Genomic DNA, 83892 nt, shown 5'->3' with positions numbered 1-83892 from the left:
GCCTCCGACCAGCAAGAACCCAGCACACAGGCGTGGACACACGACTCGCAGGCTCTCCCACGCCCGTTGTCCCAGGTCAAACACCCAATTCAGCGCTCTCGTCTGCCCACTAACTGCGAAACTCGGGTGAAGGAGCGCGCGGTGGGATCGGCGTGCTTTGTTCGGTGGCGGCGGGCGTCTTGTAACGATCACGCAATTCGGCTTCGTCGGGATGTGGATGACCTGCAGGTCCCGGAGCAACTGACATTCGTCATGTCTGGCGATTCTCCAAAGTCACCCGTAAGTGGTGTTAGCTGCCACTACAGGGCCATATGCCGTAGAAACCATGCTTGTTAATATGAAGCAGCGCATCGTGACATTCCTCCTCGGCGCGGCGGTCCTCGTCGGCTGCGGTGTTACCAGCAAGCCGGCCCATAATGAGTCGGCCCCCAAAGAGTCGACACCGTCGAAGCCCGCGGGCACGATCGCGTGGACCGCGTGCAAGGACCTGATCGGCCTCGACGGCAGGCCCGCCACCCCCGCCCCCGGCGTGGAATGCGGCACCGTCAAGGTCCCGCTCGACCATGCCGACCCCGGCGGCGAGCAGATCGACCTCGCCCTGATCCGGATGAAGGCCACCGGCGAGCGCCGCGGCTCGCTCGTCTTCAACTTCGGCGGCCCTGGCGCGTCGGGGGTGGACACGATGGCCATGGCCGCCGCCGCCTTCCGCACCCTGGGCCGTAACTACGACCTGGTCAGCTTCGACCCTCGCGGGGTCGAGCGCAGCGCCGGCGTCAAGTGTGGCGGCCAGGTCGAGAAGCTGCTCAAGGCCATGAACGACGCCGAGAACGGCGACCGGTCGGCCAAGGAGTTCGCCGCGGCGTGCGCGCAGGACTCCGGCAAGATCCTGCCGTACGTGGGCACTGTGCAGGCCGCGAAGGATCTCGACCTTGTCAGGGCGGCCGTCGGGGACGAGAAGCTCAACTACTTCGGACTGTCCTACGGCACCCACCTCGGCGCCGTCTACGCCACCCACTTCCCCAAGAACGTCGGCCGCTTCGTCCTCGACGCCGCTCTCGACCCGACGGTCTCCTTGGAGGAGCGGGCGGTCACCCAGGCGACCGGCTTCGACCAGGCCTTCGAGGCGTTCGCCAAGGACTGCGTGGCGCAGAAGTGCGACCTCGGCGCTGCCCCGGCCACCGTGGAGCGAACCGTCGAGCAGGTGCTCGACGGGCTGAAGGACAAGCCGCTCAAGGTGGGGGACCGCGAGCTCACGTACGTGCTGGGCCAGCACGGCGTCATCGCCCCGCTGTACGCCAAGGCCACCTGGCCGGCGCTGGAGAAGGCCGCCGCGGCGGCCGTCAAGGGGGACGGCACCGCGCTGCTCGCCATGGCCGACGCCTACATGGGCCGGAAAGCGGACGGGACGTACTCGACGATGCTGACCAGCCTGACCGCCATCAACTGCGCCGACACCGCTGAACGGCCCAGCGCCGCCGAGGCCGTCGCGATCAACGAGAAGGTCAGGAAGGTCTTCCCGATCCTGGCGACGGAGGGCACGGCCGTGTTCTGCGCCCACTGGCCGGTCAGGGGCGACAACGCGGCCAAGCGCATCGACGCCACGGGCTCGGCGCCTATCGTAGTGGTCGGCGGCAAGGGGGACCCCGCCACGCCCTACAAGTGGGCCACCACGTTGACGCAGCAGCTCAAGACGGGCGTCCTGGTCACCTACGAAGGCGAGGGGCATGGCGCCTACCTGAGCGGAAATGGGTGCGTGATGAGCACGGTGGAGTCGTACGTGCTGGACGGCAAGGTGCCGTCCCCGAACACCACCTGCGCGGCCTGACCCTCCCCGCGAATGCCCCGACCGCACCACCGGCCGGGGCATTTCCGGCTGCCAGGACAGGCCGACCTCCGCCGGCAGGAGCGGCACCCACTCGGGATCCCGGAGCAGGGCGACCGAGCTGACGCCGTACGCCCGCGCCGAGCACCAGACCGCCAAGCTCGGCGGCACCACAGCCTCGGACCTGGAGCACGCGCGCCGCTGCTGGAGGGCGGTACGCGAGTCGATGCCCCTCCCGACAGCACGCCGGCGCCCCCGCTGACGATCTCTCGGCGCTGCCTCACAGAATCGCTCGCTGATCAGGGCGGACGATCCTCGAATGCTCTTCCCCGTCAGACGGTCGTGGCCGTGTCGAGTTCCTCCTGCCTGGAGGGGATCAGATTCGTCGCGGTGAGCTGGAAGGTGTCCCCGTCCGCGGGGAAGTGGATGTTCGGCCGGGTGGAGGAGGTGACGTCGTCGTCGCGGTGGGTGGCCAGGAGGGGCAGGTCGGGGTGGCGGTCGGCGAGGGCTTCGACGTCTTCCAGCCCCATGTGGCCGGCTTTGCTCTGGTGGAAGCTGGTGTCCAGGACCAGGGCGGAGCTGTGGCCGGCTAGTTCGTCCACCGCGGGGCAGTGCACGGTGTCGCCGGTGTAGCCGAGCCGGGTGCCGTCCTCGTCGGTGATCAGATAGCCCTGGGAGGGCACGGTGTGCTGCGTGTGCAGGGCGCGGATGGTGTAGCCGTAGCCGGACCAGTCGCCGCCTTCCTCGCCGAACTCGACGAAGCGCGGCCGGGTGCTTTCCTTCATGTGCGGCCAGCTGCCGGGATAGGCCAGCTCGAACAGCTGCTCCACGCGCTGGGCGAAGCCGGTCGGCCCGATGAGGACGAGTTCGCTGTCGCGCTTGCGCAGCAGGCCTTGTTCGAGGAACAGGAAGACGATGTCGAAGAAGTGGTCGGCGTGGTAGTGGGTGATGAGGCAGATGTCGATGCCGGTCGGGTCGAGGCCGTGGCGATGCATGGCCTTCATGGCCCCGTTGGGGGCGTCGATCAGAATCGTGTCGTCGATGAGGGCTGAGGCGCTCATCTGCTTGCTGAGGATCGATCCGGTTCCGATGAGGTGAAGCTGCACGTGGGCTCCCTCGGGTTGGGGTCGGGCGGCGTGCCGGAAGGTGGACGACGGTGACGGGCCACCTCTGTGATGGGTCCAGCACGCCCATCACTTCGCTACCCTCTGTAACTGATCGTCACTCATTCGGATGTCCGCAGCTCGCAAGGGGTCGGCCATCGCCGGTGCCCCTCCGCCATGGACATGCCGCTGGCCGGGCTACCCACGCGCCCCTCACCGGACGGTACTTCACTCGTTGATCACCGCCGAACCGATCGGAGGAACCATGCCCGACATCACCTTCGACCACGCCGCCACCAGCTACAGCCTGGCCCACGCCCGCTGCCTGGCGTACGCGGCCGACCTGGCCTACAAGGACGAAGAGCGTCGCGGTGACGGGCTCGCGTGGTGGGGGAGCTGATCCCAGGCTCTCGTCCGGCGGTGCCGCGGCCTTTGCCAGGGCTTTCTCGAGCTCCTTCTTGCTCATGCGTGATCGCCCGGGAATGTCGGCCTTGCGCGCCCGCTCGTACAGCTCCGTCTTGGTGGGTTCGCCTTCGGCGGAGGTCGCGCGGGCCTTGCTGGGGGCGGTGAGCGCGCGCAGCTCCTGCTGGCGGCGTTGCTGGAACGTCTTGCCCAGGTCGCGCAGCTCCCGTTCGTCTGTCATGCGGGCGAGCAGGGGCAGAAGGGCGCTCTCCTCCTCCTGTACGTGGTGGCTCACCGAAAGAGCCAGCAGGGCGTGGGCATTGGTGAACTCCGCGCTGCCCGGCTGGGCCCGTTTCAGCGCGTCCAGCAGCACCTCGGCCTCCTTGTGCTCCTCCAGGCCGTGGTGGGCGTCGAGACGGGGGTAGATCACGTCTTCCTCGGCGCGGGCGTGGGCGGTGAGCAGGGCGTGCAGGGCAGCTACGATGGCCCGCCGATCGCCCTTGCCGCCGGTCAGCTTGGCGAAGAGCTCCTCCACCTTGCGGTGGTCGGCCTTGATGAGGCTGATGACGTCGTCTGCCATGGCCGTTCGCTACCCCGCTCAAGCAGCACCAAGCGCCGTCTTCAGGGCAGGACGACGATCTCGAAACAGGTCATCGGAGGGGTGCACCGGCCATGGCCCGGAGTTTCATCCCCTGAAGTCCGAATGTCCCGGCTGTCGAATCCTGATTCGTCCATGCGGAGCCCTCTCTGGTCGCGTGCAGGCCCCGAGGCAGGCGGGTTTTCGTGCATGCCGTGGTCCTCCGCGCGAGCCGAGGTCACACCGACGAACCCGCCCAGCCCGGCGCCGGACAGCTCGAGTCCCTTTCGGGTCGTCAGGGGGTTCTTGCCCATGGCCTGGCGGATGACGGCGCCGCCTTCGAGCCGAACAAGGACTACATCCGCGAGCTGATCAGCCGTCTCCGGCGTGGCGCCCGGGCTCGGGATGCGAGCCTGCGGCAGCCCCGGCTCAGGGTACGAAACCGCGCGTCCTGGCTGCACTCACCGCGCCGCGGAGGCACGTCGGCGGGACAGGAGAAGGCCGAGGGCGATCATCCCGACGGCCAGGATGAGGTGCAACCAGTTGTCGGCCGTGTTGAGCGGGACGAAGTTCGCCGGGCTGTTGTGTCCGATCAGCAGGCCGTAGATCCACAGCAGCAGGTAGACGAGGCCGCCGCCGATGAGGAAGCCGCGGGCGCCGGACCAGGTTCTGGACAGCAGGATGCCTGCGACCCCGAACAGCAGGTGGACGAGGTTGTGCAGGATCGATACCTGGAACACGTTGAGCAGCAGCGCGCCGGACTGGTGGCCCGCGAAGGCCATCTCGTCGTAGTGGGTCGTGATGCCGGGGACGAACCCGAGGAGGCCGGCGAAGACGAACACGGCGCCGGTGACGAATGCCGCCAACTGGACGGGGCTTCTACCGGCGGCGGTACGAGGGCTGTCCATGAGGCCGCCTGAGGGGTGTCACCGAGCGCCTACCCCGAGGGGACAGGTCCAGTCGCGCCGTTCGTGGCCGGCCATGCGCGGCGGAGTCACCGATCAAGGCCGCCGTCCACGCCGGTCAGGAACTCGCGGATCGTGCTTTGTCCGCTGGTATGGGACGACAGCGGCGGCGTGCCGCCGGCCGGTACGCCTCACCGGCGTCCCCGGCATGCCCGGCCTGCGAACGAAGCCCTGGGGCGTCCGGCACGTGTCCCGCTCGCGCCTGAAGATGGAGCGGGGGCGGAGCCGTACGACCGGGGCCTGCGGACGGTCGCGCTCGAAGGTGTCCGCTTCGGAGAGGGCGGCCAGCCGTGCGTCGGCCGGTCCTCGGTGACCGGCGCGTCCTCGGGGCTGGGGGAGTAGGCGCTGGATGCGGCGTCGCGTTGCCGGTGGCGACGTCCGGCCGCTGCCAGGTCGTCCTGTCCGGACGCCGGCCGGGCAGCCGGCGGGCCGGCCCGAGGACGGAGGTGCCGTGGGGATCGGCGGAAGGGACGTCGATCGAACTCCACCGAAGAGCCGAAGAGCCGTGCTTCAGGTCTGGGGGATGATCCGGAAGGATGGCCGGTCGTCATCGATCTCCGCGTCGAGGGTCTTGTCGTCCAGGAAGGTAGCGGCGGTCGGTTCGAGGTACACCCGTACGCCCTCTGCCTCGAGTATCTGATCGTTCGGGTGCGGGCCACCCGAGACCGACAGCTCGAGAGATCTGCCGGAGCCGTTGGTGGAGGAGGCTGCGATGCGCAGCCCGGTGTCCGGCGGGGTTTCCGGTTGGGTGGTCAGATCGCGTATCGCCGCAACCGCGTCGGCGGTCAGCGTGAGCACGGCAACTCCTCGAGCTCGGCGGACTCCGTGGTCGGCGAGGAGCGGTTGCCCGCTCCCTCGCCCTTGTTGGCTTGCCCGTGCTGGACCAGCCAATAACCCCATTAAGGGGCAAATGGTGTCAATATCGACGTGCCGGCCCGGCTGTCACCCGATGACCCCGCCCCTGGCCGAAGCTCGATACCAGCGGATGGCGGCCGTTGCGGCCCGCGCGACCGCGCGGGGGTGGGACTGGTGCTGTGACATGGCCCTCGCCGCGTGCGGGGTCCGCCGACAGCCCGCAGGGAAGAGGCCGAAGTTAAAGGCCGAGACCGGCGGGGTAGAGCTGGGCATGTTTGCGGCGTACTCGGCGACGCTGGACATGGGGGAACATTCGGGGGCACGATGCAGGCGTTCGTGATGAAGGAAATCGGACGGGTCGGCTTGGTGGACAAGCCCGTCCCACGGCCAGGTCCGCTGGATGCCGTCGTACGGACGACCGCCGCCCTCATCTGCACCTCCGACTCCCACACCGTCAAGGGCGGTATCGGGCCGCGGGAGAACCTGACGCTCGGCCACGAGGGCGTCGGCGTGGTGCACGAGGTGGGCGGCGAGGTGACGGCCTTCCGGCCGGGCGACCGGGTGCTGGTGGGCGCCATCACCCCCGACTGGGGCGATCTTGCCTCCCAGAACGGTCATCCGTCGCAGTCCGGCGGACCGCTCGGAGGGTTCAAGTTCGCCAACTCCAAGGACGGGGTCTTTGCCGAGTATTTCCACGTGAACGAGGCCGACGCGAATCTGGCGAGGATCCCCGACGGCGTGCCCGACGAGATGGCGGTCTACTGCGCCGACATGCTGTCGACCGGGTTCATGGGCGCGGAGAACGGCAACATCCCCATCGGCGGGACGGTGGCCGTGCTCGCCCAGGGCCCGGTGGGCCTCATGGCCACCGCGGGCGCCAAGCTGCGCGGCGCCGGCCTGGTCATCGGGGTCGAATCGGTGCCCAGCCGGCAGAAGCTCGCTCGCGACTACGGCGCCGACGAGATCGTCGATTTCACCACCGAGGACGTCGTCGAACGCATCCTTGACCTGACCCGGGGGCAGGGCGTGGACACCGCCATCGAAGCCCTCGGCGCGGACGTCACCTTCCAGACCGCCATAAAGATCACTAAACCGGGTGGGACGGTGTCCAACATCGGCTATTACGGAGAAGGCGAGTTCGTGCGCATTCCCCGTATCGAGTGGGGCGTCGGGATGGCCGACAAGACGATCGCGACCGGCCTGTGCCCGGGTGGCAGGCTGCGCATGGAACGGCTGCTGCGCGTTCTGCAGAGCAAGCGGCTCGATCCCACGCACATGACCACCCACACCTTCCGCTTCGAGGAGATGGAGCGCGCCTTCGAGGTCTCGGACAGGAAGCTCGAGGACATGGTGAAAGTGCTGATCACCTTCTCGTGACGGAAGCTGATCATCGTCCAGTATGGGAAAGCGGCGACGTCCGCCTGCCAGGAGCACCCCCCCTTCTCCGATGGTGCACGTCGGCACGGAGGAGAAGGCCAGGCATGCTCGATCTCGATCCACCCTTTCGCCCGGTGCGCCGCCAGGAGGGCTATCTGGCGCTGGAGGACCTGGGCCTCATCGGCGACGGCACGACGGCGGCGCTGGTCGGCCTCGACGGTTCGATCCCGTGGCTGTGCCTGCCCCGCTTCGACAGCGACCCGCTGCTGTGCGGCCTGCTGGATCACGAGCGCGGCGGCCACTTCACGTTGACCGTGGACGACCTGCGCGAGGCCCGGCAGTTCTACGAGCCGGACACCGCGGTGCTGGTGACCGAGTTGCGCGGCCCGACCGGCCTGGTCCGGATCACTGACGCGCTGGCCCTGCGTGCCGACGCGGACCTCAGCGACGACGCGGGCGGCGGCCGGGCCGAGCTGGTCCGGTCCGCGGTCGTCCAGGCCGGGACCGTGCGGCTGCGGGCGGAGCTGGAGCCGCGCGGCGGCGGGCAGGCCCGGGCCCTTTACGGCGGTCTGGAGATGCGCGTCTCCCGGCGGCCCGACCTGCGGCTGCATCTGCGATCCAACCGTCCGCTCACCGGCCCGCGCACCGCGCACGACCTTCAGGAGGGCGACCGCCTCGATCTGGTGCTGTCCTGGGGCCGCATCCACCGCCATCACCGCTTCGACCCCGAGGCGATGCTGCGGCAGACCGCCGAGGCCTGGCGGCGCTGGATGCGCAAGTGCAGCTACCGCGGCCCGCAGGAAGCGCTGGTCCGGCGCTCGGTGATCACGCTGAAGCTGTGCGACGACTGGGGCAACGGCTCGCTGGTCGCGGCGCCCACGTCCTCGTTGCCCGCGCCGATCGGCGGGGTGCGCAACTGGGACTACCGCTACACCTGGATCCGCGACGCCGGCTACGCCGTGTTCGCGTTGCGCCGCGTCGGCTTCGACGAGGAGGCCGATGCCTTCCTCGGCTGGGTCCTGGACGCCTTCGAGCACACTCGCCACCCCCGCATCATGTACACCCTCGGCGGCGAGCCCGTACCGGAGGAGATCCACGACGCCGAGCTGGAGGGCTACCGGCGCTCGGCCCCGGTGCGCTGGGGCAACGGCGCCGCCGACCAGCGCCAGCACGACGTCTACGGCGAGGTGCTGGACTGCGCCGACCAGTGGCTGCGCCCCGGCCGCGAGCTGCAGCCGGCGCTGTGGTCCGGTCTGGGGGAGCTGGCCGAGGCCGCCGCTGATACGTGGCGGCAGCCGGATCAGGGCATCTGGGAGGTACGCAGCGAAGGCCGGGTCTTCACCTACTCGACCGGGATGTGTCAGGTGGCCCTGGACCGGGCCGCGGCCATCGGCGAGCGGTTCGGCGTGTCCGGGCCGATCGCGACCTGGCGCGCCACCGCCGAGAAGCTCCGCCGGCTCATCCTGGACCAGTCCTGGGACGAGAAGGCACAGTGCCTGAGCGAGCACCTCGACGGCGGCGGCGGCCTGGACGCCAGCCTGCTCGCACTGCCGCTGCGCAAGGTCGTACCGGCCGACCATCCGCGGATGGCGGCCACCACCGCGGCCATCGCCGAACGCCTGTCGGCCGGTGACGGCCTGCTCTACCGCTACCTGCACGATCACTCACCCGACGGCCTGCCCGGCGACGAGGGTGCCTTCGTGCTGTGCAGCTTCTGGTTGGTCGACAACCTGATCCTGCAGGGTCACCTGGACCGGGCCGAGGAGCTGTACGCGTCGCTGTGCGCCCGCGCCAACCCCGTCGGGCTGCTGCCCGAGCAGATCGACCCGGCCACGGGGGCGTTCATGGGCAACTTCCCGCAGGCGTTCAGCCACATCGGGATCATCGCCAGCGGCGTCAACCTCGCACGAGCGAAAGCAGGTATGACAGCATGATCAACCGGCTCGTCGTCCTCGGCGCCACCGGCGACCTCAACGCCCGCTATCTGCTGCCGGCCCTGGCCGCCCTGCGCGCGGCCGGGCACCTCCCTGACCGGTTCGAGCCCATCTGCGCCGACCGGCAGAACCGGACCGACGAGGAGTTCCGCCGCTGGGCGTCCGCCCAGCTCGACCGGCACGCCGCGACGGAGCCCGGCGAGGCCAGGAAGGCGATCGCCGACTCCGCCCGATACCGGCAGGCGGACGCCACCGACGCCGCTGACATCGCCTCGCTCGTCGCCGGTGACGGGCCCGTCGCCGTCTACCTCGCCCTCCCACCGGCGATCTTCCCCGGCGCGGTCGCCGCCCTCGGCGCCGCGAACCTGCCGCCGGGCAGCCGGATCGTGCTGGAGAAGCCGTTCGGCGAAGACCTCGACAGCGCGGTGGAGCTGAACCGGCTGCTGGTGGGGGTCGTGCCCGAGCAGGCGGTGTTCCGCGTCGACCACTTCCTGGCCATGACGACCGTCCAGAACGTGCTCGGCAGCCGCCTGGCCAATCGGGTGCTGGAGCCCATCTGGAACAGCGCGCACATCGCCGAGGTGGAGATCGTCTGGGACGAGTCGCTCGCGCTGGAAGGCAGGGCGGGCTACTACGACGGCGCGGGCGCGCTCAAGGACATGGTGCAGAACCACCTGCTCCAGGTGCTGTGCCTGGTGGCCATGGAGCCACCGCTCAGCCTCAGCGAGCGTGACCTGCGCGATCGGAAGATCGACGTGCTGCGCTCGGTACGCCCCCTCACGGACGACGATGTCGTACGCCACACCCGCCGCGCCCGCTATCTGGCCGGCCGCATCGCGGATCGTGACGTTCCCGCCTACGCCGAGGAGGAGGGCGTGGACCCGGGGCGAGGCACCGAGACCTTCGCCGAGGTGGAGCTGGCGCTCGCAAGCTGGCGCTGGTCCGGCACGACCTTCCGGCTGCGCACCGGCAAGGCGCTCGGCCACGACCGCAAGGAGGTCGCAGTACGGTTCCGGCCCGTGCCGCACCTGCCCGCCGGCCTCGGCGAGGAGGCCGCGCCCAACGTGCTGCGCTTCGGCCTGGAGCCGGAGAGCATGACCCTGGCGCTGACCGGCATCGGCTCCGGCACCCACACCCTCGCCCCGCTCACGCTCGGCGCGCAGCTGGCGCCTCCCGACCTGCCCGCCTACGGCCGCCTGCTACTGGACGTGCTGCACGGGGACGCGGCCCTGTCCATCCGCGGCGACGAGGCCGAAGAGGCCTGGCGGGTGCTCGCGCCGGTCATGTCGGCCTGGTCCAGGGGCCTGGTGCCACTTGCCGAATACCCGGCCGGATCGGACGGGCCGACCGCAGAAAGGAGGAGCTGATGCCGCCGACGGAACATGCCGCAGGCCGCCTGCGCAGCCAGGCCTGGTGGGACAACGCGGGCAATCCGGAGATGACAGCCCTGTATCTCGAACGTTTTCTCAACTTCGGGCTGACCCCGGCCGAGCTCCAGTCCGGCCGGCCGATCATCGGCATCGCCCAGACGGGCAGCGACCTCGTTCCCTGCAACCGCCACCACCTCGCCCTCGCCGACCGGGTCAGGGACGGGATCCGCGACAGTGGTGGCATCCCGCTCGAGTTCCCCGTCCATCCGCTGCAGGAGACCGGTAAACGCCCGACCGCCGCACTGGATCGCAACCTCGCCTACCTCGGGCTGGTCGAGGTGCTCTACGGATATCCGCTCGACGGGGTCGTCCTGACGACAGGCTGCGACAAGACCACGCCCGCGTGTCTGGCGGCGGCGGCGACGGTGAACATCCCGGCGATCGTCCTGTCCGGCGGGCCGATGGTCAACGGCTATCACCAGGGCCGGCGGATGGCCTCTTCGGGCTCGGGGCTGGTGATCTGGCAGTCCAAGCGGCTGCTGGCCACCGGGGAGATCGACTACGCCGAGTTCATGGCGCGCGTGGCCGCCTCCGCGCCCAGCATCGGTCACTGCAACACGATGGGCACCGCCCTGTCGATGAACAGCCTGGCCGAGGCCCTGGGCATGTCGCTGCCCTGCTGCGCGGCGATCCCGGCCCCCTACCGCCGGCGAGCGCAGATGGCCTACGACACCGGCCGCCGGGCGGTGGACCTCGTACGCGAGGACCTCACCCCACGCAAGATCATGACCTTGCCGGCCTTCGAGAACGCGATCGTGGTCGCCTCGGCCATCGCCGCCTCCACCAACGTGCCCATCCACATCAACGCCATCGCGCGGCACGTCGGGGTGCCGCTGACCATCCACGACTGGCAGCGGGTCGGAGCCGACATCCCGGTGCTGGCGGACGTCGCGCCCGCCGGCGAGTTCCTCGGCGAGGACTTCTACCGCGCCGGCGGCGTCCCCGCCCTCATGCGGACATTGCTGACGGCAGGGCGCCTGCACGGCGACGCCGTGACCGTCTCCGGCCGTACCGTGGCCGAGAACCTGGCCGACGCCCCGCCCGCCGACCCGACGGTCATCCGTCCCTACGACGAGCCGCTCGCCGCGCGCGGCGGACTGCTCATCATGACGGGCAACCTGTTCGACTCCGCGGTCATGAAGACCTCGGTCCTCACCGACGACCTCCGCGCGGTGGCCGACTACCGCGCCATCGTCTTCGACGGGCCCGAGGACTACCACGCCCGCATCAACGACCCCGAACTGGGCATCGACGAAGGCTGCATCCTCGTCATCCGCTACACCGGCCCGATCGGCTACCCGGGATCGGCCGAGGTCGTGAACATGGAGGTGCCCGCCGCGCTGCTCCGCCTGGGCGTCACCACCTTGCCCACGCTCGGCGACGGCCGGCAGAGCGGCACCTCGGACGCCCCGTCCATCCTCAACGCCAGCCCCGAGGCCGCGGCGGGCGGCAACCTCGCCATCCTGCGCACCGGCGACCGCATCCGGATCGACATCGACAACGCGCGGGTCGACGTCCTGCTGACGGATGACGAGATCGCCGCGCGGTGGGCGGCCTACACACCGCCGGCCCTCGACAACCAGACACCGTGGCAGGAGATCTACCGCGCCACGGTCGGGCAGCTGGACACCGGAGGCTGCCTGGAACTCGCCGTGTCCTACCAGGATCTCGTACACACCAAGGGGATTCCCCGTGACTCGCATTGACGCCAGAGGCACCATCATGATCGCCGACTCCGACTTCGGCGACGTGGACATCGAACGCGAGATCGTCGAGGGCGCCGGATTCGAGCTCCTCGCCGCACAGTGCAAGAGCGAGGACGAGGTGATCGAAAAGGGCCGGGACGCCGACGGCGTCCTGACCCAGTACGCCCGGGTCGGTGCCCGCGCCATCGACGCGTTCACCCGGTGCCGGGTGATCGCCCGCTACGGCACGGGCGTGGACATCGTCGACGTCGACGCCGCGACCCGGCGGGGCATCCAGGTCACGAACGCGCCGAACGAGTGGTGCGCCGAGGAGGTCGCCGACCACGCCGTCGCGCTCTGGCTGGCCGCCGCCCGCAAGATCTGCGCCTACGACCGGGCGACCCGGCAGGGCGTCTGGCAGTGGCAGAGCGGGGAGCCGATCTGGCGGCTGCGGGGACGGGTGTTCGGGCTGCTGGGCTTCGGTGCCATCGCCCAGCTCATCGCCGAACGCGCCAGAGCGTTCGGCGTCGAGGTCTGGGCGCACGATCCGTTCCTCGACGAGTCCGAGCTCCGATCGCGCCACGTGCTGCCGGCATCCTTCGACCAGCTCGTGGAGGGCGCCGACTACCTCGTGGTCCAGGCGCCGCTCACGCCCGAGACACACCACACCTTCGACCGTACGACGCTGCGCAGGATGAAGCCGACCGCTGTCCTCATCAACACCGCGCGCGGCCCGATCGTGGAGGATGCGGCGCTCCACCAGGCGCTCACCGAGGGATGGATCGCCGGCGCGGCACTGGACGACCTGGAGGAGGAGCCCGCGAAACAGCGCGACTGGTCTCCGCGCAACCCCCTCTTCACGCTGCCCAACGTGATCGTCACCCCCCACGCCGCCTACTACTCCGAGCAGGCCATCACCACAGTGCGGCGCATCGCCGCGGAAGAGGCCGTACGGGTCCTGACCGGGCAGAGCGCCCGCAGCCCGGTCAACGACGTGCCGGCCGACTCTGAGGAACCCGGGTAGGGGATCGCTGGTAGGGGCGGCGCGATGGCTTTCGTCAAAGTTCCTTCCGCGTATCGCCGCACTCCCGCCACTCACCCACCAGGAGCCGCCCGGTCGGATCGGTGAACGCCGGAACTCCGCACTCCCTCGCCGACCAGCCTCTCGGCTTCCTGGTGCGGGGCCGCGATCAGGAGGATCGATGGTTTGATCACCGGCTGAAGGGACGCAGAGGTGACTCGGGACCGTGACGATCAGGAGGCGAGGCGCGAGCCGGGTTCTCCGGAGGGGACGAGCGGGCAGGACGTGGACCGGCGTAGCGATCTGGCTCGATGGATCAGCGGGGTGCACGCCTTCCCCGCCGACCGGGCGACACATACTCCTGGACCAGCACCGAACCCGACGGAACTCGCACTGCGGCACCGCCGCCCGGGGCAGGAAGCCGGGGCCGTCGACGCCGTCAGGGGGAGGCCGGGGTCTCGGTGAGGAGTTGTTGTTCGAGTACCGCGTCGAGTTGCAGTTCGCGGTAGCCGGCCGTGTCGAACAGGACCGTCAGCCGGTCCTCGCCGCGCTGGATGACCTCGCCCGGCCCCCAGGTGCGATGCTCCACGCGGGCGTGCGGGGGGAACGGCCCGGTCTCCTCCTGCTGCCGGTCGGCGGTGCCCGCCAGGCAGCGGTCGCAGTTTCCGCAGGGCTCGGCGAGCTGCTCGCCGAAGTAACCGAGCAGGAAGCGGCGCCGGCAGTCATCGGTCTCGGCGTAGTGGCGCATCATCTCCAGCCGGGTACGTTCGACGTCACGACGGCGCTCGGCCAGCCGCCGGGCAAGATCCGCGGCGGTCTCCGGGTCGGGCGCATCGGGCACCGGGTCGATCCGGCGCGTGCCCAGCCGTACCGCACCGGTTCTCTCCAGCAGGTCGAGCAGCAGCGTCAGGCGGCGGGGCGACAATCCGGTACGCGCGCGCAGCGTCCTGCGGTCGACGCCCGCACCGGCCTGGGCGACCGCCTGCGCCACCGCGGTCAAGGTCTCCGGATCCGGTACGGCGGCGGTGAAATAGCGCTGCAGGCCCAGGTCCTCAGGACGGTAGAACAGCACCGCCCTGGCCGGCTCGCCGTCCCGGCCGGCCCTGCCGATCTCCTGGTAGTAGGCGTCCGGCGACCCGGGCACCTCGGCGTGGAAGACGAACCGCACGTCCGGCTTGTCGATGCCCATGCCGAACGCGCTGGTGGCGACCACGACGTCCAGGTCGCCGGCCATGAACCTGCCGTGGACGTCGTCGCGCTCAGAGCGGCGCAACCCGGCATGGTAGGCCGCCGCCCGCACGCCCGCGTCCGTGAGCAGCTCGCTCAGGCGGCCCGTCTGCCTGCGTACCGCCGTATACACGATGCCCGGTCCCGCTTCCTCGCCCACCGCGGCGACGATCTCGTGGGCGGGATCGTCCAGCATCCGGCGTACCGCGAGCGAGATGTTGGGCCGGTCGAAGCCCTGGACGATCTCCACGGGGTCGCGCAGGCCCAGCCGTTCGGCGATCTCTCCACGCACCGGGGGAGCCGCGGTGGCGGTCAGGGCCGCGATCGGCGGGCGGCCCAGCGCCTCGGCCACCGGCCCGAGCCGCAGGTAGTCGGGGCGGAAGTCGTGCCCCCACGAGGAGATCAGATGGGCCTCGTCCACCACCAGGAGGGAAGGCGCGGCGGCGGCCAGGTCCCGCACGACGTCGGGCCGGGCCAGCTGCTCCGGCGCGCAGAACAGGAATTCCGTCTCGCCGGTCCGCAGCGATTCGAAGGTGGTGCTCCGCTCGCCGGCCGAGGTGCCGGCGTCCAGGCTCACCGCCTCCTCGTCGCGCTCGCGCAGCGCTTCGACCTGGTCGCGCTGCAGGGCGATCAGCGGCGAGACCACCACGGTGGGGCCTGGCAGCAGCAGCGCGGGCACCTGGTAGATCGCCGACTTGCCGCCGCCGGTCGGCATCACCACCAGTACGTCCCGGCCCTGGGCCAGCGCGGTCATCGCGGCCAGCTGACCCGGCCGCAGGTCGGTCAGGCCGAGAGCCTGCCGCGCCACCCGTTCGCACTCCGCGCCCGCGTCCTTCATCGGTCCTCCCACCGCGCTTGCACTGCCGGGATGTCGTTCCTGCCCCGGCAGGTGGCCGGCATGTCACTCGGCGGAGGGGCCGGAAGCCGCAGGGGCTGGGCTTCGATCCGAGCATGCTGGGCGGATCGTGTGTTCGCCTTCCAGACCGGCGTGCAGCACGGCGAAGCACTCTAGACTGGTCGGCCCGCCAGTTGATCACCGGGTAAGGGCAAAGGCGCGCTCATGGAGCCGGGCCCGCTTCCCCGGAGAAGAGGACGCACCACCATGCGGTTCCACAATGACCTAGTGATCAACCGTCCGGCCGGCGAGGTGTTCAGGTATCTGGCGGACCTGGAGAACCTTCCCCGCTGGAACTACGCCATCGCCGAGACCCGGAAGGTCTCGCCCGGCCCGCCCGCCCAGGGAACCGTCTACCTGCAGACGCGCACGCTGCCCAGGCCCATGCAGGAGACCCTTGAGATCTCCCGGTACGAACACGACCGGCTGCTGGCCGTCACCGGCGGCTTCGGCGACCTGGAAGGCACCTCCACTTACACACTCGAGTCCAACGGAACGACCACCAGGCTGACCAACGAGATCGAACTGGCCGGTCGCGGACTGCTCCGCGCCTTCTCCGGCCTCGCGACCGCCAGCATCCGACGAGCCGTCGCCCAGAACCTCGACGTACTCAAGAACCTCCTGGAGAGCGCCGCGGGAACGCCGTGACATCCGCAGGCCGGGGCCGAAGAGCCGAACACGACCGGTTCGACGACGGCAGGCAGGGCCGCCATGCGTACTTCTGGGTCAGGGGGCTTCGGTGGCAGTGTCCGCCAGCCGGCTCTTCACCTCAGTCGCGGTGCCCTGGTGCAGGACACTGCCGTGGATCTCCTCCAGCGCGGCCTGGCGTACCTGCGGCTGGGGCAAACCCCGACCAGCGCGGAGATCTTCTCGGCCGAGACCCTCTCCCGAAACTTTCCGCAACGAAGGCACCGGCTGCACAATGCCGGGCATGGAACTACGACCGGAACTGCTGCCCCCGTCCGTGCCGAGGGAGCGCGTGGAGCAGCTCGGTGCCCAGATCGACCGGATCGCCGAGCTGCTGGAGGAAGGCATGATGCCGGAGGCACGCCAGGCCGTGACCACGTTCAACGAGCAGACTGGCCACAGGTACGAGCCGGAGGACTTCGCCTCGTACTGGGAATCGCAGGATCTGGAGGAGATCGCCACGAACGCCGCGCGCCCTGTGCCGCCGAGGGTACCGGACATCACTCGGGCGGAGCTGGCCGAGCTCGTTCGTCGAATCATGGAGGCCGATCCGGAGGCCGATCACTACCTGGCGCTGCTCGAAGCCAATGTGCTGCATCCGCACATCAGCGACCTTATCTACTGGCCGCCGGAAGAGCTGAGGAACGCCACCCCCGAGGAGATCGTCGAGGCTGCCCTCAGCTACCGCCCCATCCCGTTGTGAAGCCACCAGCCCACGAAACCGCCGGCCGCGCCTGATACGGCCAAGAGCTCCCTCCACCGTTCGCCCTTGCCGGTAGGTCGTGCGCAGGCCGGGGGAGCCGCTCCCCGAGCTACCGGCGGGCGAAGGCGGCGAGAAAGACGCGGGTGCCCTCGTCGGCCAGGCCGGTCAGTTCCTCGGGGGAGCCGACGGCCGCGTCGCCCAGGAAGGCGACCCGGTTGGTGGGGATCGAGACGATCAGCCAGGTGAACATGTAGGCGGCGCGCTCGGGGTCGGGGGTGTTCAGCAGGCCGCGCTCGGTGAGCTTCGCGAAGGTCTCCGCCAGGAGTTTCAGGGTGCGGACCCAACTCCGCTCGAAGTACTCGCGGCCGATGGCCGGGAAACGCTCGGCCTCGGCGACGACGAGGCGGCGCATCTGCAGGATCTCCCGGTTCATCAACCCGGCGAGCGTCATCCGAGCGTGGTCACGCAAGGCGGTCTCGAGGTCGTCGGTCTCCGCGAGCGCGCGGATCGCGGGCTTGAAGTGCTCGTAGCCGCGATCGACGGTGTCCAGTACGACGCCGGCGAACAGCTCCTCCTTGTCGGCGAAGTACTGGTAGACCGTCCGCTTCGAGGCGCCTGCCGCGGCGGCCACCGCGTCCATGCTCGTGCCGACGTAGCCGTGGGCGGTGAACACCGTCCGCGCGGCGGTCAGGATCTCCTGGCGCTTGCGCGCCGAACGGGCCTCGGCCCGTGTCGAAGCGGTCAACGAACTACCTCCTTGACAGAGAACACTACCCGGTTTAGTTTTCGTCTCGTGAACACGGTACGGTTTAGTTTACCTGGAGGTTGGAACATGGGTAGCGTGATCTCCGTCGTCGCCGCGTCGATCGTGGTGTTCGTGCTGAGTTCGGCCTACTACGCCCTGCTCACACCGACCGAGAAAAGACTGCTGGGTGAGCGCGCCCCGGATCGGGGCGATCGGCCGCCGCCGCTGAAGATCCTCCTGGAGCTGGCGCGCAGCCTCGTCGTCGCCTCGGTGATCGCGGGCTTGGCCCGGTACGCCGGCCTCACCGGCGTGAGGTCGGTGGTGGTCCTCGGCCTGGTGCTCTGGGTCGGATTCCCGGCAGTGCTGCTCACCGGATCCATGATGTGGGAGAAGACGCCCGCCGTCACCGCAGCGCTGCACGCCGGCGACTGGCTGATCAAAATTCTCGCCACCTCAGCGATCGTGGGTGCCTGGCTGTGAACGACGTACGACCTTATGAGACAGATCCACGCGTGGACGACTACATCGCGGCCCTGCCCGACTGGCAGCAGGACATCTGCCGGCAGGTACGCGACCTGATCCACGCCGCTGACCCCGAGGTCACCGAGACCATCAAGCGAACCGTCCAGCCCTACTTCGTGCTCAAGGGCAACGTGTGCGCGCTGCTCGCCGCCAAGGACCACGTCAACGTGTTCCTGTACGACGGCGGCATCGTCCCCGACCCCGAAGGCATCATCACGGCCGGCCACCACAACAAGACCGCCCGTACGGTGGCTTTCCGCGAAGGAGAAACCATCAACGCTCCCGCCCTCCTTGCCATGTTCCGGCAGATCATCGCCGACAACCGAGCCGGCGGGTGGCGCAAGCTCAAGAATCAGCCCGGGTGATGAATGGCGTGGATCGCGGGAGTGTCGCGGATCCGGCCACAGGTGCCCGGGGCGCGATCACTCCGCCGAGGTTCACGACGAGCACGCGGTCACAGACGTCCATGACGAAGGCCATCTCGTGCTCGACCCAGCAGGACGGTGCTGTTTGGTCCGGGCCGAGATCGCGCCCCCGGATCGGCCACGTATCGCGCCCCAACTGCCCCCGCGCCGGGGGCATCATCGCCGAGATCCCTCAGCCACGCGCGCCTGGGGACCACCCGCCGGTACAGCTTGCGCCGCCGTAGACGCCGTACTCGGTGACGTGGGGCGGCACCGACTGGCTCAGTCCGGCCCTACTCAGTAGGGATCGGAGAGTGACGCGATGGCTGAGCGCCTGCGCGGATTGTCGCGGTTCTTGTGGTAGAGCTGCACCGCCAGGAAATCCAGCCGCTTGAGGAAGTCCAGCAGCCACTCGGACGGCAGATTGGACGTCGTCGGGCCGCCGAAGGTCAACGGGATCGCGGGTTTGAGACCGTCGTCGGCCGCTGTCACGGCACGATAGCCCGCGGCGTAATAGGGATAGAACTCCGCCGGGGTCATCGCGGTCTTGTCCGGATGGCCGCCGACGATCCCGAGGTTGGGCTCGATCCACGGCATCACGCAGTCGATCTGCGGATAGCGCGTCTTGTAGACGAGCAGGGCTTCCCGCATGAAGGTCTCCCACTCCTGCGGCGTCTTCTCCGTGCTGGTGGAGGAGGTGAAGCTCAGCAGCAGCCGGTTGGCATAGGACGCCGCCTGGTCGAGGTAGGGGAAGTTCAACTCGGGCGACTTCTCCATCTTGACCACGCGGGCCCAGTTCGGATGGGTGTGGTTGACGTACCATCCGGGGTTGAAGAACGTGCCCAGGAGGCGACCGGCGTCCACGACCATCGTGGAGTCGTAGGCTGTGGCCTGCGCGGCCCCGGCGGGCATGAGCCCGGCAGCCAGCGAACCCCCCAGGCCCACCAGCGCCCGCCTGCGGTTGAGCTCGCTCATCTGGCCCTCACCCCGGCGGCACGGATGGCGGGCCGGCCATCATCGCCCTGTTCCCCAGCGACGTGCGCAACGTCAACGAGGACAAGTCCCTGTCCTACCCCTGCTTCTGGGCCAGCTTTCGTGCCTGGGTGGACAGCCTCGACCTCGGTGCCGCCGTCGCGCACCAGGCACGGCACACCCTGGCCACCAATCTGCTGCGTGCCGGCGCGAGCCTGGCCCACATCCGGCGCTACCTTGGCCACGTCAGCGACCGCATGGCCGAGCACTACGTCAAGATCGCGGCCTCCGATCTGGAGGACGTCGTGCACGCGGTCTGGGTCGCCGGGCCCGGCGCGGCCAACCCCGGTGAGCTGCTGTCCGGCGAGTCCACTCCGCTCACCCGCGAGCAGGCCCTGGCGCTGGCGCTGGACCTGTCCCGGCGCAGCACTCCGGCCGACGGCGGGTTCTGCACCTTCCAACCCGTGGTCCAGGGCGGGGCCTGCCCCTGGAAGCTGGACTGCGAGAACTGCGACAAATTCGTCCTGTCCGGCGCCGACCTGCTCTACTTGCGCCGCAAGCAGGAGCAGTGGCGCTCGATCGCCGAACGGGCACCCGACGACGCCACCGCTGACTACCTGCACCAGGTCTTCGAACCGACCGCCCGCGCCATCGCGGGCCTGGAGAAGGCTCTGGCCGGTCTCGGACTCCTGGACCAGGCCCTGGCGCTGGACCTGCGCCGGCCGCAGGACTACTTCCACCGGATCTGGAGCACGAACTTCCGCGCCACGGACGTTGCCGACCTCACCGAGGACGTCGCGCCCGAGCCGACGAGTACGGAGCCACAGGCATGACGGCCACCGCGGAGACGGCGCGCCGGACGGCGGCAGCGATCCAGGCCCGCCGCAGCACCAGCGAGGCCATGCTGGAGCGAGTACGCGGGTCGCTGAAGCAGATGCGGCGCGAACGCGCCCGCGTCACCGTCGCCGCTGTCGCTCGCCGCGCCGACGTCTCCCGGACCTTCCTCTACCAGAACACGGATGCTCGGGCACTCGTTGCCCAAGCTGCCACCGACGCTGGCGAGAACCGCCTGCTCGACCAGGCCGAACAGGCGGCCCATGTCGAAGCGTCCTGGCGGGAACGGGCACTCAACGCCGAGGCTGCGCTCAAGCACGCCCACTGCGAGATCGCCCTGCAGCGCACCTCCATCGGCGAGCTTCTCGGCAAGATCCGTGATCTGGAGAACGACCTGCCGGAAGACGGCGTTCAGCGACTCGTCACCGACAACACCTCGCTCAAACAGCAGGTCCGCCAACTTACCCAACAGACGAACCGCCTGCAGGAGCGGCTGACGGCGGCCCGTGACAACAGCCGGTTTCTGGACAATCGGATCGCCGGGCTGGAAGCCCAACTCGCCGACCAGATCACTCTCGACGCAGCTGGATCCTGAGGGGTGCCTCTGCTCCCGTGTCAGTGATCTTCGGGCAGGATAAGGACGATGTCTGATCACTACAATCCAGGCATGTTCGATCTCGACCCTGTGAAGTCGATCTTAGTCCTGGCCCTAATAGGGCTCATTGTTTTGGGGTTGCGAGCCTGGCGCCAGCGGCGCAACAGGGTATGGATCTCCATTCCGATGCCGTTGTTCACCCCAGTGGAGATCCAGGCCACGGCCCACGACCTCATCGAATCCGGGCAATTCGACGAGGCGGTCAAGGTGCTGAAGAAGGAAGCGCAGGTCTCCGGTCCGGATGCTCTGGCTGCGGCCCGCGCCCTGCGCCGAGGTGAACTCCTGCCGGACTTCCCGGGCCGGTGGCCGGAGGATCTGACAGGGCCGGTTACCGAATTCCTGGCCGAGGGACAGCGGAAGGCAGCCGTCTTCCTGATCCGCGATCAGAAGCAGCTCAGCCTCACCGAAGCCGAGGCATTTGTCGACTCGCTCACCCGTGGGAAGGCCGAGTAGACGTGCTACTCAACCCGTCGCTTCTCAATCGGTCTGGCCCATCGTCTACGTGACCAGCCGTTCGCCACTTGTTCCGCGAGTCGCCGGGCGTGACGACTTCTCATTTCGCCTGGCGATTTTGTGGGCCTTCCTGGCTATCGCGAGCGGTTGAAGTCAGCGATGGTGAACACATGGCAGCTGGCGATGATGACGGCAGGCAAGCAAACCCCGTAGGACCACAAGGCAATGATCCCGAGGCAAAAGTTCCGCCCTTTGGACATCGTCCAGGCACAGCAAAACTTGGTTCTCTGGCCGCTGGCCCGGAATCGAGGCGCCCGTCGGCCGATGAGGATTTGTCCCCCCTTGATGAGGACGATGAGGACGACGAGGATCGCCCGCAAACGCGGCGAAGCAGTGTGCTGGGACTTGGCTCTCAGGCCGCTGACCCGGAGGAATGGAGTCGCGCGGGGTCAAGAGCCGTGGCTCCACGAACTGGGGCATCGTTACGCGCGCTCCTGGCAATCATTCTTGTCGTCAGCACAGTAGTGATCGTCCTCTTGGGTATGATCCTTCGACTGCCTGCGGCGGAAGTAGTCCAGTACATGGCGCCCATTGCTCCATTAGCTGGAGCAGCCGTGGGCTATTGGTATGGAACTGAACGCCGCGACTGAAGACCAGGGTTGGCCGGACGCTTCCTTGCTGCCAACCGCTAATCCTCGACATATCTACTGAGCCCCACCAGGTGTTCCGCCAGATCGCTTGAGAAATCGCCGCCGCTTCCGATGCGAACTCTCATAACGCGTCGGGACATCCTCCGACGAGCGAACACCTCTGCTGGTCACGTCGCACACATATCAACTACGTGAAATCCCAGCTCAACAGCAATGTTGACCTTGGTGTGGTCGGTTAAGGCGATCTGGCGCTGGAGATCGAACCGATACAGCCGCACGGCGGTGCGCACCCCAACCAGGGCGAGGCGCTGTTCGGCGTCTTGGAATCGCTGCAACTGTACGCCGACGACCTGGCCATCCCGGTAAAGACGCTGGAGACCTACCGCTGGGTGTCCTCCCGCTGGCCCGGCCCAGCGCCGTCAAGCAGGGGTCCCGTACTACATCCACAGGACGCTGGCCTCCATCCGTGACGATCAGGAGCGGTGGGCGCGTATCGCTGATCCCCCACTGGATAACCGCACCGGAACCCATCGGTGGACCGATACGGCCGCCAAGCGAGCCGTGGACCAGAAGCTCGTCAACACCGCCTCGGTGCAGCAGAAGGTCGAGCGCATCCACGACCTGGCCCGCGATGAGGAGGTCGCCGTGCGGGTGGCTACCGACCTGCTGCGCCGGCCGCAAGTGGCCTCGCGGACGATGCTCGACGACACGGCCAAGCACATGGTCAACCGCGCCCAGGTCGACCATGTCCGCCAGGCCGGCCAGGTGGTGCGGCAGCGCACCCCGGCCCTGCCCCGCATCGAGCACAGCCGTGACTTCCTGGAGTTGATTGGTGCCTGCGCGGCCTTCGTCTCGGCCATCGGCCGCGTCGTTCCGGGCATGCGCGGCCACCAGTTCACCGCCGACGAGCGCGCCACGGTGGCCAGGAACGTGGCACGGGTGCGGGCGACGGCCGACTGGATCGAATCGGCCGTGGAGTCCGGCGAGATCAGCATCGATGAGGGCCTGGCCCGGCTGCTGCAAGGCGAGTAAGACCCATGCCCCCGAGGTCACGGGGCCTGGCGGCCAACGTGTGTGGCGACCAGGTCCGCCTGGCCCTGCTCGAGGCCCGCCCGGCCGGGCTGGCCACCCAGCAGCTGGTGCGCGCCACCGGGCTGAGCCTGGGCCATGTCCGCAAAGGCATCCTTTATATCCGGGAGGTCTCGGCGATGGCGCACCTGACCCCGCTGATCTGGACCCCAGACGACGGCTACCGCTTCTCCACCTCGCCCGACGACTGGATCGCCTACGAACGCTCACGGCTGCGCACCGAGCTGACCCGTATCAGCCGCCTGCTGTCCGCCACGGTCGCCCCGCACGCGGCCAGCCGGCCCGAGGATGACTGGGTCCATCTGGTGCTGGGCCAGCTCAACGTCGTCCAGGCGGCACTGACCCTGCTCAGCAAAGCGGAGGCATGAGGTGCGTCCCCGCCATTACCCCTCCGACACCACCGACGCCGAATGGTTGCTGCTGAAGCCGCTTCTGCCGGTGCCGGCCTGCCAGACCCGTACGGGCGGCCGGCCTGAGAAGCACGACCGTCGCGACATCGTGGACGCGATCAGGTATCTGGTCGACAACGGCTGCAAATGGCGTGCCTTACCTGCGGATTTCCCACCATGTCAGACGACGTACGGCTTCTTCCGCCGCTGGGCCAGGGCCGGCGTCGTCAACCACATCCGCGACCAACTGCGCCGCGCCCTCCGTCTGCGCGCCGGCCGTCACTTGGTCGTTGACACGAAGGGCCTGCTGCTGGGCGTGATGGTCACCCCGGCCGGGCAGCCCGACCGCGACGCCGCCCGCGAGTTGCTTGCCCGGCTGCGGATGCTGCACCCGCAGCTCACCCTCGTCTGGGGCGACAGCGCCTATGCCGGGATGCTGGTGGAATGGGCCCGGCGGTTCCTGCGTCTCACCCTGAAGATTGTGACGAAGCTGCCGGGCCAGACCGGGTTCAAGGTGCTGGCCCGCCGGTGGATCGTCGAGAGGTCGATCGGGTGGCTGATGAACGCCCGGCGCAACGTGATCGACTACGAGCGGCTCCCACAGCACAGCGAAGCGCACCTGACCTGGGCGTCTATCACCTTGATGACACGCCGTCTGGCTAGAAAGACCACCATGCCGGTGTGGTCACAAGGGCCGGCCCCACGACGAGTCGCGTAATTCTCAGGTAGGCGTGATCGCCTTGGCTGGTGCGGGGATGTGGGTCATCGCAGGCTCTCGTTTCGGCGTGCACTCCACACGGCCAGCCCGGCCGCCAGGAGGAGAACGCCGGCGAGCCATAGGATGCCCTGGAGTGGCAGGGCATCGACGATTGCGCCGCCGACCAACGCGCCGAGACCGATGGAGAGATTGAACACCGCCACCCACAGCGCGGAGGCTTCCTCGACCGCTTGCGGCGCGGCCTTGATCATCCACGTCTGAAGGCTTGTGGAGACCCCGCCGTACGCCAGGCCCCAGACAACGAGCAACGTCACCCCGCCCACAGCGGTGAGACCTGCCACGGGGTAAAGCAGCACGGTCACCCCCAAGGCGGCGGTGATGGAGAGGACGGTGCGATGGAGCTTCTGCGCCACAGCCGCACCCGCGACGAAGTTTCCCGCGATGCCTGCCACGCCGAATCCGAACAGCAGCGGCCCGACGAGTTGCTCGTCGATGCCGGACAGATCCTGTAGCACGGGGCTGATGAACGTGTAGGCCGAGAAATGGCCGGTCACGATCAGGAAGGTGGCCAGGATACCGACCCGGACGCCCTGGTTGCGGAACTGGCCAGCCAGCCGCCGCAGCCCGACGGGCTGAGCAGCGGTCAACGGTGGCAGCACGGCCAGCAAGGTGACCAGCACGGCAAGCGCGAGGGCGCTCAGCGCGCCGAACGCGATCCGCCAGTTGGCCAGCCCGCCGATCATCGTGCCGAGGGGGACACCGAAGACGTTCGCGGCCCCGACGCCGCCGAAGATGATCGCTGTGGCCCGCGGCACGCGCGAGGCCGGGACGAGCCGGACGGCCAGGCCGCCGGCGATGGCCCAGAACCCGCCGATCGCCACGCCGACCAGCACGCGGGCGATGATCAGGAGCGGATAGTTCGGGGCCAGGGCGGAGGCAAGGTTGGCGAGCGTCATGAGTGCCATCAAGGCGACGAGCAAGAGCCTGCGGTCCATCTTGCCGACGAGTATCGGGACTGCCGGCGCCGCAACGGCGGCGACGATGCTGGGGACCGTGACCATCAGTCCTGCCGCACCTTCAGACACCGATAGTGCCGATCCGACGGGGGTGAGCAGCCCGATGGGGAGCTGCTCGGCCGTCACCAGGAGAAATGTGCCAAAGGCTACGGCGGACACCGCGATCCAATGACTTTTCGTTGACGCCTCTCGCTCGGTCAGCGGGCGGTCTGTTGCCGTCACGTCGAGTCTCTCCCCTCATTCGGGAGCGCTCGCTCCCATATGACGGCACACCCTAATACGGGAGCGATCGCTCCACAACCTTGGTAGGGTGGCGACCATGGCAAGGCCCAGGGAGTTCGACGAGCAGAACGTGATCGCCAAGGCAACCAACCTGTTCTGGTGTCGCGGTTACAACGCCACGTCCGTCCGGGACTTGGGCGCCGAGCTCAGGCTCAAGCAAAGTAGCCTGTATCGCACCTTCAACGACAAGCGCACACTGTTCTTGCGGACGCTGGACCACTATCGGGCGACCGAGTCCACTCAGGCTGAAGAGCAGCTCAGCGCCCCCGGTCCCAGCCTCGAGATCTTGCGGGAGTGGCTGATCTGGATGGTCAGCCACGACGCCGGTCGTGGCTGCTTCGTGGTCAACACGGCCACCGAGCTCGGCACTAGCGACCCCGAAGTCCGACAAAGGACTGAGGCTGCGTTCGAAGTCACCCGGAAAACCCTGACGTCGCTACTACGCCGCGGCATCCGCGACGGCGACCTGCCCGCCACATTGGACGTCGACGCTGCAATGGAGTTGCTGTTCACAACCGTGCTTGGGCTGCGCGTACGCGAACGCGCCGGGCACGATCCCCAACGGCTGGCCACGGCTATCGACTTCACGACCAAAATGCTCGCGGCATCTGCGACCTGACCCGCATATCGCCACCAAGGCGAAGGCAATCCGAACGAAGATCAGTTAGAGGGTTCGAAGACAGCTTCTCAGAAACGGCGCGGACGACAGCGGCGAATCTGGTCAACCACCCCGAACCGTAGCCGGGGCAGGTCCACACCGGGTAAAGATCGTTACTGGTGCCGACGGCCGTGCCGATGTTCCTCTTCACCGGGCTTGTGACGAGCGTTTTCGCCGAGCCGGCCAGGCTGGTGCTCGGCGCCCGGGAGGTGGAGAGCACCAGCGTGTCGTCATCGAAGAGGAGGAGGGCCGGTGCACGGCCGGCGGTGGGGTCGCGGATGCGATATCCGGATGCGGTGTCCGGCGGCACAGGACGGACTTCTCTTTGTGATCACCTCTCTGGTGCGCACGAGGCTGCCAGGCCCGGCTGTCAGCGCTTGTACGCGGCGGCGACCTCGACCTCGACAAGCCAGCCCGCGACCGGGAGATTGGCGATTTCGATCGTCACGCGGGCCGGGCGGGCGGGGTTGACCTCCAAGGGCGGGGCGGGCGGCGCGGTGCCCAGCGGGACGGGGACGGGCTGACCCGAGGCCAGGTCCGTGTTGGCGAAGAACTGGCGGTAGGCGCGGTTCCACCCGGCGAAGTCGGCCGCCGCGGCGCCTGGAGGCTTCTCCAGGTACGCGCGCATGGAGACGACATCCTCAAGACCCAGCCCAGCCGCGGCGAGATTGGCCTTGATGCGCTTCAGCGCGTTGATGGCCTGGGCCTCGGTGACCGTGACGCCTGGGGGCAGGGCGCCGCCGGGGAAGTCGACGTAGCGCTCGGGGGAGTCGGCGGGGGCCGCGGGATTGGCCGCAGCCGGGCCCAGACCGCTGGCGGTGTACGTGGCGACCTGCTTCCCGAGCGCCACGCCGTCGGCGATCGCGGGATTGGTGCTGCCCGCCGGGAGGATGGGCTTGATCTCGTAGGGATGGGGTGACCAGCGGGCGGTGGCGGCGGCCGTACCCGTGCCCAGGAGGAGGACGGTGGCCGCGGCGAGGGTGACAGTGGTGCGGATCTTCATGGGACGGTGTCCTCTCAGGCGGCGCTCAGCGCGCGCTGGTGCAGCTCGGTGACGACCTTGCGGGCGGATTCCAAGGCCCCCGACTGCCAGGCGATCATGTGGCTCAGCCAGTCGCCCGCGAAGTACACGCGGCCGGCGGGCTTGTTGAGGAGTTGGTACGCGCCCTGGCGCGACGGCCAGCCCACCCATGCGCCCTCGATGTGCGGCTGGAGTTTCCAGGCGACAGACACCGACGAGGCCAGCTCGTCGCGGTACTTCGCGCCGTGGATCCGCATCCCCTGCTCGACCGCGCGGCGCTCGCGATCGGCGTGCTTGAGTGCGGCGTACGCGTCGGCCTGGGCGCCGAAGTTGTAGTAGCCGACGACCAGGCCGCGGGCCGCGCCGTACCCGTAGGAGGGGTACCAGATGGTGGCGAGGTCGAGGTCGGTGCTGGTGATGCCGCCGTAGATGTCCTCGTCGATCTCCCACCAGCGGCGGCGGTATTCCAGCCCGATCTTGCCCGAGTTGGCGACGGTCGGAGTGGAGAGGGCGGCCTGGATCTCCGTGCCCAGGTTGTGCGGGGTTCTGGCGAGGATGTGCGGGGGCATCGCCGCGACGCACAGGTCCGCCTTGATCATTTGGGTGCGGCCGTGGCGGTCCTGGTACTCCACCTCTACGCCGTCCGGCAGGTCGGTGATCTTGGTGACGGTGGAGCGCAGCCGGATCCGTTGCCGCCCGATCCTGCCGGCGAGGGCTCGCGGGATCGCGTCCATGCCGCCGACCGGCTGGAACATCAGCATGGCCTGGTCGTAACCGAACTCGAACGAGAACCGCTGCCCGATGCCGCTCGCCAGCACCTCCGACAGCGATGGCACCGGTCCGAGCACCGTTCCCGGCTGCTCGCCCGCGCCCGGGTTCACGCTGTAGCCGCGGCGGGAGCTTCCGGTGTACTTGAACCCGCTCGCCTTGTTGCCCACCGCCCCGAAGCCCGACAGGAAGGTGATCAGCCGCTCCTTGTCCTGCGTGGTCAGCGCGGCGTCCAACGCGCCCGCGTCGGTGGCGCGCGACAGGAGCTCGGAGACGTACCCGTAGACGTCGGCCTTGGCCGTACGCCAGCGGACGGGGGCCGGCATGTTCTGGTGATAGATGTAGGCCTGGGCGTTGGAGTTGGTGAAGACTTCCAGGTCCACGCCGAGTTCGCGGCAGTAGTCCATGGTCACCATCCACTGCGCCAGCCGTGCCGGGCCGGCGTTCAGGTAGACGCCGTCCCGGAACTGCGCGACCTGCGTGGAGCCGTCCAACTCGGTCAGCCGGTCGCCGCCGCGGATGGTCCAGTTCCGCCCGCCCACCCGGTCGAGGGCCTCCAGGATCGTGCAGTCGTAACCCGCCTTACCCAGCTCGTACGCCGTGGCGAGGCCGGCCATCCCCGCGCCGAGGATCACGACCTTCTTCGCGGACCGCCCGGTGAGCGCGAAGTCGGACGGCTGCGGCGGGTCGAAGGCAGTCTTCACGGACGCCTCGGCGGACGGCGCAAGCCCGAGCGCCCCCATGGTCGAGAAGAGCGCTCCCGCGCCGCCGGATACTCCAACGGCGGACAGAAAGTCGCGTCTGCTGTACCCCAACACCCACCTCCATGATCTCGTTGGAGGTGAGTCTCGGGGTGCCTTGTTGCCACCTATTCGTCCCCGTGTTCCCAGTGAGTTTCGGGGTGATCAACGGGGATTTGAGGCGGATGTGAGCTCAGCCGGGCCGGACTCGCTTGTGGCCATAACCACCGGCAAGAAGGGCCAGCACCCCTTACCCGCGACCTGTAGCGGTCGGCATGTCCGTGCTGTTCTCGTCGTGCTCGCGCGGGGCCTGGGGGAACGGCTGCGGGCCTGGCAATGGGAGGCGATCGCGCTGGGCGCGGTCGCCATCGCCGTGCTCACGGTCGCGTACGGGGGCTGCCCTAAGGCCACCCCGAGCGCGACGCTGACCAGCGGGGTGATGAAGTGGCCGAGCGAGGCGTCGACCACGTGCCCGGTCATCGTCGCCCAGATGAACGACGCCCAGATGAACGACGCCCAGTTGGCGGACGTCAGCACGCCGACGAGGGTGAGCAGCGACAGTGCGCGCGGCCGGCGCATGATCGCGCCACACCCAGCACGACGCCTTGGGGAGCAACTGACACCCATCAACCGTACGCGCCCACGTCAGCCCCGGGAGGTCGCCGGCCGCTCCCACGCCGTGTTTTCCCGGACGATCAGCCGATGAGGCCGGGGCGTCAGACCTGCTCGCGGAACCGCGTGCCGTAGGGGTTGTCGATCGCGTAGCGCCAGAAGCCGTCGGCGCCGCGGTGCGCCACGTCGGTGGCGGAGCCCTTCAGGTGCACGTGGGAACCGTCGGGGCCGGTGCCCTGGACCTCCCAGTCGAGGACGAACAGGGCGACGTCCCCCGCCACGTACAAGTGCCGGGCGTTGGCCTTCATCGGCAGGCCGAACGACATGAAGCCCTCCAGGTGCCGCTCGATCTCGGCGGGGTCGGTCACCGGCTCCCCCGAGTTGGTGACGAACACCGCGCCTTCCTCGTAGAGCCCCATCATCGCGCTGACCTTGCCGGAGTTGAAGCGCTCGAGAAGCGAAGCGGTGAGGCCTTCGGGCTCGGTCGGACGTTTGAAATCACTGGACATCGGTTTTCCTTTCAGGCAAAGGAGATGACGGTACGGAAGCGGGACTTGCCTGCTGCGGTGTGCCGGTAGGCGTCGGCGGCGTGCTCCTTGTCGAAGACGTCCACCATCGGGGTCACCTTGCCTTCGCCGGCGATGCTCAGCGCCTCGACGAGGTACCGGGTGCCGTTGTGTGCGGAGCCCAGGATCTGGACGCTGTTCATGACCATCTGCATGTTGGTCACGGAGAGGGCGTCGAACGCGATGCCCATGAGCACCAGGCGTCCTCGGGGCGCCAGCCCTTGCATGGCGTCGGAGACGGCCTGGTTGGAGCCGTTGGTGTTCAGCAGCACGTCGGCGCCGCCTGCTTCGCGCAGCTGGGCGCCGTCGGAGACGACGACGTCGGCGCCGAGTTCGCGGGCCAGCTCCTGCTTGTCGGGTGAGCGGGTGACGGCGATGGTGGTGAAACCGGCGGCCTTGGCGTACTGGACGGCCAGGTGGCCGAGGCCGCCGATGCCGGAGACGGCGACGCGGTCGCCGGGCTGCGGGCTGGCGCGCCGCAGGCCCGCCCACGCGGTGTAGCCGACGCACATGATGGGCGCGGCGTGCTCGTACGACAGCCCGTCGGGCAGCGGCACCGTGGCCTCGGCGGGGACGGCGACGTAGCCGGCGTGCGTCCCCGGCACGTTCATCCCGGTCAGCACGGGGCTCTCGCAGTTGGCGGCGGTGACGAAGTCGAGCGGCTCGCCCCGCCGGCACCACGCGCACACCCCGCACGCCTTCTGCAGGGTGACGATGCCGACCCGGTCGCCGACCTCGCGGGAGCTCACACCGTCACCGACCGCCACCACCTCACCGGCGCCTTCGTGCCCGAGCGCCATGGGGAAGCCGACTCCGAAGGAGAGCTTGCCCTGGGTGATCAGGACGTCCGTCCCGCAGATGCCGGAGGCGTGCACTCTCACCAGCACTTGACCTGCCGTTACCTCGGGGATCTCGGCGTCTCTGGTCTCCCAGGCGGTGTCGAGGGCGGGTACGACGACTGTTCGCATCTTCGTCACGGGTGTACTCCAAACATTTCATGGAACGGGCCTGTACCATGAAAGTAGGTCCGCGGCGCCGGGCGTGTCAATAGATGCACACGTACGTACTATGAAATTCGGTGTTCGGCACTGTAAAATCGGGTTCCCGCAGGCGGAGGGCCTGCGGGGGAGCGTCAGGAGTTCGAGGCGACCGCATGGCCGAGACGAAGACACCACGCAAATACGAGTTGCGGCGACGCGCCGACGCGATGGAGACGACCCGCCGGCGGATCACCCAGGCGGCCGTCGAACTGCACGGCCGCATCGGGCCTGCCCAAACGACCATCGCGGGCATCGCCGAGCTGGCCGGGGTGCAGCGCCACACGGTCTACCGGCACTTCCCCACGGAGGAGGAGCTGTTCGCCGCCTGCTCCAGCGAATACTGGGGTCACCATCCATGGCCCGACGTCATGCCCTGGAAAGAGATCGGCTCCCCTTCTGACCGGCTCACCACGGCCCTGACCGCCCTCTACGGCTACTACGAGACCGTCGAGCAGATGCTCACGAACGCGCTGAGGGACGCGGCCACGGTCCCCCTGGTCGAACTGAGCCTGCAACCCTTCACCGAATACCTGGACGACGTGGCCGCCATCCTCATCGACGCCTACGCCCCCCAGACCGCCGAGCCCGTCCTGCTGAAAGCGGCCGTTCACCACGCCGTGGAATTCCCCACCTGGCAATCCCTGATCCGCCGCCAGGGCCTTCATCCGGAGGCCGCCGTCACCCTCCTGACCCGCATGATAGGGTCCACGACCCCCTGAGCCCCGGAGTCGTGAAACCCGGAGCCCGCCACCGTGGCAGACCAGAACGGCCCTTCGCGATCCAGCAGGAAGCGGGAGCGTCACTTCACGTGAACGACCCTCTGGACCAGGCCGAGCTCGCGGGCCCGTACGCCGGCCTGGAAGCGTGATTCGGCGCCCAGCGCGTCCATCGGCTCGACTTGCGGGCCACGCGCGACAGCCATGGCCAACCTGCTTGCTTACGTGCCTGACAGACCTTCAAGCAGCTGACCAGCTATTTCGCTTCGCTGCCCAAGATAACGACGGTACCGGGTATCGGAGTGGTCCGGGAAACATCGGCTGCAGACGGTCTGGTCCGGTCGCGAGGTTGGACAACCAACATGCGCTCACAGCCGCCGGTCTAGACCCCGCGGCGAGGTCGGCCCAGGTCGGCCGCCCCAAGGCGTCGGTTCGTTGGTCCGGATGAGCGCTCAGGGAGACACGGAACGGCCTTCCCGATTTGCCCCGGGAAGGCCGTTGTCTTTCCTCCAGGCCCCGGACAACCGCGCCGGACAACTCGCCCTTGAACGGCTGTCGAGCGTCCCGAAGGCGGTCATAGCGAAGACAGGAGCTATTCGGCCGGGCCGAACTGGGCCGTGTAGCAGCGCGGACAAACGATCACCTTGGCGCTGCCCGGAACCTTCCAGCGATACCGGCACAGGCGCGTGCGCCGGCAGCGGATGAGCGTGTCGTTCGGCAGCAACTCGCCCACCTGGGCGAACCCGCTGCCGTCCCCGCGGTCAGCTGGCGGCTGCGGTGGTGCTGCGGTGGTGGTCGAGGGGGTGGCTGGTGCTGGGTCGGTGGGGTGCAGGCCGCGGTCGTCGAGGGTGAAGGTGTGGCCGTCGGCGGGAAGATGATGTTGGGCCGGTCGGAGCTGGTGACTTCGTCGCCGAGGTGGGTGGGGACGAGGGTGAGGGCGGGGTGGCGGTCGGCGAGGGCAGGGTGGACACTGCACCAACTGAACCGCGGCCGGGCTCCTGGGCGGCCTGGTGCCGGCGCTGGCCGGCCACCGCGACCAGGCGTGTACGCCTGCAGCCCGCCCGGCCCGGGCCGCCCGCACCGGCGCGGTGTCGGGCGCACCCGCTCGCATCCTGCAGATCCACCGGCGGGAGGGACGTCTTGCCCCTTCACCCCAGTGTGGAAGAGGCGATCACTCGTCTGACACCGGCCGACGTGGGCCATCCGCGGCGACCGGCCTGATCTGCCTGACCGGCGGCCGGTGGAAACGAGCCGGAAGGCATCGGCGCTGAACGACCGTGGCCGGCTTGCGGGAGCCGCGGCCGCTCACGCCTGCGCGCATCGGCGGCTCCCACGGGCGGGCGAGGCGATGGTTACCTCGCCGTGGCTGCGCCGGCCTGGCCGGGTGCGGACGCCACCGTTGCGGTGTCCGCACCCGGCCTCACGGGTGGTGCGGGGCTGCCTTAGCGGGAGACCGACCAGTAGAAGTTGGGGGTGTAGCCGTCGTCGTGCAGGACGGTGTACTCGTTGGGGAGGTTGCCGTAGACGGGCCGGATGGCGTCGCTGGTGGTGTAGGAGACGAACTTGACGGTGCGCCAGTCACCGTTGCGGTCGGGCTCGGCCCGCCACAGGAACTCATCGCCGCTGCCGCAGGTCTTGACGACGGCGCTGGGCAGGCCTTCGACCCAGCCGCCGGGAACGGCGCACTTGTTGGACTTGGCGTTGCGCATGCGGAACCAGACCTGGCCGCGCCGCGTTTGCGCTTCTTCGAAGAACCACTCGTTGGCCGGAGGGATCACGCCGGCTTCCCAGGCGAGCAGGCGGCAGAAGCCGTCGACGCACGAGGGGTCGGAGTAGCCCTCGTGGATGAGGTAGCCGTTGGTCTTGACGTTCTCGACCACGTGGCGGCGGCCGTCGTCGACGAACGGCGGCATGTCCGCGACCGGCGCGGGCGGGGGCACGGGCACGGGGGTAGGGGCGTGCGCCAGCTGGGCGGACTCGGCTGACCGGACCGACTGGGCTGACCGGTCGGGGGTCGCGCCCGCCGGCGCGGGCATGAGTAGGCCGCCGGCCAGTGCGAACGCTGACAGCGCGGCCGGAAGGCCGATCTTGATGGCGGTACGCGGCGACTTCATGGGGTTCCTTTCGCGAGAGAGTGCTGGAGGATGCGCATGGATGGGCGGGGACGGCCGCTGGACGAAGCGGCGGTCGAGACGTCGGCCGTCACGGTTGACGACGCGGGCACGTCCCGGAGGAGCTCGCTCGCGCGGCGCGTGCGGCGCCGGGCCCGCCACTCGTTCGATGATCATTACCGCGGGTCCTGCCTGCGGCCGGCGCTCAGGCGGCCCGCTGGCGGAATTTGTCCAGCGCGGCGATCAGGGCCGGCGGGTCGATGATGCCGTAGCCGTACTCGTAGTCGAAGCCGGCCGTGCTGCGGTCCTCGGCGGTGCGTTGCAGCAGGGTGCGCAGCTGGGAGGGGAACAGGCGCGAGCCGGGGTGCCGGGTGCGCAGGGCCGCGATGACGCCGGCGGCGACGGGGCAGGCGGTGGAGGTGCCCGTGTCGGCGCGAAGATCGGTGGCCTCGGAGCCGAGGAAGTGGGTGTAGGAGCTGATGTCGGGCTTCTTGTCGGCCAGGCGGGCGGGGCCTTTGGTGGAGTAGCCGGCGCGCGTTCCGTGGACGTCGACGCCGGCCACGGTGACGGCCTTGGGGTGGCCGTTGGCGCCGACGATGTCGAAGAAGGCGTTCGGGTTGCTGTTGGGGCAGTCCTGGCCGCCGTTGCCGGCGGAGAAGACGATGTCGGCGCCGGCCGCTTCCAGGCTGCCGAGCATGACGTTGAACGGGTGCATCGGGTTGCCGGCGTAGTTGCCGGGATGTCCTGGCGGCAGGTCGTCGTTCCTGTTGTTGAGTCCCCAGCTGTTGCTGACCACCAGGGTGCGGGAAGCCTCGGGCAGGTTCATCAGCACCTGCCACAGGTGGGCGTAGGCGGCTACGGCGTCCGACAGCAGACCGGTGACGGTGGTCTTGCGGGTCTGCATGATGGGGATGTCGAGCAGGGTCGCCTTCGGCGCGGCGATCAGCGCGTTGAACGCGCACAGGCTGCCGTGGGCGACCGGGTAGCGGCCGGGGTTCGGTTGGGTGCCCGGAGGGCTCCAGCTGCGGTCGCCGTCGATGAGGAACCGGCGGCCGAGTTTGGTGCTGACGTGGTCGTAGTTGATGCCGCCGTCCACGATCGCCAGCAGGACGTCGTGCCCGTCGTAACCGGCTGCGTGCAACTGTTCGACGTGCAGGAGGCGTTCGACGTCGTGCCAGTCCCCGAGCGGCACATCGCCGTCGCAGGCCAGGGTGGTGCCGATGGCGGGGTCGGCGAAGACACCCCTCACCTCGCGCACGGTCGAGGTCAGCAGGTTCCACCGAGCGGGCAGCTCGTCCTCGGCTATCTCCCCGCGTACCAGCACCGAGGCGTGCTCGGCGGACCGGGAGAAGCTGCCCGGATGCGGGCTGAGCGAGGACAGCAGGCCGCCGCTGCGTGGCGTGGCCGTAGAGGCGGGGCCGGGCAGCGGCACCGGCTTGAAGACCTGGTCGAGAAGGACACCGGGCAGATCACCGACCACATCGGCGACGGTGGATGCCACGCCGGGATCGAGAACCGAGGTGATGACGTCTTGGGGTGGGCGCAGCTGGATCAGGACACGCACGACAGTTCACCTACTCTGCGAAGGCGGCATAAGACCGCTGCAGGGACATGGAGGAAGGCGGCCGGGGCGAGGACGTCGCCGAGCCGCCACCGGGGTCCCTCCCGCCCTGACCGGGGCGAGAGAGACGCTGGACAGCGCAGTTCAGCGACCGATCACCACAGTGGGGACACAACTACTCGCAAACGCAGTAGCAACGCCCACCCCCGCTCCCGGCGCCGACCTGAACGAGGTAAGGGCCGTTCGGGCCGAACACGATGGCGTAGGTGATCCCGCCGATCGTGAGTGTGCCGCCGCCTCCGCCCCCGGTGTTCCCGCCCCCGGTGTTGCCGGCGCCGGTGTTGCCGCCGCCGACCGGGATGAGGATGAGCTGGCCGTTCGGGCCGTACCCGATGGTGTAGGTGTTGCCGCCGATCGTGAGTGTGCCGCCACCTCCACCACCTGTGTTGCCGCCCCCGGTGTTGTCGCCGCCGCCGTGGGGTGTGGTGATGCAGTCCGGTTGCGGGTGCACGCAGATGGTGCTGATCGCGGTGGCCGGGACGTCGGTGCCGGTTTCGTTGGCGCCGGCGGTGGCGGTGTTGTGGAACGTGCCGGCTGCGGTCACCTTGGCGTGGAGGATCAGGTGGGCGGTGGCGCCCACGGGCAGGGTGCCGACGTCCCACAGTCCGGTGGCAGGGTCGTAGGCGCCGGTGCTGGGGGTGGCGGACAGGAACGCCAGGGTGGCGGGCAGCTTGTCGATGACCTGTACGCCGGTGGCCTGGGTGGGGCCGTGGTTGGTGACGGCCAGGTGGTAGGTGACGACCTCGCCGACGGTGGCGTGCACCTGGTTGGCGGCCTTGATGAGGCCGAGATCCACCGCGCGGGCGGTGTTGTGGGTGGAGCTGTTGGAGGTCGAGGTCAGATGCTCGACCTCGTCGCCGTAGGTGTTGTCGTAGGTGGCCTCGGCCTGGTTGGCCAGGGCGCGACCGGTGCCGTCGCGTTCTACCTTGACCCGGAACTCCACGGTGGTGCCGTCGGGCAACTCGGTGGTGGGGTGGAGCATGCCGCCATGGCCGTCGCCCGCGCCGTCGCCGAGGGGGATGGTCAGCCGCCGGGTGCCGGCGTCGTAGCGGCTGTTGCGGCCGCTGTTCTTGGCACCGGAGCCGGGGCCGTCCACGATGCGCAGCGAGCCGTCGACGTAGCTGGTGCCGGCGGGGATGACATCGCGCAGGATGACGTTTTCGGCCGGGACACCGCCTTCGTTTTTGAGGTTGACGCGGTAGGTGATGGTGTCGCCGACCCCGGCTCCCGTCTCGGGCTCGACGCTCTTGGTCACCACCACGCAGGGCGCGGTGCCGAAGAAGATGCCGTCCAGGAAGTTGCCGATGGTGGAGTCTCCGCCGGCGGCCGAGACGGACTTGAAGGCGAAGCGGGTGGTGCTCTGACCGGCCGGCACCGTGTAGGAGCCGGTGTGCTCGCCCCAGGCGTCGGTGCCGTCGGCGAGGTCGGCGCTCTCGTAGTTCGGGGCGAACTGCTGCCCGCCGGCCGGGGGCGGGCCGATCTGCACCCTCATGGTGTCCTCGCCGTTTCGGCCGCGGTGCAGCAGCCGCCAGTACAGCCGGGTGCCGGGGGTGGTGGGCAGGTCTTGGTAGAGGGTGGAGACCTGGTTGGCGTTCAGTTCGGCGAACTGCTTGCCGTCGCCGGCGGGCACGCCCCGGTAGCCGTGCGGCCACAGCTCGATCTGGCCGTCGGTGGCGGTGGTGAACCAGCCCGGCACATCGTTCTGGTCCTGGAAGTCCACGTCGTTGCCGGGGATCGTGGGTTCTTCGAAGCTGCCGTTGATCAGGGCGATCCGCTGCGGGCAGCCGCCCGGGGCGGGTTGCTGGGGCATGGACACGAGGGAGCCCTTTCTGTGGGGGATGTCCGGTGGAGCCTCCGAACCGGTCGGCGGAGGACAGGCAGGAGCCGCTGTCACGGCGGCGGATTTCGTGCGGATCCAGCGGTTCAGCACGCGCCGCAGGACGACAGGGACGAAGTCGTGGCTGGAGAACACAGGATTTGCAGCGGCGATCGCCGGCCCGGGCGGACGCTCTTCTGCGGGCCGGGCGATGTGGGGGTGGTCGGGGGTCGGCACGCTCGCGGCGGCGGCCCTCGAAGCGGGCGGGGGTTGTTCAACGGCCGGCGGGTGATCCGTGGCCGATGGTCGATGGCCAGGCGGCGCTGCTTGCGCGTGGTGCGCGGAAAGGAGTCACGTGGCGTTGCCGGGCGGTCAGCGCCGCGTCGTACGGCTAGGGTGTGGGCTGCTCGGGAAGGGTGGTGCCGGGGCAGGTGGCGGCGATGGCGCTCTTCTCCCGTTCATCGGCGCTCAGGCCCCAGCGGCGTTTGATCGCGGTCCATTCGGCGGCGTAGCGACAGTGGACGGACTTGTACGGGGGCAGCTATTCGGCCACATCACGGTCGGCCTTCGCCGGTTGCTGCGGACGGTGACGGCGACCAGGTGGTGGGCGGCGTCCAGATCGTTGGCGTAGGCCACACGCTGCTCGACGGTCCAGGCCGAGGCGCCCGAGTCCCATGCTTCGGCCAGCGGCACGACATGGTCGATGTCGAGGTCGGCCGCATCCTCGATGAGTACCTCGCGGCGGGAGTGCGGTGGAAGCTGGTGCGCTGGTAGCCGTCGCGGCTCTCGTCCGCGGCGGGCAACTCGGCGACCGCAACCGCAAGCAGCAGCAGGGGCGGGAGCGAGGGAGGCCAGGTGCGTCGCTGTGATCGCGGTGGCGGTGAGGGAACGCAGGGGAACAGACATGATCCTCCAGCGGCCAAGGAGGTTGGCGGGGCAGGCGCCCAGCACACCGATATGTACAGACAGTAGTTGAATAACTACTGTAAGTTATAGAGCGTGAGGGTGACGCCTCGCTTACTTGAGCAAGAGAATTCGGATTAGCTGTTACAGCCATACGTTTTGAGCTGTTGCTGCCCCGCTCATTACCCCGGCCATGAGCCCGGCTTGATGACGTTCTCCGCCACAGCAGAGCCAGCCCGTCACCCTTTGGAAAGCTTCCCCAGCCGCCCCCGGCGGCCGAGCGCCGGGCACGGTCGCGGCCTCGGTCGAGTGCTTCCTCAACTCCCTGCAGGCCGCCACCACCCGGCGCAACCACACTGCCACGCTCGCCCGCCTGACCGCCCAGGCCGGCCAGCGGCCCGTCGCGGGCCTCGCCCCGGACGACTACGCCGCCGCCATGGACCGATGGGCGAGCGCGGCGGCGGCCACCTGGAACCGGCACCTGTCCGCCCTGGCCTCCTTCACCGCCTGGAAACGCTCTTCACCGACCAGGCGCACGTCCTGCGCGAACGCGAGCTGTGGCGCAGGCCCGGACGGCTTCACCGATCCTGGTTTGCTCGCGCTCCTCGGCGCGCCCGGCTCGTACGGTTCGGATCGCGCCGAGGGCGCGGTCGTGCTCGGCGCTCATCGCACCCACGCTCGCCTGGGTCTGCTCGGAGGCGGTGCGGATGCCCGCCAGCATGACCTCGATCAGTGCCGTGGACGCGGCGATGATGACCAGCACGAGGGTGAACAGGGCCGGGTCCAGCCAGAGCATCAGGGCGATGGCCATCACCGCGGCCAGCGTGCTGGTGATGATGTCCACGACGGCGTTGGGCGATCACATCGCGGAGCTGCCCGGCGTCGGTGCCGACGCGGGAGATGAGGTCGGCGCGCCGGTGCCGGCCGTAGACGTCCATCGGCAGCCGCAGCAACCGCCGATCATGCCGGTGTGCAGCCCGAACACCACGTGCTCGGCGGTGCGGCCCACGGCGTAGCGCCCGTACGCCTGCACCGCGGCCTGCGCGGCGAACGGCCCGGCCAGCAACGGCTGTGCCATGCCCAGCCCGGCGCCCAGCCCGGCGCCCAGCAGGCCGAGCAGCACGGCCATGGCGACGACCGGCCGGTGCGCGCGCAGCAGCCGGGCCAGGTGCCGGGCTCCGGCCCTTTCGGGACCGGGTGCCGCGCTCACCCGTCGCCGGCCGGTGGGGGGATGACGATGGTGGGGTGGAAGCGGGCGGGCGGCTCGTCGATGGGACGGCCGTCCGCCTCGATCCAGGCGTGGGCGGCGAACGGGTGCACGCGTACTCCCGTACACCAGGTGGGCCAGGCCCCGTGCAGCCGGCACAGGAGCGCGGCGGCGATCGAGCGCGGCAGGCATCCCTGCCCGGCACAGAACAGGCTGACCGCGATCACCGCGTCCCGCGCCCGCTTGGCCTGATCGGCGGTGGCCGGGACGGCGCCGCGCCGGGCGAGCTCCAGCACGGCCCGGATCCGGGCCGGCGGCAGCCGGGCGATCAGGCGCGCGGCGGCCACCGCGGCCATGGCGGATGGACGACGGCGCCAGGACAGGCGCGGCCGCTCAGCGGGCAACATGGGAACGCTCACCGCTGCTCCTCCTCGACCAGACCGGCTTCGCGTAGCTGGGCCAGGAACGCGGCGACGTCGGCCTCGGCGGTGGGCGCGGCGGCGGGATGGGCGCGTGCCAGGTCGCCGGCCGCTCCGGCGGGGTCGCCGCCCGCCAGCAGGCTGCGCAGCACCAGCGTCGCGGTGGCGTTGAGCTGCAGGTAGCGGCCTGTGCGCTCGTCCAGCAGCACGGCGGCCTCGTCGACGGAGGTGAAGGTGACACCGGAGCGAAGTCTCATGGTCGTCTCCCATGGTCGGGGGCGGGCAGGGCGCGCAGCCAGTTCTCCATGGCGGCGAACAGCTCCAGGTCGCCGCCGGGATCGGCCTGTGCCGGGGTGCGCAGGCAGGCGCGGCGCAGCGCGGTCTCGTCGGCCAGCCCGAGCGCGGCCAGCCGGGAGCCGTCGGCGAGTGCGACGAGCTGGTCGCGGTGGCGGCGCAGCCCCTCGAAGAGGGTGCTGGAGAACTCACCCTTGGTGGTGCGGCGCAGGCACTGCTCGGGGACGCGGCCGGCCATGGCCGCGACCGTCAGAGGCTTGTAGGCGCCGGGGCGGGCGCGCTGGTCCAGGCGGGTGGCCAGGCAGGCGTCGATCACGGCGGTGTCCAGGTACGGTGCGTGCACGGTGGCTCCGTGGCGGGCGGTCAGGCGCTGCAGCTGGCGCAGGTCGGCGGCGCTGTTGTGGATGACGGCGGCGATCTGGTGCTGGGCCCGCCGCCCCGCCAGCGGCCGGGCATCGGCGGCGGCCCGGCGCAGCATCGGACCGAGGGCGGCGGCGACGTCAGGGTGGGCCCACGAGGGCAGCCGCATCGGCCCCTCCCAGCCCAGCTCCGGCCGGTACCGCGACGGATGCGGCGCGGTGAGCAGGTCGGCCTGGGAGGCCAGCCAGCCGGGATAGGAGCGGTGTTCGGCCAGCGCGGTCAGGCTGGCGGCAAGCGGCCAGCGGGCCAGCGCCCGGTACTCGCGCAACCGCGACCACCACGACAGGGGCCGCGCCCGTACCAGATCGTGCAGGTGGCATGGCGGCACGAAGGTGACCTCGTCCCCGCCGTGCCCGGTCAGGTGGACGCGGGCTCCGTGATCGGCGAGCAACGCGGCCACGGCGACGTCGCGCCGTACCGTGGTGATCACGCCGAGCGGCTCGTCCAGGCCGGTCACCGGTTCGGCCACGCCGGCGTATCGGCCGGGCACCTCGCCGGGGGCGAGCACCAGGTGGTCACCCGTCAGCAGGCGGGCCGCCCTGGAAGCCCACCGTTCGTCGTCGTGATCGGCTTGGTCCACGCCGGTCCGTACGGTGACCAGCCGGCCGCCGCCGTCCTGGACGGCGCTTTGGGCCAGGAAACACAGCGGGGTGGAGTCCAGCCCGCCGGACAGGTCGGCCGCGATCGTCTCCCCCGCGCGGGTACGGCAGGCCACCGCCTCGGCCAGCGCCCGCCCCACCAGCGGAGCGGCTTCCCGCAGGTCCATGACGGGCTCGGGCGGACGCCACCACCGGGTCAGCCGTACCGGCCCGTTCGCGGGCAGGTCGGCGGCGTGGCCGGGGGGAACGGCGTGCACGTTCCGCCACATCGAGCCTGACAGGACGGGCGAGGTGGATTGCAGCAGGCGCACCATGAGCCGGTCGAGGTCCACCTCGGAGCCGTGCCAGACGGCCAGCAGGTCGGCCCGGTCGGCGGCCACCGCCGACGCGCCGGCTCTGGTGTGGAAGACCCTGCGCATTCCGGCGGCGTCGCCGCGCACACGCACTTCACCATCCACCGCCGTGACCAGGTGGAAACTGCCGGGCAGCCCGGCCACCAGCTCGTCGGCCGAGTCGAGGCCCGTGAGCCGGGCCGCCCGGCGTTCCAGGTCGGCGGCGGTGACCGGACAGCACCCGATCACCGCCACCCGGATCGGGCCGGCGACGGCGCAGACCAGAGCCCCAGCGGTGAAGGCTCCGATCAGGCACGGCCGGCCGGAGGCGTGGCGCAGCGCCACGTCCGCTCCCGGCCGCGCGGCCAGGCCGGCCGCGCAGTCCTGGGCCGCGGCGCTGTCAGGCAGCACCGCGAACCACTCACTCCCGTGAGCCGGCACCGATCACACCTGGCCGTCAGCCCCAGAAGCCGCGGCCACGGGAGTCCCAGCCGTAAAACCCCTCGCCACGGGTCACCTTGGCGAAGGCACCGGCCTCCTCCATGGTCGGCGGCTCGTACGGAGCCTGCTGGATCTCGTACTGATCCATGATGTTCTCCTCTCTTCGGTATGGCGCGCCTGGTTGGCGCTCCATGTCTTCCAACTAGCCCATCTACCTCCCCAAATAACGCAAAGCAACAATTATGTCACTCTAGGTAATGAAACGCTCGCCGCTCCTGTCCGGGCGGCGCGGGGTGATGGCTGAGCAGGTCATCGAGGCCACCATGCAGGTGATCGAGACGGTGGCCGTAATCCTGCGGCACCTGTGGGAGCAGGAACCGACCCCGACCGGCATCTGACCGCCTGGGAAGCGCTCGAAACGCTGGGGCTTCTGATCGACGATCGCGCGCGTTCATGGTCCGAAGGCTCCAACGTGCCTGACAGGTCTTCAAGCAGCTGACCTGCTAGTTCTCCTGATAACCCGAGATAACCCTGAAGATCCGTTCAGGGCCTCACCAGCGAGCAACGATCTACCAGCTGCCTGCGGTCCCTGCGAGGATCTCGAAGATCCGTCCGACCGAGCGAAGGGACCATGCGTGAACACTGGAAAACCGCCGATCACCGGCTTGCGCGAGCACTACCGGCACCTCCGTACCAGCCACCCCTGGCTGGACGAGGCCATGTGCTGGACCGTAGTGGTGCCGGACAGCGGACGTGCATTCAACCTCGACGAGATCGCCGTCCGGCTCAGCGGGGGCACGCCATACCAGCTTCACGAGCCGGCATCATTCACGGCCGCCGGGCCTCCTACCGAGGACGCCTATCCCGTGCTCGTCGACTGGTGCGGTCCCGCCGCCATGCTCCTGGAGATCGACTACCTCGGATCAGTCCCTTCCGTGCTGCAGCGGCTCAGTCAGGGAGCTCGGGCCTACAGCGCTTGGTGGAACGTCAACCTGCACAATCGGCTGAGCTTCGCGGCCGGAGGCGAGCTCATCTTGGCGATCGACGCGTTCTTCCCCGGGACCCCGGAAGACTATCCCGGCATCGGCCAATGGCCTGAACTGCAGGCGATGACAGACTTCTTCGTCGAGTTCGAGGAACGTGACGAGGACTACGACTGGATCGCCGCCTGGCTCGCGGTCATTGAGCAGACCGCTGGAGCAAGGCTGACCAGCGAGTGGCTGGAACAGGCACACCCGTACATAACGGTCCGTATGCCCGACGCGGCACGCTGAACTCCCGGATGCTCGGCTGGGAAACGATCACGAGCACCTTCGGAAGCGATTTCAGCTGCAGCTGTTCTTCGACTACCAGTTCAACCTCGACGCCTACCCCTCCTTCCAGGAGTACTTCCGCACCCATCGGCCACCCACCCTGATCACCTGGGGCGAGCACGACGAGATCTTCGGCGCCGACGGCGCCCGCGCATTCACCCGCGACCTGCCCGACGCGGACCTCCACCTGCTCGACGCCGGTCACTTCGCCCTGGAGACCCACGGCGACGAGATCGCCGAACTGATCCGCGACTTCCTCGGCCGCACCCTGCACTGATCAACGCGACGTTCGAGCACAAGTTCGCGGAGGTCCGCGACGTGCGCATGCACGACGTCATGGGCGGCAAGGGCCCGGCGCTGGTCCTGCTGCACGGGTGGCCGCAGACCTGGTACGAGTGGCGGAGGATCATGCCGGCCCTGGCCGAGCACCACACCGTCTACGCCCTCGATCTCCCCGGCCTCCGCGACAGTGAGGGAAGCTGCTGCACGACCGGATCGGGCTGCCCGCCTTCGACCTGGTCGCGCACGACTTCGGCGGTGGAGTCGGATTCCAGTACGTCTCGCAGTTCCCCGCCACCCGCCCCACCCTGGCGCCGTTGCCGCGGAACATCACGCGCGCGGTCGAGGTGCCCGAATCGGGGCATTGGCCGGCGGAGGAGAATCCCGTGTTCGTGGTGCGGGAGATCCTCTCGTTCACCGGCAGGTGACGTACGGGGGTCGCGGCAGCGCCAGAGGGCGCCACACGAGCCGCGCCCGCACCCGGCCCGGCACCCGTCGCCAGCACCAGTAGCGCCGTGTCGGGGTCGGCGGCGTCGTCTCTAGGGCTTTTCTAAGGTTCGCCGACGGCGTGGTGAAGGTCGGCCCGGTTGGCTGGCGGCAACCGCCGGCCCAGAGGTGCCGGCCGATCGGGACAAGGAGCGGCGACATGGACAGACGGATGGCGGGCCTGGCAGCGGGGATGGTCGCGGTGCTGGTGCTGGGCGGGTCGGGAGCCCTGGCGGCTGCACCTCAGCGGAACCTCGACGGCGATCCGTGCAGCGGAACGGCGACGTGCTCGCCCACCGACCTCGCGAAGGCGAAGGAGGCGGCTGCGGCCAAGGCGGACGACCCCGGCAAGGGCGGGTCCGGCTGCTCGCCCGAAGGAGAGCGGCCCGGGACCCTCGAATCGGAGAACCTCTCTCAGAGGCTCGCCCAGGCGCTGGCCGACGCGCTGGGCGTCGGGCTCGACCGGGCGAGCGCCGCCGTGCACGGCCTGAACGCGCTTTCCCAGAATGGCGGGATACGTCCTGACTCGCCGGAGTTCGCCGCCGTAGCCGAGCGCCTCGGCGTGTCGGCGGAACGGCTGCAGGAGGTGCTGAAGGGGTTCAAGCGGGCGAACGAACCACAGGGCGCCAAGCCCGGCCCCGGCAAGACGCCGGACTCCTGAGCATCCGGACGGCCGGGTGGGCGCTCGTCCCGGGGGATGCCCGGGGACGGGGCGACGGCCATCCCGCCCGGCGGTCCGGGACGTGAAGGCTGGGCGGGGACGGGGTTCGGCGAGGAGAGTGTCATCATGCACGTCCTTGTGGCCGACGACGATGAGGCGGTACGCCGTTCGCTCGCGCGTGCGCTCGCCCGCGAGGGCTACCACGTGAGCACCGCGGCCGACGGCCTGCGCGCGCTGGAGAGCGCCGGCGGCGGACGTCAGGACGCGGTGGTGCTGGACATCATGATGCCCGGGCTGGACGGGCTGGAGGTGTGCCGCCGACTCCGGGCGGGCGGCGATCGTACGCCGATCCTGATGCTCACGGCCCGCGACCTCGTCGCCGACCGGGTGGCCGGGCTGGACGCCGGGGCCGACGACTACCTGGTGAAGCCGTTCGCGCTGGAGGAGCTGCGGGCCCGCCTGCGCGCCCTGCTGCGGCGCAGCGGCGCGGCGGAGGAGGTGTTGCGCTTCGCCGGCGTGGAGCTGGACACCGCGGCCTGCCGGGCCTCCCGCGGGGCGCGGCCGCTCGACCTGACCAGGACCGAGTACACGCTGCTGAAGGTGTTCATGCGCAACCCGAACCGGGTGCTGAGCCGTGTCGTGATCTTCGACGCGGTCTGGGGGTACGACTTCGGCCCGTCCTCCAACGCGCTGTGGGTCTACATCAGTTACCTTCGGGCCAAGCTGGAGGCCGGCGGCGAGCCGCGGCTGATCCAGACAGTGCGCGGGCTCGGATACGTGCTGCGGGAGGAGCCGTGAAGCTGCGGACCAGGGTCGCGCTGGCGGGGGCGGCCGTGGTGGGAGCGGCGCTGCTGGCGGCCTCGCTCGTGCTGTATCCGTCGATGGAGGCCGGGCTGGCCGCCCAGCACGACGGAGAGCTGGTGGTGGCCGCCGCTGAGGCGCCCCGCCTGCTGCGATCGTTCAAGGCCAACTCCACGGAGGTGCCCACACGCCCCGTCTCCGCGGGCGGCACGCTGCTGCAGTTCGTCCCGCATCCCGCGGAGCCGGGCGCGGCGGGAGACCTCGCCCCGCTCACCGGCAGGGACCTCGACGTCGCGTTGGGCATGAGCCCCCCGTACTTCCAGAACGTGAGCCGCGACGGGGTGCTCTACCGTGTCTACACGGCTTCGCTGGGCCAGACCGACCTGGCACTGATACGCACCGCGTTCACGCTGGACCGGGACGACCTGACGCTGAACAGGCTGAAGGTCCTGCTGGCAGGGCTGACGCTGGGTGGCGCGTTGCTCGCCGGAACGGGCGCGCGGCTGCTCGCCGGGCGGGTGCTGCGCCCCATCGGCCGTCTGACCGAGGTGGTCGAACACGTCACCGCCACCCGTACGCTCACCGCCGCCGGCCTGGACGGCAACGGGCGCGACGAGGTGGCCCGGCTGGCCCGCGCCTTCACCACGATGACGGGCGCGCTGAACGAATCCCTGCTGGCCCAGCGGCGCCTGGTCGCCGACGCGTCGCACGAGCTGCGTACCCCGCTGACCAGCCTCATCACCAACCTGGAGCTGCTGGCGGAAGGGCGGGGCACCGCCGACCCGCAGGCCCCGGCCCTGGTGCGCGAGGCTCACGAGCAGGCCGAGGAGCTGCGGGTGCTGGTCAACGACCTCGTGGAGCTGGCCAGATACGGCGACATCCAGATCCACATCGAGGACGTCCGCCTCGACCTGGTGGCCGAACGCGTGCTGGACAGGGCGCGGGCGCGCGCGCCGCACGTACGGCTGCGGGCCGAGCTCGCCGAGTGCCTGGTGTCCGCGGACCAGGACGCCGTCGAACGCGCCGCCGCCAATCTCGTCGACAACGCGATCAAGTGGAGCCCGCCGGGCGGCGAGGTACTGGTGCGGGTGGATCCAGCCGGCACGCTGTCGGTCGCCGACCAGGGACCCGGCATCGCGGCCAAGGACCTGCCCTTCGTCTTCGACCGCTTCTACCGCGCCGAGGCGGACCGTTCGTTGCCCGGCTCGGGGCTCGGCCTGGCCATCGTGCGGCAGATCGCCGAGGCGCACGAGGGGACCGTACGCGCCGAGCCGCTCCGGCAAGGGGTCCGGCTCGTCCTCTGCCTGCCCGTCGCGACCTGAGCCCGGCTGCCTGGCAGGAGACGCCGGTGGGCGGCCCGCGTCCCCGATCCCGGTTTCGATGCGGTTGCACCCAGAAAGGCCCTCCGGTGGTCATCTGGGGTGGTCGAGCGAAATGGGGCGATCACAGGACGAGCACGAGCTTGCCGCCGGGCCGGCGTGACTGGCTGAGCTCGGCCGCCTCGTGGATCTGGTCGAGCGTGTAGGTGCGGGCGAGCGATACGACCAGGACGCCTTCGCCGGCCAACCGGGCGAACTCGCCCAGCAGGTCGTACCGCAGGTCGATCTGGGTGGTCCGGGTGCCCAGCTCGGCCGCCGCGGCGAAGTCCGAGACGGTGATGACGCGGTCGGGGTCCCCGGTCAGCTCGATCAGGGCCGGCAGCGAGCCGCCGGCCGGGCTGGGCTGGTCGGTACGGTCGATCCGGCCGCCGCTCGGGGCCGTGTCCAGGGCGCGGTCGACGCGGCCTGCGGCCAACCCGGTGACGCGTTCGGCCATGCCGTCGCCGTAGCCGGTCACCTGGGCGCCGATCGCCTGCAGGGCGGCGGCCCGTGTCGGCCCGGCGGTGGCGATCACCCGGACACCCCGGTGCAGCGCCAAGCGCACCGCCGCCTCACCCACGGTGGTGCCCGCGCCGTGGACGAGCAGCAGCTCGCCCGGCTGGACGCCGAGGTCGTCGAGCGCGCGCCACGCCGTCTCGGCCGCCATCGGCAGCGCGGCGGCCTGCTCGGCGGTGACGCCCTCGGGAATGCGTGCCCACGCCACCATCAGCGCATACTCGGCGGCTCCGGCCGTCGGGCCGTCGAAGGTCGCCGGGCCGAACACACGGTCGCCGATCTCGACGCCGGTGACGCCCGCGCCCAGGGCATCGACGGTGCCCGCCATCTCGAGGCCGAGCCCGCGCGGCAGCGGCGGCAGCTGGTCGGCGAAGAGGCCGTCGACCACCGCCCAGTCGGCCGGGTTCAGGCCGCACGCCCGTACGGCGATCCGGATCTGGCCGGGTCCCGGCTCCGGCAGCGGGACGTCGCGGAGCACGATCACGTCCGGGGAGCCGAATCGGTCGAACTGCAGGGCCTTCATGACAATCTCCCAAGTGATGACAGCATCTGCTGTCATTGACCCTAGCACCCGCGATGACAGCCTCTGCTGTCATATCCTGGTGGGCATGCCGAGATGGGAGTCCGACGCAAAGGGCCGGCTCGAGCGCGCGGCGCTCGAGTTGTTCGAGACGCAGGGGTACGAGCGCACGTCGGTCGCGCAGATCGCGCGCACCGCTGGTCTGACCGAGCGCTCCTTCTACCGCCACTTCCCCGACAAGAGGGAAGTGCTCTTCGCCGGCAACGAGCTCGAGGCCCATCTCGTCGCCCAGGTCGAGGCGGCCGACCCGGACCTCACGCCGATCGAGGTGCTGCTGGCCGCGCTGGGGACCGGCGACGAGGTCTTTCGCCCGCGCGAGTTCCTGCTGCGCCGCGTCAGGGTGATCGCCGCCAGCCCGGCACTGATCGAGCGCGATCTGATCAAGCTCGCCGACATCGCCGACGCGCTGGCGCGGGCGCTCGAACGCCGCGGCGTCGAGCCCGGCGAGGCACGCTTCGTCATCGACGTGGCGATAGCGATCTCCCGGCGCGCCACGTCCCGCTGGCTGGCCGACCCGGACGCGACCCTCTCCGAGCTCGTCGCCCAGGCCGCCGCCGAGCTGTACGAGGCGGTCGCGCCGCTGGCCCCGACGGTCCGCTGAGCCCGCCGCGAGGAGAGCGGCACCCATCTGGCCGGCCGCGACCCTGCGGTGTGGCGCCCGGGCAGGGTTTCCAGCCAGTCACCACGACGGGATTGCCGCGCGTGGTGGCGTGATCGCCGTCGCGATCAGCCAGTCATCCGGGGATCATCCGGGCCGTTCAGGCGTGCAGGGAATGCATCTCGGAGGTGGCGCTCGTCTGGCGGCTGTGCTCGAGGAGTTGCCGGTAGTCGCCGGCTACGCCCCGGAGTAGCGTTTCGACTGCGTGCTCGATCTCCCTGTCGTCGACCGGGAGGTGGCTGAACAGAACGCGGTAGTACACGAACGAGCCGAGGAGGTCGAGGACGACGGCCGGGTCGACCTCTTCGCGCAGGTCACCGCGCTCGTAGGCTCGGGCGAGCGTCCGCTGGACGGCCGTGCGCGGCGGCTCGAACAGTGTCGTCATGAACGTCTCCCGCAACTCGCGGTCGCCGGCGCAGTCGGCGAGGAGCGGTCCGAGCACGTCTGGCGAAATGCACTGGAACGCCCGAGCGAACAGCTTCAGGCATTCGTCGAGGTCGCAGAGCGTGCAGCCGGTGTCCGGCGCCGTGACAGCACCCAGGCGGGAGCCGAGCGCGGCGAGCACGAGGTGCGAGCGGCCTGGCCAGCGCCGGCGGATCGCCGGCTTGGTCGTACCGGCCTGTCGTGCCACCTCCTCCAGGCTCAGCCGGGTGTAACCGACGCTGAAGAGCGCCGCCAGTGTCGCCTCGAGCACCGCGACGTCGATCGCGGGGTCGCGCGGACGCCCGGCCCGCACGGTGTCTGGGGAGGTTTCGCTTGCCGCCATCATCGCGTACCACGATACGGCAGTTTCGTTGCGGTGGGGAACGTAATTGGGCCAGTGTCGCGGCCCCCGGAAGAGGCCTCGTTGCATGCCCGGAAGCATTACGTTACGTTAGGTATCGGAACATTATTCAGCGACTTCGCTGTTTCGAGGGCGGAGCGAGACCGTGGATCAGCTCGGTCTCAAGCCGACACCGCACTCGGCCGGCCGACCGACCCCCAGGAGTGTGCCAGGCATGTCCGTCAGCGCATCGCGGCCCATCGCCATGCGGGCCGGTCCACGGGAGTGGACCGGCCTCGCCGTTCTGTCCCTGGCCGGCGTGTTGATCGCCATGGACAACACCGTGTTGTTCCTGGCGCTGCCGCACGTCACCGCGGATCTCGGTGCCTCGGGACCACAGATGCTGTGGATCCAGGACGTTTACGGCTTCCTCGTCGCTGGGCTGCTGATCACCATGGGCACGCTCGGCGACCGGATCGGGCGCAGGCGGCTGCTGATGCTCGGCGCGGCCGGGTTCGGGGTGGCGTCGGTGCTGGCCGCGCTCTCCACCGGCGCGGAGATGCTGATCGCCGCCCGCGCCGTCCTGGGCATCGCGGGTGCGGCGCTGGTGCCCTCGATCCTGGGCATCCTGCGCAACGTCTTCGCCGATCCGAAGCAGCGCATCGCGGCCATCTCGGTGCTGATGACCTGCTTCACAACCGGTGGTGCAATCGCCCCCTTGATCGGTGGTCTGCTGCTGGAGAGCTTCTGGTGGGGTGCGGTGTTCCTGGCCGCTGTCCCGGTGATGGCGTTGATCCTGCTGCTCGCGCCGATCCTGTTGCCCGAGTCCGCGGACCCCGGTCCCGGAAGGCTCGACCTGCCCAGCGTGGGACTGTCGGTGGTCGCCATCCTGCCGACCGTCTACGGCGTCAAGGAGTTGGCCGGCCACGGCATGTCCTTGCCCGTGCTGCTCGGCCTCGCGATCGGCGCCACCTTCACCGTGTTGTTCATCCGCAGGCAGAACCGGATGGACAGCCCGCTGCTGGACCTCCAGCTGTTCCGCGGCCGTACGTTCAGTGTCGCGCTGGGAGCGTTGCTGGTGGGGCAGTTCGCGATCGGCGGCGTGTTGTTCCTGATGCCCCAGTACTTCCAGTTGGTGCTCAACAAGTCACCGATCCAGGCAGGGCTGTGGCTGCTACCGGGAACCGGGATCTTCGCGCTGATGGCCCTGGTCATCCCTCCCATCGCGGGGAGGCTGCCACGCGCATGGCTGATGGCAGGCGGCCTCATCGTCGCAGCAGCCGGGTACGGCCTGCTCGCCATGGTCGACCCAGGGTCGGGCCACGGGACCCTGGTCGTGGCGATGGTGCTCGTCCTGGCCGGCATGGCCCCGCTGGTGCTGCTGGTCACCGACCTGGTGGTGGCCAGTGCTCCGCAAGACAAGGCGGGCTTTGCCGCGGCCATGTCGAGCACCAGCATCGAGCTCGGGCTCGCGCTCGGCGTCGCGTCCCTGGGCAGCGTCCTTGCCGCCGTCTACGGCAACGGGATGAGCGACGTGCCGGCCGGCGTGCCAGCGGGGAGCGCCGATGCCGCACGAGCAAGCCTCGCAAGCGCGACCGGCGTGGCCCAGCAGCTGCCCGACCCGGTAGCCACGAGCCTGCTCACAACGGCCAGGGAGGCGTTCATCGCCGGGTTCAACGTCGTCGGCGTGATCAGCGCCATGACCGCAGTCGGCGCGGCGGTCGCTGTCGCTTGGCTGCTGCGAGACATCACGGCGACCGCAAGGGGCCGACGGCTCGGGCCGCACCGGCGTTCCGGTCCCACCTCATCAGCACGCTGACCGGCGCGGCGCCTGTTGCGGATGCGTGCCGCTCAAACCCGGTGGGCCGCGCGCACCGGGTCGCGCCGCGGCGTCCCCGGCTTCGGCGAGGTCAGCACCGAGCGGAGGTGCCGGCGCGAGCTGACCCCGAGCTTGGCGAAGACGTTGCCGAGGTGCCACTCCACCGTGCGCGGGCTGATGAACAGCTGGGCGGCGATCTCGTCGTTGGTGTGCCCGTCCCTGGCCAGGCCGGCGATCTGGGCCTCCTGGCTGGTGAGCTCGGCGACGGCGGCGACCGTGCGCTTGCGTACGGTCTCCCCGGTCGCCTGCAGCTCCCGGCGGGCACGCTCGGCGAAGCCGCCCGCCCCGGCCCCGCTGAACGCCTCGTAGGCGGCGCGCAGCTGGGCGCGGCCCTCCAGGCGGCGGTTGCGGCGACGCAGCCACTCGCCGTACAGCAGCTGGGAGCGGGCCAGCTGGACGGTGATCCGGCAGCGTCGGAGGTGCTCGATGGCCTCCCGATAGAGCGCATCGGCCTGCCGGCCGTCGCTGAGCAGCGCGCGCGAGCAGGCTTCCGTGCCCAGGGCCCATTCGGTCCCGCAGGCGCGGGTGCGCTCGGCGAGCTGGTCCAGCGCCGCGGCGGCGGTCTCGGGTTGCCCGCTGCGGGCGGCCGCTTCGATCAGTTCGAACAGTGCCCAGCCGAAGAATCCCGGATGGCCGAGCGTATGAGGGGGTGGTGGAAGCGCACCCTGGTGCCGAACTCGACCAGCCCCGCGGCCTCGGCCGGTACGGCGGCGTCCATGGGGATTCCCTGCCCGCCCGCCGCCCGCCACAACAGCTCCACGTCGCCGGTCGGCTCGGCCGCGGCGGTCAGCAGCAGCCGCCGGCTGTCCTCGGGAAGCGGAATACGACTGGCGTGCGGTCGAGGCGAAGCTGAACGCGCTGCCGCAGTTCATCACCGAGATCGACGGGCTGGACATCCACTTCGTGCACGTCCGCTCGAAGCACGAGGACGCGCTGCCGATCATCGTCACGCACGGCTGGCCCGGCTCGGTCATCGAGCAGCTCAAGATCATCGGCCCGCTCACCGACCCCACGGCATACGGCGCGGACGCGTCGGACGCCTTCCACGTGGTGATCCCGTCGATGCCCGGTTACGGGTTCTCCGGCAAGCCGGCCACGACCGGCTGGGACCCCGACCGCATCGCCCGTGCCTGGACGGAGCTGATGAGGCGCCTCGGATACACCAGGTTCGTGGCGCAGGGCGGCGACTGGGGCGCGCTCGTCACCGACCTCATGGCCGTACAGGCGCCTCCGGAGCTGCTGGGCATCCACTCCAACATGCCCGGCGTGATCCCTCCCGCCATCGACCGGGCGCTCCAGACCGGCAACCCGCTGCCGGCCGGCCTCTCGGAGGAGGAGCAGCGTACGTGCGAGCAGCTGGACTTCTTCTGGGACCACGTCGCCTACGCCCTCATGATGGGAACGCGCCCGCAGACGCTGACGGGACTCGCGGACTCGCCCGTCGGCCTGGCGGCCTTCATGCTGGACCATGACGCGGCCAGCCTGGCGCTGATCTCCCGCGTCTTCGCCGGCGAGTCCGAAGGCCTCACCCGGGACGATGTCCTCGACAACATCACGCTCTTCTGGCTGACGAACACGGCGGTCTCCGCGGCTCGCCTCTACGCGGAGAACAAGTCCGCCTTCTTCGCCGTCAAGGGCGTCACCATCCCGGTCGCCGTGAGCGTCTTTCCCGACGAGCTCTACGAGGCGCCGAAGAGCTGGTCGGAGCAGGCGTATCCGAAGCTGGTCCACTACAACCGGCTGCCCGAGGGCGGGCACTTCGCGGCCTGGGAACAGCCGCTCGTCCTCGCGGAGGAGATCCGCGTGGGGCTGCGGTCGCTCCGCCGCAGCTAGCTGACCGCGTCCGGGCGACGGCGCATTCCTTCGCCCGGCGGGTCCGGCCGGGCGGCTCGACCCCGAGCCGCCCGGCCACCCGGTGCGGGGAGGAGGCCCTCGATTCCACCGGCGTCCCCGTCCGCGCCGCAGCCACCGCCTGCTGACAGGGCACGCACAGGCTCTGCTTGACGTCGCTTCGCCGTGCTCGCGGACGCGCGGGCGGCTTGTCGTTTCCGGTCTCAGCCTTTGCCCGCCGCCGCGACGGGCGGGGTAGGCATCCCGACATGAGTCTTCCCGCCGCCGCCGTCAGGCTGCGAGGCGAGGGGGCTGCGGAAGCAGGTGACGCACGCCGATCAGCTCACGCGCGATGCGCCGGGGTCGCCGAGGAGAGTCGGAAGGAGGGCGGCCGATGGTTGCCGACAACCTTGTTCTCGTCGCCGGCGCCGGTGGCACGGGCCGCACGGTGCTCGGCCACCTGCGGGCGCAGGACGTGCCGGTGCGCGCGATGGTCCGCCGCGACGACGAGCGTGCGGCTGAGTTGCGTGCCCTCGGGGCGGACGTCGTCGTCGGCGACCTGACCCGGCCCGAGAACGTCGCGGCCGCGCTGGAGGGCGTCGGGCGGATGTACTTCTCGATGCCCGTGTCACCGGACCATCTGCTGGCGGCGACCGTGGTGGCCACCGTGGCGCGGGAACGCGGGGAGCTGACCGCGCTGGTGGACATGTCGCAGATGACGGTGTCGGAGATGACCGCCACCGGCGCCGGCAAGGCGGAGTCGCACCAGCACCGGCTGCACTGGCTGGCGGAGCAGGTGCTTGAATGGTCGGGCCTGCCGGTGGTCCACATCCGGCCGACCGTCTTCCTGGAGAATCCGCTGTTCACCACGTTGGCGGCCCGGTCGATCCGGGAGAACGGCACGATCGCGCTGCCGTTCGGCACCGGACGCACGGCGCCGGTCGCCGTGGACGACGTCGCCCGGGTGGTCACCACCGTGCTCCGCGACCCGGCTCCGCACGTCGGGCACGCGTACGAGCTCACCGGGCCACGCATGGTCGACATGACCGAGATGGCGGAGGAGTTCTCACGGGCCTTGGGGCGTTCAGTGCCCTATGTGGATGTGCCGCTGGACCGGTGGCGGGCCGAGGTGCTCGCCAAGGCGGGCCTGCCGCCGCACGTCGAACAGCACCTCGCCACCATCTTGACCCGACTGCACCAGGACAACCGCTACGACGCCGCGTCCGACGACGTCGAACGCGTGACGGGCGTACCCGCCCGGACGGTCGAGGCGTTCGTGGCTGCTCGCAGGGACTTCTACCTGGGCTGAGCCGGGTGTGGGACACCGCGCCTGCCGGGAGTTCCATGCCGGCGCACGTTCGGGTCGGTGACCCGCCCGCTCCTCACGCGATGCGCCGCTCCGCCCTCGGTGGCGCGAGCACGCGCCAGAGACCCAGTACGGCCAGCAGGGACGCCGCGCCCGCCGCGCCGACGACCAGGCCGGGCGCCGCCACCTCGCCCAACGCCCCGCCGCCGGCCGCGAACAGCCCTTGCGACGTCATGGTCCCGGTCAGCGCCAGCCCGAAGGCCTGGCCTCGGTTCGCCTCCGGCACCGCCGCCAGGAAGCGCCGGGCCAGCCCCAGCTGGTACGCGACCCCGAACCCGGACACGGCCAGCAGCAGCGCCGCGATGACCGGCCCGGGCGAGAGCACGAACCCGAGCAGCGGCGCGCCGAGCAGCAGCGCCAGCGGCCCGGCCAGCCGTTCCCTTCGCTCCGGGGTGACCAGCCGGCCGATCGCGAGGTCGCCGGTGAGCATGCCGAGCGCCACGGCGGTGAACAGCAGCCCGGCCGAGTCCGGCGTGCCGACCCGGACGGCGTACGGGACGAGCACTCCCTCGGCGCCGACCACGAGCGCGGGCGGCAGCCACTGGGCCAGCAGCAGCGAACGGATCGCCGGCGTGCGCAGCAGTTCGCGATTGACGCGCCAGGTCTCGCGTACCGCGTACCCTGCGGCCGTGCCGCGGCGCGGCCGCTCGGCCAGCCGCAGGCGCAGCAGCGCGGCGGACAGCAGGCAGCTCGCCACGGTGATCCAGAGCGCGCCGTACGGGCCGAGCGCCGCGATCAGCGTCCCGCCCACGGCGAAACCGATCACCTGCGTGCCGCCGGCGGCCATGGAGAACACGGCCCGGCCGAGCACGTACCGGTCGCCGTCGAGCAGTTCGGGCAGCAGCGCGCCGCGCGCCGCGGAGGCGACCGCGCTGGGGATGCCGGCGACGAACACCAGCACCAGCATCGCGGTGGGGGAGAGCAGCCCGGCGGCGAGCACCGCGGCGACCGCGGCGCGGACCAGGTCGTAGCCGACCATCACGGCCCGCGGCGGCCACCGGTCGGCGTACGCCAGCAGCAGCGTGCCGCCGAGGGCGTAGGGCAGGAAGCCGGCGACGTAGGCCAGCGCGGCCAGCAGCGGCGAGCCGGTCCCGGCGTAGACGGTCACCGAGAGCGCGAGCATCTTCACCGTCTCGCCGCCGAGGAAGAGCGTGTAGCCGGTGAACAGCACGCGGAACTGGCCCACCGCGAACACCTCGCGGTAGGTGGCCCGCGCCGGTGCGGCCTGGAGCGTCGTCATGCGGGCCAGTCTCGGGGCGGTGCGGGCGGAGGCGTTAAGCTTTCGTGTGGAGGCGAAAGATGCTTGCCATCGAAGTGGGCCCTGTCGACGTGGCGCACACCCGATACGCGATCTCGCCGCTGGGTGAGGCAATGAACGCGCTGCGGGTCGCGGCGGGCAAGCAGTCGGCCGGGCCGCTGCGGCCCTGGGCGGAGCGCATCGCGCCGCGGTACGCGCGGCTGCTCCGCGAGACGCCCGCGGTCGGGGCGCTGACGACGCTGTTCCGCCGCGGCGGCTACAACGCCGACTTCATCCATCCGCCGCCTTCCGGCTCCGGCGGCGACTTCGCCGTCGAACTCGCCGCGGTGCGGGCGACCCCGCTGCCTCAGGTTCGCGCGGAGATCGCCCGCAACCTGGTCGGGCTGCGTACGCCGCCGCACCACGTCCAGCAGATCCTGGCCGCCCCGGACGTGCTCACCCGGCTTTCGGACGCGATGGAGGCGACCTGGCACGCGCTGGTCGAGCCCGACTGGCCACGGCTGCGTACGGTGCTGGAGCGCGACCTGGTGCACCGCGCCGGGCACCTCGCCATGTACGGCTGGGCCGCGGCGCTGTCCGACCTGGATCCGCGGGTGAGCTGGCGCTCCGAAGGGGCCGACGGTGTGATCGAGGTCCACACCGGCCCCCGGAACGAGTGGGAGCGGCACCGGCTGGGCGGCAAGGGGCTGCTGCTGATGCCGACCGTCTTCGGCACCCTCATCAGCTACGTCGAGCCGCCCTGGCCGTACGCCCTGGTCTATCCGGCGCGCGGCGTCGCGGACCTGCTCGGGCCGCCGCCCGCGCAGGCCGGTGCGGCGGCGCTGGCGCGGCTGGTCGGCCCGCACCGCGCGCAGGTGCTGCGGGCGCTCGCGGTGCCGGCGACGACCACGCAGTTGGTCCGCCAGCTGGGTCTCAGCCTGGGCGCGGTCGGCGGCCACCTGGCCGTGCTGCGCGAATCCGGCCTGGTCACGCGGACGCGGACCGGCCGATCCGTGCGCTACGAACGCACCCCTCTGGGCGGGACCCTGGCCGGCGACTGAGCGCGGCCATCATGAGCGCCCACGCGAAACCCGGGTCCGACCCCATCGCAACGATCGGACGCCGGGTGTCGGGTGCCGGTCGGGCTGCTCCCACCACGGCGCCCACGCATCACCGATCTCCCGGTCCGTCGGGCTTCAGTCGCGGCGCGAGAAGCGTACGGCGTCCGCGACGACGTGGCCGTCAGCGGCGTCGCTGAGCTCGACCGCGCCGGCGAGGCCCGCGGCGAAGGGGAACGTCCCCAGGGACACCCACTCACCGCCACGGGTGTCGGGCACGCCGCGGACGGTCTGGTTCACCGGGACCCGCGTGCTGCCCTCGGCGTGGTGGACGACGTAGGTGGCGGTGCGGGAGCGGTTCGAGGCGGCGGTGTAGGAGACCTTCACCTCGTAACGGGAGTCGGCCGGCAGGGCCGGCCGCCAGCGGACCGTGGCGGTGCCGTCGCCGGGCGCGTGGGAGGCGTAGTTGCCGCCGTAGAAGCCGGCCACGCCGGTGCCCGAGGGCCAGGTGCCGGAGACCACCGTGTAGCCGAGCGCGCCGTTGTCGACCGTGATGTCCTCGTTGACGTCCGCCCGGCCCGGCGCCCGGATCAGGCTCAGCTCGTCCAGTGAGATGCTCTGGCCACCGCCCCGGCCCGCGCCGGCCAGGGTGAAGCGCACGGTGTGCCGGCCGGGGGTGAGCCGCATGGTGCCGAGGAGCAGTACGTCGTACCCCTCGGCGTGCTCCGAGGTGGTGTCGATGACGGAGTTGCGGGGCTTCGCGCCGTCCACGGTCACGGCGGCCAGGCCGCCACCGGGGGAGCGGTAGTAGCGCAGCAGGAGGTCGTACTCCCCGCCACGGGGGACGGCGAGGCGGTACTCCAGGTGGTCGCCGGTCGCGGCCGGGGTGAACACCGCGCGGGCGCCGCCGCGGGCCGTCGGCTCGCTGACGACCGTGACCGTGCCGCCTGAGTGCCGGGTGCCGGCGAGCCGGGCCAGGTCGTACGCCTTCTCGCTGATACGGGGGCCCGCCGCCGTGCTGTCGCGGCCCTGGGTGAGCCATTCCAGGTTGAAGCGGCAGATGTTCACCTTGAGCGGGAAGCTGGCGATGTCGCCGTCGCAGCCGTAGATGAGGATGATCGTCCCGTCGGACAGCCGGGCGAGGTCGGAGTAGTAGGAGCGGCCCGGGTTGATGACGCGGCCGTAGCGGAAGGAGTGGCCGCCGTCGTAGCTGACCGAGACGGTCATGTTGTAGCGCACGGGCGCGTCCGGGCGGCTGAACAGGATGCGGTCCCTGGAGTAGCCGAGCAGGCCCGCGTCCACCGCGTTGAACGTCCCGGTCGCGCCGTCCAGCTTCGGCGGCGACCAGGTGAGCCCGCGGTCGTGGCTGACCGAGACGATCCGCTGGCGGTTGCCGCCAGCCGCCGCCCGCCCGTTGACCAGCACGGAGCCGTCGGCGCGCTGCACGAGCCTGGCCTCGTTGACGGGATAGTCCGCCGACACCGGTACGGCACCCGTGGCCTGCCAGGTGCGCCCGTGGTCGTCGCTGTAGACGGAGGCGATCCCGTACATGCGCTCGGCCACGGTGTTGCCGACGATGACGCGCCGGTGGGCGACGTTCATGAGCAGCCGCCCGTTGTCGAGCTGGATGCCGTGGCCGGGGCCGGGGGAGTGCAGAGCCCAGTCGTGGTCGAAGGGGGCGAACAGGTCGTCGAGCACGCGCGGCTGCCCCCAGGTGAGGCCGCCGTCGGTGCTGGAGATGACGTGCAGGCTGCCGGTGTCGCCGGAGCATGAGGTGTTCTCCGGCAGGCGGGCCGACAGGTTGTAGAACAGGAACACCTCGCCCGTGGTGCGGTCGCACACGAGCGCGGGGTTGCCCCACGACTGGCCGTCCACCGAGGTCACCACGCTCTGCGAGGGGCTCCACGTCCTGCCCTGGTCGGTGCTGCGGCGCAGCAGCAGGTCGCGCGGCCCGGCGTCGCAGACCTCGTGGCGGCCCTCGGAGAAGGCGAGGATCGTGTCGTCGGGCAGCACGGTGAGCCCGTGTACGTGGTAGTTGGCCCGCTCCCCCGTGGAGGAGTCCCACAGGGTGGTCTCCTCGAAGGACGGCTCGGCCCGCCCGGCAGCGACGGCCGGGGAGGCGGTCCCGGCCAGGGCCGCGCCGGCGACCATCCCTAACGTGAACGTCCTGCGGCCGATGAGTCGGTCGGTCATGGGGTGCTCCCGGGATCGGAGAGAAGGTGGCTGCTCAGGGGTTCCACGACGCGGATGAGCTGCGCGAGCTCGTCCGGCGTGCAGGGGGCCAGGGGTGGTGCCGCGTGCGGGGGGCACAGTCCCCGCGCCGCCAGCAGCGCCTTGACGGACGGCACGCCGGGGCGTACCTCGTGGAGCCGGGTGAGCCGGGTGGTGAGGTCTTGGAGCAGGTCGAGCTCCGCGCTGTCGTCGCGAGCGGCGACCAGGTCGAGGGCCAGGCGCGGTGCGAGGTTGGCGGTGCCCGGCGTGATGCCGTGGGCGCCGGCCCGCAACGCGTCCGCCAGGCGGCGCTCGTCGCCCTGGCTCACCTGGAAGCCGGGGCGCCGCCGGGCGGCGGCGATCATGTGGGCCAGCAGGTCCGGGTCGCCCGAGGAGTCCTTGACGCCGATCACGTGCGGCAGGCCGACCAGGGCGTCCACGGTCGCGGGGGTGAGCGGTGTGGCGTAGCGGGGCGCGTTGTAGGCCACGACCGGCAGCCCGTGCCGGGCCATCGCCGCGTAGTGGGCGACGACCTCGTCGTCGCGGTGCCTGAAGTACGTCGGCGGGCTGAGCACGATCGCGTCGGCCCCGGCCGCGGCGGCGTCCTCGGCGCGCCGCCCGGCCTCGTCGGTGCCCGGGGCGGTGACGTTGACCAGGATCGTGCCGCCGGGTACGAGCTCGCGCCAGCGCCCGGTCACCCCGGTGACGAACTTCCCCGCCCGGCCTGACGGGATCAGCGGGCCCTCGCCGTTGCTGCCGAGCAGCATCAGCCGCTGCACCCCGGCCCGCGCCATCGCCTCGAGCAGCGGCTCGGCGGCGCCGGCCGACGGGACACCCGGCTCGCGCATGGGGGTGACCAGGGGCACGACGAGCCCGTCGAGCAGTCCGGTCACGGTCAGTACCCCCGGATCTGGGGCCAGGCCAGCTCGAAGCCGTCGGCCGCCAGCTCGCTCTGGAATCGCTCGAGCGCCTTGGGGTCCTCGTGGACCTGCTCGGGCTCCAACCCGTGGTCCAGGCAGTGCGCCGCCAGCGCGCCGGCCGCCTCGCCGACGTTCCACTCGACCGGGTGCAGGCGGTAGCAGCCGTTGGTGATGTGCGTGGTGCCGAGGTTCTTGCCGGCGGCCAGCACGTTGCGCACCCGTACGGGGAGCAGCGCCCCCAGGGGGATCCGGAAGGGGCAGCTGGCCACGTCGATGTAGTTGTCGCCGCCGGTGGAAGGGTGCAGGTCGATGCGGTACATGCCGACACCCACGCTGTCGTCGTAGGCGACCGCGCCGCGCTCGCCGCGCACCGCCAGCGACAGGTCGTGCTCCACGATCGTGCGGCGGGCGCGGATGCGGCGCGACTCGCGGATGTAGGGGGTCTTGGCCAGGCCGTCGGCGGTGCCCATGACGTCGGGGCGCAGCCGCAGCCCTGGCCAGCCGGTGCCGCCGTCGGGCCGGGGGGCCTCCGTCTGCAGCCAGTACAACATGCTGAGCGCCTGGCTCCTGGCGCCCTCCAGGTGCGCGGCCCGCTCCTCGTCCGGCACCCCGATCAGCGGGCCGGGCAGGTAGTCGATCTGCGGCCAGTTGACGATGACGACGTCGCTGGCGGCGAAACCGGGCTCGAACACCTCCCGGCACAGGATCCGTCGGAACACCCACAGGTCCTTGTCGCCGGGGTCGCGGCTCTGGTCGGCCACGACCGGCCCCGACGAGCCGTGCGGCACGAACGTGCGCGGCGCCGGCTCCAGCGTGCGCGGGTCGGGCGCGACGAGGCTGAGCAGCCGGTCGGGCCAGAACGGTGGCCGGTAGTCGCGCCAGAACGCGTACCGGTCGGGCCGGTCGATGGTGTGGTCCTCGCCGGCGCGGTGCTCGACGGCGAACACCCAGGAGAACGCCTGCATGTTGGCCGGCTGGGCCTGGGCGGGCGCGCTGGGCTCGCCGGTCTCCTCCCGCGACTCGAAGCCGGTGACGTGCTCGATCCCGGCCAGCGGCAGCAGATCGCCCAGCTCGGTGGCGTCCAGCACGTACGGTGCCCGCGCGTGGAACAGCTCCCCGTCCGGCCCCTCGAAGCTCACACCGGTGACCCGGTCGCCGTCCACCTCCGCCGACACCGGCCGGTGCAGATAGCGGATCGTCAGCCGCCCCGCCGCGAGGTAGGGGCCGACCATGGCCGCCAGCACCGCGGCCGCCACCCGGGGCTCACCGCAGAGCCGGCTGACCGTGCCCCGTCCGGGGTTGAGATCGGGCGCCTGCAGGGACTCCCGGGTCAGCGGATACCAGGTGCGGTAGTGCTCCCGGATGGAGTCGCGCAGCCTGCGGTAGGAGCGGGTGGCCCCGAACTGCTCGATCCACGGATGCTCGTCCGGCGGCACTCCCTGGCTGGTGAGCTGCCCGCCCAGCCAGTCGCTCTCCTCGGTGAGCAGCACGGTGCGGCCGCGCCGCAGCGCGGCCAGCGCCGCGGCGACCCCGCCCATGCCGCCCCCGACCACCAGGACGTCGGCCTCGGCACTCCTCACGCCACACCGCCTTTCTCGAAGAAGCCGGCCTCGCCGCGCTCCATGAGCACGATGAGGCTGAGCAGCGCGCCCCAGGTCTGGAACGGCTCGCTGTTGGGTTTGTCGCAGGCGCCGCCGTGGATGCTGGAGTAGTTCTCGTGCACGTGGCGGTGCTGGTTCCACTCCTTGAGCACCAGCCGGGAGCTGCCCTCGGCCAGCCATGCGGCGGCCGAGTGCTCCCCGGCGCGCAGCAGCCCCAGGTAGACCAGGAAGTTCACCGGTGGCCAGGCCCGTCCCGACCAGTAGCTGCCGTCGCTGAGATCGACCGGCTCGCTGCGCGGCGAGGACGGCAGCACCCATTCGCCGCCGAAGCCGTCGTCGGGGAGCAGATGTCCCGACACCATCCGGGAGGCCCGCTCGCCCAGCCCGACCCCGGCCAGGAGGGGGTAGAAACTCATCGTGGACAGGCGCTCGGTCGGCAGGCCGGTGTCGGTTCGCCTGCTGCGGTAGATGCCGCTCGGCTCGTCCCACAGCGTCTCCATGGCCGCGACCACGGCCGCGTGCCGCTCGCGCAGCTCCGCGGCGGCCTCCCGGTCGCCGAGGACGTCCGCGAGGTCGGCCAGCGCCTCGCAGTCGGCCGCGTACAGGCTGTTCAGCCCCACGTCGTGCGCGGCGAGCAAGCTCTTGCGCTGGTCGAAGGGCACGTCGTCGAAGACCGGGTGCCCGTCCCAGCCCGTCTCGCAGGTCGCGCCGAAGTGCTGGTGGATGCGGGGGATGTCCTGTGGCGAGGGGAACTCGGGGTCGAAGTACGTGGAGCCCGCGCACAGCAGGTCACCGTCCCGGCGTACCCGCCACCACCAGCGGTTCCACGACAGCAGCGGGCCGAACGTCTCCTCCACGAACCACCGGTCGCCGAAGCGGCGGTAGAGCTCGCGGGTCACCAGCGAGCCCACCGGCGGCTGCGACCCGTCGTACGTCCTGCGGCCGGTGCCCTGCTCGACATTCGGGACGAAGCCCTCCGGTGTCAGCGCCCTGAGCATCTCGACGGTGTTGACGTAGGCCAGCTCCCTGCTCGACACGGCCGCCAGCAGCGCGTTGAAGAACGCGTCCCAGCAGAACAGGGCGTAGCCGCCGCGCTTGCCGACGTTCCAGAGCCGGCTGACCGTCGTGACGACCCGGGACTTCGCCGGCTCGTAGATCGTGTTCCAGGAGATGGCGTCCCTGACGATCTCGCGGTGCTGGGCGAGCGGGTCGGTACCGGCCTCCCCCAGCTGGGTCGAGGCCTGGGCGACGATCCGCGCGATCTCCGGCAGGTCGCGGGCGCGGCCGGTGCTGATCCCGACCGCGCCGGTCAGCTCCATCGCCAGGTAGGGCCCGTCGATGTCGGCGTAGGGGTCGTCCACGTGCGCCGCCGTGCAGAAGACCTTGACGCTCCCGCCGGGCCCTTCGGCGGTGATCCGGCCGCCCTCCCGGCGCACGGTGCCCGGCCGGTTCCACAGGTAGCCGGCGGCGACGGTCAGCAGGGCGCTCTTGGCCTGGTTGGCGGTGGGCGTCACGAGCACGACCAGGTCGTCGCCCGCGTGCGCGGTCTGCACCCGGATCGTGATGCCGGCCCAGTTCACGGTCGTCTCGGTGTAGCGGCCGTCGTAGGCGTGCCGGCCCAGCGTGACGGTCTCGGCACTCTCGGTACGGCGGCCGATCTGCGCGGTGCGCAGCGACGTGCCCCGGTAGTACTCCTTCAGCCCGAGGGACAGGCCCAGGGCGTCGGGGAGGAGGACCTGGGTGAGCACGCTGCGCGTGTCCCAGGTGTTCCAGCCCCGGGCGAGCGAGGCCTGGACGGCGGCGTAATCGGTCATGTCATCCCTATGTCGTTCAGTTCCAGGGCCGCGTCGAGCAGCGCCCGGGTGTACTCGTGCCGAGGGTCGGAGAACACCGCGTCGGCGGGTCCCTGCTCGACGATCCGGCCGGCCCGCATGACCACCACGCGGTCGGCGATCTGGTGGACGACGCCGAGGTCGTGGCTGATGAACAACATCGACAGCCGCCGCGTCCGGCGCAGCTCGACCAGCAGCCGCAGCACCTGCGACTGCACCGACACGTCCAGCGCCGACACGGCCTCGTCGCAGACGAGCAGCCGGGGCGACAGCGCCAGCGCGCGGGCCAGGCTGACCCGCTGGCACTGGCCGCCGGACAGCTGGGCCGGGTAGCGGGCGGCGACCTCGGCGGCCAGGCCGACGCCCGCCAGCGCGGCTTCGACGGCGCCGGCGCGCGATCCCGGCGGCGCGGCCGAGGGGTGGGTGAGCCAGGCCTCCTCGATGATCGCGCCGACCCGCATGCGGGGGTTCAGCGACGAGCGCGGGTCCTGGAACACCATCTGGATCGCCCGCTTCAGCTCGGGCGGACGACGGTGGGAGAGCGGCGCGCCCTCGAACGTCATCACGCCGGCGTCGGGGCGGCGCAGGCCGACCACGCATCGGGCGACGGTGGTCTTGCCCGAGCCGGACTCGCCGACCACGGCGACGATCTCGTTCTCGCCGACGGTGAACGCCGCGTCCTCCACGGCGGTGAAGCGGGTCCTGCGCAGCAGGGATCCCCGCGCCGGGAACGTGACGCGGAGCCCCTCCACGGTGAATACCGTCATGCCAGCACCTTCTCGGCCTCGTGGCAGGCGCTCCATCGCCCGGGGGCGACCTCGCGGGTCAAGGGGATCTCGGTCCGGCAGCGGCCGGTCGCGAGGGGGCAGCGCGGGTGGAAGGCGCAGCCGGGCGGCCGCTGCGCGGGCACGGCGGACGTGCCGGGCAGCGGGTCGGCGATCGCGGTCTTCGTCCGCACCGCCGGCACGCTGCGCACCAGCGCCCTGGTGTACGGGTGCGCCGGGCGGCTGAGTACCGAGCGGGTGCTTCCGCGCTCGGCGACGCGGCCGGCGTACATGACGACCAGGTCCTGCGCGACGTGCGACATGACCCGCAGGTCGTGGCTGACCAGCAGCATCGCCGAGCCCTCCTCGACCTGCAGCTTGCGGAGCAGGCCGAGCACGCGGGCCTGCACGGTCACGTCGAGCGCGGTCGTCGGCTCATCGGCGAGCACGAGCGAGGGATGCGCGATCATCGCCATGGCGATCATGGCGCGCTGCCGCAGCCCGCCGGAGAACTCGTGCGGGTAGTCGCGGGCCCGGCGGGCCGGGTCGGGGATGCCGACCCGGTCGAGCATCTCGACCACCCTGGCCCGCACCTCGGCCCGGGGCAGGCCGGAGCGCCGCAGCAGCTCGCCGACCTGGTGGCCGATGCGCTGGGTGGGGTTCAGCGACGACATCGGGTCCTGGAAGATCATGGAGATCTCGTGGCCGCGCAGGGCGCGCAGCCGCGCCGGGCCGCAGGTCACCAGGTCCGTGTCACCGAACGCGATCGACCCGCTGACGGCCGCCCCGTCGGGCAGGAGACCGATGACGGCCATCGCGGTCATCGTCTTGCCGCTGCCGGTCTCGCCGATGAGACCGACGGTGGTGCCCGCCGGGACGTCGAAGGACACGTCGTCGATGACGCGCACCGGGCCGCCGCGATCGGGCAGGTCCACCGACAGGCCGGTGATCTTGAGCAGGGTGTCCATCAGCTTCCCGACACGGTCGCTTGGGAGAAGTCCGGGTAGCCCAGGGCGTCGAGGGTGAAGCCGGACAGGTTCTTGTTCCACACGTAGGAGACCTTCGAGGTCATCGGGAACATGCCGACGGCGTCGTCCCAGATGATCTTCGAGGCCTGGGCGTACAGCTCGGCCCGCTGCTCGCGGTCGGCCGCGGAGCCGGCCTGGGCCAGGACCTTGTCCAGGTCGGGGTTGCAGTAGCCGTTGCGCTTGGCGGCGCAGGGGTACAGGCGGCCGAGGTTGGTCGCGGCGTCGTACCCGGCGGTGCCGAGGAGCTGGAAGTTGACGTCCCACTTCATCGCCAGCAGGTCCTCGATGAAGACCGCCTGCTCCTTCTGCAGCAGGTCCGCCTTGACCCCGATCTTCGCCCAGGAGGAGACCACCGCCTGCAGGAACGGCTTGAACGAGGCCTGCCCGAACTGCAGGCGCAGCGGTTGGTCGAACGGGTAGCCCGCCTCCTGCAGCGCCTTCTTGGCCGCGTCGGGGTCGTAGGCGACCGGCGCCTGCGGCGCGTAGCCGAACACCGTCGGCGCCAGCGGCGAGTCGGCCGGCTGCCCGGTCACCGGGTAGAGCTGCTTGATGATCGTCTGGAAGTCGACCGCCTGCCACAGCGCCCTGCGGACATCGGCCTCCTTCAGCGCCGGCGTGCCGGAGTTGAACCACATCGTGAAGTTGCCGTTGCTGGGCACCGCCTCGACCTTGAGGGAGGAGTCCGACCGCAGCGACGGGATCTGGTCGTCGGGCACGCCCCACACCACGTCCACCTCACCGGTCTTGAGAGCGGCGAGCTTGGCGGCGACGTCGGGGATGCTGCGGATGGTCAGCGATCGCACCTTCGGGGCGCCGCCCCAGTAGTTCGGGTTCGGCACCATCTTCAGCTCGGCGCTCGGCCTGAACGACTCCACCATGAACGGCCCGGAGGCCACCGGCCTGGCGAAGTACGAGGCCCCGTCGGCCGGCACCCCCGACGGCAGCACGAACAGCGTCGTGAGCTTGCTCGGCAGGGCCGGGTCCGGGGCCGGCGCGGTGAAGGTGACCGTGGTGTCCGAGCCGGCCTTGGCGGTGACGCCCTTGTAGTTGGCGGCGTACGGGCCGTTGATCTGGATCAGCCGGTCGAACGAGGCGACGACGTCCTCGGCGGTCAGCGGGCTGCCGTCGGAGAACTTCAGCCCGCCGCGCAGCGTGAAGTCCCAGCTCGTCACGTCCGCGTTCGGCTTCCAGGACTCGGCGAGGTCCGGCACGAGCTTCCCGGTCGCGTCCGGCTTGGCCAGCCGGCCGTAGATCTGCTGGCCCGCGAGCTCCTTGCCGGCCGAGCCGCCCTGGGCCGAGCCGGGGTCGATGTTGTCGATGACGAAGGTGCCGCTGGCGACGACCGCCTGCCCGGCGGCGCTCTGCGCGTCCCCGCCGCCGCCACCGCCGATCGAGCAGGCGGGCAGCGTCAGGGCGAGGGCGAGGAGTCCGGCGACTCCCGATGATCGGTTGATACGCATGAGCTTGGCTCCATGGGTTTCAGGGGGGTGAGTGCACTATCGGGATCGGGCACGGCCGTATCGGGCGGTCAGTGTGTCGCCGAGCAGGCCCACGCTGACGACCAGGACGGACAGGGCCAGGCCCGGCGCCGCGGAGATCCACCACGCCGAGCTGAGGTACTCCTTGCCGTTGGCGACGGTCTGGCCCCACGACACCGAGGACGCGGGCAGCCCGATCCCCAGGAAGCTCAGCCCGGCCTCGGCCAGGACGACGAGCGCGAACTCGAGCGTGGACATCGCCACGAGCGGGCCCACGGTGAACGGCAGGACGTGCTGCCGGAGCAGGCGCCGGGTGCGTACGCCGATGAGCCGGGCCGCGTCGATCCAGTAGCGCTCGCGCACGCTCAGCACGACACTCCTGGCCACCCGCGCGAAGGAGATCCAGCCGGTGACCGACAGCGCCAGGACGATCACCCACAGGCTCGGCGTGAACACCCCCGCGATCACGATGGCCAGCAGGATCCCGGGGAAGGCCTGAAGGATGTCGATCAGGCGGGTGAGCACCGAGTCGACCCAGCCCCGGTAGTAGCCCGCGACGAACCCGACCAGCATCCCGACCGCCAGGCACACCGCGACCGTGCTCAGGCCGATCAGGACGGACGTGCGGGCGCCGTACACGACCTGGGCGAACACGTCGCGGCCGAGCGCGTCCGTGCCGAGCAGGGCCGTCCCGCCGGTGGACGTGCTCGCCCCGGGCGCCAGCAGCCGGTCCTCCAGCGGCGTGCGTACGGGGTCGTAGTCGATGAGCAGCGGGCCGGCCACGGCCACGAGCAGGTACAGGCCGATGACGACGGCCGGGACGAGGCCGCTGCGCCGCCCCGCGCGCCGGGCGGCGACGAGGCCGGAGAGGGAGCCGGGGAGGACCGTCATGACGCCGCCCCCCGGATGCGGGGGTCCAGCTGCGCGTATAGCAGGTCGGCGGCGAGGTTGAGCAGCACGATGATCGCGGCGATCGTGAGCGTGGCCGCCTGCACCACGGCGTAGTCGCGGTTGCCCACCGACTCGACGATCAGCGTGCCCAGGCCCGGCCAGGCGAAGACGTTCTCCACCACGACCGCGCCGCCCAGGAGCGCGCCGATCTGCAGCCCGACGACGGTGGTCACCGGGATGAGCGCGTTGCGCAGCACGTGCCCGGTCAGCACCTCACGCGGGGTCAGCCCCTTCGACAGCGCCGTCTGCACGTACGGCTCCGCCATCGCCTCGGCGATGCCGCTGCGCGCGACCCGGGCCACGATCGCCGTGAACGGGAACGACAGCGTCACCGCCGGCAGGACGAGGCTGCTGAGGCTCTGCGCGCCCGAGGTCGGCAGCAGCCGCAGCCCCAGGGCGAAGACCAGGATCAGCATGATGCCGATCCAGAACGTCGGGAACGACTGCAGCACGATGGTCAGCGTCGTCACGATCCGGTCCTGGCCGGAGCCGGCCCGGATGCCGGCGGCCGAGCCCAGCAGCAGCCCGGCGAAGACGGAGATCACCGCCGAGGTGAGGGTCAGGTCGATCGTGGCGGGCAGGCGGGACAGCACCGCGTCGATCGCCGAGGTCGCCAGGCGGTAGGAGTCGCCGAAGTCGAGTCGGAGGCTCTGGCCGAGATAGTCCCAGTACTGCAGCAGGATCGGCCGGTCCAGCCCGAGCCGGACGCGCATGGCCGCGATCTGGTCCGGCTCGGCGTCCGGTCCCAGCAGCACCGTGGCCGGGTCGCCGGGGGCGACGCGCACGATCAGGAAGATCAGCGTGGCCGCGCCCCACAGCACGAACACCCCGGCGAGGAGGCGGCGGACGATGAGGCTCAGCATCGTGTGACCCGCCCGGAACATGTGATGATCACTCTGGAAATCTCCCGTCCACGCGAGCGAAACAGGGCCGGTCGAGCAGCGCGCCACCGTCTTGCAGCGTGGTGCGGAGCTCGGTGGCGTCGATGCCGGCGGGAGGCAGGCCGGCGCGGGCCGCGATGGCCGCGGCCGTTCCCGCCGCCTGTCCCATGGCCATGCACTGCGCCATCGACCGGACGGAGGCGTGCGCGTCGTGGGTGGCCGACAGGCACCGCCCCGCGACGATCAGGCCCTGGACCTCCCGGGGCAGCAGGGACCGGTACGGCACGCCGTAGGTCAGCCCGGCCGGTTCGCCGCCGACGTACCGCCAGATCGTCGAGGAGCCGGCGGCGTGGTCCTCGATGGGCGCGCCGCACTGGGCGATCTCGTCGGGGAAGCGGCGGCCGGACAGCACGTCATCGCGGGTCAGCACGTACCGGCCGACGAGCCGGCGGCTCTCCCGCACGCCGATGCGGGTGGAGACGCCCACCAGGTACGCCCGCTCGTAGCCGGGGACGCGTGCCCTGAGGAAGCGCACGTATTCGCGCACCTGGCGGCGGCCCTCCCGCTCGGCCTCGGACAGCTCCCACGGGTCCAGCGGGTTGACGTCGCTGACGCGGGTCATGTTCGTGTGCACCACGTTCGGGAGCACCGTGCGGTGGGCCGAGCCCTCGGTGCGCGGCAACGCGAAGTCACCCGACTCCGCCGCCTCGCGCATCAGCCGGTGCAGCTCCGCGGTGGGCGTCGCGGTCAGGTCCACACCGCCCAGCCGGAATGTGGCGGTCAGCGGCTGCACCCGCTGCTCCCCGTCGGGCCGCTCCACAGCGGCCCCGGCCCGCCAGGCCAGCTCGGCGTCACCGGTGGCGTCCACGAACACGGCCCCGGCGATCCGGCCGGCGCCCGCCTTGGTCTCGGCGACGACCTCGGCCACCCGGTCGCCGTCCATGACGACGCGGCTGACCGTGGCGTGCAGGAGCGTCCGCGCGCCGGCCTCCTCGGCCAGCTCGTCCCAGGCCAGCTTGAGCGCCTCCGGCTCGTACGTCACGCCGGTGCCCGCCCCGTAGGTGTTGGGCCGCTCGAACGCCTGCTCCCATGTCAGCAACCGCTCGCACAGCTCCCAGCCGATCCCGCCCACGACGCGGTCGGCCCGCCCGGGGGCGTAGAAGCCGTAGAACGTGTCGAGCACGGCGGCCCCGGTCCCGCCGAGGAACCCGGCCGCCTCGACGAGCAGGGTCCGCGCGCCGGAGCGGGCCGCGGCGACGGCGGCGGCGCACCCCGCCGACCCGCCGCCGACCACGACGACGTCGCCCTTCCACAGGTCCTTCATCGCAGGTGCCACCCTCCGTCCACGGGGACGACCGCCCCGGTCGTTCGCCCGGCCGCCGGCGACAGCAGCCACGTCACGACCTCGGCGACCTCCCGCGGCGTGCAGGCCGTGCCGCCCAGCGGCATCAGCTCGGCCAGCCGCGCCGCGATCTCGGGGGAGCTCAGCGCGCGCCCGGCCATCGGGGTGTCCACCAGCCCGGCGGCCACCAGGTTCACCCGGACGCCCGCGGGCGCGGCGTCGAATGCCGCCGAGCGCACCAGCGGGATCAGGGCGCCCTTGGCGCTGGCGTACGCCACGGTGCGGAAGTCCCGGTCCAGGGACGTGGCCAGTGCCGAACCCACGATCACGATCGAGCCGCCGCGCCCGAGCCTCGGGATCGCGGCCCTCAGCAGGCGGAAGACGGACTCGTGGTTGACCCGGTGCACCTCGGCCCACGCCTCGTCGGTGCACTCGGTGACGCGGCCGTCGCCCAGCCCGCGGCCCGACATGCCGATCGCGTGCACCACCCCGTCGAGCCCGCCGAGCGCGTCGTACGCCTTGCCGACGGCTTCCTCGGCGCCCCCGGCTCGGGTGATGTCCGTCGAGCCCCCGTCCGGGCGCACGTCCACGCCGTGAACCTGGCCACCGGCCGCCCGGACCGACTCGGCGCACGCCCCGCCGATGCCTCCCTGGCTACCGGCCACGAGCACCCGCATCGCCCACCTCCCCGCCGGCGCCGCGCAGCGTCCCGGCGGCGCGCCGGGCGAAGTCCAGGTAGGCCGCCTCGAACAGCTCCGAGCTGCGCTCGTCCCCCACCAGGCGGGAGCTGGTGATGACCGGCGGGACGAGCCCGTCGGCGGCCAGCAGGCGGGCCGAGCGAACCTTGATCTCGTTGACGATCGCCACGGCGGTGAACGTGCTGACCGGGCCGATCGGCTCGGCCACGCCGTCCACGTGGCACAACGCGTCGCCCACGGGGGAGCACAGGTCGATGACGACGTCCCCGTGGTCGGCCAGGCGGGTGCCGCTCGGGTGGCGTACCGGGCCGGCGTGCGTCTCGGCGAGGGACGTCACGGCGATCACGGGGATTCCGGCCTTCCTCGCGCCGATCGCCATCTCGATGGGGACGGCGTTGAGCCCGCTGACGCTGAAGACCATCAGGCTGTCGTGCGGCCGGAGCTGGAAGTTGGCCAGGATCTGGTCCGCGAGCCCTTCGACGCGTTCGATGAACATGGCCTGACGCTGCCCGTTCGCGCCGACCACCTGGTTGTGGAAGGTCATCGACAGCTCGACGATGGGATGGAATCCCGGGAACGATCCATAGCGCGGGAAGATCTCCTCGACGGGCATCCTGGAGTGGCCGGTGCCGAAGGCGTAGACGACCCCGTCGCGGGCGATCGAGCGCGCGGCCACCACCGCCGCCTGCTCGATGGCGGTCTCCTGCGTTCGGTGGATCTCCTCCAGCACCTTCTGTGCCGCGGAAATCCAGCTCAAAGTCATCAAATCTCTCCATTTATGCGATTCGGGTGGGGCGCCACCACGAGTGCGGCTCCGAGCGCGCCCGCTCCGGAGCCGAGATGGGCGAGCCGGAGGTCCACCGCGCCCACCAGCCGCACGCGGGCGGCCAGCTCGGCATCGACGGCCGGCTTCATGAACGCGAAGGCGGGCGCCACTCCGCCGCCGATGACGACGGTGGCGACGCCCGAGTAGGCGACGACGTTGCCCAGGACCAGGCCGAGCGCCCGGCCGGCGTCTTCGAGCACGGACCTCTCCAGGCCGTCGGCCCGGCCGGCCTCGCGCACCACGTCCTCGGGGGTGCCGGCCCGGCCGCCGCCGGCGCGTACGCGGGCGACCAGCGCCGCCCCGCCCGCGACGGCCTCCAGGCAGCCCCGTGCGCCGCACCCGCACAGGGCGCCGCCGGGACGGCAGATCATGTGCCCCAGCTCGCCGACGCGGTCACCGCCGGCCCGCAGGATGCGGCCGCCGAGCGCGAGCGCGCCGCCGATGCCGGTGCCCATCGTCACGAACAGCACGTCGTCGTGCCCCTTGGCGGCCCCGAGCGTCAGCTCGGCCAGCGCGAAGGCCCGGGCGTCGTTGACCAGCCGCACGCGCACGCCGGTCCTGGACTCCAGTTCGTCGGCGAAGCGCAGCCCCTGCCACTGCCCGGGCAGGTTCGGCACGAGGCGCACGGCACGCAGGTCGTCGGACAGGTGTCCCGGCACCGCGACCCCGGCGGCCTCGGCCTTGCCGCCGCCGATCAGCTCCGCGACGGCGGAGACGACGGCGGGCGCGCCCGAGCGGGGCGTCGGCAGTTCACCGCGGTCGAGCACCCCGGAGCGTCGAGACCAGCGCACCCATTTGATCTGGGTGCCGCCGATGTCGACGCCGAGCACGGCGCTGTCTCCGTCCACGCGTCGCTCCTCCGAAGTGGCACCGGTACAGCCTGTCTAGACTGGTGCCTGAAGTTAGCTTTCGTCCCTCCATGCCGTCAAGGGGTCTGCGGGCCGGGCCAACCCGTCTAGACTGGTTCACATGAATCGTGGTCGAGCACCTGTGAGGTGGCCATGACGAGGAAATCGATCCCTCGCCATCAGGCCGTCGAACGGCACCTGCGCAGCCGCATCGCCAACCTGCACCCCGGTGACCCCGTGGAGTCGGACGCGGACCTGTCCGCCCTGTTCAACGTCAGCCGGATGACCGTGCGGCAGGCCGCGCAGCGCCTGGTGGACGAGGGCCTCATCTACCGGGTGCCGGGGGTGGGCACGTTCGTCGCCGAGCCGAAGGTGCATCGCGACATCGCGCGGCTGCGCTCGTTCACCGAGGAGATGGCCCGGCGTGGCGCGGTCCCCGGCTCCCGGATGCTGTCGGGCGAGCTGCGCACCGGCACCGCCGTCGAGCTGGCCGCGCTCCACCTGGCGCCCCGTTCGAAGGTGACGCACGTGCGCCGGTTGCGGCTGGCTGACGACAAGCCGGTGGCCATCGAGAACGTCGTGCTCCCCATGTCCTGCAGCGCCGTGCTCAACGAGGACCTCGAGCACAGCTCGCTCCACGAGGCCCTGCGCGCGCTCGGCGAGATCCCCACGAGCGCCACGGGGACCCTGGTCGCGGTCAACGCCGACGCCGAGGACGCCAAGCTGCTGCAGGTCGATCCGGGTTCGGCACTGCTCGTCGAGGAGCGCCTCATCCTCAACCAGAACGGCCAGCCCCTGGAGCGGACCCAGACCCGCTACCTGGGCGACGAGTTCGTCTTCCACATCACGCTGGCACGCTAGTGAACGGAGCTCCTGAGGTGCGCGAGGTCATGACGGTCCTCGGCCCGGTGGCCGCCTCGGAGCTGGGCTACGTCGACGCGCACGAGCACCTGTTCCTGCGCACCCCGGCGCTGCCCGGCGACGAGTTCCTGGACGAGGCGAAGTCCACGGCCGAGGCGGCGGCGGTCCGCGCCAGCGGCATCGGCACCGTCGTCGACCTGACGCCCATCGGCCTGGGCCGCCGCCCGGCCGAGCTGGCCAAGCTGGCGGCCGGAGCGGGGCTGCACGTCGTGGCGGCGACGGGCTACCACCGCTCGGCGCACTACCCGGCCGCGCACTGGGCCCGCGAGGTCTCCGACGACCTGCTCCTCGACATCGTCCTCACCGACCTCACCAGCGGCATCGACGGTCGCGACTGGGCGGGCCCGCGGCCCGTGCCGACGACGGTGAGGGCCGGCATCGTCAAGCTCGGGGCCTCCTATCAGCGCATCACGGCCGAGGAGGATCGCTGGTTCCGCGCCGGCGCGCAGGCGGCGCTACAGGCGGGGGTCGCGGTGGCCGTCCACTGCGAGACGGGCACGGCGGCCCACGAGATCCTCGACCGGCTGGCCGAGCTCGGCGTCGCGGCCCACCGCGTCCTGCTGTGCCACACCGACCGCAACGCCGACCTGGAGCTGCACCGCGAGCTGGTCTCCCGCGGCGCCTACCTGGTCTACGACACCGTGGGGCGGATCAAGTACGGCCCCGACTCGCGCATCCTGGACCTCATCGAGGGCATGGCTGCCGCGGGCCTGGCCGATCATCTTTGTCTGGGCACCGACGTCGGCCGCCGCTCGATGTTGCGCGCGTACGGGGGAGGGCCAGGGATGGACGTGCTCGGCCGGGCGTTCCTGCCGCGCCTCGAACGCCGGCTGGGGCGCGACCTCGTCGACCTGATCATGCGGGACGCCCCCACGGCTCTGCTCGCGCTCGCCCGTGGGGACTGAGAGCAGCCGGGGTCCATGCTCGGCGAAGGCCCTCTGCAGACCTGCCGACGCCTTGGCGAACTGGGCCCACGTCACGTCCCGGATGGCAGCGCCAGTGCATCCTCGAACCCAGAAATCAGGGGGCGGGCGCGAGCACTGAGTGCCGGGCCCGAACCCGGCACGCCACTGACCGCGCCCATCCCCGCTACTGCTGGCGGGTGCTGTAGGAGTGCGCGCCGGTCCCGGCCAGCGCGCCGCCCTCGACGATGAGGTACTCCTCGCGGATCGGGGTGCCCTCCAGCCACGCCTCCAGGATCTCGCGGGTGCCGGCGGCGTAGCGGGCCTGGGCGGACAGCGAGGAGCCGGAGATGTGCGGGGTCATGCCGTGGTGCGGCATGGTGCGCCAGGGGTGGTCGGCGGGAGCGGGCTGGGGGTACCAGACGTCGCCGGCGTATCCGGCGAGCTGCCCGCTCTCCAGCGCACGGACGATCGCGTCCCGGTCGGCGATCTTGGCGCGGGCGGTGTTGATCAGGTACGCGCCTCGCTTCATCGTGGCGATGAGCTCGTCACCGAACAGGCCCTCGGTCTCCGGGTGGAGCGGGGCGTTGATGGTCACCACGTCGCAGACCGGGACCATGGCGGCGGCGTCGGGGTGGAAGGTGAGGCCGAGCTCCTCCTCGACCTCGCGCGGCAGGCGGTGCCGGTCGGTGTAGTGCAGGTGCACATCGAACGGCTTGAGGCGGCGCAGCACGGCCGTGCCGATACGGCCGGCGGCCACGGTGCCGACGTGCATGCCCTCCAGGTCGTAGGAGCGGGCGACGCAGTCGGCGATGTTCCAGCCGCCATCCAGCACCGTCCGGTGGGCGGGCAGGTAGTCGCGTACGAGAGACAGGATCATCATCACGACGTGCTCGGCGACGCTGATGCTGTTGCAGTAGGTGACCTCGGCGACGGTGACGCCGCGGGCGATGGCGGCGTCGAGGTCGACGTGGTCGGAGCCGATGCCGGCGGTGACGGCCAGCTTCAGCTTGGGGGCACGGGCGATGCGCTCGGCGGTCAGGTACGCGGGCCAGAACGGCTGCGAGATCACCACGTCCGCGTCGGCCAGCTCGCGGTCGAACTCCGAGCCGTCGCCGTCCTTGTCGGAGGTGACCACCAGCGTGTGACCGCGCTCCTCCAGGAAACGGCGCAGCCCCAGCTCGCCGGAGACGCTGCCGAGCAGCTGACCCGGGGTGAAGTCGACGCCCTTCGGGCTGGGCAGGGTCTGGCCGCCCGGGTAGCCGGCCAGCGCAGGCAGGCCGTCGCGGGCGTAGCTGGTGGGGTAGCCGTCGATCGGGTCGTCGTAGAGCACGCACAACACTTTCGCCATGGTTCCGGCTCCTTGTCGGTCTGGGTGATCTCACTGTCCGACGAGGTGTCTTCGCAGGTCAAAGCGTTTGTGTCTATCGGGTGATAGGCGCCGTCTATGCCAGGTGCTCGTGGGTGAGCCGGTCGAACACCTCACGCAGATCAAGGTCCCGGGCGAGGTCCAGCACCGCCCTGGCCATCACCGACTCGGGGCCCGTACCGGCCACCACCAGGCCGACGCGGGGTTCGCGCGCGGGCCGCTCCAGCCGGATCACCCGCATGCCCTCCGGCACGCCGAACATGTGCAGCCACGCGTGCGCGATCACGCTGGACCACCGGTGCGTGGCCACGTGGGCGAACAGGGCGGAGACGGTGTCGGTCTCGATCGCCGGGACGGCCACCGCTCCGGCCTGGCGGAAGTTGGCGTCCAGGATGCGGCGGTTGCGCATCTCGGGGGCGAGCAGGCACAGCGGCAGCGCGGCGACCTCGGCCCAGCGCGCCACCCGCCGGTCGGCCAGCTCGCCGTCGGACGGGGTGAGCAGCAGGTAGCGTTCCTCGTACAGCGGGCTGGTGCGCACCTCGCCGAAATCCTCCTCCTCGTCGTCGAGGTACGTCATCGCCATGTCGATCTCGTAGTCCGCCAGCCGCCGGGCGATCTCCCGGGACGACAGCGACGTCAGCCGCACCCGTACGTGCGGATAGCGCTCGCAGAACGGCGTGGTCAGCAGCGAGGCCGCGGTCAGCGCGGTCGGGATCGCCCCCATGCGCAGCGTCCCCGACAGCCCTTCCCGCATCCGGGACAGGTCCTGGCGCAGCCCGTCGGCGTCGGCGAGGATGCGGTGCGCCCACAGCACCACCCGCTCACCCTCGGGCGTCAGCCCGGCGAAGCGTTGCCCGCGCCGCACCAGCGGCACGTCCAGCTCGCGCTCCAGCTTGCGGATGGCCGCGGACAGCGATGGCTGGGAGACGTGACAGGCCGCGGCGGCGCGGGCGAAATGCCGCTCCCTGGCCAGGGCGACGAGGTACTCCAACTGGCGCAACAGCACGTCACAGGATGTCGCGTACGTACCTCTTCCGTCCACCCTCCGAGAGCCCGCCGGTCGGGCTCACCGCCGCCAGGTTGAGCGCCGCGCCGCCGCCGGCCCGCATCGACGGCCTCACCGCCCGCGGGCGGCGCGGCGACACCGCGAAGCTCCCGGTGCGCAACGGCTTCGCCTGACCCGCCGCGAGCTCGAGGTGCCGCGGGTCCCCCTCGCCGGCGCAGCACAGCGGCCATGACGAGGCAGGGACGGCACACGAGGTGTGTGGTTGCCGTGTAGGCGCGTTGAGCGCGGCCTGCTCATTCGGGGAAGTGCGCGCCTGTACCGCCCGCCGGATCCGCGTGGACACGGACTCGATGGCATTGGTCGAGTAGATCACCCTGGTCGACGAGCCGGAGGTTGTCTAGAGGTCGTCTATTGGGGCACCTACCCCGACTGTGCGACTAAACGCATTGCCCAGTGATCCGGAGTTCGGAGGAAGCAGATGAGCGACACCCAGGACAACACCCCCTCCAGCGCGCAGGGCGTGGATCGGAAGGCGGCGGCCGGCTACCCGCTCGCGCAGGATTCCGTGACCGCGCATGGCAGCGAGAGCGAGAACCCGGCAATCGACTCGCCGACCCCGAAGACCGGCGGTCGTCCGCGCACGAACCGGGACTGGTGGCCCAACCAGCTCGACCTGTCGGTCCTGCGTGCGCACTCGTCCAAGGGCAACCCACTGGCAGAGGGCTTCAGCTACGCCAAGGAGTTCGAGAAGCTCGACGTCGAGGCCCTCAAGCAGGACATCATCGAGGTGCTCACCACCTCGCAGGACTGGTGGCCGGCCGACTTCGGCCACTACGGCGGTCTCATGATCCGGATGAGCTGGCACGCCGCGGGCACCTACCGTATCCACGACGGTCGCGGCGGGGCCGGCGACGGCGGCCAGCGTTTCGCCCCGCTCAACAGCTGGCCCGACAACGCCAACCTCGACAAGGCCCGCCGGCTGCTGTGGCCGGTCAAGCAGAAGTACGGCCAGAAGATCTCGTGGGCCGACCTGCTCGTGCTCGCCGGCAACGTCGCCCTGGAGTCGATGGGTTTCAAGACCTTCGGCTTCGGCTTCGGCCGCGAGGACGTCTGGGAGCCTGAGGAGATCTTCTGGGGTCCGGAGGACGCCTGGCTCGGTGACGAGCGCTACGTCACCGACAACGAGATGGTGCCGAACGTCGGCGCGACCGAGATGGGCCTCATCTACGTCAACCCGGAGGGCCCCCGCGGCAACCCGGACCCGGCCGCGGCAGCGCATTTCATCCGCGAGACCTTCGGCCGGATGGCGATGAACGACGAGGAGACTGTCGCCCTCATCGCCGGCGGCCACACGTTCGGCAAGACCCACGGCGCCGGCATCGCGGACGACCACGTGGGGCCGGAGCCCGAGGCCGCGCCGCTGGAGGCGCAGGGCCTGGGCTGGCTGAGCAGTCACGGCACCGGCAAGGGCGGTGACACGATCACCAGCGGTCTCGAGGTGACGTGGACCGACCGGCCGACGCAGTGGAGCAACCGCTTCTTCGAGATCCTCTTCGGCCACGAGTGGGAGCTCACCACGAGCCCCGGCGGCGGGAAGCAGTGGGTCGCGAAGGACGCCGAGGCGATCATCCCGGACGCCCATGACCCGGCGAAGAAGCACCAGCCGACGATGCTCACGACCGACCTGGCGCTGCGCGTCGACCCGACGTACCAGAAGATCTCCCTCCACTTCCTGGAGAACCCCGACGAGTTCGCGCTGGCCTTCGCCAAGGCCTGGTACAAGCTGCTGCACCGCGACATGGGTCCGGTCACCCGCTTCCTCGGACCGTGGGTCGCCGAGCCCCAGCTGTGGCAGGACCCGGTGCCGGCCGTCGACCACGAACTCGTGGGCGACGCCGACGTCGCTTCCCTCAAGGCGAAGGTCCTGGAGTCCGGCCTCACGACCGCTCAGCTGGTCTCCACCGCCTGGGCCGCCGCCGCGAGCTTTCGGGCCACCGACAAGCGCGGCGGCGCCAACGGCGCCCGGCTCCGTCTCCGGCCGCAGCGCGACTGGGAGGTCAACCAGCCCGAGCAGCTCGCGACGGTCCTGGACACCCTCGAGGGCATCCAGCGCGAGTTCAACGAGCTCGGGGGCGCGAAGATCTCGCTCGCCGACCTGATCGTCCTGGCCGGCTCGGCCGCCGTCGAGAAGGCGGCACGCGAGGCCGGCGTGGAGGTGACGGTGCCGTTCCGCCCGGGCCGCACCGACGCCACCCAGGAGCAGACCGACGTCGAGTCCTTCCGGGTCCTCGAGCCGCGGGCCGACGGGTTCCGCAACTACCTGAGTTCCGGTGAGAAGACCCAACCGGAGGTGCTGCTCGTCGATCGTGCCTACCTGCTCAACCTGACCCCGCCCGAAATGACCGTCCTGCTCGGCGGCCTGCGTTCTCTCGGAGCCAACTTCGGGGGCACCCGGCACGGCGTCCTCACCGACCGGCCCGGCGTGCTCACCAACGACTTCTTCACCAACCTGCTCTCCCCGGGCACGCGGTGGAAGGCCTCGGGCTCCGAGGACCATGTGTACGAGATCCGCGACGTGGCCACCGATGAGGTGAAGTGGACCGCCACCGCGGTCGATCTCATCTTCGGCTCCAACTCCCAGCTACGAGCCCTCGCGGAGGTCTACGCCAGCCAGGACGCCCGCGACAAGTTCGTGACGGACTTCGTCGCAGCCTGGACCAAGGTCATGGAACTCGACCGGTTCGACCTCGCCTGACCCGTCCCCACCCGACGAGCCCGGTCGAGCCACCATGATCGACCGGGCCCGTCCGCCATGGGACCTGTCCGCACAACTCATCCACGGCGCGGGCTTCGATCCCGCCCTGGCGAAGGGCTCCTGCCTGCACGGGCTACGGCGCGACGACAAGTTCAGCTTCGGAAGCCGGGAACTCCATGGGCGGCTGATGGCGTGCCGTCACGGCTCGCGGAGTGGCTATCCCTTCTCGGTGGGGGATGCCTTGGGGCTGGACGTCGCGCTCGGCGAGAGCGTGGGCGTGGGGGTGGTCGTGGTTGTGGGCGTGGTCGTGGTCGTCGGCCGGGCCGTCGCGGAGGCCGAAGGCGGTGTGGTCCCGGCGGCGGGCGGGGAGGAGTTGCCGACCGACAGGTACGCCAGCACCCCGATCGCCACGAACACCACCGACACCACGGCGGCGGCGCCGTAGCCGACCCTGCGCCTGAGACGCCTGCGCTGCTCCTGACGCAGAGCCTCCGCGCGCCGCATGGCAGCGCGCCTGCGCTTCACCTTTCGCTGTGACATGGAATCGCTCCCGAGTACGGTCTCGGGCGACACCATAAAAGGCGCCACATAATGTCGGTCTAAGCGGTCGAGGCGTACGTCCTTCGAGGGTTACGCGGCCTGGTCAAATACGAGAGGCTGTTGATCGCCGCCAAGGGCTGCTGGGAGTTCGACCCTTTCTGTTCGTGCCGCTCGATCCGGGCCGGCAGGCCGTGCGTGGCATCCAGCACGATCCGGCCCCGGATCAAGAGCTGGTACGCGCCAGATGAGGGCGTAGAGCACCGGCTCGCCGTCCTTGCCCCGCCGCTTCACGATCGCGGCGTGGCCGCCGAGGTCGGTGGTGGCGGGGAAGGTCACGTCGTGGATGGACTCACCGATGCGCTGCCCTTGCTCGCGCAGCGCCCGGAAGCGGCCCATGAACTGGGCCGTGGTCAGGGAGAACGGCGAACGGCTCCCACTGATGCGGCTGCGCCGTGGCGGCTCGGCCCGCCGCCGGGGCGCGGCCATCTACGCCGCCGGCTCCGCCCACCAGAGCCAATTACGCGGACGATATTTCGGTCTGGTCTCCGGAGGGCCGTTTCAAGGCCGTTGCTCGGCTGGTGGGTACGGCAGGCCGGCCGGATGCGGTTGCGCGGGTCGCCGGGTCAGGAACAGCACGAAACCGCTGACAGCAGCGACGATCAGCCCCACGACCAGAGGAAGCACCGTGAAGAGGTATCCCAACCTCCACGACAACGCGCTCGACAGCCCGTGATTGATCAACGGGCCAAGAATCAGAGCGAGGACACCGAGACCTGCCAGTATCGCGATCATCGCGCCCCGGCTGCGGCCCGCCCGCCGCGCGACCGCCACCGTCGCCCCCACCACGCCACCGGCACCGAGCCCGCTCAGCACCCGGCCGGTCACGTAGATTCCGCTGTCGGGGGCGAGCGCGTTCAGCAGCACACCGATGATCATGAAGGCGGTGGCCGTCATGCCCACCGTCGTCAGCAAACGCCCACCGAGGCCAACGCCCAGCGCCCCACCCGCTACCGCGCTGACCAGGTACGCAACGAGAGTCATGAGCAGGGCGGTTTGGCCGGGCAAAGCCAGGTCCGACTGCAGCGAAACCCGCGCTGCGGGCCCGAAAGGCATCGTCAGCAGGTAAAGGCCGGTGAGCGCGGCGATCCCTGGGCCGATCAACGCCCATGCCGGTCGCTCACCGCCCGGCAGAGCGGCATTCCGTTGCGGTTGATGATCGTGCATGGGGATCAGTTTGCACCGGACTTGACTACCCCGTCCATCCCACTGCAAGGAGAACACCGAACGCCCACCAGCGAAGAGCGAGATGCCTTCCCCCGGCCACTTCGAACGGCGCAAGCTCGCGGACGGCAGACGTCGAGGCTACGTGACCGCTTCGACGTGGTCGGCGTCGACCCCGCGCAACACCGTCGAGCCCGGCGGCGTGCTGCCGTACGAGTGCCCGACCGGGGCCGCCTGCACGGGGTTCGACCGGAAGGTGGCCGCCGCCCCCAGCTTCACCTCGCCCGGCCCGGAACCGGACGTCCCGCACTGGGTCGAGCTGAGCGAGGCGATCAAGAAGGCCGCCGAGGGCGACGCCTCCGGGTTCGCCGGAGAGGTTTGGTCGTGGCAGCAGTCACGCGGCGGCGCATTGATCCGGAGCGTCGCTGTCATGGGCGAAGGCTCGGTGACGTGTACGGACGCGCGTGCCGGCGGCGCCGAGGACGAACCGCGGCTCGAAATACCGGTCATCGGCCAGGGCTGAGAGGGTGTCCGGCCGGCCGGACGGTCAGCGCGTTTCCGGTGGGCACCTCGCCGGGTGGTCGGGTCTGGTCGACGAGCCAGACGTAGAGGGGGCGACCGGCGGCCAGGAAGTCGCTGGAGGAGCCGAAGGCTCACATGGTGGAGCCAGGCCCGCCGCGCCGGCGTCGCACGAGGTCGTCGGCGGCCTCCGGCCACTGCGGGTGGTCGAAGGCGAAGCCCGCTTCGAGCAGGCGGCCGGGGACGACGCGGCGGCTTTTCAACAGGAGTTCGGTGTCCGAGCGCAGCGCGAACGCGCCGAGCTCGGCCATCCACTTCGTTGCGGGCAGGCCCACCGGAACACCCCACGCGGCGCGCAGCACGCGCATGAACGTGCGCTGCGGTAAAGGAACGGGAGCGGCGAGGTTCACCGGCCCGGCGAGGTCGTCGCGGTCGGCCAGGAACTCGACGGCGCGGACGAAGTCGCGGTCGTGGATCCAGGACACGTACTGTGCGCCGCCGGCGATCGGGCCGCCAAGGCCGAGGCGCGCGAGCCGCTGCAAGACGTCGAAGACGCCGCCGCGGTCGGGGCTCATCACCATGGCGGCGCGCATGCTGACCTTGCGCGTGTGCGGGGTTTCGGCCTGCTCCTGCTCCCGCTCCCACGCCTTCGCGATCTCGACGCTGTAGGCCCAGTAGCCGGGCACGCCCGGTTCGTTTCCGCCCACCACACCGGTCGCCTCGTCGTTGGGGGCGTCGAAGCGGTGGGAGTAGAGCGTGGCGGTGCTCATCTGCAACCAGACGCGGGGAGGCCGTACGGCGGCCGCGACCGCCTCACCCACCACCCGGGTGGAATGTACCCGCGAATCCATCATGGCCCGCAAATTGTCAGGCGTGTAACGACAGTTGACGCTGCGTCCGGCCAGATTGATCACTACGTCGCTGCCGTCGAGTTCCTTCGCCCATGGGCCAAGCGTCTCGGCATCCCAGCGGACGTTGCGATCACGCACCGGCCGCCTGGTCAGGATCACAACGTTATGGCCGGCGGCGGTCAGCGCGCGACTGAGGATGGTGCCTACCTGTCCGGTTCCCCCGGGTATCACAATCTTCATCCGGCTTCTCCCAAGGTGAGTGGGACAAGCCTAGCGCGCCTGGCTGAACGCGTTCAAAAGTGGGCTCATGCCGCGACAGGGTTACAAGGGCGCAGGGGCGGCACGTGTCGTCGGCGTGTCGACCAGCTGCGGATCGCTGTGGTTCCTGGACGCCGGCGGGATGCTCCTTCCGGATCTCGGCCCCGTATCGCCTGTGCGGCGCCAGAACGGTGAATGCTGTTGCTGAGCTGGGCGTTCGCAGGGCGATCAGGCTGCATTGCGGTACTCGCTGATCAGTCCTGTGACGGTCTTTCGAGGGTGGATTCGGGAGGCCAACGCCGTCAACCAGAGCCGGTCGGTGCGCCGCGCGGTGCGGCGGTCGGTTATTGTCCGGCCGCTCGGCGGGCCGCCGCCACGATCGTGTTGTCGCTGGTTGCCCAGGCCACCTCGAAGTAGTTGCCCTCGGGATCGGCCAGGTAGGCCGACCGTCCCTCGAAGAACTCGGCGTCCTCCGGCTCCTTGGTGATGCGCGCTCCCGCCTTGCGGAAGCGGTCGACCAGACGGTCCACGTCCTCGGCGCTGTCGGTCATGATGCCGATGGTGAAGCTGATGCCGTTGTCGATGGGGGCCGGCTCGGTGTTGCCGTCGGCGGCGAGGTTCTGCAGGGGGAAGAGTCCGAGCACGGCGCCGCGGAGCTCGAAGGCGGCGTAGTTGTCGTCGTCGACCACCTGCGGCCAGCCCATGCTGCGGTAGAAGTCGCGCTGGGCGGTGAAGTTGCGGACGCCGATGGTGAAGACGTTCGCCAGCGGGGCGGGGGAGTGGGGCATGACGCTCTCCTTGTCCTGGGGGTCTTCTCTCAAACGTGTCCCCGGCCCGTACCGCTTCTTAACGGCTTCACCGGTTGTGGGCTCGGGGTGCAGCCGGCAGCGATCCGGTGGTTGCGCAGTGCCCGGGGGAGTAGGCGGGCGAGGGCGCGGAGTAGGGCGCGGAGTAGGGCGCGGTCCGGCCAGGTGAGGCTTTGGCGGGGCAGAAGCTGTGCAGCCGTTCTGGAGCGTTACGGGGCCACCGGGGTGCCGATGTGGTGAGGCGCCGCGGCCGGGTGCGGTCGCCGATGATCTTGCGCGAAGGGTGACATACGGATGCCACATGTGCAGGTCAGCCCGGTCGGAGTCCCTTGGTGATGCGGGTGCGCAGGGCATGCAGGGCTTGCCTGAGTTCGGCCGGTTCGATGTCTGTGATGTCGGCGTCGAAGGTGAGGAGCAGCCCTGCCAGTCCTGGCCATGACCATGCGCCGAGGGTGAGTCGGCAGGTGGTTTCGGTGTCGTACCCGACTGTTGATCCGCCGGGGGCGAACCGGGCGACGGTGGAGGTGGGCAGGGCGAGGATGGCTGAGCCACGGCATGGCCATTCGGCGGCGGCGTCTCCGCGGTCGTGCGCGGTCATGACGAAGGCGGCGGGATCGCCGTGCGGGATGTCACGCCGGTCGAAGGAGGTGTGCGTGGGCATCCGTGGTCTGATGCGATCCACGCGCATCGCGCGCCATCGGTCCGCATCCGGGTCGAAGGCGACCAGATACCAGCGTGCGGCCCAGACCACGAGGTCGTGCGGCTCCAGCGTGAGCGTGACGGGTTCGCCGTCGCCGGTGTAGTCCACGCGAACGAGGTGCCGCCGGTTGATCGCGCTGCCGACGGCGCGGACGATCTCGGCGTCGATCGGTGGCGCGGGGAA

Annotated in this window: 82 protein-coding genes and 4 pseudogenes (1 of these 86 cut by a window edge); 37 read left to right on the top strand and 49 right to left on the bottom strand. The window is 70.7% G+C overall.

Annotation, left to right across the window (positions count from 1 at the left end):
* Nucleotides 1-337: 337 nt before the first annotated feature.
* On the top strand, nucleotides 338-1825 hold the full coding sequence (locus tag ACBJ59_RS53965; protein WP_375117774.1) for an alpha/beta hydrolase: 1488 nt from the start codon (nucleotides 338-340) through the stop codon (nucleotides 1823-1825).
* A 329-nt stretch (nucleotides 1826-2154) separates the two neighbouring features.
* Here ACBJ59_RS53965 and ACBJ59_RS53960 read toward each other — a convergent pair whose 3' ends face one another.
* From ACBJ59_RS53960 to ACBJ59_RS53945, 4 genes are all read right to left on the bottom strand, one after another.
* Nucleotides 2155-2928, bottom strand: a complete 774-nt coding sequence (locus tag ACBJ59_RS53960; RefSeq protein ID WP_375117773.1) for an MBL fold metallo-hydrolase — start codon at nucleotides 2926-2928, stop codon at nucleotides 2155-2157.
* A 115-nt stretch (nucleotides 2929-3043) separates the two neighbouring features.
* Complete coding sequence (locus tag ACBJ59_RS53955; RefSeq protein WP_375117772.1) at nucleotides 3044-3907, bottom strand: hemerythrin domain-containing protein; 864 nt, start codon at nucleotides 3905-3907, stop codon at nucleotides 3044-3046.
* 458 nt (nucleotides 3908-4365) lie between these two features.
* On the bottom strand, nucleotides 4366-4812 hold the full coding sequence (locus ACBJ59_RS53950; protein ID WP_375117771.1) for a DUF4383 domain-containing protein: 447 nt from the start codon (nucleotides 4810-4812) through the stop codon (nucleotides 4366-4368).
* A gap of 567 nt (nucleotides 4813-5379) precedes the next feature.
* Nucleotides 5380-5667, bottom strand: a complete 288-nt coding sequence (locus ACBJ59_RS53945) for a HesB/IscA family protein (protein ID WP_375117770.1) — start codon at nucleotides 5665-5667, stop codon at nucleotides 5380-5382.
* Nucleotides 5668-6063: 396 nt separating this feature from the next.
* On the opposite strand from ACBJ59_RS53945, the gene ACBJ59_RS53940 reads away from it, so the two are divergent.
* The 5 genes from ACBJ59_RS53940 (at nucleotide 6064) to ACBJ59_RS53920 (ending at nucleotide 13174) form a co-directional block, all read left to right on the top strand.
* Entirely contained in the window at nucleotides 6064-7101 is a 1038-nt protein-coding gene (locus tag ACBJ59_RS53940; protein WP_375117769.1) for an NAD(P)-dependent alcohol dehydrogenase, read from the top strand.
* A 104-nt stretch (nucleotides 7102-7205) separates the two neighbouring features.
* On the top strand, nucleotides 7206-9035 hold the full coding sequence (locus ACBJ59_RS53935) for a glycoside hydrolase family 15 protein (RefSeq protein ID WP_375117768.1): 1830 nt from the start codon (nucleotides 7206-7208) through the stop codon (nucleotides 9033-9035).
* Complete coding sequence (locus ACBJ59_RS53930) at nucleotides 9032-10402, top strand: glucose-6-phosphate dehydrogenase (protein ID WP_375117767.1); 1371 nt, start codon at nucleotides 9032-9034, stop codon at nucleotides 10400-10402. The genes ACBJ59_RS53935 and ACBJ59_RS53930 overlap by 4 nt, the downstream gene beginning before the upstream one ends.
* Nucleotides 10402-12171: an IlvD/Edd family dehydratase gene (locus ACBJ59_RS53925; protein WP_375117766.1), complete on the top strand. Its 1770-nt coding sequence runs from the start codon at nucleotides 10402-10404 to the stop codon at nucleotides 12169-12171. Before ACBJ59_RS53930 ends, ACBJ59_RS53925 begins: the two co-directional genes overlap by 1 nt.
* A complete protein-coding gene (locus tag ACBJ59_RS53920) occupies nucleotides 12158-13174 on the top strand; it encodes a C-terminal binding protein (protein WP_375117765.1) in 1017 nt (338 codons plus the stop codon). The genes ACBJ59_RS53925 and ACBJ59_RS53920 overlap by 14 nt, the downstream gene beginning before the upstream one ends.
* A gap of 436 nt (nucleotides 13175-13610) precedes the next feature.
* On the opposite strand, the gene ACBJ59_RS53915 is transcribed toward ACBJ59_RS53920, so the two are convergent.
* Nucleotides 13611-15236: a RecQ family ATP-dependent DNA helicase gene (locus tag ACBJ59_RS53915; RefSeq protein WP_375117764.1), complete on the bottom strand. Its 1626-nt coding sequence runs from the start codon at nucleotides 15234-15236 to the stop codon at nucleotides 13611-13613.
* Nucleotides 15237-15521: 285 nt separating this feature from the next.
* Here ACBJ59_RS53915 and ACBJ59_RS53910 point away from each other — a divergent pair, with 285 nt between their 5' ends.
* On the top strand, nucleotides 15522-15941 hold the full coding sequence (locus ACBJ59_RS53910; protein WP_375117763.1) for an SRPBCC family protein: 420 nt from the start codon (nucleotides 15522-15524) through the stop codon (nucleotides 15939-15941).
* 283 nt (nucleotides 15942-16224) lie between these two features.
* On the top strand, nucleotides 16225-16683 hold the full coding sequence (locus ACBJ59_RS53905; protein WP_375117762.1) for a bacteriocin immunity protein: 459 nt from the start codon (nucleotides 16225-16227) through the stop codon (nucleotides 16681-16683).
* A gap of 109 nt (nucleotides 16684-16792) precedes the next feature.
* Here the strand turns inward: ACBJ59_RS53905 and ACBJ59_RS53900 are convergent, their stop codons facing one another.
* Complete coding sequence (locus ACBJ59_RS53900; RefSeq protein WP_375117761.1) at nucleotides 16793-17428, bottom strand: TetR/AcrR family transcriptional regulator; 636 nt, start codon at nucleotides 17426-17428, stop codon at nucleotides 16793-16795.
* A gap of 96 nt (nucleotides 17429-17524) precedes the next feature.
* Here ACBJ59_RS53900 and ACBJ59_RS53895 point away from each other — a divergent pair, with 96 nt between their 5' ends.
* Both ACBJ59_RS53895 and ACBJ59_RS53890 read left to right on the top strand, forming a co-directional pair.
* Nucleotides 17525-17908 (top strand): DUF1761 domain-containing protein, encoded by a 384-nt coding sequence (locus ACBJ59_RS53895; protein WP_375117760.1) that lies wholly within the window; start codon nucleotides 17525-17527, stop codon nucleotides 17906-17908.
* A gap of 32 nt (nucleotides 17909-17940) precedes the next feature.
* Nucleotides 17941-18315, top strand: a complete 375-nt coding sequence (locus tag ACBJ59_RS53890; protein ID WP_375117759.1) for a DUF1801 domain-containing protein — start codon at nucleotides 17941-17943, stop codon at nucleotides 18313-18315.
* 336 nt (nucleotides 18316-18651) lie between these two features.
* Here the strand turns inward: ACBJ59_RS53890 and ACBJ59_RS53885 are convergent, their stop codons facing one another.
* A complete protein-coding gene (locus tag ACBJ59_RS53885) occupies nucleotides 18652-19329 on the bottom strand; it encodes a hypothetical protein (protein ID WP_375117758.1) in 678 nt (225 codons plus the stop codon).
* A gap of 38 nt (nucleotides 19330-19367) precedes the next feature.
* Between ACBJ59_RS53885 and ACBJ59_RS53880 the strand changes: the two genes are divergently transcribed.
* The 3 genes from ACBJ59_RS53880 to ACBJ59_RS53870 all read left to right on the top strand — a co-directional run bounded on the left by ACBJ59_RS53880 (nucleotide 19368) and on the right by ACBJ59_RS53870 (nucleotide 21268).
* Nucleotides 19368-20159 (top strand): tyrosine-type recombinase/integrase, encoded by a 792-nt coding sequence (locus ACBJ59_RS53880; RefSeq protein WP_375117782.1) that lies wholly within the window; start codon nucleotides 19368-19370, stop codon nucleotides 20157-20159.
* Nucleotides 20156-20755 carry a DUF6262 family protein gene (locus tag ACBJ59_RS53875; RefSeq protein WP_375117757.1) on the top strand — a complete coding sequence of 200 codons (600 nt, stop codon included), beginning with the start codon at nucleotides 20156-20158 and terminating at the stop codon, nucleotides 20753-20755. Before ACBJ59_RS53880 ends, ACBJ59_RS53875 begins: the two co-directional genes overlap by 4 nt.
* Before the next feature lie 72 nt (nucleotides 20756-20827).
* On the top strand, nucleotides 20828-21268 hold the full coding sequence (locus ACBJ59_RS53870) for a hypothetical protein (RefSeq protein WP_375117756.1): 441 nt from the start codon (nucleotides 20828-20830) through the stop codon (nucleotides 21266-21268).
* A gap of 817 nt (nucleotides 21269-22085) precedes the next feature.
* Here ACBJ59_RS53870 and ACBJ59_RS53865 read toward each other — a convergent pair.
* Complete coding sequence (locus tag ACBJ59_RS53865) at nucleotides 22086-22208, bottom strand: hypothetical protein (RefSeq protein ID WP_375117755.1); 123 nt, start codon at nucleotides 22206-22208, stop codon at nucleotides 22086-22088.
* Between the two features lie 127 nt (nucleotides 22209-22335).
* On the opposite strand from ACBJ59_RS53865, the pseudogene ACBJ59_RS53860 reads away from it, so the two are divergent.
* The 3 genes and pseudogenes from ACBJ59_RS53860 to ACBJ59_RS53850 form a co-directional block, all read left to right on the top strand.
* A pseudogene (locus ACBJ59_RS53860) lies at nucleotides 22336-22950 on the top strand (DUF6192 family protein); the annotation flags it as partial.
* A gap of 5 nt (nucleotides 22951-22955) precedes the next feature.
* Nucleotides 22956-23375 (top strand): hypothetical protein, encoded by a 420-nt coding sequence (locus tag ACBJ59_RS53855; RefSeq protein ID WP_375117754.1) that lies wholly within the window; start codon nucleotides 22956-22958, stop codon nucleotides 23373-23375.
* A 1-nt stretch (nucleotide 23376) separates the two neighbouring features.
* Nucleotides 23377-24093 (top strand): annotated as a pseudogene (locus tag ACBJ59_RS53850) (transposase); the annotation flags it as partial.
* A 65-nt stretch (nucleotides 24094-24158) separates the two neighbouring features.
* Here ACBJ59_RS53850 and ACBJ59_RS53845 read toward each other — a convergent pair.
* Nucleotides 24159-25289: an MFS transporter gene (locus tag ACBJ59_RS53845; protein WP_375117781.1), complete on the bottom strand. Its 1131-nt coding sequence runs from the start codon at nucleotides 25287-25289 to the stop codon at nucleotides 24159-24161.
* 160 nt (nucleotides 25290-25449) lie between these two features.
* Between ACBJ59_RS53845 and ACBJ59_RS53840 the strand changes: the two genes are divergently transcribed.
* The gene (locus ACBJ59_RS53840) at nucleotides 25450-26031 is read left to right on the top strand and encodes a TetR/AcrR family transcriptional regulator (protein ID WP_375117753.1); all 582 of its coding nucleotides are present in this window, start codon (nucleotides 25450-25452) and stop codon (nucleotides 26029-26031) included.
* Here the strand turns inward: ACBJ59_RS53840 and ACBJ59_RS53835 are convergent.
* From ACBJ59_RS53835 to ACBJ59_RS53825, 3 genes are read right to left on the bottom strand one after another with little or no spacing between them, the layout of a single operon-like run.
* Entirely contained in the window at nucleotides 25997-26380 is a 384-nt protein-coding gene (locus tag ACBJ59_RS53835) for a hypothetical protein (RefSeq protein ID WP_375117752.1), read from the bottom strand. The two genes, ACBJ59_RS53840 and ACBJ59_RS53835, sit on opposite strands and share 35 nt — an antisense overlap.
* Before the next feature lie 60 nt (nucleotides 26381-26440).
* Nucleotides 26441-27073: a Rid family hydrolase gene (locus ACBJ59_RS53830; protein ID WP_375117751.1), complete on the bottom strand. Its 633-nt coding sequence runs from the start codon at nucleotides 27071-27073 to the stop codon at nucleotides 26441-26443.
* Nucleotides 27074-27087: 14 nt separating this feature from the next.
* A complete protein-coding gene (locus tag ACBJ59_RS53825; protein WP_375117750.1) occupies nucleotides 27088-28563 on the bottom strand; it encodes a flavin monoamine oxidase family protein in 1476 nt (491 codons plus the stop codon).
* Between the two features lie 331 nt (nucleotides 28564-28894).
* On the opposite strand from ACBJ59_RS53825, the gene ACBJ59_RS53820 reads away from it, so the two are divergent.
* Nucleotides 28895-29305 carry a hypothetical protein gene (locus ACBJ59_RS53820; protein WP_375117749.1) on the top strand — a complete coding sequence of 137 codons (411 nt, stop codon included), beginning with the start codon at nucleotides 28895-28897 and terminating at the stop codon, nucleotides 29303-29305.
* A gap of 10 nt (nucleotides 29306-29315) precedes the next feature.
* Here the strand turns inward: ACBJ59_RS53820 and ACBJ59_RS53815 are convergent, their stop codons facing one another.
* Nucleotides 29316-29720, bottom strand: coding sequence for a YybH family protein (locus ACBJ59_RS53815; protein ID WP_375117748.1), 405 nt, complete (start codon nucleotides 29718-29720; stop codon nucleotides 29316-29318).
* Between the two features lie 11 nt (nucleotides 29721-29731).
* Complete coding sequence (locus tag ACBJ59_RS53810; RefSeq protein ID WP_375117780.1) at nucleotides 29732-30745, bottom strand: alcohol dehydrogenase catalytic domain-containing protein; 1014 nt, start codon at nucleotides 30743-30745, stop codon at nucleotides 29732-29734.
* Nucleotides 30746-30930: 185 nt separating this feature from the next.
* Between ACBJ59_RS53810 and ACBJ59_RS53805 the strand changes: the two genes are divergently transcribed.
* Entirely contained in the window at nucleotides 30931-31536 is a 606-nt protein-coding gene (locus ACBJ59_RS53805) for a TetR/AcrR family transcriptional regulator (protein WP_375117747.1), read from the top strand.
* An 80-nt stretch (nucleotides 31537-31616) separates the two neighbouring features.
* On the opposite strand, the gene ACBJ59_RS53800 is transcribed toward ACBJ59_RS53805, so the two are convergent.
* The 11 genes from ACBJ59_RS53800 to ACBJ59_RS53750 all read right to left on the bottom strand — a co-directional run bounded on the left by ACBJ59_RS53800 (nucleotide 31617) and on the right by ACBJ59_RS53750 (nucleotide 41844).
* A complete protein-coding gene (locus ACBJ59_RS53800) occupies nucleotides 31617-31739 on the bottom strand; it encodes a hypothetical protein (RefSeq protein WP_375117746.1) in 123 nt (40 codons plus the stop codon).
* 386 nt (nucleotides 31740-32125) lie between these two features.
* Entirely contained in the window at nucleotides 32126-32266 is a 141-nt protein-coding gene (locus ACBJ59_RS53795; protein WP_375117745.1) for a hypothetical protein, read from the bottom strand.
* 709 nt (nucleotides 32267-32975) lie between these two features.
* Nucleotides 32976-33647: an RICIN domain-containing protein gene (locus ACBJ59_RS53790; RefSeq protein ID WP_375117744.1), complete on the bottom strand. Its 672-nt coding sequence runs from the start codon at nucleotides 33645-33647 to the stop codon at nucleotides 32976-32978.
* A 202-nt stretch (nucleotides 33648-33849) separates the two neighbouring features.
* Nucleotides 33850-35208: a S8 family serine peptidase gene (locus ACBJ59_RS53785; RefSeq protein ID WP_375117743.1), complete on the bottom strand. Its 1359-nt coding sequence runs from the start codon at nucleotides 35206-35208 to the stop codon at nucleotides 33850-33852.
* Nucleotides 35209-35380: 172 nt separating this feature from the next.
* Nucleotides 35381-37075 (bottom strand): hypothetical protein, encoded by a 1695-nt coding sequence (locus ACBJ59_RS53780; protein WP_375117742.1) that lies wholly within the window; start codon nucleotides 37073-37075, stop codon nucleotides 35381-35383.
* 1429 nt (nucleotides 37076-38504) lie between these two features.
* Nucleotides 38505-38828, bottom strand: coding sequence for an ABC transporter transmembrane domain-containing protein (locus ACBJ59_RS53775; protein ID WP_375117741.1), 324 nt, complete (start codon nucleotides 38826-38828; stop codon nucleotides 38505-38507).
* A gap of 15 nt (nucleotides 38829-38843) precedes the next feature.
* Nucleotides 38844-39194 carry a hypothetical protein gene (locus tag ACBJ59_RS53770; protein ID WP_375117740.1) on the bottom strand — a complete coding sequence of 117 codons (351 nt, stop codon included), beginning with the start codon at nucleotides 39192-39194 and terminating at the stop codon, nucleotides 38844-38846.
* Nucleotides 39191-39610, bottom strand: a complete 420-nt coding sequence (locus tag ACBJ59_RS53765; RefSeq protein ID WP_375117739.1) for a lasso peptide biosynthesis B2 protein — start codon at nucleotides 39608-39610, stop codon at nucleotides 39191-39193. Before ACBJ59_RS53765 ends, ACBJ59_RS53770 begins: the two co-directional genes overlap by 4 nt.
* Nucleotides 39607-39867 (bottom strand): lasso peptide biosynthesis PqqD family chaperone, encoded by a 261-nt coding sequence (locus ACBJ59_RS53760; RefSeq protein ID WP_375117738.1) that lies wholly within the window; start codon nucleotides 39865-39867, stop codon nucleotides 39607-39609. The genes ACBJ59_RS53765 and ACBJ59_RS53760 overlap by 4 nt, the downstream gene beginning before the upstream one ends.
* Entirely contained in the window at nucleotides 39864-41696 is a 1833-nt protein-coding gene (locus ACBJ59_RS53755; RefSeq protein ID WP_375117737.1) for an asparagine synthase-related protein, read from the bottom strand. The genes ACBJ59_RS53760 and ACBJ59_RS53755 overlap by 4 nt, the downstream gene beginning before the upstream one ends.
* Before the next feature lie 16 nt (nucleotides 41697-41712).
* Nucleotides 41713-41844 (bottom strand): lasso RiPP family leader peptide-containing protein, encoded by a 132-nt coding sequence (locus ACBJ59_RS53750; RefSeq protein ID WP_375117736.1) that lies wholly within the window; start codon nucleotides 41842-41844, stop codon nucleotides 41713-41715.
* Between the two features lie 109 nt (nucleotides 41845-41953).
* On the opposite strand from ACBJ59_RS53750, the gene ACBJ59_RS53745 reads away from it, so the two are divergent.
* The 7 genes and pseudogenes from ACBJ59_RS53745 to ACBJ59_RS53715 all read left to right on the top strand — a co-directional run bounded on the left by ACBJ59_RS53745 (nucleotide 41954) and on the right by ACBJ59_RS53715 (nucleotide 46558).
* Complete coding sequence (locus ACBJ59_RS53745) at nucleotides 41954-42094, top strand: hypothetical protein (protein WP_375117735.1); 141 nt, start codon at nucleotides 41954-41956, stop codon at nucleotides 42092-42094.
* Between the two features lie 237 nt (nucleotides 42095-42331).
* Nucleotides 42332-42970, top strand: a complete 639-nt coding sequence (locus ACBJ59_RS53740) for a DUF6461 domain-containing protein (protein ID WP_375117734.1) — start codon at nucleotides 42332-42334, stop codon at nucleotides 42968-42970.
* A gap of 16 nt (nucleotides 42971-42986) precedes the next feature.
* Nucleotides 42987-43286 (top strand): alpha/beta fold hydrolase, encoded by a 300-nt coding sequence (locus tag ACBJ59_RS53735; RefSeq protein WP_375117779.1) that lies wholly within the window; start codon nucleotides 42987-42989, stop codon nucleotides 43284-43286.
* A 47-nt stretch (nucleotides 43287-43333) separates the two neighbouring features.
* A pseudogene (locus ACBJ59_RS53730) lies at nucleotides 43334-43477 on the top strand (alpha/beta fold hydrolase); the annotation flags it as partial.
* Between the two features lie 457 nt (nucleotides 43478-43934).
* Entirely contained in the window at nucleotides 43935-44435 is a 501-nt protein-coding gene (locus tag ACBJ59_RS53725; RefSeq protein ID WP_375117733.1) for a hypothetical protein, read from the top strand.
* A gap of 126 nt (nucleotides 44436-44561) precedes the next feature.
* Entirely contained in the window at nucleotides 44562-45233 is a 672-nt protein-coding gene (locus ACBJ59_RS53720) for a response regulator transcription factor (RefSeq protein WP_375117732.1), read from the top strand.
* Entirely contained in the window at nucleotides 45230-46558 is a 1329-nt protein-coding gene (locus ACBJ59_RS53715) for a sensor histidine kinase (RefSeq protein WP_375117731.1), read from the top strand. Before ACBJ59_RS53720 ends, ACBJ59_RS53715 begins: the two co-directional genes overlap by 4 nt.
* Nucleotides 46559-46679: 121 nt before the next feature.
* Here the strand turns inward: ACBJ59_RS53715 and ACBJ59_RS53710 are convergent, their stop codons facing one another.
* Entirely contained in the window at nucleotides 46680-47633 is a 954-nt protein-coding gene (locus ACBJ59_RS53710; protein ID WP_375117730.1) for an NADP-dependent oxidoreductase, read from the bottom strand.
* An 85-nt stretch (nucleotides 47634-47718) separates the two neighbouring features.
* On the opposite strand from ACBJ59_RS53710, the gene ACBJ59_RS53705 reads away from it, so the two are divergent.
* Nucleotides 47719-48291 carry a TetR/AcrR family transcriptional regulator gene (locus ACBJ59_RS53705; protein ID WP_375117729.1) on the top strand — a complete coding sequence of 191 codons (573 nt, stop codon included), beginning with the start codon at nucleotides 47719-47721 and terminating at the stop codon, nucleotides 48289-48291.
* Between the two features lie 157 nt (nucleotides 48292-48448).
* Here ACBJ59_RS53705 and ACBJ59_RS53700 read toward each other — a convergent pair whose 3' ends face one another.
* A complete protein-coding gene (locus ACBJ59_RS53700) occupies nucleotides 48449-49117 on the bottom strand; it encodes a TetR/AcrR family transcriptional regulator (RefSeq protein ID WP_375117728.1) in 669 nt (222 codons plus the stop codon).
* A gap of 229 nt (nucleotides 49118-49346) precedes the next feature.
* On the opposite strand from ACBJ59_RS53700, the gene ACBJ59_RS53695 reads away from it, so the two are divergent.
* The gene (locus ACBJ59_RS53695) at nucleotides 49347-50930 is read left to right on the top strand and encodes an MFS transporter (RefSeq protein WP_375117727.1); all 1584 of its coding nucleotides are present in this window, start codon (nucleotides 49347-49349) and stop codon (nucleotides 50928-50930) included.
* Between the two features lie 32 nt (nucleotides 50931-50962).
* Here ACBJ59_RS53695 and ACBJ59_RS53690 read toward each other — a convergent pair whose 3' ends face one another.
* On the bottom strand, nucleotides 50963-51739 hold the full coding sequence (locus ACBJ59_RS53690) for a LuxR C-terminal-related transcriptional regulator (RefSeq protein WP_375117726.1): 777 nt from the start codon (nucleotides 51737-51739) through the stop codon (nucleotides 50963-50965).
* Between the two features lie 79 nt (nucleotides 51740-51818).
* On the opposite strand from ACBJ59_RS53690, the pseudogene ACBJ59_RS53685 reads away from it, so the two are divergent.
* Nucleotides 51819-52823: pseudogene (locus ACBJ59_RS53685) on the top strand (epoxide hydrolase); the annotation flags it as partial.
* A 391-nt stretch (nucleotides 52824-53214) separates the two neighbouring features.
* Nucleotides 53215-54129: an NAD(P)H-binding protein gene (locus ACBJ59_RS53680; protein WP_375117725.1), complete on the top strand. Its 915-nt coding sequence runs from the start codon at nucleotides 53215-53217 to the stop codon at nucleotides 54127-54129.
* A 73-nt stretch (nucleotides 54130-54202) separates the two neighbouring features.
* Here the strand turns inward: ACBJ59_RS53680 and ACBJ59_RS53675 are convergent, their stop codons facing one another.
* Entirely contained in the window at nucleotides 54203-55426 is a 1224-nt protein-coding gene (locus ACBJ59_RS53675) for an MFS transporter (protein WP_375117724.1), read from the bottom strand.
* 59 nt (nucleotides 55427-55485) lie between these two features.
* On the opposite strand from ACBJ59_RS53675, the gene ACBJ59_RS53670 reads away from it, so the two are divergent.
* Nucleotides 55486-56484, top strand: a complete 999-nt coding sequence (locus ACBJ59_RS53670; protein ID WP_375117723.1) for a helix-turn-helix domain-containing protein — start codon at nucleotides 55486-55488, stop codon at nucleotides 56482-56484.
* A 135-nt stretch (nucleotides 56485-56619) separates the two neighbouring features.
* On the opposite strand, the gene ACBJ59_RS53665 is transcribed toward ACBJ59_RS53670, so the two are convergent.
* From ACBJ59_RS53665 to ACBJ59_RS53605, 13 genes are read right to left on the bottom strand one after another with little or no spacing between them, the layout of a single operon-like run.
* Nucleotides 56620-58674 carry an exo-alpha-sialidase gene (locus tag ACBJ59_RS53665; RefSeq protein ID WP_375117722.1) on the bottom strand — a complete coding sequence of 685 codons (2055 nt, stop codon included), beginning with the start codon at nucleotides 58672-58674 and terminating at the stop codon, nucleotides 56620-56622.
* The gene (locus ACBJ59_RS53660) at nucleotides 58671-59585 is read right to left on the bottom strand and encodes a dihydrodipicolinate synthase family protein (RefSeq protein ID WP_375117721.1); all 915 of its coding nucleotides are present in this window, start codon (nucleotides 59583-59585) and stop codon (nucleotides 58671-58673) included. Before ACBJ59_RS53660 ends, ACBJ59_RS53665 begins: the two co-directional genes overlap by 4 nt.
* 2 nt (nucleotides 59586-59587) lie before the next feature.
* On the bottom strand, nucleotides 59588-61192 hold the full coding sequence (locus ACBJ59_RS53655) for an FAD-dependent oxidoreductase (RefSeq protein ID WP_375117720.1): 1605 nt from the start codon (nucleotides 61190-61192) through the stop codon (nucleotides 59588-59590).
* Nucleotides 61189-63027 (bottom strand): trehalase family glycosidase, encoded by a 1839-nt coding sequence (locus ACBJ59_RS53650; RefSeq protein ID WP_375117719.1) that lies wholly within the window; start codon nucleotides 63025-63027, stop codon nucleotides 61189-61191. Before ACBJ59_RS53650 ends, ACBJ59_RS53655 begins: the two co-directional genes overlap by 4 nt.
* Nucleotides 63024-63812, bottom strand: coding sequence for an ATP-binding cassette domain-containing protein (locus tag ACBJ59_RS53645; protein WP_375117718.1), 789 nt, complete (start codon nucleotides 63810-63812; stop codon nucleotides 63024-63026). Before ACBJ59_RS53645 ends, ACBJ59_RS53650 begins: the two co-directional genes overlap by 4 nt.
* Complete coding sequence (locus ACBJ59_RS53640; RefSeq protein ID WP_375117717.1) at nucleotides 63809-64777, bottom strand: ABC transporter ATP-binding protein; 969 nt, start codon at nucleotides 64775-64777, stop codon at nucleotides 63809-63811. Before ACBJ59_RS53640 ends, ACBJ59_RS53645 begins: the two co-directional genes overlap by 4 nt.
* Entirely contained in the window at nucleotides 64777-66297 is a 1521-nt protein-coding gene (locus tag ACBJ59_RS53635; RefSeq protein WP_375117716.1) for an ABC transporter substrate-binding protein, read from the bottom strand. Before ACBJ59_RS53635 ends, ACBJ59_RS53640 begins: the two co-directional genes overlap by 1 nt.
* Nucleotides 66298-66333: 36 nt before the next feature.
* Complete coding sequence (locus tag ACBJ59_RS53630; RefSeq protein WP_375117715.1) at nucleotides 66334-67206, bottom strand: ABC transporter permease; 873 nt, start codon at nucleotides 67204-67206, stop codon at nucleotides 66334-66336.
* Nucleotides 67203-68150: an ABC transporter permease gene (locus ACBJ59_RS53625; RefSeq protein ID WP_375117714.1), complete on the bottom strand. Its 948-nt coding sequence runs from the start codon at nucleotides 68148-68150 to the stop codon at nucleotides 67203-67205. Before ACBJ59_RS53625 ends, ACBJ59_RS53630 begins: the two co-directional genes overlap by 4 nt.
* 7 nt (nucleotides 68151-68157) lie before the next feature.
* Nucleotides 68158-69471, bottom strand: coding sequence for an FAD-dependent oxidoreductase (locus ACBJ59_RS53620; RefSeq protein ID WP_375117713.1), 1314 nt, complete (start codon nucleotides 69469-69471; stop codon nucleotides 68158-68160).
* The gene (locus tag ACBJ59_RS53615) at nucleotides 69468-70166 is read right to left on the bottom strand and encodes an SDR family oxidoreductase (protein WP_375117712.1); all 699 of its coding nucleotides are present in this window, start codon (nucleotides 70164-70166) and stop codon (nucleotides 69468-69470) included. Before ACBJ59_RS53615 ends, ACBJ59_RS53620 begins: the two co-directional genes overlap by 4 nt.
* A complete protein-coding gene (locus tag ACBJ59_RS53610) occupies nucleotides 70144-70950 on the bottom strand; it encodes a sugar isomerase domain-containing protein (RefSeq protein ID WP_375117711.1) in 807 nt (268 codons plus the stop codon). Before ACBJ59_RS53610 ends, ACBJ59_RS53615 begins: the two co-directional genes overlap by 23 nt.
* Nucleotides 70950-71861 carry an ROK family protein gene (locus tag ACBJ59_RS53605; RefSeq protein ID WP_375117710.1) on the bottom strand — a complete coding sequence of 304 codons (912 nt, stop codon included), beginning with the start codon at nucleotides 71859-71861 and terminating at the stop codon, nucleotides 70950-70952. Before ACBJ59_RS53605 ends, ACBJ59_RS53610 begins: the two co-directional genes overlap by 1 nt.
* 153 nt (nucleotides 71862-72014) lie before the next feature.
* On the opposite strand from ACBJ59_RS53605, the gene ACBJ59_RS53600 reads away from it, so the two are divergent.
* Complete coding sequence (locus tag ACBJ59_RS53600) at nucleotides 72015-72722, top strand: GntR family transcriptional regulator (RefSeq protein ID WP_375117709.1); 708 nt, start codon at nucleotides 72015-72017, stop codon at nucleotides 72720-72722.
* A 29-nt stretch (nucleotides 72723-72751) separates the two neighbouring features.
* Nucleotides 72752-73687 (top strand): phosphotriesterase, encoded by a 936-nt coding sequence (locus tag ACBJ59_RS53595; protein ID WP_375117708.1) that lies wholly within the window; start codon nucleotides 72752-72754, stop codon nucleotides 73685-73687.
* 184 nt (nucleotides 73688-73871) lie between these two features.
* On the opposite strand, the gene ACBJ59_RS53590 is transcribed toward ACBJ59_RS53595, so the two are convergent.
* On the bottom strand, nucleotides 73872-75035 hold the full coding sequence (locus ACBJ59_RS53590; protein ID WP_375117707.1) for an NAD-dependent formate dehydrogenase: 1164 nt from the start codon (nucleotides 75033-75035) through the stop codon (nucleotides 73872-73874).
* A gap of 94 nt (nucleotides 75036-75129) precedes the next feature.
* Nucleotides 75130-76059 carry a LysR family transcriptional regulator gene (locus tag ACBJ59_RS53585; RefSeq protein WP_375117706.1) on the bottom strand — a complete coding sequence of 310 codons (930 nt, stop codon included), beginning with the start codon at nucleotides 76057-76059 and terminating at the stop codon, nucleotides 75130-75132.
* Between the two features lie 8 nt (nucleotides 76060-76067).
* Between ACBJ59_RS53585 and ACBJ59_RS53580 the strand changes: the two genes are divergently transcribed.
* The 3 genes from ACBJ59_RS53580 to ACBJ59_RS53570 all read left to right on the top strand — a co-directional run bounded on the left by ACBJ59_RS53580 (nucleotide 76068) and on the right by ACBJ59_RS53570 (nucleotide 79259).
* Nucleotides 76068-76232: a hypothetical protein gene (locus ACBJ59_RS53580; protein ID WP_375117705.1), complete on the top strand. Its 165-nt coding sequence runs from the start codon at nucleotides 76068-76070 to the stop codon at nucleotides 76230-76232.
* Between the two features lie 305 nt (nucleotides 76233-76537).
* Complete coding sequence (gene katG, locus ACBJ59_RS53575) at nucleotides 76538-78814, top strand: catalase/peroxidase HPI (RefSeq protein ID WP_375117704.1); 2277 nt, start codon at nucleotides 76538-76540, stop codon at nucleotides 78812-78814.
* A gap of 34 nt (nucleotides 78815-78848) precedes the next feature.
* Nucleotides 78849-79259 (top strand): hypothetical protein, encoded by a 411-nt coding sequence (locus ACBJ59_RS53570; protein WP_375117703.1) that lies wholly within the window; start codon nucleotides 78849-78851, stop codon nucleotides 79257-79259.
* A 185-nt stretch (nucleotides 79260-79444) separates the two neighbouring features.
* Here the strand turns inward: ACBJ59_RS53570 and ACBJ59_RS53565 are convergent, their stop codons facing one another.
* Together ACBJ59_RS53565 and ACBJ59_RS53560 are read right to left on the bottom strand one after the other, a co-directional pair.
* Complete coding sequence (locus ACBJ59_RS53565; protein WP_375117702.1) at nucleotides 79445-79840, bottom strand: hypothetical protein; 396 nt, start codon at nucleotides 79838-79840, stop codon at nucleotides 79445-79447.
* Nucleotides 79841-79912: 72 nt separating this feature from the next.
* Entirely contained in the window at nucleotides 79913-80578 is a 666-nt protein-coding gene (locus ACBJ59_RS53560; protein WP_375117701.1) for an MFS transporter, read from the bottom strand.
* A 142-nt stretch (nucleotides 80579-80720) separates the two neighbouring features.
* On the opposite strand from ACBJ59_RS53560, the gene ACBJ59_RS53555 reads away from it, so the two are divergent.
* Complete coding sequence (locus ACBJ59_RS53555) at nucleotides 80721-81098, top strand: hypothetical protein (RefSeq protein ID WP_375117700.1); 378 nt, start codon at nucleotides 80721-80723, stop codon at nucleotides 81096-81098.
* A gap of 130 nt (nucleotides 81099-81228) precedes the next feature.
* Here the strand turns inward: ACBJ59_RS53555 and ACBJ59_RS53550 are convergent, their stop codons facing one another.
* The 3 genes from ACBJ59_RS53550 to ACBJ59_RS53540 form a co-directional block, all read right to left on the bottom strand.
* The gene (locus tag ACBJ59_RS53550; RefSeq protein ID WP_375117699.1) at nucleotides 81229-82185 is read right to left on the bottom strand and encodes a TIGR01777 family oxidoreductase; all 957 of its coding nucleotides are present in this window, start codon (nucleotides 82183-82185) and stop codon (nucleotides 81229-81231) included.
* A 362-nt stretch (nucleotides 82186-82547) separates the two neighbouring features.
* Nucleotides 82548-82991, bottom strand: coding sequence for a VOC family protein (locus ACBJ59_RS53545; RefSeq protein WP_375117698.1), 444 nt, complete (start codon nucleotides 82989-82991; stop codon nucleotides 82548-82550).
* A gap of 328 nt (nucleotides 82992-83319) precedes the next feature.
* Nucleotides 83320-83892 carry the 3' portion of a helix-turn-helix transcriptional regulator gene (locus tag ACBJ59_RS53540; RefSeq protein WP_375117697.1) on the bottom strand. Its footprint extends 396 nt past the window's final position, so only the last 573 of its 969 coding nucleotides appear in the window; its start codon lies beyond the right edge, outside the window; it ends in the stop codon at nucleotides 83320-83322.

It is taken from the genome of Nonomuraea sp. MTCD27 (assembly GCF_041950495.1).
Taxonomy (GTDB): domain Bacteria; phylum Actinomycetota; class Actinomycetes; order Streptosporangiales; family Streptosporangiaceae; genus Nonomuraea.
The sequence above is the reverse complement of the archived record's forward strand: the minus strand, read 5'-3'. Positions and strand labels throughout refer to the sequence as shown.

What these genes read in the sequence shown, in the direction of transcription:
- ACBJ59_RS53965 (WP_375117774.1), top strand. Translation starts at nt 338, where the DNA reads ATGAAGCAGCGCATCGTGACATTCCTCCTCGGCGCGGCGGTCCTCGTC.
- ACBJ59_RS53955 (WP_375117772.1), bottom strand. Translation starts at nt 3,907, where the DNA reads ATGGCAGACGACGTCATCAGCCTCATCAAGGCCGACCACCGCAAGGTG.
- ACBJ59_RS53950 (WP_375117771.1), bottom strand. Translation starts at nt 4,812, where the DNA reads ATGGACAGCCCTCGTACCGCCGCCGGTAGAAGCCCCGTCCAGTTGGCG.
- ACBJ59_RS53940 (WP_375117769.1), top strand. Translation starts at nt 6,064, where the DNA reads ATGAAGGAAATCGGACGGGTCGGCTTGGTGGACAAGCCCGTCCCACGG.
- ACBJ59_RS53935 (WP_375117768.1), top strand. Translation starts at nt 7,206, where the DNA reads ATGCTCGATCTCGATCCACCCTTTCGCCCGGTGCGCCGCCAGGAGGGC.
- ACBJ59_RS53930 (WP_375117767.1), top strand. Translation starts at nt 9,032, where the DNA reads ATGATCAACCGGCTCGTCGTCCTCGGCGCCACCGGCGACCTCAACGCC.
- ACBJ59_RS53925 (WP_375117766.1), top strand. Translation starts at nt 10,402, where the DNA reads ATGCCGCCGACGGAACATGCCGCAGGCCGCCTGCGCAGCCAGGCCTGG.
- ACBJ59_RS53915 (WP_375117764.1), bottom strand. Translation starts at nt 15,236, where the DNA reads ATGAAGGACGCGGGCGCGGAGTGCGAACGGGTGGCGCGGCAGGCTCTC.
- ACBJ59_RS53905 (WP_375117762.1), top strand. Translation starts at nt 16,225, where the DNA reads ATGGAACTACGACCGGAACTGCTGCCCCCGTCCGTGCCGAGGGAGCGC.
- ACBJ59_RS53885 (WP_375117758.1), bottom strand. Translation starts at nt 19,329, where the DNA reads ATGAGCGAGCTCAACCGCAGGCGGGCGCTGGTGGGCCTGGGGGGTTCG.
- ACBJ59_RS53875 (WP_375117757.1), top strand. Translation starts at nt 20,156, where the DNA reads ATGACGGCCACCGCGGAGACGGCGCGCCGGACGGCGGCAGCGATCCAG.
- ACBJ59_RS53870 (WP_375117756.1), top strand. Translation starts at nt 20,828, where the DNA reads ATGTTCGATCTCGACCCTGTGAAGTCGATCTTAGTCCTGGCCCTAATA.
- ACBJ59_RS53855 (WP_375117754.1), top strand. Translation starts at nt 22,956, where the DNA reads ATGCCCCCGAGGTCACGGGGCCTGGCGGCCAACGTGTGTGGCGACCAG.
- ACBJ59_RS53840 (WP_375117753.1), top strand. Translation starts at nt 25,450, where the DNA reads ATGGCAAGGCCCAGGGAGTTCGACGAGCAGAACGTGATCGCCAAGGCA.
- ACBJ59_RS53830 (WP_375117751.1), bottom strand. Translation starts at nt 27,073, where the DNA reads ATGAAGATCCGCACCACTGTCACCCTCGCCGCGGCCACCGTCCTCCTC.
- ACBJ59_RS53815 (WP_375117748.1), bottom strand. Translation starts at nt 29,720, where the DNA reads ATGTCCAGTGATTTCAAACGTCCGACCGAGCCCGAAGGCCTCACCGCT.
- ACBJ59_RS53810 (WP_375117780.1), bottom strand. Translation starts at nt 30,745, where the DNA reads ATGCGAACAGTCGTCGTACCCGCCCTCGACACCGCCTGGGAGACCAGA.
- ACBJ59_RS53805 (WP_375117747.1), top strand. Translation starts at nt 30,931, where the DNA reads ATGGCCGAGACGAAGACACCACGCAAATACGAGTTGCGGCGACGCGCC.
- ACBJ59_RS53800 (WP_375117746.1), bottom strand. Translation starts at nt 31,739, where the DNA reads ATGGCTGTCGCGCGTGGCCCGCAAGTCGAGCCGATGGACGCGCTGGGC.
- ACBJ59_RS53790 (WP_375117744.1), bottom strand. Translation starts at nt 33,647, where the DNA reads ATGAAGTCGCCGCGTACCGCCATCAAGATCGGCCTTCCGGCCGCGCTG.
- ACBJ59_RS53780 (WP_375117742.1), bottom strand. Translation starts at nt 37,075, where the DNA reads ATGCCCCAGCAACCCGCCCCGGGCGGCTGCCCGCAGCGGATCGCCCTG.
- ACBJ59_RS53760 (WP_375117738.1), bottom strand. Translation starts at nt 39,867, where the DNA reads ATGAGACTTCGCTCCGGTGTCACCTTCACCTCCGTCGACGAGGCCGCC.
- ACBJ59_RS53750 (WP_375117736.1), bottom strand. Translation starts at nt 41,844, where the DNA reads ATGGATCAGTACGAGATCCAGCAGGCTCCGTACGAGCCGCCGACCATG.
- ACBJ59_RS53745 (WP_375117735.1), top strand. Translation starts at nt 41,954, where the DNA reads ATGAAACGCTCGCCGCTCCTGTCCGGGCGGCGCGGGGTGATGGCTGAG.
- ACBJ59_RS53725 (WP_375117733.1), top strand. Translation starts at nt 43,935, where the DNA reads ATGGACAGACGGATGGCGGGCCTGGCAGCGGGGATGGTCGCGGTGCTG.
- ACBJ59_RS53720 (WP_375117732.1), top strand. Translation starts at nt 44,562, where the DNA reads ATGCACGTCCTTGTGGCCGACGACGATGAGGCGGTACGCCGTTCGCTC.
- ACBJ59_RS53710 (WP_375117730.1), bottom strand. Translation starts at nt 47,633, where the DNA reads ATGAAGGCCCTGCAGTTCGACCGATTCGGCTCCCCGGACGTGATCGTG.
- ACBJ59_RS53705 (WP_375117729.1), top strand. Translation starts at nt 47,719, where the DNA reads ATGCCGAGATGGGAGTCCGACGCAAAGGGCCGGCTCGAGCGCGCGGCG.
- ACBJ59_RS53700 (WP_375117728.1), bottom strand. Translation starts at nt 49,117, where the DNA reads ATGATGGCGGCAAGCGAAACCTCCCCAGACACCGTGCGGGCCGGGCGT.
- ACBJ59_RS53695 (WP_375117727.1), top strand. Translation starts at nt 49,347, where the DNA reads ATGTCCGTCAGCGCATCGCGGCCCATCGCCATGCGGGCCGGTCCACGG.
- ACBJ59_RS53680 (WP_375117725.1), top strand. Translation starts at nt 53,215, where the DNA reads ATGGTTGCCGACAACCTTGTTCTCGTCGCCGGCGCCGGTGGCACGGGC.
- ACBJ59_RS53675 (WP_375117724.1), bottom strand. Translation starts at nt 55,426, where the DNA reads ATGACGACGCTCCAGGCCGCACCGGCGCGGGCCACCTACCGCGAGGTG.
- ACBJ59_RS53670 (WP_375117723.1), top strand. Translation starts at nt 55,486, where the DNA reads ATGCTTGCCATCGAAGTGGGCCCTGTCGACGTGGCGCACACCCGATAC.
- ACBJ59_RS53665 (WP_375117722.1), bottom strand. Translation starts at nt 58,674, where the DNA reads ATGACCGACCGACTCATCGGCCGCAGGACGTTCACGTTAGGGATGGTC.
- ACBJ59_RS53650 (WP_375117719.1), bottom strand. Translation starts at nt 63,027, where the DNA reads ATGACCGATTACGCCGCCGTCCAGGCCTCGCTCGCCCGGGGCTGGAAC.
- ACBJ59_RS53645 (WP_375117718.1), bottom strand. Translation starts at nt 63,812, where the DNA reads ATGACGGTATTCACCGTGGAGGGGCTCCGCGTCACGTTCCCGGCGCGG.
- ACBJ59_RS53640 (WP_375117717.1), bottom strand. Translation starts at nt 64,777, where the DNA reads ATGGACACCCTGCTCAAGATCACCGGCCTGTCGGTGGACCTGCCCGAT.
- ACBJ59_RS53635 (WP_375117716.1), bottom strand. Translation starts at nt 66,297, where the DNA reads ATGCGTATCAACCGATCATCGGGAGTCGCCGGACTCCTCGCCCTCGCC.
- ACBJ59_RS53630 (WP_375117715.1), bottom strand. Translation starts at nt 67,206, where the DNA reads ATGACGGTCCTCCCCGGCTCCCTCTCCGGCCTCGTCGCCGCCCGGCGC.
- ACBJ59_RS53625 (WP_375117714.1), bottom strand. Translation starts at nt 68,150, where the DNA reads ATGTTCCGGGCGGGTCACACGATGCTGAGCCTCATCGTCCGCCGCCTC.
- ACBJ59_RS53620 (WP_375117713.1), bottom strand. Translation starts at nt 69,471, where the DNA reads ATGAAGGACCTGTGGAAGGGCGACGTCGTCGTGGTCGGCGGCGGGTCG.
- ACBJ59_RS53615 (WP_375117712.1), bottom strand. Translation starts at nt 70,166, where the DNA reads ATGCGGGTGCTCGTGGCCGGTAGCCAGGGAGGCATCGGCGGGGCGTGC.
- ACBJ59_RS53610 (WP_375117711.1), bottom strand. Translation starts at nt 70,950, where the DNA reads ATGACTTTGAGCTGGATTTCCGCGGCACAGAAGGTGCTGGAGGAGATC.
- ACBJ59_RS53600 (WP_375117709.1), top strand. Translation starts at nt 72,015, where the DNA reads ATGACGAGGAAATCGATCCCTCGCCATCAGGCCGTCGAACGGCACCTG.
- ACBJ59_RS53595 (WP_375117708.1), top strand. Translation starts at nt 72,752, where the DNA reads ATGACGGTCCTCGGCCCGGTGGCCGCCTCGGAGCTGGGCTACGTCGAC.
- ACBJ59_RS53590 (WP_375117707.1), bottom strand. Translation starts at nt 75,035, where the DNA reads ATGGCGAAAGTGTTGTGCGTGCTCTACGACGACCCGATCGACGGCTAC.
- ACBJ59_RS53580 (WP_375117705.1), top strand. Translation starts at nt 76,068, where the DNA reads ATGTCGCGTACGTACCTCTTCCGTCCACCCTCCGAGAGCCCGCCGGTC.
- katG (WP_375117704.1), top strand. Translation starts at nt 76,538, where the DNA reads ATGAGCGACACCCAGGACAACACCCCCTCCAGCGCGCAGGGCGTGGAT.
- ACBJ59_RS53570 (WP_375117703.1), top strand. Translation starts at nt 78,849, where the DNA reads ATGATCGACCGGGCCCGTCCGCCATGGGACCTGTCCGCACAACTCATC.
- ACBJ59_RS53565 (WP_375117702.1), bottom strand. Translation starts at nt 79,840, where the DNA reads ATGGCCGCGCCCCGGCGGCGGGCCGAGCCGCCACGGCGCAGCCGCATC.
- ACBJ59_RS53560 (WP_375117701.1), bottom strand. Translation starts at nt 80,578, where the DNA reads ATGCACGATCATCAACCGCAACGGAATGCCGCTCTGCCGGGCGGTGAG.
- ACBJ59_RS53550 (WP_375117699.1), bottom strand. Translation starts at nt 82,185, where the DNA reads ATGAAGATTGTGATACCCGGGGGAACCGGACAGGTAGGCACCATCCTC.
- ACBJ59_RS53545 (WP_375117698.1), bottom strand. Translation starts at nt 82,991, where the DNA reads ATGCCCCACTCCCCCGCCCCGCTGGCGAACGTCTTCACCATCGGCGTC.